Annotated in this window: 100 protein-coding genes, 1 tRNA gene and 1 pseudogene (2 of these 102 cut by a window edge); 53 read left to right on the top strand and 49 right to left on the bottom strand. The window is 71.1% G+C overall.

Translation table 11 applies throughout. The annotated features are described in order from the left end of the window. Positions 1-128 carry the 3' end of a DsbA family protein gene (locus tag OHT01_RS29110; protein WP_328556072.1) on the top strand. 649 nt of this gene lie to the left of the window's left edge, so only the last 128 of its 777 coding nucleotides appear in the window; its start codon lies beyond the left edge, outside the window; it ends in the stop codon at positions 126-128. 119 nt (positions 129-247) lie between these two features. Continuing rightward, a complete protein-coding gene (gene lgt, locus OHT01_RS29115) occupies positions 248-1,414 on the top strand; it encodes a prolipoprotein diacylglyceryl transferase (protein ID WP_328556073.1) in 1,167 nt (388 codons plus the stop codon). Positions 1,415-1,535: 121 nt separating this feature from the next. Here lgt and OHT01_RS29120 read toward each other — a convergent pair whose 3' ends face one another. From OHT01_RS29120 to OHT01_RS29150, 7 genes are all read right to left on the bottom strand, one after another. After that, positions 1,536-2,375 carry an HpcH/HpaI aldolase/citrate lyase family protein gene (locus OHT01_RS29120; protein WP_328556074.1) on the bottom strand — a complete coding sequence of 280 codons (840 nt, stop codon included), beginning with the start codon at positions 2,373-2,375 and terminating at the stop codon, positions 1,536-1,538. Next, on the bottom strand, positions 2,372-3,574 hold the full coding sequence (locus tag OHT01_RS29125) for a CaiB/BaiF CoA transferase family protein (protein WP_328556075.1): 1,203 nt from the start codon (positions 3,572-3,574) through the stop codon (positions 2,372-2,374). The genes OHT01_RS29120 and OHT01_RS29125 overlap by 4 nt, the downstream gene beginning before the upstream one ends. Then, a complete protein-coding gene (gene rbsK, locus OHT01_RS29130; protein WP_328556076.1) occupies positions 3,571-4,467 on the bottom strand; it encodes a ribokinase in 897 nt (298 codons plus the stop codon). The genes OHT01_RS29125 and rbsK overlap by 4 nt, the downstream gene beginning before the upstream one ends. Further along, positions 4,464-5,828, bottom strand: coding sequence for an ADP-ribosylglycohydrolase family protein (locus OHT01_RS29135; RefSeq protein WP_328556077.1), 1,365 nt, complete (start codon positions 5,826-5,828; stop codon positions 4,464-4,466). The genes rbsK and OHT01_RS29135 overlap by 4 nt, the downstream gene beginning before the upstream one ends. Continuing rightward, complete coding sequence (locus OHT01_RS29140; protein ID WP_328556078.1) at positions 5,816-6,985, bottom strand: ADP-ribosylglycohydrolase family protein; 1,170 nt, start codon at positions 6,983-6,985, stop codon at positions 5,816-5,818. Before OHT01_RS29140 ends, OHT01_RS29135 begins: the two co-directional genes overlap by 13 nt. 7 nt (positions 6,986-6,992) lie before the next feature. Further along, entirely contained in the window at positions 6,993-8,156 is a 1,164-nt protein-coding gene (locus OHT01_RS29145) for an ADP-ribosylglycohydrolase family protein (protein WP_443043555.1), read from the bottom strand. Positions 8,157-8,878: 722 nt separating this feature from the next. Beyond that, on the bottom strand, positions 8,879-10,033 hold the full coding sequence (locus OHT01_RS29150; RefSeq protein ID WP_328556079.1) for an ADP-ribosylglycohydrolase family protein: 1,155 nt from the start codon (positions 10,031-10,033) through the stop codon (positions 8,879-8,881). A gap of 271 nt (positions 10,034-10,304) precedes the next feature. On the opposite strand from OHT01_RS29150, the gene OHT01_RS29155 reads away from it, so the two are divergent. The 3 genes from OHT01_RS29155 (at position 10,305) to OHT01_RS29165 (ending at position 17,481) form a co-directional block, all read left to right on the top strand. Then, on the top strand, positions 10,305-11,036 hold the full coding sequence (locus OHT01_RS29155) for a VIT1/CCC1 transporter family protein (protein WP_328556080.1): 732 nt from the start codon (positions 10,305-10,307) through the stop codon (positions 11,034-11,036). A gap of 396 nt (positions 11,037-11,432) precedes the next feature. Then, a complete protein-coding gene (gene gltB, locus OHT01_RS29160; RefSeq protein WP_328556081.1) occupies positions 11,433-16,028 on the top strand; it encodes a glutamate synthase large subunit in 4,596 nt (1,531 codons plus the stop codon). Further along, positions 16,021-17,481 (top strand): glutamate synthase subunit beta, encoded by a 1,461-nt coding sequence (locus OHT01_RS29165; RefSeq protein WP_328556082.1) that lies wholly within the window; start codon positions 16,021-16,023, stop codon positions 17,479-17,481. The genes gltB and OHT01_RS29165 overlap by 8 nt, the downstream gene beginning before the upstream one ends. Before the next feature lie 153 nt (positions 17,482-17,634). Here the strand turns inward: OHT01_RS29165 and OHT01_RS29170 are convergent, their stop codons facing one another. Both OHT01_RS29170 and OHT01_RS29175 read right to left on the bottom strand, forming a co-directional pair. Next, entirely contained in the window at positions 17,635-18,534 is a 900-nt protein-coding gene (locus OHT01_RS29170; protein ID WP_328556083.1) for a chitosanase, read from the bottom strand. Between the two features lie 134 nt (positions 18,535-18,668). Beyond that, positions 18,669-19,589 carry a rhomboid family intramembrane serine protease gene (locus tag OHT01_RS29175; protein WP_328556084.1) on the bottom strand — a complete coding sequence of 307 codons (921 nt, stop codon included), beginning with the start codon at positions 19,587-19,589 and terminating at the stop codon, positions 18,669-18,671. 348 nt (positions 19,590-19,937) lie between these two features. Between OHT01_RS29175 and qcrB the strand changes: the two genes are divergently transcribed. After that, positions 19,938-21,611: a cytochrome bc1 complex cytochrome b subunit gene (qcrB, locus tag OHT01_RS29180; protein WP_443043461.1), complete on the top strand. Its 1,674-nt coding sequence runs from the start codon at positions 19,938-19,940 to the stop codon at positions 21,609-21,611. On the opposite strand, the gene OHT01_RS29185 is transcribed toward qcrB, so the two are convergent. Then, the gene (locus tag OHT01_RS29185; RefSeq protein WP_328556086.1) at positions 21,586-22,584 is read right to left on the bottom strand and encodes an acyl-CoA dehydrogenase family protein; all 999 of its coding nucleotides are present in this window, start codon (positions 22,582-22,584) and stop codon (positions 21,586-21,588) included. The two genes, qcrB and OHT01_RS29185, sit on opposite strands and share 26 nt — an antisense overlap. Next, positions 22,584-23,729 carry an acyl-CoA dehydrogenase family protein gene (locus tag OHT01_RS29190; protein ID WP_328556087.1) on the bottom strand — a complete coding sequence of 382 codons (1,146 nt, stop codon included), beginning with the start codon at positions 23,727-23,729 and terminating at the stop codon, positions 22,584-22,586. The genes OHT01_RS29185 and OHT01_RS29190 overlap by 1 nt, the downstream gene beginning before the upstream one ends. A gap of 94 nt (positions 23,730-23,823) precedes the next feature. On the opposite strand from OHT01_RS29190, the gene OHT01_RS29195 reads away from it, so the two are divergent. The 3 genes from OHT01_RS29195 to OHT01_RS29205 are packed head-to-tail and all read left to right on the top strand — an operon-like array spanning position 23,824 to position 26,447. Continuing rightward, the gene (locus tag OHT01_RS29195) at positions 23,824-24,615 is read left to right on the top strand and encodes an SDR family oxidoreductase (RefSeq protein ID WP_328556088.1); all 792 of its coding nucleotides are present in this window, start codon (positions 23,824-23,826) and stop codon (positions 24,613-24,615) included. A gap of 15 nt (positions 24,616-24,630) precedes the next feature. Next, positions 24,631-25,248, top strand: coding sequence for a TetR/AcrR family transcriptional regulator (locus tag OHT01_RS29200; RefSeq protein WP_328556089.1), 618 nt, complete (start codon positions 24,631-24,633; stop codon positions 25,246-25,248). A gap of 41 nt (positions 25,249-25,289) precedes the next feature. Continuing rightward, positions 25,290-26,447, top strand: coding sequence for an acetyl-CoA C-acetyltransferase (locus OHT01_RS29205; protein WP_328556090.1), 1,158 nt, complete (start codon positions 25,290-25,292; stop codon positions 26,445-26,447). Between the two features lie 82 nt (positions 26,448-26,529). Here the strand turns inward: OHT01_RS29205 and OHT01_RS29210 are convergent, their stop codons facing one another. Genes OHT01_RS29210 through OHT01_RS29235 form a run of 6 tightly spaced genes read right to left on the bottom strand, consistent with a single transcriptional unit; the run spans position 26,530 to position 30,549 of the window. Further along, positions 26,530-26,799 (bottom strand): type II toxin-antitoxin system RelE family toxin, encoded by a 270-nt coding sequence (locus OHT01_RS29210; protein ID WP_328556091.1) that lies wholly within the window; start codon positions 26,797-26,799, stop codon positions 26,530-26,532. Further along, on the bottom strand, positions 26,796-27,056 hold the full coding sequence (locus OHT01_RS29215; protein ID WP_328556092.1) for a type II toxin-antitoxin system Phd/YefM family antitoxin: 261 nt from the start codon (positions 27,054-27,056) through the stop codon (positions 26,796-26,798). Before OHT01_RS29215 ends, OHT01_RS29210 begins: the two co-directional genes overlap by 4 nt. Then, positions 26,998-28,134, bottom strand: a complete 1,137-nt coding sequence (locus OHT01_RS29220) for an NAD(P)H-dependent flavin oxidoreductase (protein ID WP_328556093.1) — start codon at positions 28,132-28,134, stop codon at positions 26,998-27,000. Before OHT01_RS29220 ends, OHT01_RS29215 begins: the two co-directional genes overlap by 59 nt. Further along, a complete protein-coding gene (locus OHT01_RS29225; protein WP_328556094.1) occupies positions 28,134-28,937 on the bottom strand; it encodes a CoA-transferase subunit beta in 804 nt (267 codons plus the stop codon). Before OHT01_RS29225 ends, OHT01_RS29220 begins: the two co-directional genes overlap by 1 nt. Beyond that, positions 28,934-29,800, bottom strand: coding sequence for a CoA transferase subunit A (locus OHT01_RS29230; protein ID WP_328556095.1), 867 nt, complete (start codon positions 29,798-29,800; stop codon positions 28,934-28,936). The genes OHT01_RS29225 and OHT01_RS29230 overlap by 4 nt, the downstream gene beginning before the upstream one ends. Further along, on the bottom strand, positions 29,797-30,549 hold the full coding sequence (locus OHT01_RS29235) for an enoyl-CoA hydratase family protein (RefSeq protein ID WP_328556096.1): 753 nt from the start codon (positions 30,547-30,549) through the stop codon (positions 29,797-29,799). Before OHT01_RS29235 ends, OHT01_RS29230 begins: the two co-directional genes overlap by 4 nt. Before the next feature lie 82 nt (positions 30,550-30,631). Between OHT01_RS29235 and OHT01_RS29240 the strand changes: the two genes are divergently transcribed. Both OHT01_RS29240 and OHT01_RS29245 read left to right on the top strand, forming a co-directional pair. Beyond that, a complete protein-coding gene (locus OHT01_RS29240) occupies positions 30,632-31,426 on the top strand; it encodes an SDR family oxidoreductase (RefSeq protein ID WP_328556097.1) in 795 nt (264 codons plus the stop codon). Then, positions 31,423-32,337 carry an SDR family oxidoreductase gene (locus OHT01_RS29245; protein ID WP_328556098.1) on the top strand — a complete coding sequence of 305 codons (915 nt, stop codon included), beginning with the start codon at positions 31,423-31,425 and terminating at the stop codon, positions 32,335-32,337. The genes OHT01_RS29240 and OHT01_RS29245 overlap by 4 nt, the downstream gene beginning before the upstream one ends. Positions 32,338-32,602: 265 nt before the next feature. Here the strand turns inward: OHT01_RS29245 and OHT01_RS29250 are convergent, their stop codons facing one another. Both OHT01_RS29250 and OHT01_RS29255 read right to left on the bottom strand, forming a co-directional pair. Further along, positions 32,603-33,349, bottom strand: a complete 747-nt coding sequence (locus OHT01_RS29250; RefSeq protein ID WP_328556099.1) for an ankyrin repeat domain-containing protein — start codon at positions 33,347-33,349, stop codon at positions 32,603-32,605. Positions 33,350-33,511: 162 nt separating this feature from the next. After that, positions 33,512-34,405 (bottom strand): hypothetical protein, encoded by an 894-nt coding sequence (locus tag OHT01_RS29255; RefSeq protein WP_328556100.1) that lies wholly within the window; start codon positions 34,403-34,405, stop codon positions 33,512-33,514. 229 nt (positions 34,406-34,634) lie between these two features. Between OHT01_RS29255 and OHT01_RS29260 the strand changes: the two genes are divergently transcribed. The 6 genes from OHT01_RS29260 to OHT01_RS29285 all read left to right on the top strand — a co-directional run bounded on the left by OHT01_RS29260 (position 34,635) and on the right by OHT01_RS29285 (position 42,629). After that, positions 34,635-35,417, top strand: coding sequence for a S1 family peptidase (locus OHT01_RS29260; RefSeq protein WP_328556101.1), 783 nt, complete (start codon positions 34,635-34,637; stop codon positions 35,415-35,417). A gap of 413 nt (positions 35,418-35,830) precedes the next feature. After that, positions 35,831-36,175, top strand: coding sequence for a chorismate mutase (locus tag OHT01_RS29265; RefSeq protein WP_328556102.1), 345 nt, complete (start codon positions 35,831-35,833; stop codon positions 36,173-36,175). A 193-nt stretch (positions 36,176-36,368) separates the two neighbouring features. Next, positions 36,369-36,980, top strand: a complete 612-nt coding sequence (locus tag OHT01_RS29270) for a response regulator (protein WP_328556103.1) — start codon at positions 36,369-36,371, stop codon at positions 36,978-36,980. 85 nt (positions 36,981-37,065) lie between these two features. Further along, positions 37,066-39,558 carry an aminopeptidase N gene (pepN, locus tag OHT01_RS29275; RefSeq protein ID WP_328556104.1) on the top strand — a complete coding sequence of 831 codons (2,493 nt, stop codon included), beginning with the start codon at positions 37,066-37,068 and terminating at the stop codon, positions 39,556-39,558. 273 nt (positions 39,559-39,831) lie between these two features. Then, entirely contained in the window at positions 39,832-41,193 is a 1,362-nt protein-coding gene (locus OHT01_RS29280; protein ID WP_328556105.1) for a pyridoxal phosphate-dependent decarboxylase family protein, read from the top strand. Beyond that, complete coding sequence (locus tag OHT01_RS29285; RefSeq protein ID WP_328556106.1) at positions 41,190-42,629, top strand: lysine N(6)-hydroxylase/L-ornithine N(5)-oxygenase family protein; 1,440 nt, start codon at positions 41,190-41,192, stop codon at positions 42,627-42,629. The genes OHT01_RS29280 and OHT01_RS29285 overlap by 4 nt, the downstream gene beginning before the upstream one ends. Positions 42,630-42,797: 168 nt before the next feature. On the opposite strand, the gene OHT01_RS29290 is transcribed toward OHT01_RS29285, so the two are convergent. Further along, positions 42,798-44,606 carry a bifunctional metallophosphatase/5'-nucleotidase gene (locus OHT01_RS29290; RefSeq protein WP_328556107.1) on the bottom strand — a complete coding sequence of 603 codons (1,809 nt, stop codon included), beginning with the start codon at positions 44,604-44,606 and terminating at the stop codon, positions 42,798-42,800. Between the two features lie 138 nt (positions 44,607-44,744). On the opposite strand from OHT01_RS29290, the gene OHT01_RS29295 reads away from it, so the two are divergent. Next, positions 44,745-45,479 carry an SIMPL domain-containing protein gene (locus OHT01_RS29295; RefSeq protein WP_328556108.1) on the top strand — a complete coding sequence of 245 codons (735 nt, stop codon included), beginning with the start codon at positions 44,745-44,747 and terminating at the stop codon, positions 45,477-45,479. Positions 45,480-45,717: 238 nt separating this feature from the next. Continuing rightward, on the top strand, positions 45,718-47,154 hold the full coding sequence (gene pyk, locus OHT01_RS29300; RefSeq protein WP_328556109.1) for a pyruvate kinase: 1,437 nt from the start codon (positions 45,718-45,720) through the stop codon (positions 47,152-47,154). Between the two features lie 30 nt (positions 47,155-47,184). Here pyk and OHT01_RS29305 read toward each other — a convergent pair whose 3' ends face one another. Continuing rightward, positions 47,185-47,949, bottom strand: a complete 765-nt coding sequence (locus OHT01_RS29305; protein WP_328556110.1) for a transcriptional regulator — start codon at positions 47,947-47,949, stop codon at positions 47,185-47,187. Between the two features lie 106 nt (positions 47,950-48,055). Next, positions 48,056-48,128: transfer RNA gene (locus OHT01_RS29310), tRNA-Leu, on the bottom strand. A 100-nt stretch (positions 48,129-48,228) separates the two neighbouring features. Here OHT01_RS29310 and OHT01_RS29315 point away from each other — a divergent pair. Together OHT01_RS29315 and OHT01_RS29320 are read left to right on the top strand one after the other, a co-directional pair. Next, on the top strand, positions 48,229-48,885 hold the full coding sequence (locus tag OHT01_RS29315; RefSeq protein ID WP_328556111.1) for an ANTAR domain-containing response regulator: 657 nt from the start codon (positions 48,229-48,231) through the stop codon (positions 48,883-48,885). A gap of 370 nt (positions 48,886-49,255) precedes the next feature. Then, positions 49,256-49,687 carry a VOC family protein gene (locus OHT01_RS29320; RefSeq protein WP_328556112.1) on the top strand — a complete coding sequence of 144 codons (432 nt, stop codon included), beginning with the start codon at positions 49,256-49,258 and terminating at the stop codon, positions 49,685-49,687. 188 nt (positions 49,688-49,875) lie between these two features. Here OHT01_RS29320 and OHT01_RS29325 read toward each other — a convergent pair whose 3' ends face one another. The 8 genes from OHT01_RS29325 to OHT01_RS29360 all read right to left on the bottom strand — a co-directional run bounded on the left by OHT01_RS29325 (position 49,876) and on the right by OHT01_RS29360 (position 60,346). After that, the gene (locus OHT01_RS29325) at positions 49,876-50,592 is read right to left on the bottom strand and encodes an ABC transporter ATP-binding protein (RefSeq protein ID WP_328556113.1); all 717 of its coding nucleotides are present in this window, start codon (positions 50,590-50,592) and stop codon (positions 49,876-49,878) included. After that, the gene (locus OHT01_RS29330; RefSeq protein WP_328556114.1) at positions 50,589-51,665 is read right to left on the bottom strand and encodes an ABC transporter ATP-binding protein; all 1,077 of its coding nucleotides are present in this window, start codon (positions 51,663-51,665) and stop codon (positions 50,589-50,591) included. Before OHT01_RS29330 ends, OHT01_RS29325 begins: the two co-directional genes overlap by 4 nt. Positions 51,666-51,670: 5 nt before the next feature. Then, positions 51,671-53,443, bottom strand: coding sequence for a branched-chain amino acid ABC transporter permease (locus OHT01_RS29335; RefSeq protein WP_328558312.1), 1,773 nt, complete (start codon positions 53,441-53,443; stop codon positions 51,671-51,673). Positions 53,444-53,448: 5 nt separating this feature from the next. Further along, positions 53,449-54,381, bottom strand: coding sequence for a branched-chain amino acid ABC transporter permease (locus OHT01_RS29340; protein ID WP_328556115.1), 933 nt, complete (start codon positions 54,379-54,381; stop codon positions 53,449-53,451). A gap of 196 nt (positions 54,382-54,577) precedes the next feature. Continuing rightward, the gene (locus OHT01_RS29345; RefSeq protein WP_328558313.1) at positions 54,578-55,783 is read right to left on the bottom strand and encodes a branched-chain amino acid ABC transporter substrate-binding protein; all 1,206 of its coding nucleotides are present in this window, start codon (positions 55,781-55,783) and stop codon (positions 54,578-54,580) included. A 411-nt stretch (positions 55,784-56,194) separates the two neighbouring features. After that, the gene (locus tag OHT01_RS29350) at positions 56,195-56,857 is read right to left on the bottom strand and encodes a hypothetical protein (protein ID WP_328556116.1); all 663 of its coding nucleotides are present in this window, start codon (positions 56,855-56,857) and stop codon (positions 56,195-56,197) included. Positions 56,858-57,542: 685 nt separating this feature from the next. Then, positions 57,543-58,004 (bottom strand): PaaI family thioesterase, encoded by a 462-nt coding sequence (locus OHT01_RS29355; RefSeq protein WP_328556117.1) that lies wholly within the window; start codon positions 58,002-58,004, stop codon positions 57,543-57,545. A gap of 62 nt (positions 58,005-58,066) precedes the next feature. Continuing rightward, complete coding sequence (locus OHT01_RS29360; RefSeq protein WP_328556118.1) at positions 58,067-60,346, bottom strand: FdhF/YdeP family oxidoreductase; 2,280 nt, start codon at positions 60,344-60,346, stop codon at positions 58,067-58,069. Positions 60,347-60,526: 180 nt separating this feature from the next. Between OHT01_RS29360 and polA the strand changes: the two genes are divergently transcribed. Together polA and OHT01_RS29370 are read left to right on the top strand one after the other, a co-directional pair. Further along, entirely contained in the window at positions 60,527-63,253 is a 2,727-nt protein-coding gene (gene polA / locus OHT01_RS29365; protein WP_328556119.1) for a DNA polymerase I, read from the top strand. 220 nt (positions 63,254-63,473) lie between these two features. After that, the gene (locus OHT01_RS29370; RefSeq protein WP_328556120.1) at positions 63,474-64,211 is read left to right on the top strand and encodes a hypothetical protein; all 738 of its coding nucleotides are present in this window, start codon (positions 63,474-63,476) and stop codon (positions 64,209-64,211) included. Here the strand turns inward: OHT01_RS29370 and OHT01_RS29375 are convergent. Further along, positions 64,132-64,986 (bottom strand): DUF4184 family protein, encoded by an 855-nt coding sequence (locus tag OHT01_RS29375; RefSeq protein ID WP_328556121.1) that lies wholly within the window; start codon positions 64,984-64,986, stop codon positions 64,132-64,134. The genes OHT01_RS29370 and OHT01_RS29375 overlap by 80 nt on opposite strands. Before the next feature lie 245 nt (positions 64,987-65,231). Between OHT01_RS29375 and OHT01_RS29380 the strand changes: the two genes are divergently transcribed. From OHT01_RS29380 to OHT01_RS29390, 3 genes are all read left to right on the top strand, one after another. Further along, a complete protein-coding gene (locus tag OHT01_RS29380; protein WP_328556122.1) occupies positions 65,232-66,959 on the top strand; it encodes a lytic transglycosylase domain-containing protein in 1,728 nt (575 codons plus the stop codon). A gap of 167 nt (positions 66,960-67,126) precedes the next feature. Next, on the top strand, positions 67,127-67,261 hold the full coding sequence (locus OHT01_RS29385; protein ID WP_328556123.1) for an SPW_0924 family protein: 135 nt from the start codon (positions 67,127-67,129) through the stop codon (positions 67,259-67,261). A 25-nt stretch (positions 67,262-67,286) separates the two neighbouring features. After that, a complete protein-coding gene (locus OHT01_RS29390) occupies positions 67,287-68,279 on the top strand; it encodes a DUF3068 domain-containing protein (protein ID WP_328556124.1) in 993 nt (330 codons plus the stop codon). Here OHT01_RS29390 and OHT01_RS29395 read toward each other — a convergent pair. Then, a complete protein-coding gene (locus tag OHT01_RS29395; RefSeq protein ID WP_328556125.1) occupies positions 68,269-70,911 on the bottom strand; it encodes an ATP-dependent RNA helicase in 2,643 nt (880 codons plus the stop codon). The two genes, OHT01_RS29390 and OHT01_RS29395, sit on opposite strands and share 11 nt — an antisense overlap. Positions 70,912-71,075: 164 nt before the next feature. Beyond that, entirely contained in the window at positions 71,076-71,936 is an 861-nt protein-coding gene (locus tag OHT01_RS29400) for a class I SAM-dependent methyltransferase (protein WP_328556126.1), read from the bottom strand. Positions 71,937-72,255: 319 nt separating this feature from the next. Here OHT01_RS29400 and rpsA point away from each other — a divergent pair, with 319 nt between their 5' ends. The 4 genes from rpsA to OHT01_RS29420 all read left to right on the top strand — a co-directional run bounded on the left by rpsA (position 72,256) and on the right by OHT01_RS29420 (position 76,179). Next, a complete protein-coding gene (rpsA, locus tag OHT01_RS29405; RefSeq protein ID WP_266757574.1) occupies positions 72,256-73,758 on the top strand; it encodes a 30S ribosomal protein S1 in 1,503 nt (500 codons plus the stop codon). A 382-nt stretch (positions 73,759-74,140) separates the two neighbouring features. Next, positions 74,141-75,079 (top strand): PAC2 family protein, encoded by a 939-nt coding sequence (locus OHT01_RS29410; RefSeq protein ID WP_328556127.1) that lies wholly within the window; start codon positions 74,141-74,143, stop codon positions 75,077-75,079. 60 nt (positions 75,080-75,139) lie between these two features. Further along, the gene (gene coaE, locus OHT01_RS29415) at positions 75,140-75,748 is read left to right on the top strand and encodes a dephospho-CoA kinase (protein ID WP_328556128.1); all 609 of its coding nucleotides are present in this window, start codon (positions 75,140-75,142) and stop codon (positions 75,746-75,748) included. Positions 75,749-75,798: 50 nt separating this feature from the next. After that, positions 75,799-76,179, top strand: coding sequence for a tetratricopeptide repeat protein (locus tag OHT01_RS29420; protein ID WP_328556129.1), 381 nt, complete (start codon positions 75,799-75,801; stop codon positions 76,177-76,179). 108 nt (positions 76,180-76,287) lie between these two features. Here the strand turns inward: OHT01_RS29420 and OHT01_RS29425 are convergent, their stop codons facing one another. After that, entirely contained in the window at positions 76,288-76,599 is a 312-nt protein-coding gene (locus tag OHT01_RS29425) for a DUF6343 family protein (RefSeq protein ID WP_328556130.1), read from the bottom strand. Between the two features lie 94 nt (positions 76,600-76,693). On the opposite strand from OHT01_RS29425, the gene OHT01_RS29430 reads away from it, so the two are divergent. From OHT01_RS29430 to OHT01_RS29440, 3 genes are all read left to right on the top strand, one after another. Beyond that, positions 76,694-77,680, top strand: a complete 987-nt coding sequence (locus tag OHT01_RS29430) for an acyltransferase domain-containing protein (RefSeq protein ID WP_328556131.1) — start codon at positions 76,694-76,696, stop codon at positions 77,678-77,680. Positions 77,681-77,763: 83 nt separating this feature from the next. After that, positions 77,764-78,477 carry a class I SAM-dependent methyltransferase gene (locus OHT01_RS29435; RefSeq protein ID WP_443043462.1) on the top strand — a complete coding sequence of 238 codons (714 nt, stop codon included), beginning with the start codon at positions 77,764-77,766 and terminating at the stop codon, positions 78,475-78,477. 200 nt (positions 78,478-78,677) lie between these two features. Further along, positions 78,678-79,130, top strand: coding sequence for a DoxX family protein (locus OHT01_RS29440; RefSeq protein WP_328556132.1), 453 nt, complete (start codon positions 78,678-78,680; stop codon positions 79,128-79,130). Positions 79,131-79,211: 81 nt separating this feature from the next. Here the strand turns inward: OHT01_RS29440 and OHT01_RS29445 are convergent, their stop codons facing one another. Beyond that, a complete protein-coding gene (locus OHT01_RS29445; protein WP_328556133.1) occupies positions 79,212-79,919 on the bottom strand; it encodes an RNA-binding S4 domain-containing protein in 708 nt (235 codons plus the stop codon). A 400-nt stretch (positions 79,920-80,319) separates the two neighbouring features. On the opposite strand from OHT01_RS29445, the gene OHT01_RS29450 reads away from it, so the two are divergent. Together OHT01_RS29450 and OHT01_RS29455 are read left to right on the top strand one after the other, a co-directional pair. Then, the gene (locus OHT01_RS29450) at positions 80,320-81,855 is read left to right on the top strand and encodes a YfcC family protein (RefSeq protein WP_328556134.1); all 1,536 of its coding nucleotides are present in this window, start codon (positions 80,320-80,322) and stop codon (positions 81,853-81,855) included. Positions 81,856-82,272: 417 nt separating this feature from the next. Next, positions 82,273-83,115: a uracil-DNA glycosylase gene (locus OHT01_RS29455; protein ID WP_443043463.1), complete on the top strand. Its 843-nt coding sequence runs from the start codon at positions 82,273-82,275 to the stop codon at positions 83,113-83,115. A gap of 73 nt (positions 83,116-83,188) precedes the next feature. Here OHT01_RS29455 and OHT01_RS29460 read toward each other — a convergent pair whose 3' ends face one another. Next, entirely contained in the window at positions 83,189-83,626 is a 438-nt protein-coding gene (locus OHT01_RS29460; RefSeq protein ID WP_328556135.1) for a RidA family protein, read from the bottom strand. Between the two features lie 159 nt (positions 83,627-83,785). Here OHT01_RS29460 and OHT01_RS29465 point away from each other — a divergent pair, with 159 nt between their 5' ends. From OHT01_RS29465 to OHT01_RS29480, 4 genes are all read left to right on the top strand, one after another. After that, a complete protein-coding gene (locus OHT01_RS29465; protein ID WP_328556136.1) occupies positions 83,786-84,523 on the top strand; it encodes a DUF7873 family protein in 738 nt (245 codons plus the stop codon). Positions 84,524-85,256: 733 nt separating this feature from the next. Then, positions 85,257-87,203 (top strand): FUSC family protein, encoded by a 1,947-nt coding sequence (locus OHT01_RS29470; protein ID WP_328556137.1) that lies wholly within the window; start codon positions 85,257-85,259, stop codon positions 87,201-87,203. A gap of 128 nt (positions 87,204-87,331) precedes the next feature. Then, positions 87,332-88,018, top strand: a complete 687-nt coding sequence (locus tag OHT01_RS29475) for a DUF899 domain-containing protein (protein ID WP_328556138.1) — start codon at positions 87,332-87,334, stop codon at positions 88,016-88,018. 166 nt (positions 88,019-88,184) lie between these two features. Next, positions 88,185-88,358 carry a hypothetical protein gene (locus tag OHT01_RS29480; RefSeq protein ID WP_328556139.1) on the top strand — a complete coding sequence of 58 codons (174 nt, stop codon included), beginning with the start codon at positions 88,185-88,187 and terminating at the stop codon, positions 88,356-88,358. Positions 88,359-88,458: 100 nt separating this feature from the next. On the opposite strand, the gene OHT01_RS29485 is transcribed toward OHT01_RS29480, so the two are convergent. Continuing rightward, positions 88,459-88,842: a hypothetical protein gene (locus tag OHT01_RS29485; RefSeq protein ID WP_328558316.1), complete on the bottom strand. Its 384-nt coding sequence runs from the start codon at positions 88,840-88,842 to the stop codon at positions 88,459-88,461. A 59-nt stretch (positions 88,843-88,901) separates the two neighbouring features. After that, entirely contained in the window at positions 88,902-89,708 is an 807-nt protein-coding gene (locus tag OHT01_RS40205) for an ATP-binding protein (protein WP_443043464.1), read from the bottom strand. 260 nt (positions 89,709-89,968) lie between these two features. On the opposite strand from OHT01_RS40205, the gene OHT01_RS29495 reads away from it, so the two are divergent. The 3 genes from OHT01_RS29495 (at position 89,969) to OHT01_RS29505 (ending at position 92,060) form a co-directional block, all read left to right on the top strand. Continuing rightward, positions 89,969-90,829 carry a helix-turn-helix domain-containing protein gene (locus OHT01_RS29495; RefSeq protein ID WP_328556140.1) on the top strand — a complete coding sequence of 287 codons (861 nt, stop codon included), beginning with the start codon at positions 89,969-89,971 and terminating at the stop codon, positions 90,827-90,829. Continuing rightward, a complete protein-coding gene (locus OHT01_RS29500) occupies positions 90,830-91,108 on the top strand; it encodes a DUF397 domain-containing protein (protein ID WP_037624764.1) in 279 nt (92 codons plus the stop codon). Between the two features lie 148 nt (positions 91,109-91,256). Then, entirely contained in the window at positions 91,257-92,060 is an 804-nt protein-coding gene (locus OHT01_RS29505; RefSeq protein ID WP_328556141.1) for an SAM-dependent methyltransferase, read from the top strand. A 287-nt stretch (positions 92,061-92,347) separates the two neighbouring features. Here OHT01_RS29505 and OHT01_RS29510 read toward each other — a convergent pair whose 3' ends face one another. The 3 genes from OHT01_RS29510 to OHT01_RS29520 form a co-directional block, all read right to left on the bottom strand. Continuing rightward, on the bottom strand, positions 92,348-93,841 hold the full coding sequence (locus OHT01_RS29510; protein WP_328556142.1) for a glutamate synthase subunit beta: 1,494 nt from the start codon (positions 93,839-93,841) through the stop codon (positions 92,348-92,350). A gap of 166 nt (positions 93,842-94,007) precedes the next feature. Next, a complete protein-coding gene (locus tag OHT01_RS29515; protein ID WP_328556143.1) occupies positions 94,008-94,487 on the bottom strand; it encodes an anthrone oxygenase family protein in 480 nt (159 codons plus the stop codon). A gap of 148 nt (positions 94,488-94,635) precedes the next feature. After that, complete coding sequence (locus OHT01_RS29520) at positions 94,636-95,337, bottom strand: DUF2293 domain-containing protein (RefSeq protein WP_328556144.1); 702 nt, start codon at positions 95,335-95,337, stop codon at positions 94,636-94,638. Positions 95,338-95,968: 631 nt separating this feature from the next. Between OHT01_RS29520 and OHT01_RS29525 the strand changes: the two genes are divergently transcribed. Together OHT01_RS29525 and OHT01_RS29530 are read left to right on the top strand one after the other, a co-directional pair. Continuing rightward, the gene (locus tag OHT01_RS29525; protein WP_328556145.1) at positions 95,969-96,610 is read left to right on the top strand and encodes a uridine kinase; all 642 of its coding nucleotides are present in this window, start codon (positions 95,969-95,971) and stop codon (positions 96,608-96,610) included. A gap of 119 nt (positions 96,611-96,729) precedes the next feature. Next, positions 96,730-97,167 (top strand): CBS domain-containing protein, encoded by a 438-nt coding sequence (locus OHT01_RS29530; protein ID WP_328556146.1) that lies wholly within the window; start codon positions 96,730-96,732, stop codon positions 97,165-97,167. A gap of 86 nt (positions 97,168-97,253) precedes the next feature. Here OHT01_RS29530 and corA read toward each other — a convergent pair whose 3' ends face one another. After that, complete coding sequence (gene corA, locus OHT01_RS29535; protein WP_328556147.1) at positions 97,254-98,381, bottom strand: magnesium/cobalt transporter CorA; 1,128 nt, start codon at positions 98,379-98,381, stop codon at positions 97,254-97,256. A 260-nt stretch (positions 98,382-98,641) separates the two neighbouring features. Here corA and OHT01_RS29540 point away from each other — a divergent pair, with 260 nt between their 5' ends. Next, positions 98,642-99,436 carry a methyltransferase domain-containing protein gene (locus OHT01_RS29540; protein ID WP_328556148.1) on the top strand — a complete coding sequence of 265 codons (795 nt, stop codon included), beginning with the start codon at positions 98,642-98,644 and terminating at the stop codon, positions 99,434-99,436. A 69-nt stretch (positions 99,437-99,505) separates the two neighbouring features. Here OHT01_RS29540 and OHT01_RS29545 read toward each other — a convergent pair whose 3' ends face one another. The 3 genes from OHT01_RS29545 to fdhA form a co-directional block, all read right to left on the bottom strand. After that, on the bottom strand, positions 99,506-100,429 hold the full coding sequence (locus OHT01_RS29545) for a carbohydrate kinase family protein (RefSeq protein ID WP_328558317.1): 924 nt from the start codon (positions 100,427-100,429) through the stop codon (positions 99,506-99,508). 218 nt (positions 100,430-100,647) lie between these two features. Then, positions 100,648-101,553: a pseudouridine-5'-phosphate glycosidase gene (locus OHT01_RS29550; protein WP_328556149.1), complete on the bottom strand. Its 906-nt coding sequence runs from the start codon at positions 101,551-101,553 to the stop codon at positions 100,648-100,650. A 128-nt stretch (positions 101,554-101,681) separates the two neighbouring features. Next, positions 101,682-102,914 carry a formaldehyde dehydrogenase, glutathione-independent gene (gene fdhA, locus OHT01_RS29555; RefSeq protein ID WP_328556150.1) on the bottom strand — a complete coding sequence of 411 codons (1,233 nt, stop codon included), beginning with the start codon at positions 102,912-102,914 and terminating at the stop codon, positions 101,682-101,684. Between the two features lie 189 nt (positions 102,915-103,103). On the opposite strand from fdhA, the gene OHT01_RS29560 reads away from it, so the two are divergent. Further along, a complete protein-coding gene (locus OHT01_RS29560; protein WP_328556151.1) occupies positions 103,104-103,466 on the top strand; it encodes a cupin domain-containing protein in 363 nt (120 codons plus the stop codon). A 33-nt stretch (positions 103,467-103,499) separates the two neighbouring features. Here the strand turns inward: OHT01_RS29560 and OHT01_RS29565 are convergent, their stop codons facing one another. Together OHT01_RS29565 and OHT01_RS29570 are read right to left on the bottom strand one after the other, a co-directional pair. Beyond that, the gene (locus OHT01_RS29565; RefSeq protein ID WP_328556152.1) at positions 103,500-104,054 is read right to left on the bottom strand and encodes a methylated-DNA--[protein]-cysteine S-methyltransferase; all 555 of its coding nucleotides are present in this window, start codon (positions 104,052-104,054) and stop codon (positions 103,500-103,502) included. A 79-nt stretch (positions 104,055-104,133) separates the two neighbouring features. Beyond that, on the bottom strand, positions 104,134-105,000 hold the full coding sequence (locus OHT01_RS29570) for a glycerophosphodiester phosphodiesterase (RefSeq protein ID WP_328556153.1): 867 nt from the start codon (positions 104,998-105,000) through the stop codon (positions 104,134-104,136). A gap of 278 nt (positions 105,001-105,278) precedes the next feature. On the opposite strand from OHT01_RS29570, the gene OHT01_RS29575 reads away from it, so the two are divergent. The 6 genes from OHT01_RS29575 (at position 105,279) to OHT01_RS29600 (ending at position 113,726) form a co-directional block, all read left to right on the top strand. Beyond that, entirely contained in the window at positions 105,279-106,151 is an 873-nt protein-coding gene (locus tag OHT01_RS29575) for an MHYT domain-containing protein (protein WP_328556154.1), read from the top strand. A gap of 40 nt (positions 106,152-106,191) precedes the next feature. Further along, positions 106,192-108,324, top strand: coding sequence for an excinuclease ABC subunit UvrB (uvrB, locus tag OHT01_RS29580; RefSeq protein ID WP_328556155.1), 2,133 nt, complete (start codon positions 106,192-106,194; stop codon positions 108,322-108,324). 160 nt (positions 108,325-108,484) lie between these two features. Next, a complete protein-coding gene (locus OHT01_RS29585; RefSeq protein WP_328556156.1) occupies positions 108,485-109,063 on the top strand; it encodes a TerD family protein in 579 nt (192 codons plus the stop codon). Between the two features lie 41 nt (positions 109,064-109,104). Next, positions 109,105-111,132, top strand: a complete 2,028-nt coding sequence (locus OHT01_RS29590; protein ID WP_328556157.1) for a TerD family protein — start codon at positions 109,105-109,107, stop codon at positions 111,130-111,132. Positions 111,133-111,452: 320 nt separating this feature from the next. Next, a complete protein-coding gene (locus OHT01_RS29595) occupies positions 111,453-112,442 on the top strand; it encodes a TerC/Alx family metal homeostasis membrane protein (protein WP_328556158.1) in 990 nt (329 codons plus the stop codon). Positions 112,443-112,625: 183 nt separating this feature from the next. Next, positions 112,626-113,726: a calcium:proton antiporter gene (locus OHT01_RS29600; RefSeq protein ID WP_328556159.1), complete on the top strand. Its 1,101-nt coding sequence runs from the start codon at positions 112,626-112,628 to the stop codon at positions 113,724-113,726. A 7-nt stretch (positions 113,727-113,733) separates the two neighbouring features. Here the strand turns inward: OHT01_RS29600 and OHT01_RS29605 are convergent, their stop codons facing one another. Next, positions 113,734-115,035: an MFS transporter gene (locus tag OHT01_RS29605; RefSeq protein WP_328556160.1), complete on the bottom strand. Its 1,302-nt coding sequence runs from the start codon at positions 115,033-115,035 to the stop codon at positions 113,734-113,736. A gap of 60 nt (positions 115,036-115,095) precedes the next feature. Next, positions 115,096-115,224, bottom strand: a pseudogene (locus OHT01_RS29610) (LD-carboxypeptidase); the annotation flags it as partial. A gap of 86 nt (positions 115,225-115,310) precedes the next feature. Here OHT01_RS29610 and aroQ point away from each other — a divergent pair. Further along, positions 115,311-115,343, top strand: partial view of a type II 3-dehydroquinate dehydratase gene (gene aroQ, locus OHT01_RS29615; RefSeq protein ID WP_328556161.1) — the beginning only. It continues 441 nt past the right edge of the window; only the first 33 of its 474 coding nucleotides appear in the window; it begins with the start codon at positions 115,311-115,313; its stop codon lies beyond the right edge, outside the window.

A 115,343-nucleotide genomic window follows, 5' to 3' on the forward strand; every position in this document is an offset into this window, starting at 1 on the left:
CCGCGTTCCAGAGCAACGGCTTCTCGGGCACCCCGACCGTGCTCCTCGGCGGCAAGATCATCTCCTCGGACCAGTCGATGACGCCCGCCAAGCTCAAGCAGATGGTGGAGGCGGCCAACAAGGGCTGAGCCGTCCGCGGGCTCCGGCGCTCCCCGCCTGTCGCCAGGCCGGGAGCGCCGCACGTTATGGACCCGTTGCGGGGCTGCCGGTCGTGGGCGGCGTCCGGCACGGTAGCGTCGACCCTGCCATGGAACTTGCCTACATTCCCAGCCCGTCGCACGGTGTGCTGCACCTCGGCCCCATCCCGTTGCGCGGCTACGCGTTCTGCATCATCATCGGCGTCTTTCTGGCCGTCTGGCTCGGGAACAAGCGCTGGATCGCCCGGGGAGGGCGGGCCGGCACGGTTGCCGACATCGCGGTCTGGGCCGTGCCCTTCGGTCTCGTCGGCGGCCGGCTCTACCACGTGATCACGGACTACGAGCTGTATTTCAGCGAGGGCCGTGACTGGGTGGACGCCTTCAAGATCTGGCAGGGCGGGCTCGGTATCTGGGGCGCCATCGCCCTCGGTGCGCTGGGCGCCTGGATCGGCTGTCGCCGCCGCGGTATCCCGCTGCCCGCCTGGGCCGACGCCGTGGCACCCGGCATCGCGTTCGCCCAGGCGTGCGGACGCTGGGGCAACTGGTTCAACCAGGAGCTGTACGGCAGGGCCACGAACCTCCCGTGGGCGCTGCACATCACGTCCTCCACGGACGGCCGCGTCCCCGGCTACTACCACCCGACCTTCCTGTACGAGTCCCTGTGGTGCGTCGGCGTCGGATTCCTGGTCATCTGGGCCGACCGCCGCTTCAAGCTCGGCCACGGGCGCGCCTTCGCCCTGTACGTCGCCGCCTACTGCGTCGGCCGGGGCTGGATCGAGTACATGCGCGTCGACGACGCCCACCACATCCTGGGCCTGCGTCTCAACGACTGGACCGCGCTGGTGGTCTTCGTCCTCGCGGTGATCTACATCGTGGTGTCGTCCCGGCTGCGTCCGGGGCGCGAGGAGATCGTGGAGCCGGGCGCCGACGAGGACGCGCCGGCCGGGGACGACGAGTCCGCCGCCGGCAAGGACGAGGACCCGTCGGACGAGGCCACGGCCACGGACGGGACCGACGACGGGACCACGGAAAAGGGCACGGACAAGGCCCTGGACAAGAACGCGGACGACGACGCGGACAAGAAGGCGGCCGTGGGTGAGGACGAGGGCGACGGTGTCCCCGTCGGTCTCGACAAGCCCGCCGTTACCGAGCCCTCCGAGTCCGCCGCGTCGGTCGAGACCGCCGAGTCCGCCGAAGCGGCACCTGAGACGGAGTCCGACGCGGAGTCCGGCGAGTCCGTCTCGCGCGACGAGGCCGGGTCGGCCAAGAAGAGCTGAGTTCTCCCCGTACACGGAAGGGGGCGCCGCGTCCGGGACGCGGCGCCCCCTTCGTGTCGTCCTAGACCGGATCGTCCCAGACCGTGCCCCGTCAGGCCGTGTCGTCCCAGACCGTGCCCTGTCAGGCCAGGCGCTGGGCGAGGGCGAGGACGCGGCGGGCGCCGGCGACCACCGCCGCGTCGATGAATCGGCCGTCCGGCAGGGCCTGGGCGCCCGGATCGGCGGCGGCCGCCCTGATGACGGCCTCGGCGGAGTCGACCTCGGCCGGGGTGGGGAGGTAGGCCCGCTCGATGATGGGGAGCTGGCGGGGGTGGATGGCGGTCCGTCCGAGGAAGCCGAGGGCGCGGCCGCGCGCACAGGACGAGGCCAGGCCCTCCACATCACGGATGTCGGGGTAGACCGACTGGACCGGCGGGGGCAGCCCGGCCGCACGGGCGGCCACGACGAGCCGGGCCCGGGACCAGTCCAGGCCCGCTTCGTCGCGGACACCGAGATCGGCCCGCAGATCGCTCTCGCCGAGCGCGATACCGCGCAGCGCGTGGTGGGACGAGGCGATGGCGAAGGCCTGCTCCACGCCCAGAGCCGTCTCCAGCAGGGCGTACAGCGGGATCGCCTCGCCCTGCGCGGGGGTCGCGCCCTCCGCCACCCTTACGACGTCGGAGCGCGAGGTCACCTTCGGCAGCCGCAGCCCGGACAGGCCCGGGAGTGACGAGAGCGACTTCAGATCGGCGTCGGCGAAGGGACCGTCGAGGGCGTTGACCCGGACGTGCACCGGGACGGGCGGCGCTTCGGCGAGCAGGTCGGCGGTGGCGGCACGGGCGTACTCCTTGCGGTGCGGGGCGACCGCGTCCTCCAGGTCGACGAGGACGACGTCCGCGCCGGAGGCCAGGGCCTTGGCCACCACCTCGGGACGGTCGCCCGGCGCGTACAGCCAGGTGAGGGGGAGGAGGTTCGCGGTCACAGCGCGCCCTCCGCTCTCAGTGCCTCGATCTCGGGCCCCGTCAGGCCGAGTTCGGTGAGGACGGCGTCGGTGTCCGCGCCGTGCGGGCGGCCCGCCCAGCGGATCGCGCCGGGCGTCGCGGAGAGCCGGAAGAGGACGTTCTGCATGCGCAGCGGGCCGAGTTCGGGATCGGCGACGGTCGTGACCGTGTCCAGGGCCTGGTACTGCGGGTCGGTCATGACGTCCCGGACGTCCTGGACGGGGGCGATCGCCGCCTCCGCCTTCTCGAAGGCGGCGAGGACCTCGTCCTTGGAGCGTTCGGCGATCCACGCGCCGACCGCGCCGTCCAGGACGTCGGCGTGGCGGGCGCGGTCCGCGCCGGTCGCGAACCAGGGTTCGTCGATCACGTCCGGGCGGCCGACCAGTCTCATCACCCGTTCGGCGATCGACTGCGCCGACGTGGAGACCGCGACCCAGGAACCGTCCGCCGTGCGATAGGTGTTGCGGGGCGCGTTGTTCGCCGAGCGGTTGCCGGTGCGGGGCTGGACATGGCCCAGTTGGTCGTACCAGATCGGCTGCGGCCCGAGGACGGTCAGGATCGGCTCGATGATCGCCATGTCGACCACCTGGCCCTCGCCGGTGCGCTCACGTGCGGCCAGCGCGGTCAGCACGGCGTACGCCGTGGCCAGTCCGGCGATCGAGTCGGCCAGACCGAACGGCGGCAGGGTCGGCGGCGCGTCCGGTTCGCCGGTGATCGCCGCGAAGCCGCTCATCGCCTCCGCGAGGGTGCCGAAGCCGGGGCGGTGCGCGTACGGGCCGAACTGGCCGAAGGCGGTGACCCGGGCGAGGACCAGGCGGGGGTTGGCCGCGGACAGTTCCTCCCAGCCGAGGTCCCACTTCTCCAGGGTGCCCGGACGGAAGTTCTCGATGATCACGTCGGCGTCCGCGGCGAGCCGGAGCAGGGTCGCGCGCCCGCCGCGCTTCGACAGATCGAGTGTGATCGTGCGCTTGTTGCGGCCGAGGAGCTTCCACCACAGCCCGATGCCGTCCTTCGAGGGACCGTGTCCCCGGGACGGGTCGGGCTGGACCGGGTGCTCGACCTTCACGACCTCCGCGCCGAAGTCGCCGAGCAGGGTGGCGGCGAGCGGCCCCGCGAACAGGGTCGCGAGGTCGAGCACGCGCAAGCCGTCGAGGGAGCCGCCCTCGGTGTGCCCGTTCACGCGCCGGCCGCCTGGGCGTCGATCTCGGAGCGGTACGGCATCGAGGACGTCGCCCCGGGCTTCTGCACCGACATCGCGGCGGCCGCCGACGCCCACACCATCGCCTCCGACATCTCCCGGCCCTCGGCGAGCGCCACCGCGAGGGTGCCGACGAAGGTGTCGCCCGCTCCGGTGGAGTCGACGGCGGTCACCTTCGGCGCGCGCACCGTGATGGGGTCGGCGCCCCGGGTCGCGTACAGGCTGCCCTCCGCGCCCAGTGTGACGACGACCTCGGGGACCTGTTCGAGCAGCGCGGCGGCGGCTCCGCGCGGGTCGGTGAAGCCGGTGAGCGCGGCGGCCTCGTGCTGGTTGGGCACCAACAGATCGATGGTGGACAGGAGTTGGGGGGACAGGAACTGTGCGGGGGCCGGGGTCAGGATCGTCCGGACGCCGTGTCGGCGCGCGGCCTCCGCTCCGGCGAGCACGGCTTCCAGCGGGATCTCCAGCTGGAGAAGGAGCGCGTCGGCGCTCGCGATGAGGCCCTCGTCGCCGGGGGCGAGGGCGGTGACGGTGCCGTTGGCGCCGGGGATGACGACGATCGCGTTGCCGCCCTCGTCGTCCACCACGATGTGCGCGGTGCCGGACGGGCCCTCGGTGGTGCGCAGATGGTCGGTGTTCACACCGAAGTGCTCAAGTGTGGAGCGGAGTTGACTGCCGAAGGAGTCGGCGCCCACCGCGCCGACCAGGGAGACGTCGGCGCCCGCGTGCGCGGCGGCCACCGCCTGGTTCGCGCCCTTGCCGCCGGGGATCGTACGGAACTCCCGCCCCGTCACGGTCTCTCCGCGCTGCGGGGCCTTGGTGACATACGCGACGAGGTCCATGTTCGTGCTGCCGAGCACGGCGATATGGGTCATGGGCGAACGGTCTCCCGTTGTGTGAGGTGTGCGAGGGCGTCGAAGCCGACGCCGTCGAAGTCGGCGACGGAGGTGGCGAGCCGGTTCTTGAGGGGGGCGGTCCAACGGTCGGGCAGGCCCGCGGGGTCGCCGGTGAGCAGGCCGGCGATGCTTCCGGCGGTCGCGCCGTTCGAGTCGGTGTCCAGGCCGCCGGACACCGCCCGGCACACCGAGCCGCCGAAGTCGCCGTCCGCGTGGGTGAGGGCGGCGGCGATGAGCGCGGTGTTGGGGACGGCGTGGACCCAGTGGCAGTCGCGGTGGGAGGCGTGCAGCTCGTCGACGACCACGGCGAAGTCCGGTGTCGTACGGGCGAGCCGGACGGCGTGGCGGACCGCTCGGGCCAGCCGGGAGCCGGGCGGGACCACGGTCAGCCCGGCGCTCAGACAGGCGTGGACGTCCCGGGTCCCGGTGGTGGCCTCGGCGATGGCGGCGGCCGTGAACATCGCCGCGTACACGCCGTTGGCCGTGTGGGTGAGGGCGGCGTCGCGGTACGCCTGCTCCGCGGCCCGTCCAGGGTCGCCCGGATTGGTCCAGCCGTGCACGTCCGCGCGGATCAGGGCGCCGATCCACTCGCGGAACGGGTTGTGGCGGCGGGCGGTGTCGGGGGGCTCGACGCCGCTGAGGAGGTTGCGGTAGGCGACGCGCTCCGCGGTGAAGGTGCGGCCGGCGGGGAGTTCGTCCAGCCAGAGGCGGGCCACGTCCGCGGTGGTGAAGTCCCGGCCGTACCTCTGGAGCAACAGGAGGTTCAGCAGAGGGTAGTTGAGGTCGTCGTCCTCCGGCATGCCGTCGATGTTCTCGGCCAGGGAGGTGGTGGCGGAGCGCCGGTTCCAGGGATGGGCGTCCAGGATGTCCCGGGGGACGCCTCGCGCGGTGAACCAGGTGCGCAGCGGCCAGTTGCCGGCGGCCCTGGCCAGCGCCCGGATTCCGTCGAGGGGGAGTTTCTCGACGGGTTTGCCCAGCAGGCAGCCCGCGGCCCGGCCGAGCCAGGCCGCCTCCAGGCTCGCCCGCGGGGGAGCGGGCACGGGCGCGAACCGGGGCGGCGGCCAGGCCGGGCACTGGGCCTTGATCAGAGCCAGATCCGTCGGCTCGTCGTCCGCCAGCCTGCCCGGCAGGGCGGCCAGTTCGTCGAGGAGGTCCACCGCGAGCCGGCGCAGGGACGGTGAGGCCGGGGTCGCCGAGGCGCCCGCGCGGAGCGGGGCCGGCCGGCCGCCCGCCGCACGCCAGCGGGCGGCGACGGAGGCCGGCTCGCGGCCGTCCTGGACGGCCTGGTGGAGCTCGTGCCCGAGGAGGTCCTCGGGCTGGACCCAGGTCAGTCGGAGCACGGCGTTCCCGTCAGCGCGGCGTACGCCGCCTCGTGGGCCCGGCGGCGGTGGACGTCGCGGCCGAAGATCTCCCGGGTCACCTCGGCGAGCGTACGCGCCGGGGCGTCCAGGTCGAGGCGGCTCGACTCGGCGACCGTCTTGGCCCAGCCGTGCGGTACCTCGCCGCCCAGCGCGCCCGCGAGGGCGCCCGCCATGGTGGCGATGGAGTCGCAGTCGCGGCCGTAGTTGACGGAACCGAGGACCGCGTGCCGGAAGTCCCCGCCGGACACCAGCAACATGCCGAGCGCGACGGGGAGTTCCTCGATGGAGTGGAGCCGGGAGGGGCGCCGGGCGCCGAGGGAGGGGGAACGGTAGTCGGGGCCGACCGTGTCGTACGGGGTGACCGCCCGGCGCAGCGGGACGAGCGCCGACTCGAAGTCCGTGTGGCGGGAGGCGACTTCGCAGACCGCCTCGACGGCGGCGCGGGTGCCGTCCTTGGCCAGCGCCAGGCACGCGGCCACGACCGAGTCGGGGGTCGCGCCGGGTGAGCAGGCCGCCGCCACCGCCGCCGCGAAGACGCCCGCGGCCTCGCGTCCGTACGAGGACTGATGGGCGCCCGCGATGTCGAGCGCCTCGGCGTACGCGCCCGCCGGGTTCGCCGCGTTGACCAGGCCGACCGGGGCCATGTACATCGCGGCACCGCAGTTGACGATGTTGCCGACGCCGGCCTCCCGGGGGTCCACATGGCCGTAGTGGAGGCGGGCGACCAGCCACTTCTCGGCGAGGAAGATCCGCTGGAGGGGGAGCGCCTCGGCCTCCAGTTCCGGAATCCAGCGGGGGGTGGTCATCAGGTCGGGGACCAGGTGCTCGGCGACGGAGTAGGCGTCGAGGTGGTCTCGGACGGTGGCGTACACCCGTACGAGCGCATGGGTCATCAGGGTGTCGTCGGTGACGTGTCCGTCGCCCTTGTGGTACGGGGCGATGGGGCGGGCGGTGGGCCAGTCGTCGCCGTTCCAGGGGCCGACGACGCCGTGCACGCGGCCGCCGTGGCGTTCGGCGATCTGCTCGGGGGAGTACCCCTCGACCGGGCCGCCGAGCGCGTCGCCCACGGCGGCCCCGACGAGGGCTCCGGTGATCCGTTCGTCGAGGGTCCCTGTTCCTTCTCCTTTGGGCGTCATGCCCGAATCATCCCTCTGGGGCGGTCAGTTCCGGGGAATCGAGCGGGTCGGCGAGTCCTGTCGCTTCGAGGAGTTCGGCGAGCCCGATCAGATCCGTCCCCGTCAGCCGGGGCAGCGCGCAGCCGGACAGGGTGCGGCAGGCGTCGCGCCAGGAGGCGGGGATCGCGGCGGCGCCGCCGAGCGCCCCGGTGAGCGCGCCGGCCAGGGCGGGGGCCGAGTCGGCGACCCGGGACAGACACGCGGCGGCGGGCACCGCCTCGGCAATCCGGCCGTTCGAGGCCAGGGCCAGGGCCAGGGCGACGGGGACGGTCTCGGCGGCCGCGATGCCGTAGCTGTAGACGTGGTCGACGATCTGGTGCTCCAGCAGGGGGACCAGGGCGAAGGCGCTCTCGCTGCCCCGGGCCAGCGTGAGGGCGTGCCGGGCGTTGCGGCCGATCTCCGTCCCGGCGGGCAGTTCGGCGAGGGCCGCCTGCACGCAGGTGCCGACGTCGTGCCCGGCGAGGGCGAGCGCCACGGCGGCGGCCATGGCGCGGGCGCCGTGCACCCCGTCGCCGTCCTGGGTGTAGCGGGCGTCGAACTCGGCGAGTTCCGCGGCGAGTCCGGGGTCGCCCGGGTGTGCCACGGCGAGTACGCAGGCCCGTACGCAGGCCGCGTCGTCGAAGTAGTGGGGGTTGTCGTGTCCGGTGGCGGGCGGGCGCAGACCGGCGGCGAGATTGCCGAGTCCGGCGCGCACGGAGATCCGGGCGCGCAGCGGGAGCAGGGCGGACTCGACCTCGGGGGCGCGGTCGGCCGCGGCGGCGACCTCGCTGGCGACGGCGTTCCAGGACAGGTCGATGGACGCGCGCATCCTGCGGTCCAGGCTCAGGTCGCCGAGTGCCGTGGTCTCCCCGGCCCGCAGCACGGCCTCCGCCGCGAACGCCGCCCACTCGGCGTCGTCCGAGGGGCCGAGCCGCAGCGGTTCCGGCGGCTGGTTCAGCGCGATCGGCACGGGCAGGGTCGTCGTCGCGTTCTGCTCCGCGAAGGTGTCCAGCTCGCGGGTCAGCCGCCGGGTCCACTCGGGCATCCGGGCGGCCCGGTGCCGTGCGGCGGGCCATCCCGCGGCATCCCCCGCGGCCAGCCCGAGCAGCAGCCCCTCGATCCGGCGCGCACCCGCACCCGCGGGCACCCTCACCGAGGAGATCCCCAGCCCCCGCGCCCCCTCCACGAGCACCAGGCACTCCGCGGCCCGGCCGACCACCACCGGCTCCGACCACCCGGCAGCCAGTACGGCAGACCCCGCGGGCCCCCCGCTTTCGGCGAGTGTCGCAGGCTCCCAGTCTTCGGTGGCTGCGGCGGGTTCCCCGCCTTCGGCGAGTGCTGTGGGGTCTCTGCCTTGGGTGAGTGCCGCGGGTTCCCCGCCGTTGGCGAGTGCTGTGGGGCTCCCGCTTTCGGCGAGTGTCGCAGGCTCCCAGTCTTCGGTGGCTGCGGCGGGTTCCCCGTCTTCAGCGGGTGTCGTGGGGTCTCCACCTTGGGCGAGTGCCGCGGGCCCCCCGCTTTCGGCGCCTGCCGTGGAGCTCCCGGCGAGTGCCGTAGGCCCCCCGCCTTCGGCGAGTGTCGTGGGGCTCCTGCCTTCGGCGGCTGCGGCAGACCCCCCGCCTTCGGCGAGTGCCGCAGGCCCCCCGCCCTCGGCGGCTGCCGTCGGTGTCGTCGCCGTCGAGGGTCCCACCAGCCCCTGCTTACGGGTGTCCTCGGCCGGTGCCGCCGGGCCGACGGGTGTCGGTGTGTGCGTCGCGAGGGTGCTTCGGGACGGTCCGCCGGCCTCCGCCGGGGCGGGCGGTGCCAGTCCGGGGGGCGAGGCCGACGCGGCGCCCTCGCCCGGTGTCGGGCCGGACTCGTCCCCGGCCAGGCCGGGCCTCATGACCGCACCGCGTCGCCACCGGCGGCCGGCTCGCGGGCGTCCGTGTCCGGGCGGACGCAGGTGTGCGCGGCGGGCACGGCGCAGGCTTCCGCGGCGGGCGCGGCGCAGGCGTCCGGGGTCGGAAGAACGCGCCCCCCGGCGCCCCATTTCTCCTCGTTCTCCGGGGTCAGGAGTTCCGCCACGTCCAGGATGTGATGGCCCTCCATGGAGGGGAGGCAACTGCCACGGGCCGGTCCGATGGCCGCCGCCCACTCGGCGGGGATCGCGGACACCCCCCTGGTCGCCCCCGCCAGCGCTCCGGCCACTGCGGCCGTCGTGTCCGCGTCGCGTCCCATGTTCACCGCGGTGAGCACCGCCTCGGTGAACTCCCCGTCCGCCGCCGCGTACGCCCCGAAGGCGAGGGCCACCGCCTCGGGCGCCAGGTCGGTCCACGGGTAGCCGCCGATCACCACCGCGGAGCGCACCGCGCGTTCGCCGCGGTGCGCGACCGCGACCGCGCGGCGCAGGGAGCGGGCGGTCCAGGAGTCGTCCGGGACGACGGCCAGGGCCGAGGCGACGACCGCGATGGTGGGAGCGCCCGCCATCGCGGCGGCGACCCCCGCCGCGACCGCCTGGCCGCCGTAGATGCCCTCGCCCTCGTGGCTCACCGAGCCGTCGATCGCCACCAACCGGGCCGCCTCGGCGGGCCGGCCGGCCGCGAACACCCCGAAGGGCGCCGCGCGCATCGCGAGACCGTCGCTCCACGCGTGCCGGTGCTGGGCGGAGATCGGCGCCGCGAGCCCCCGGCGCAGGTTCTCCAGCGTGCCGCGCTCGCTGAACCCGGCGCCCCGGAAGGGCCCCTCGTCGCGGTCCGCGATCCACTGGTGCCAGGCCGACTCGACGTGGGCCACGGTCAGCGCCGAGCCGTGCCGGGCCAGCAGCAGCCCCGAGAAGATCGCGTACTCGGTGTCGTCCGTCCCCGCCGGATGCTCGGCGACATACCCGGTGATCCGGCCCCACTTGGCGCGGATCTCCGACGGCTTCATGTTCTCGGCGGGTGCGCCCAGCGCGTCCCCGACGGCGAGTCCGAGCAGCGCGCCGCGTGCCCGGTCACGGAGACCGGCGGCGTTCCCGGATGCCGGGGACGAGGGAATGCAGGCGATGGAAGCCATACGTGCCTCTCCTCTCAGGGCCCGGCCAGGTGCACGGAATGCGGCGCGCGGAACCCTTTGCGGATCTGTCCCACCTTGGCGGTTGACAAGAGCCTTACGGGGCCCACTGTCACCCGGTCGACATATGTGCATGACATGCCACGGATGAGCGTGGAGAGGCAAAAGCGCAGGTTAGCGCAGCCTTTCCTTGCTGGCGGCGGGGAATGTCGAGGCGTACTTTGAGGGTTGTCGAAAAGTGGAAACAGTCCAATCAGCACCCTGGGGGACCGGCATGGCGATCATCGAGACCGGGGCGACGCTGCACGCGGCGCACCGCGACAACCACACCCACCGCGATGTGAACGGCGGATGGCTGCGCCCGGCCGTGTTCGGCGCGATGGACGGCCTGGTCTCCAACCTCGCCCTGATGACCGGCGTCGCCGGAGGGTCCGTCTCCCAGCAGACGATCGTCATCACCGGACTCGCGGGCCTCGCCGCCGGGGCGTTCTCGATGGCCGCGGGCGAGTACACCTCCGTCGCCTCGCAGCGCGAGCTCGTCGAGGCGGAACTCGATGTCGAGCGCCGCGAGCTGCGCAAGCACCCCAAGGACGAGGAGCGCGAGCTCGCCGCGCTCTACGAGTCCCGCGGGGTGGAACCGGAGCTGGCCCAGGAGGTCGCCCGCCAGCTCTCCCGCGACCCCGAGCAGGCCCTGGAGATCCACGCGCGCGAGGAACTCGGCATAGACCCCGGCGACCTGCCCTCCCCGGCCGTCGCCGCCGTGTCCAGCTTCGGCTCGTTCGCGCTCGGCGCCCTGCTCCCCGTACTGCCGTATCTGCTGGGCGCGACCGTGCTGTGGCCGGCACTGCTGCTCGCGACGCTCGGGCTCTTCGCGTGCGGTGCCGTGGTGGCCAAGGTGACCGCGCGCTCCTGGTGGTTCAGCGGGCTTCGGCAGCTCGCTCTCGGTGGCGCCGCGGCGGGTGTGACGTACGCCCTCGGCAGTTTGTTCGGCGCGGCCGTAGGATGAAGCCTCGATCACCTATGCAAGGGACTGCATAAGTAATCGTTACCCGGCGGTTTCGATTCGTTGACCACGGGGCATGAGCCGTAAGCGCCGCAGGCAATGACGCCTGCTCCGCACACCTCGCGGCAGATCACGATCCTTGCCGCGAACCGGGCCGACGGTCATCGATCTGTCCGCTTAGGTCCCAAACCTCCGCCGCCGAGCGCGGTACCCCCGCCGCGACCCCGCGGTGTCCGCATGCTGGAACGCGATATCCGGTTCCCGAGAATCGCTCCATCATGTAACCTGCACGAAATTTTGCACCAACAGAGGGCCAACGTCGTCCCTCGGCAGCTGTCTCCCCCCTGGACCCCAAGTGGCCGGGAGGGACCCCCCGCCCCGACGACGACGGGAGAGCCGATGCGTACGCCGCGCCAGCCGTCCCAGCACTCCACGAACGACCAGAAGTGGTCCTTCATGGATGCTCGCCCTGCTGCGCAGGGTATGTACGACCCCCGCAACGAGCACGACGCCTGTGGCGTCGGCTTCGTGGCCACCCTCACCGGCGAGGCGAGCCACGCGCTGGTCGAGCAGGCGCTCACCGTTCTGCGCAACCTGGAACACCGCGGTGCCACCGGCTCGGAGCCCGACTCGGGCGACGGCGCGGGCATCCTCTCCCAGGTCCCGGACGCCTTCTTCCGCGAGGTGGCCGGATTCGAACTCCCCGCAGCCGGCGCGTACGCGGTGGGCATCGCCTTCCTCCCCGAGGACGGCGCGGCCGACGCCGTCTCACGCATCGAGACGATCGCCGCCGAAGAGGGCCTCACCGTCCTCGGCTGGCGTGAGGTCCCGGTCGCCCCCGAACTGCTCGGCGCCACCGCCCGCTCGACGATGCCGGCCTTCCGCCAGATCTTCGTCGGCGACGGTGCCAGCCAGGGCATCGACCTCGACCGCACCGCGTTCGTGCTGCGCAAGCGCGCCGAGCGCGAGGCCGGCGTCTACTTCCCCTCGCTGTCCGCGCGGACCATCGTCTACAAGGGCATGCTGACCACCGGCCAGCTGGAGCCCTTCTTCCCGGACCTGTCCGACCGCCGCTTCGCCTCCGCGATCGCGCTCGTGCACTCCCGGTTCTCCACCAACACCTTCCCGAGCTGGCCGCTCGCCCACCCGTACCGCTTCGTCGCGCACAACGGCGAGATCAACACGGTCAAGGGCAACCGCAACTGGATGGTCGCCCGCGAGTCCCAGCTCGCCTCCGACCTCTTCGGCGACAACGACAAGCTGCAGCGGATCTTCCCCGTCTGCACGCCGGACGCCTCCGACTCGGCCTCCTTCGACGAGGTGCTCGAACTCCTGCACCTCGGCGGCCGCTCGCTCCCGCACTCCGTGCTGATGATGATCCCGGAGGCGTGGGAGAACCACGCCTCCATGGACCCGGCCCGGCGCGCCTTCTACCAGTTCCACGCCACGATGATGGAGCCCTGGGACGGCCCGGCCTGCGTCACCTTCACCGACGGCACCCAGGTCGGCGCGGTCCTCGACCGCAACGGTCTGCGCCCCGGCCGCTACTGGGTCACCGACGAGGGCCTCGTCGTCCTCGGCTCCGAGGTCGGCGTCCTCGACATCGACCCCGCCAAGGTCGTCCGCAAGGGCCGCCTCCAGCCCGGCAAGATGTTCCTCGTCGACACCGTCGAGCACCGCATCATCGAGGACGACGAGATCAAGGCCGGACTCGCCGCCGAGAAGCCCTACGCCGAGTGGCTGGAAGCCGGCGAGATCGAACTCTCCGACCTCCCCGAGCGCGAGCACATCGTGCACACCCACGCCTCGGTCACCCGCCGCCAGCAGACCTTCGGCTACACCGAGGAAGAGCTGCGGATCATCCTCGCGCCGATGGCCAACACCGCCGGTGAGCCGCTCGGCTCCATGGGCACCGACTCGCCGATCGCCGCGCTCTCGCAGCGCCCGCGTCTCCTCTTCGACTACTTCACCCAGCTCTTCGCCCAGGTCACCAACCCTCCGCTGGACGCGATCCGCGAGGAACTGGTCACCTCCCTGCGCTCCTCCCTCGGTCCGGCGAGCAACCTGCTGGAGCCGACGGCCGCCTCCTGTCGCAGCGTCACCCTGCCCTTCCCGGTGATCGACAACGACGAGCTGGCCAAGCTCATCCACATCAACGCCGACGGCGACATGCCCGGCATGAAGGCCGCGACGCTGTCCGGCCTGTACCGGGTCTCCGGCGGCGGCGCGTCCCTGGCCGCCCGCATCGAGGACATCTGCTCCGAGACCGACGCCGCCATCGAGAACGGCGCCCGCCTCATCGTCCTGTCGGACCGCCACTCCGACGCCGAGCACGCGCCGATCCCCTCGCTGCTGCTCACCGCGGCCGTCCACCACCACCTCATCCGCACCAAGCAGCGCACCCAGGTGGGCCTGCTGGTCGAGGCCGGAGACGTCCGCGAGGTCCACCACGTCGCCCTGCTCATCGGCTTCGGCGCCGCCGCCGTCAACCCGTACCTCGCGATGGAGTCCGTCGAGGACCTGGTCCGGGCAGGAACCTTCCTCCAGGGCATCGAGCCCGAGCAGGCCATCCGCAACCTGATCTACGCACTCGGCAAGGGCGTCCTGAAGGTCATGTCCAAGATGGGCATCTCGACCGTCGCCTCCTACCGCGGCGCCCAGGTCTTCGAGGCCGTCGGCCTGGAGAAGGCCTTCGTCGAGAAGTACTTCATCGGCACGACGACCAAGATCGGCGGCGCCGGCCTCGACGTCATCGCCAAGGAGGTCGCCGCCCGGCACGCCAAGGCCTACCCGGCCTCCGGCATCGCTCCCGCGCACCGCGCCCTCGACATAGGCGGCGAGTACCAGTGGCGCCGCGAGGGCGAGCCCCACCTGTTCGACCCGGAGACGGTCTTCCGCCTCCAGCACTCGACGCGCTCCGGCAGCTACGAGATCTTCAAGAAGTACACGGGCCGCGTGAACGAGCAGTCCGAGCGTCTGATGACGCTGCGCGGCCTGTTCGGCTTCACCTCGGACCGTCCCTCGATCTCCCTCGACGAGGTCGAGCCCGTCTCCGAGATCGTCAAGCGCTTCTCGACCGGCGCCATGTCGTACGGCTCCATCTCCAAGGAGGCGCACGAGACCCTCGCCATCGCCATGAACCAGTTGGGCGGCAAGTCCAACACCGGTGAGGGCGGCGAGGACGCGGACCGGCTGTACGACCCGGCCCGCCGCTCGTCGATCAAGCAGGTCGCCTCCGGCCGCTTCGGCGTCACCAGCGAGTACCTGGTCAACGCCGACGACATCCAGATCAAGATGGCGCAGGGCGCCAAGCCCGGCGAGGGCGGCCAGCTCCCCGGCCACAAGGTCTACCCGTGGGTCGCCAAGACCCGTCACTCCACCCCGGGTGTCGGCCTGATCTCCCCGCCGCCGCACCACGACATCTACTCCATCGAGGACCTGGCTCAGCTGATCCACGACCTCAAGAACGCCAACCCGCAGGCCCGCATCCACGTGAAGCTGGTCTCCGAGGTCGGCGTCGGCACGGTCGCCGCGGGTGTCTCCAAGGCCCACGCGGACGTCGTCCTCATCTCCGGCCACGACGGCGGAACGGGCGCCTCCCCGCTGACCTCCCTCAAGCACGCGGGCGGCCCCTGGGAGCTCGGCCTCGCCGAGACCCAGCAGACCCTGCTGCTCAACGGCCTGCGTGACCGCATCGTCGTGCAGACCGACGGCCAGCTCAAGACGGGCCGCGACGTCGTCATCGCCGCGCTGCTCGGCGCCGAGGAGTTCGGTTTCGCGACCGCGCCGCTCGTCGTCTCCGGCTGCGTCATGATGCGCGTCTGCCACCTGGACACCTGCCCGGTCGGCATCGCCACCCAGAACCCGGTGCTGCGCGAGCGTTTCGCCGGCAAGGCCGAGTACATCGTCAACTTCTTCAAGTTCATCGCCGAAGAGGTCCGCGAGATCCTCGCCGAGCTGGGCTTCCGCACCATCGAAGAGGCCGTCGGCCACGCCGAGAACCTCGACGTGGAGCGCGCCATCACCCACTGGAAGGCGCAGGGACTGGACCTGTCCCCGCTCTTCTACGTGCCCGAACTGCCCGAGGGCGCCTCCCTGCACCAGGTCATCGAGCAGGACCACGGCCTGGAGAAGGCGCTCGACAACGAGCTGATCAAGCTGGCCGCCGACGCGCTCGCCGCGGACTCCGCGACCGACGCCCAGCCGGTCCGCGCCCAGGTCGCGATCCGCAACATCAACCGCACGGTCGGCACCATGCTCGGCCACGAGGTGACGAAGAAGTTCGGTGGCGCGGGCCTGCCCGACGACACCATCGACATCACCTTCACGGGCTCGGCCGGCCAGTCCTTCGGCGCCTTCCTGCCCCGCGGCATCACGCTGCGCCTGGAGGGCGACGCCAACGACTACGTCGGCAAGGGCCTCTCCGGCGGCCGGGTGATCGTCCGCCCCGACCGGGGCGCCGACCACCTCGCCGAGTTCTCGACCATCGCGGGCAACACCATCGCGTACGGCGCGACGGGCGGCGAGCTCTTCCTGCGCGGCCGCACCGGCGAGCGCTTCTGCGTCCGCAACTCCGGCGCCACCGTGGTCTCCGAGGGCGTGGGCGACCACGGCTGCGAGTACATGACCGGCGGCCGCGCCGTCGTCCTCGGCGAGACGGGCCGCAACTTCGCGGCCGGCATGTCCGGCGGTGTCGCGTACGTGATCGACCTCGACCGCGACAACGTGAACATCGGCAACGCGGACGCCGTCGAGGAGCTCGACGACACCGACAGGCAGTGGCTGCACGACGTCGTGCGGCGGCACGCGGAGGAGACCGCCTCGACGGTCGCCGAGAAGCTGCTCGCCGAGTGGCCCGTGTCCGTGGAGCGCTTCAGCAAGATCATTCCCAGCACCTACAAGGCAGTGCTCGCCGCCAAGGACGCCGCCGAGCGAGCCGGACTCAACGAGTCCGAGATCACCGAGAAGATGATGGAGGCGGCGACCAATGGCTGATCCCAAGGGCTTTCTGAACCACGGCCGTGAGGTCGCCAGGTCCCGGCCGGTCGAGGAGCGCCTCAAGGACTGGAACGAGGTCTACGTTCCGGGCTCGCTGCTCCCGATCATCTCCAAGCAGGCCTCGCGCTGCATGGACTGCGGTATCCCGTTCTGCCACAACGGCTGTCCGCTGGGCAACCTGATCCCCGAGTGGAACGACTACGCGTACCGCGAGGACTGGCAGGCCGCGTCCGAGCGACTGCACGCCACGAACAACTTCCCGGAGTTCACGGGTCGGCTGTGCCCCGCTCCGTGCGAGTCGGCGTGTGTGCTCGGCATCAACCAGCCCGCCGTGACCATCAAGAACGTCGAGGTCTCGATCATCGACAAGGCGTGGGACACGGGCGACGTCGCCCCGCAGATCCCCGAGCGCCTGTCGGGCAAGACCGTCGCGGTCATCGGTTCCGGTCCCGCCGGTCTCGCCGCCGCCCAGCAGCTCACGCGGGCCGGTCACACGGTCGCGGTGTACGAGCGCGCCGACCGGATCGGCGGCCTGCTGCGCTACGGCATCCCCGAGTTCAAGATGGAGAAGCGGCACATCAACCGCCGCATCGAGCAGATGCGCGCGGAGGGCACCCGCTTCCGCACGGGCATCGAGATCGGCCGCGACCTCAAGGCGACGGACCTGCGCAAGCGGTACGACGCCGTGGTCATCGCCGCCGGTGCGACGACCGCCCGTGACCTCCCCGTCCCCGGGCGGGAGCTGAGCGGCATCCACCAGGCCATGGAGTACCTGCCGCTGGCCAACAAGGTGCAGGAGGGCGACTTCGTGGCGCCCCCGATCACCGCCGAGGGCAAGCACGTCGTGGTCATCGGCGGCGGCGACACGGGCGCGGACTGCGTGGGCACCGCCCACCGCCAGGGCGCGGCCTCGGTCACGCAGCTTGAGATCATGCCGCGGCCGGGCGAGGAGCGGAACCCGGGCCAGCCCTGGCCGACGTTCCCGATGCTCTACAAGGTCACCTCCGCGCACGAGGAGGGCGGTGAGCGGGTCTACTCCGTCAACACCACCCACTTCGAGGGCGACGAGGACGGCAACGTCCAGTGGCTGCACCTGGTCGAGGTAGAGTTCACCGGCGGCAAGCTGAACCAGAAGCCGGGCACGGAGCGCAAGATCCCCGCCCAGCTGGTGACGCTGGCGATGGGGTTCACCGGCACGGACGTGGAGAACGGTGTGGTCTCCCAGTTCGGTCTGGAGCTCGACGAGCGCGGCAACATCGCCCGCGACGCCGACTTCGCGACCAACGTTCCCGGCGTGTACGTCGCCGGTGACGCGGGCCGCGGCCAGTCCCTCATCGTCTGGGCCATCGCGGAGGGCCGCTCGGCCGCCCGCGGTGTCGACCGCTTCCTCACCGGAGCGAGCGACCTGCCGGCCCCGATCCGTCCGACGGACCGCTCGCTGATGGTCTGACCCCTCAACGGTCCGACCCCTTGAACGTGTGACCCGAGGGTCACCCGAAATCGTCCCGCACAAAGGCGTGCGGAACACGAGACGGCGCCTGCCTCACTGTCCCCGACCGGACGACCTGGCAGGCGCCGCCGCATGCCCGCGGGCTGTTCCCGCCTACGGCACGTGGTACGTCTCGCCGTACACCTTCCACCACAGCGGGGTGTGCAGGTCGAGGTTCCCGTCGTAGAGGAACCGGCGCTGGGCCGTGTCGATGCGGGTGGTGTCGTGCCAGGAGTTCCTGGACTTCATGGCCGCGCGGCGGATGTCCAGGAAGATGTCGAGGTACGCCTTCTCGTCGCCTCCCTCGGACGGCGGGTTCGCCTCGCGCAGGGCGCGTTCGCGCAGACCGTAGAAGCCGTCGGCGCTGGTGCCGGGACCGTGCATCACCATGGCGTCGTAGTAGATGAACTGGCCGAGCGTGCCGAGCCCGTCGAGCTTGGCGAGCCGGACGGCGGGGTCGAAGTAGACGCTGTCGCGTTCGTGGTCCTGGGCCGCGCGGAACGCGGCGAGGCCGGACTCGTGGCGCCAGGCCGCGGGGAAGCCCGGGTCCAGTCCCTCGTGGGAGTCCGTGCCGTCGACCTTGCGCAGGGCCGGGAGGAAGCGGGCGAGCCCGTTGTCCGGGTGCTCCTCGGTGTAACGCTCGACCAGGGTGAGCAGGTCGTGGGTGCCGGTGCAGAAGCCGATGATGCCCGCCGTGTAGCCCTGGCCGTCACCGATGTCCTCGACGTAGGCGTACGCCTCGTGCCACTTCAGCGTGGAGTTCTCGGCACTCGCCACGATCTCCTGGGCCAGCTCCTTCTTGTCCGGGGCGGCCAGACCGGGCGGCGCGTCGGCGACGATCTCGCTGTCGGTCTTCCGCCCGGCCTCGGCCGACTCCTTCGCGGGGGCCTTCCTCGAAGCGGACGCCGGGTTCTTGGCGTCGGCGGTGGCCGTGTGCTCGGGCGTGGCGAGGTAGACCGTCGCCGTCACCAGCACGGGGGCGACGGCGATCAACAGACAACCCGCACGTTTCATGACGCACAGGGTACGCAGGAACGCTGTGCGTAAGGACCCCGGCCGAGGTGACGTACGGGTACAGCACGTCTGTGCCATTCGGGCGGGGATTCGGGCAGGACACGGGTCCTCGGCTCAGGTCGTGAGAACCGCCGCTACACCGCGCCGGTTCTCAGCGCCGACACCTTCAGCACCGCGAGGACCACCAGACCGGCGAGAAGCCCCACGCACACCGCCGCCTGGACCGGTGCCCGCCAACGGCCGCGGGGAGCGTACGCGAAGGCGGCCGTCACGGCACCGCCCGCCAGCAGACCCCCCAGGTGGCCCTGCCAGGACGTGAGCCCCGCCGAGATCAGCAGCCAGATCAGCAGGCCGCCCATGAAGCGGTTGACGCCGCGCATGTCCACGCCGAGCCGGCGCGCCATCACGTAGTACGCGGCACCGATGCCGAAGATCGCGCCCGACGCGCCGAGCGTGGGCTCGTTCGGTGCGATGAGCAGCACGAGCACCGAGCCGCCGAGCGCCGACAGCAGATACAGCGCCAGATAGCGGACCCGGCCGAGCTGGGCCTCGACGGTCCGGCCGATGTTCCACAGCGCGAACATGTTCATCACGATGTGAGCGATCCCGAAGGTGCCCTCGGTGGGCGGCAGATGCAGGAACGCGCCGGTCAGCAGCCGGTACCACTCCCCGTCGACCAGGCCCTCCGCGTGGTACTCGGGGGAGTGCGCGGCGTCCCAGAAGTAGTGGACCCCGTCCCCGTCCACCAGACCCGCGCCGAGCATCTCGAACCGGTCCACCACCGACGAGCGCAGCAACTCGGCCAGATAGGCCAGCAGATTGAGGCCGATGAGGGCGTACGTCACCGCCGGCACCGTGGAGATCCGGCCCCCGAAGGCCGTGCGGGCCCGCCGGACGGACCTGGCGCCCTCCTTCACGCACTCCACGCACTGGTGGCCGACGGCCGCCTCGCGCATGCAGCTCGGGCATATGTAGCGGTCGCAGCGGGTGCAGCGCACATGCGACTCCACCTTGGGGTGGCGGTAACAGGTGGTGACGGCGGACTCGGACTCCACAGCCGGCTCCTCGGAACGCACGGGTGAAAGGCAACGGTGAGCCGGTGGGGACGGCGAAGATCAAAATAGCGACACGGCGCCCGGCGGGGAACGGCAGGGTCGAGGGCGGGCCCGGCCGGAACCGCGAGCCGGCCCGCCGGTGGCCCGGCGTGATCCCGGGGATCTCGCACCGCGCGCGACGGGAGCCCGTACGGCCGGAAGCCGTCGCGTCACAGGCCCCGGACGCCCCGAATCCCCGCCCCTGACGCCCCGTTGGCTTCGGCCGGGCGGCGTGCCACCCTGGGGGGCCGAGGGGAGCGGCGTATGGGAGCACGAGAGACCGGCTCCGGCCGGAGGACCGGAGCGCCGGTGAACGGAGCTCCCGGGACCGGGACTTCACAGGAGTCCGGCGGTACGGGGACCACCCGGGCCCGCCGGGCGGCGGAGACCGGCAAGGGCGAGCGGCTCGCCGACTGGGCCGACGGACGGCTGGGCGTGTACTCGCTGGCCAAGGCCAATATGCGCAAGGTGTTTCCGGACCACTGGTCGTTCATGCTGGGCGAGGTCTGCCTCTACAGCTTCCTCGTCCTGATCCTCACCGGTGTCTATCTCACCCTGTTCTTCGAACCGAGCGGCGTCGAGGTCGTCTACCACGGCTCGTACGTCCCGCTGAGCGGCATCACCATGACGCGGGCGTACGAGTCCACGCTCCACATCAGCTTCGACGTGCGCGGCGGACTGCTGATCCGGCAGATCCACCACTGGGCGGCGCTCGTCTTCCTCGCCGGGATGCTCGTCCACATGATGCGGGTGTTCTTCACCGGCGCGTTCCGCAAGCCGCGCGAGGTCAACTGGCTGTTCGGCTGGACCCTGCTGATGCTCGGCCTCATCACCGGCCTGACCGGCTATTCGCTCCCCGACGACCTGCTCTCCGGCACCGGCGTCCGCTTCGCCCAGGGCGCCATCCTGTCGATCCCGGTCGTGGGGACGTACATCTCCTTCTTCCTGTTCGGCGGGGAGTTCCCGGGGCACGACATCATCCCGAGGTTCTTCCCCGTCCATGTGCTGCTGCTGCCGGGCATCATGCTGGGACTGGTCGTCGCCCATCTGATCCTGGTCTTCCACCACAAGCACACGCAGTACCCGGGGCCCGGACGCGACCAGAAGTCGGTCGTCGGCATGCCGTTCATGCCGGTCTACATGGCCAAGGCCGGCGGCTTCTTCTTCCTGGTCTTCGGGGTCCTGGCGATCATGGGGGCGATCGCCACCGTCAACCCCGTGTGGGCCTTCGGGCCCTACCGTCCCGACCTCGTGACCACCGGCGCCCAGCCCGACTGGTACCTCGGCTTCTCCGAAGGCCTGATCCGGGTGATGCCGGGATGGGAGATCAACGCCTTCGGCCACACACTCCAGTTGGGCGTCTTCATCCCGTTCTCGCTCTTCCCGCTCATCATGACCGCCATCGCGGTCTACCCGTTCATCGAGGCATGGGTCACCGGGGACCGGCGCGAGCACCACATCCTGGACCGGCCGCGCAACGTGCCCACCCGCACCGCGCTCGGCGTCGCCTGGCTGACGCTGTACGCCGTCCTGCTGGTCGGTGGCGGCAACGACCTGTGGGCCACCCATTTCCATCTGTCGATCAACGCGATCACCTGGTTCGTCCGCGTCGCCGTCTTCGCCGGACCCGCACTCGCCTACGTCGTCACGAAGCGGGTCTGTCTGGGGCTGCAACGCGCCGACCGGGACAAGGTGTTGCACGGCCGCGAGTCGGGTCTGATCAAGATGCTGCCGCACGGCGAGTACGTCGAGGTCCACGAACCCCTCACCCCGGCACAGCGGTTCACCCTCACCCAGCACGAACAGGCGCCGCCCTACGAGGTCGGCCCGCTCGTCGACGCGAACGGCGTGGCCCGCCGGATCGGCCCGGCCCGCAGGCTGCGCGCCCGGCTGGCCCGCGCCCTGTACGGGCCCGGCACCCGGATCCCGAAGCCGACAGCCGAGGAGTACCGGGAGCTCACGAGCGGGGACGAGCACCACTGAGACCGGCCAGCGCCTCGGCCCTGCACTCGGCCGGGGTGCCCCAGGCCGTCCGCAGGGCACGGGCCCTGGTGAACCAGAGCGACAGGTCGTACTCGGCCGTGTAACCGATCGCGCCGTGCAGCTGCAACGCCGTCCGGGCCATGGCGTACCCGGCCTCGCCCGCCGTGACCTTCGCGGCGGCCACGTCCCCCGGTGCCATCGACAGCGCGGCCCCGAACAGCAGCGGGCGCACGAACTCCAGGGCGATCATGGCGTCCGCGAGCCGGTGCTTGACCGCCTGGAACGAGCCGATGGGAACACCGAACTGCGTGCGCCGCCTGGCGTATTCGACGGTCCGGTCGAGGAGCGCGAGGCCGACCCCGAGGGCCTGGGCGGCGGTGGCGAGCCGGGCCCAGGCCAGGGCCCGGTCCGCGGCGCGGGTGACCAGCGGTCCTGCGGCCAGGAGTTCGCCGCCCGTCTCCGGCCGGGCGAGCCGCCGGGCCGGGTCCGTGGACGCGCGCACGGGGCCGTGGCCGGGCGCGAGCCGCAGAGCGTCGCCGTCCACCGCGAGCAGTACCGTCGCCGCGTCCGCGTCCAGCGCGTACCCGCCCGCCCGGACGAGCGTGGCGACGCCCTTGCCCGAGGCCAGCCCCGGCAGCAGCCGCTCGGCCGGGCCCGGCTCGCCCGACGCGTCCAGCTCGCCCAGCAGAACGGCCGCCGCGACCGTCTCCACCACCGGACCCGGAACCGCGTGCCGCCCCAACTCGACGAACGCGACCGCCAGTTCGACGGGCAGCGGGCCCACCCCCTCGTACCCCTCCGGGACGGCCAGCGCGAAGACCCCCGCGTCGGCGAGCCGCGACCACAGCGCCCGGCCGGGACCGTGGTCGCCGCCCGCCCACGCCCGTACCGCCGACGGCGTGTCCGCGGACCTCAGCATCGCGTCCAGGGAGGTGGCGAAGGCGCGCTGCTCGGTGTCGAGGAGGAAGCGCATCAGCGGCGGCCCTTCGGAAGGCCGAGCAGCCGCTCGGCGACGATGTCGCGCTGGATCTCGTTGGTGCCCGCGTAGATCGGGCCCGCGAGCGAGAAGACATACCCCTCGGACCACTCGGTGTCCGCCGACTCGCCCTCGGTGCCCAGCAGATCGAGCGCCGTCTCGTGCAGCGCGATGTCCAGCTCCGACCAGAACACCTTGTTCAGGCTGGACTCCGGCCCGATGCGCTCCCCTTCCAGGAACCGGGAGGCATTGGCGTACGTGAACAACTGGTAGGCGCGAGCGCCGATCACCGCGTCGGCCACCCTGTCGCGCAGCGCCGTGTCGGACGGGTCGCCGTGGGTGCGCCACAACGCGGCAAGCCGGTCCGCGGCGGCCAGGAAGCGGCCCGGTGAACGCAGCGTCAGGCCGCGTTCGTTGCCCGCCGTCGACATCGCCACGCGCCAGCCCTGCCCCGGTTCCCCGATCACGTCCTCGTCGGGGACGAAGACCTCGTCCAGGAACAGCTCCGCGAAGGCCGGCTTGCCGTCCAGGCGCCCGATGGGCCGGACCGTGACGCCCGGAGCGAGCAGGTCGAACATCAGATACGTCAGGCCCTGTTGGGGCTTCGCCGGCCCCGGCTCGCTGCGGAACAGGCCGAACGCGCGGTCGGCGAACGCGGCCCGCGACGACCAGGTCTTCTGTCCGCTCAACCGCCAGCCGCCGTCCGCGCGCACGGCCCGCGAGGTCAGCGAGGCCAGGTCCGAACCGGCCTCGGGCTCGGACCACGCCTGCGCCCAGACCACCTCGCCCGTCGCCATCGGCGGCAGCACCCGCGCGCGCTGCTCGGGGGTGCCGTGGTCGAAGAGGGTCGGCGCGAGGAGGCTGACGCCGTTCTGCCCGACCCGGCCGGGCGCGCCCGCAGCGTGGTACTCCTCCTCGAAGGCCAGCCAGCGCATCAGGTCCGCGTCCCGGCCGCCGTACGCCGACGGCCAGGACACCACCGACCAGCGGTCCGCCGCCAGTTCGGCCTCCCACCCGCGGTGCGCGGCGAAGCCCTCCGCGGTCTCCAAGGAGGGCAGGGGAACCGCCGGGACATGGGCGACGAGCCAGGCGCGGGCCTCGGCGCGGAACGCCTCGTCGGCGGGGGAGCGGGTGAGATCCATCGTCGGCACCTTTCGGCGGCGGGCTCCGGACGGCGGCTGGCTCCGGGAGTGACGGAGCTTCCCTAACAAGTGTTTGGTAGGTTAGCTTGGGAGCATGAGCGACGTCGAGAGTCCGGCGTACGTGTCCGGGCACGGGCTGCTGAAGGGCCGCACCGCCGTCATCACCGCCGCGGCGGGCGCCGGCATCGGCGGGGCCACGGCACGCAGGTTCCTGGAGGAGGGCGCCCGCGTCCTGATCAGCGACGCGCACCCCCGCCGGCTCAAGGAGACCGCCGAGAGCCTGGCCGCCGAGTTCGGCCCCGGCCAGGTGGCCGCGCTGCCCTGCGACGTCACCGCCGAGGACCAGGTCCAGGCACTCTTCGACACCGCCGCCGCCCTCCACGGCCGACTGGACGTCGTCGTCAACAACGCGGGCCTCGGCGGAACCTCACCCCTGGTCGACATGACCGACGAGCAGTGGTCCAAGGTCCTCGACGTGACCCTGAACGGCACGTTCCGCTGCACCCGCGCGGCACTGCGCCGGCTCAAGGAGCGCGGCGAGGGCGGAGTCGTCGTCAACAACGCCTCCGTCGTCGGCTGGCGCGCCCAGTCCGGACAGGCCCACTACGCCGCCGCGAAGGCGGGCGTCATGGCGCTCACCCGCTGCGCCGCGATCGAGGCCGCCGCCTACGGGGTGCGCGTCAACGCCGTCTCGCCCAGCCTCGCCATGCACCCGCACCTGGTGAAGGTCACCACTCCCGAACTGCTGGAGGAACTCACCGCCCGCGAGGCCTTCGGCCGGTACGCCGAACCCTGGGAGGTGGCCAACGTGATCGTGTTCCTCGCCTCCGGCTACTCCTCGTATCTGACCGGCGAGGTCGTGTCCGTGAGCAGCCAGCACGCCTAGGACGAGAATGACCGTGTGCCTACCAAGAAGAAGCCCCAGGTGACCGCCACCCCGGAGCGCCGCCGCGAACTGCTCGGCACCGCCGCCGAGGTGTTCGCCGAACAGGGCTACAACGCCACCACCGTACGCAAGATCGCGGACGAGGCCGGGATGCTCGCGGGCAGTCTCTACTACCACTTCGACTCCAAGGAATCGATGCTGGAGGAGATCCTGCGGACCTTCCTCGACGAGCTCTGGGACGGCTACGACACCGTCCTGGACGCCGGACTCGGCCCCCGGGAAACCCTGGAGGCCCTGGTCACCGAGTCCTTCCGGGAGATCGACCGGCACCGAGCGGCCGTCGCGATCTACCAGAAGGAGGCCCGGCACCTCGCCGCACAGCAGCGCTTCGCCTTCCTCGCCGAATCCCAGCGCAACTTCGAGAAGGCGTGGCTGAGCACGCTGGAACGCGGAGTGGACGCCCAGGTCTTCCGCGCCGACCTCGACATCCGGCTCACCTACCGGTTCGTGCGCGACACCGTGTGGGTCGCCGCCTCCTGGTACCGGCCCGGCGGGCAGCACAGCCCGGAGGAGATCGCCCGGCAGTACCTGTCGATGGTGCTCGACGGCATCTCCGTCCGCGAGGAGCCGTAAGCGAACAGCCGCGAACCACCCACGTCCGCAAGGGAGTCGTCATGGCAGAGGCCTACATCGTCGAAGCGGTCCGCACGCCCGTCGGGCGGCGCCGGGGAGGACTGAGCGCCGTCCACCCGGCCGACCTCGGCGCGCACGTGCTCAACGCCCTGGTCGAACGGTCCGGCGTGGACCCGGCGGCCGTCGAGGACGTCGTCTTCGGCTGCCTGGACACGGTCGGGCCGCAGGCCGGGGACATCGCCCGCACGAGCTGGCTGGCGGCCGGGCTGCCGGAGGAGGTCCCGGGGGTCACCGTCGACCGGCAGTGCGGGTCCTCCCAGCAGGCCGTGCACTTCGCCGCCCAGGGCGTCCTGTCCGGCACGCAGGACCTGGTCGTCGCCGGCGGCGTGCAGAACATGAGCCAGATCCCCATCGCCTTCGCCTCCCGCCGGGCCGCCGAACCACTCGGCCTCACCGAGGGCCCCTTCGCGGGCAGCGAGGGCTGGCACGCCCGCTACGGCGACCGTCCCGTCAACCAGTTCCACGGCGCCGAACTCATCGCCGCCAAATGGGGCATCAGCCGCCGCGACCAGGAGGAGTTCGCCCTCCGCTCCCACCAGCGGGCGATCCGCGCCCTCGACGAGGGCCGCTTCGCCCGCGAGAGCGTCGCCCACGGCGACGTCACGGCCGACGAGGGTCCCCGCCGGGACACCACCCTGGAGAAGATGGCGGCCCTGAACCCGGTCGTCGAGGGCGGCACCATCACCGCCGCCTGCTCCTCCCAGGTCTCCGACGGCGCCGCCGCGATGCTGCTCGCCTCCGAGCGGGCGGTCCGCGAACACGGCCTGACCCCCCGCGCCCGCGTGCACCACCTCTCCGTGCGCGGCGAGGACCCCATCCGGATGCTCTCGGCCCCCATCCCGGCCACCGCGTACGCCCTGAAGAAGACCGGCATGTCCATCGGCGACCTCGATCTCGTCGAGATCAACGAGGCGTTCGCCCCCGTCGTCCTCGCCTGGCTCAAGGAGACCGGCGCCGACCCGGAGAAGGTCAACGTCAACGGCGGCGCGATCGCCCTCGGGCACCCGCTCGGCGCCACGGGCGTACGCCTCATGACGACCCTGCTGCACGAACTGGAGCGCACGGGCGGCCGCTTCGGCCTCCAGACGATGTGCGAGGGCGGCGGCCAGGCGAACGTGACGATCATCGAACGGCTCTGACGACCCACACGATCACCGAGGGGCGCCGACGGCTCTCCTGCGGGCGCCCCTCGCAGGAGAGCGCCCGCGTGAGGACCGGCGCTCAGAGAGAGCGGTACACGTCGCGACGATTGCCGACCTTGACCACAAGGATGATCAGCCGGCCGTTGTCGATCCGGTAGGCGACACGGAAATCCCCGACACGCAGCCGGTACAGACCCTCATGCCCCGCGAGCTTCTTGACGTCCGCATCTTCACGGTAAGGGTCGTCGCCCAGGCGCGTCAGGGCGGTGAGAATGCGCATGGCGCTGGTCCGGTCGAGATCGCGAAGCTGTCGCTGGGCGGTGACGGTGAACCTGAATGCATACTTCATGCGGCGCCCTGGTCATCACTGAACAGGTCGGCCAGAAGGTCGGCCATGGAGACTGTGGGCTCGTCGAGATGCGCGGCTGCTTCTCGCGCGAGCATCTGGTCGGCTGCCTCCTCGACGGCGTCCAGAACCGCTATCGGCACGACGGCACCGACTCGTTCGCCTTTGCGGGTGATCACCGTGACTTCGCCGACCTCGGCGTTACTCAGGATCTCGGCCAGTCGCGCACGGGCCTCGCGGATGCTCAGCGTCTCGGTCATGGCGTGAGTGTACACCGGACTGTGTACACAAAGGATCCGCCGGAAGACTGCGGAGAGCGGCCCCCGCCTCCGCCATCACCCGCTCGACCAGTTCCGCGCACGACGGGAGATCCTCGATGACCCCCGCGACCTGGCCCGACGCCATCACCCCCAGGTCCGTCCGGCCGTCCACCATCGACGACTTGAGGAGCATCGGGGTGTTGGCGGCGAGCAGGACCTGGCTCCAGGACAGGTCCTTGCCGTGCTTCATGGCGAGGCCGTCGCGGATCACCCGGGACCAGGACAAGCCGGATATCCGCCGGAACCCGGCCGCCCGGCGCACGGCCTGGACGAGTGCCCTGGTACGGCCTGCCCGCTCCAGCGCGTCGACCAGGTCACTGCGCAGCATCCGGTGCGGCAGCCCGTCGACGGCCCTCGTCACGGTGACGTCCTTCACCGTCGCCGCCAGATACCTCGCCTTCACCGCGTCGGGGACGGTCGAGTCGGAGGTCAGCAGGAAACGCGTGCCCATCGCGATGCCCGACGCGCCGTAGGCCAGCGCCGCCACCAGCCCCCGCCCGTCGAAGAAGCCACCCGCCGCCACCACCGGGATGTCCACGGCGTCCACCACCTGCGGCAGCAGCACGCTCGTCGCCACCTCCCCGGTGTGCCCGCCGCCCTCCCCGCCCTGCACGATCACCGCGTCGGCACCCCAGGCCGCCACCTTCTCGGCGTGCCGCCGGGCACCGACGGACGGCACGACGACCACGCCCGCCGCCTTCAGCGAGGCGATCAGCTCACGGGAGGGCGCGAGCGCGAACGACGCGACGCGCACACCCTCCTCCACGATGATCCGCACCCGGTCGCCGGCGTCCCCGGCGTCGGCGCGCAGATTCACACCGAAGGGCCGGTCCGTACGGGACCTGACCTCCCGCACCGCGTCGCGGAGCTGGTCGAGTGTCATCGTCGCGGAGGCCAGGATGCCCAGCGCGCCCGCGTTCGCCGTCGCCGAGACCAGACGGGGCCCCGCCACCCAGCCCATACCGGTCTGCACGATGGGGTGCCGGACACCGACGAGCGCCGTCAGCGCGGTCTCCATCAGCGCCCGCCCCCGCCCGGACCACCGGGGACGCCCCTGCCGGGTGTGCCCCGGTCCCGCGCGGCGCGCTCCGGATCGGGCACCTCCCTGTTCCGCAGGCCCTTCGGGTCGAGCACCGTGCGGATCAACTCCAGCTCCCGCGCCGTCGGTTCGCGGGTGAACGGCACCTCGTCCGGGATCACCAGCTCGAACCCGGTCGCCTCCCCGACCTGCTCGGCGGTCACACCCGGATGCACGGACACCAGCCGCATCGCATGGTCGGGCGTGGCGAAGTCGAGGACGGCGAGGTCGGTCACCACCCGGGGCAGCCGATGGAAGCGGGTCGCGCTCGGACCCGCGGCGGCGGCCCGGTCGTACCCCACCCCGCACACCATGTCGACCCGCTCCACGAAGACACGCGGGGAGTGCTTCGGGATCCAGTAACTGGTCGGATTGTTCAGGGTGTTGACCGGGGCCCCACGAACGCCGAGGAGCTGGCGCCGGGGCCGGGACCAGTCGCCGACGCAGGAGATGTTCTGGTTCCCGAAGCGGTCGATCTGGCTCGCGCCCATCATCACGTGCCGCCGCCCGCCGGTCACCGCGGTCAGATGTCTGCGGTACGGCAGCCAGCCCTCCGGCGTGCCGTCCGGGCCGACGAGCAGCGCCTCGCCGTCGGTCAGCAGCAGATCGGGCGAGAAGGTGTGCCGGGCCAGCCGGGCGCCGATGGAGGGGATCAGGCCCATGGGGCTGGCGAGCACCTCGCCGTCGTCCCGCCACGCCTCGGCACAGGCGATCACGCAGTATTCGGCTCGGCCGGCGCTCACTGGTCCCGCTCCTTCCGCCAGGCCTGGACGGCGCTCTGATAGGCGGGTTCGTCGCCGCCGAGGAACCGCTCGGCGAACGCGGCGTAGGGCGTGGCCGCGTACATCTGCTGGAAGGCCTCGTCCCGCCCGTAGTCAGGGACGCACGACGTGAAGTGCGCGCCGTTCGGCGCCTCCACCACGCCCGTCACGGACGACCGCTGGAGCAGCAGGGTCTGCGGCGCGGCCTCCTTGGTCAGCTCCGCCGTGTCGACGATCCGCTCGCAGGAGACGTACGCCGTGTCCGCGGCCTCGCAGAACAGATCGTCGAAGTACGGGTCGGGGCCCAGGTACTGGCCGTTGCCCAGGCGGTCCGCCCGGTTCATGTGGACCAGCGCCGCGTCCAGCCGCAGGGCGGGCATCGCGACGAGTTCCTCCCGCACCCCGGTGGCCGCGTCGGGATACGGCGAAGTGACCGTCCGCAGGCCCGGGTTGACCCGCATCACGTCCGAGCCGAGCCCGGCGCGCACCGGCAGGAACGGCAGCCGGTTCGCCGCCGCGTGCAGCCCCCACATGAACATCGCCTCGTCCACCTCCGTCAGCTCGAAGGCGCCGCGTTCGCGGGCCGCGCGGTAGTGCGGTTCCAGCGGGATGGAGTCGAGCGTCGCGAAGGCGGTGACCAGGGAGCGGATCCGTCCCGCGGCGGCGAGCAGGCCGACGTCCGGGCCGCCGTACGCGACGACGGTGAGATCGGTGATCTCGGAGCGGAGCAGCGCTCTCACCAGGGCCATCGGCTTGCGGCGCGAGCCCCAGCCGCCGATGCCGAGGGTCATCCCGCTCTCCAGCCTGCCGACGACGTCCCGCGCCGACATGGTCTTGTCGCTCACCGGGGTCCCTCCTTGCCGAAGGTGTCGCGGACGCGGTCGGCCACGCCCGCGAGATTGGCCTCGAAGGTGAAGCCCTGCTCGAATCGGTAGCTGCGGCGCACGTCGACGGGGTCGATGCCGTTGATGGCGGCCTTGGCGAGCCGGATGAGGTGTCCGTCCTTGGCCGCTATCTCGCGCGCCAGCTCCAGCGCGGCGGCCCGCAGTTCCGCCCGCGGTACGACCCGCCACACCGAGCCGTGCGTGTGCAGCTCGGCCGCCGTCGCCGTGCGCGAGGTGTAGTACAGGGCCCGCATCAGATGCTGGGGGACGAGACGGGCCAGATGCGTGGCCGCGCCGAGCGCGCCGCGGTCCAGCTCGGGCAGGCCGAAGGTGGCGTCCTCGCTCGCCACGATCGCGTCCGCGTTCCCCACCAGTCCTATGCCGCCGCCCAGGCAGAAGCCGTGCACCGCCGCGACCACGGGCACCTCGCACTCGTACACCGCCGCGAAGGCCTCCGCGCAGCCGCGGTTGGCGCCGATCAGCGCGCCGTGACCGGTGGTGTCGCGCTGCATCTCCTTGATGTCGACGCCCGCGTTGAAGCCGCGCCCCTCGGATCTCAGGACGACACAGCGGACCCCGGGGTCGCTGCCCGCCGCGCGCACGGCGTCGGCCAGGTCGAACCAGCCCCGCACCGGCAGCGCGTTCACCGGCGGGAAGTCGACCGTGACGACGGAAATCCCCTTTTCCGGGGACGAGGTGGAGACACCCATGGGCACATCAGCTACCTTTCCACCAAACGTTTGTTAGGTGTGATGCGAAGCTAGCAGCGATCGCGGCCGCGCGGGAGGCCCTGTGGACAACCCGGACACCCTGGATTGCGGAGCCGCCGCCGCGGACCTCGGCGGCCGGACCGTCGTCGTCACCGGAGGCACCCGAGGCGTCGGGGCAGGCATCGCACGGGCCTTCACGCAGGCGGGCGCGCACGTCGTGATCTGCGCCCGACGGCCCCCCGAAGTCCCGTTCGAACAGGCCGACTTCGTCCCCGTCGACCTGCGCGACCCGGCCGCCGTGCAGACCTTCTTCGATTCCCTGCCCCGGCTCGACGTCCTGGTCAACAACGCGGGCGGCGCCCCCTACCGGCCCCTCGCCGAGGCCGACGCCGAGCGGCACGCCCGGGTCATCGAGCTCAACCTCACCGCCCCGCTCACCGCGTCGATCGCCGCGTACGAACACCTCAGGCGGGCCCGCGGCTCGATCGTGATGATCGGCAGCGTGAGCGGGTCGCGGCCCTCGCCCGGTTCAGCGGCCTACGGCGCGGCCAAGGCCGGACTGGAGAGCCTGGCGCGTTCCATGGCCGTCGAGTGGGCGCCCGAGATCCGGGTCAACACCCTGGTCGTCGGCATGGTCCGCACCGAACTGGCCCATCTGCACTACGGCGGCGAGGACGGCGTCGCCGCCGTCGCCCGCACCGTCCCGCTGGGCCGCCTCGCCCGGCCGTCCGACATCGGTGCCGCCGCAGTCTTCCTCGCCTCGGACGCCGCCGCGTACATCAGCGGCGCCTCGATCCTCGTCCACGGAGGCGGCGAACGGCCCGCCTTCCTCGACGCCGCCACCGCCAACAAGGACCAGCAGGGAGAAGTGGGATGAGCGCACGATCGCTGTGTGAGGGGCGGGTCGTGATCGTCACGGGCGCGGGCCGCGGGCTCGGCCGGGCGCACGCGCTGGCGTACGCCGCAGAGGGCGCCCGGCTCGTGGTGAACGACCTCGGCGTCGGCCTCGACGGCACCCCCGGACCCGACAGCCCGGCCCGGCGGGTGGCCGAGGAGATCTCCGCGGCGGGCGGTGAGGCGGTGGCCCACGGCGGGGACATCGCGACGACCGAGGGCGCCGCGTCCCTGGTCCGCACCGCCCTGGAGGCGTACGGGCGACTCGACACGCTCGTCAACAACGCCGGGTTCCTGCGCGACCGGACGCTCGTCAACCTCGACGAGGACGACTGGGACGCGGTGATGCGGGTCCACCTGAAGGGACACTTCCTGCCGCTCAGACAGGCCGCGGCACACTGGCGGGCGGAGGCGAAGGCGGGCCGCGCGCCCGACGCCAGGGTCGTCAACACCAGCAGCGGGGCAGGCCTGCTGGGGTCGGCCGGGCAGGGCAACTACAGCGCCGCCAAAGCAGGCATCGTCGCTCTGACGCTGGTCGCGGCGGCCGAACTGGGACGGTACGGCGTCCAGGTCAACGCCATCGCCCCGGCCGCCCGCACCCGGATGACCGAGCGGACCTTCGCCGACACCATGTCCGCCCCGGGAAGCGGATTCGACGCGATGGCCCCCGGCAATGTCTCGCCGCTCGTCGTCTGGCTCGGATCGGCCGCGAGCGCCGGGGTCACCGGCCGCGTCTTCGAGACCGAGGGCGGCCGGATCACGGTGATGGAGGGCTGGCGGCCGGGCCCGAGCGCCGACAAGGGGGCCCGCTGGACCCCGGCGCAAGCGGGCGAGACGGCCCGCAGACTCCTCACGGAGGCGGAGACCCCGGGGGCGGTGTACGGCGCGCGCTAGGACGCCCGGCGTGTCCCGCCCGGGTCCCCGGTCGGCTCGGCGGCGGGGTCTCCTCCGCGGCAGGCGCTCTCGGCCGGGGCGGGCCTCTTGGACGGCTGGCGGCCGTCTTGCCAGGGACGGAGGTGGTGGCTCCGCGTGGGGCGACGCCCTCCGCGTGGACGGAGGCGGGGACTTCTGGACGGCCGGCGGCCCCCGGCGAGGGTCCGGCGCATCCGTCCAGGAAATGGTGCGCGTGCGGCCGTACCGCGCCTGGCCCGCCGGACGTTCAGCGCCGGGGGCGTGTCGTACTCGCCTTCAGCACGGTGACGATCTCCGCGTGGCCGGTCTGGAGGTCGTCGCCCGCGAAGGGCCGTCCCTGGACGTCGAGGAGCTGGACCTCGACCGTCACGCCCTCGGGGGACGGACGGCGGTGGGTGACCGAGGGGTGGCCGGGGCCGTGCGCGCGGGCGAGACCCGCGAGGAGCTCGGTCTCGACGCCCACACCGAGCAGGCGGCGGGCCTCCGCCAGCGCCTCGCCCCGCGCGCCCGCCCCGTGCGCGAGCAGATCCCGCACACAGCCGGTGGAACCCCGGTGCGCGGCCGTCACCAGCGGGGGCTCGCCCGCCGGTCCCGGCCGGTCCGGGTCCGCGCCCGCCGCGAGGAGCGCCCGCGTCACCGCGGTGTGCCCCCGCCGCAGCGCCCAGGTCAGCGCGGTGAAACCGAACGCCTCCACGGTGTCCGGGTTCGCCCCGGCCGCGAGCAGGGCGCGGACCACCTCCGTATGACCACCGCAGGCCGCACCGCACAGGGGAGCGTCCGTGCCCAGGCTGAGGCGGTCGGGGTCGGCACCCGTGGCCAGCAGCAGCCGGACGATGCCGGGCCGGTCACTCACCGCCGCGACGTACAAGGCGCTCTGGCCGTCCTCGTCGACCGCCTCGGCGCTCACCCCGGCGCGCAGCAGCCGTACGACCGCGTCCTCGTCCCCCTCGTACAGGGCGGGGAAGAGCCGTGCGGTGGGGTCGTTCGCGCTCATCCTTCGACCCTCACTCGCCGGGGACGCGCGAGGCAAAGGCTTTCGGGGTGTTCTGCCTCACCTCCGCCCACGCGTCGGTAGTCCTCGCCTCCTCGGCCCGCACACGGCCCGCCCCCGGTGCGGGCACTCCGCCACCGTCGGCCTCCCGCGCTCCGGCATCGTCTACGTGTCGCACTCCAGCACCGTCCGGCACAGCCCGCACCGCGCCCGGACCCGGCCGCGTACCGGCACCCTGATGCGCTGGTGGCAGGTCGGGCACGGGAAGGAGACGCGCAGCGGGCCGCGGCCGTCGGGCGCGAAGGTGTAGGCGACACCGGAGTGGTCGGGGGCGCGGTGGTCCTGCGCGTGGCGGCGGTCCCTGGCGTAGCGGCGGCGGCCCGCCCAGCCCGCCGCGGTCAGCGGAGGCTGCTCCTCGTCGCTGCGGGCCTGTGCCATGCCCTTGGTGTACGCGGTGTACGCCTGCGGGCTGGTGAACCACACCGAGGGGTCCTCGCCGAAGACCGTGGCGCGCTTGGCGAGGACGTAGCCGAACTCCTCGGGGGTCAGATAGCCGAGCTTCTGCGAGGACGCGCTGTCCTCGCGGTAGGCGTCGAGGAGGAGCCAGCCCGCGCCGAGATAGGCCGCCGCCGTGTCGGTGAGGATCTCGTCGTCGCGGGTGCCGGGGAACGAGAGGTCGAGGCGGTGCAGATAGACGTGCATCACCTCGTGGGCGAGGGCGGCGCCGATGTCCCTGCGGTGGGTGCGGAAGCGGTCGTTCAGTTCGATGAAGTACTCGGGCCCCGCGGCGAGTTCGACGTGCGCCGCATGGGTCATCTCGCGGAAGCCGACGATCATCCGGGCGTCCGGCAGCCGGTAGTGCCGCACCATCTCGCGGGCCACGCGCTGAGCGCCCAGATGCAGGTCGTCGATGTCGGCGAAGGCCACGTCGGCCGGGGCCACGCTGGTCGCGAAGGTGTGGATCGTGTCGTACGAGAGCCGCTTGTAGAGAGCGGTGATCGACGCCCGCACCGTGTCCAGATGCGGGAAACCGTGCTGGACGGGTCCGCCGTTCGCCACGCCCGCACCCCCAGAAGCCGGAACTCCTCTCCACTGTAAACGGGGTTCCTCCCGGTGGCGGGGGAGCGGAGGCGGGGAGCGGGTCGGGCCCGGCGGCAACTGGCCGGAATGCCGCTCTTGCCCGGTACGGCGGCCGGTCCCCATAATCCCCACCAGCTTGGCAGGTCCATGCCATGAAGCGGTTCCTGTGTGCCTGCCATGCGGACAACCCCCCACGAAAGGAAGCACGTTGAAGTCTCTCAAGAAGCCCGGCGTCCTCAGAAGACTGCTCGCCGTCGGCGCGGTCGCGCTCGCCGCCGTGTCCCTGCAGCCACTGACCGCGCACGCCGCGCCCGAACCCGTCGTCGGCGGGACACGTGCCGCCCAGGGCGAGTTCCCGTTCATGGTCCGCCTCTCCATGGGCTGCGGCGGAGCCCTCTACACCAAGAGCATCGTCCTGACCGCCGCTCACTGCGTGAACGGCTCGGGCAACAACACCTCCATCACCGCCACCGCCGGCGTCGTGGACCTGCAGAGCTCGGCCGCCGTCAAGGTCAAGTCGACGAAGGTGCTCCAGGCCCCCGGCTACAACGGCAAGGGCAAGGACTGGGCCCTCATCAAACTCGCCAAACCCATCGAGCAGCCCACCCTGAAGCTCGCCACCAACACCGCCTACAACAACGGGAACTTCACCATCGCCGGCTGGGGCGCCACCCGCGAAGGCGGCGGACAGCAGCGCTACCTGCTCAAGGCCACCGTCCCCTTCGTCGACGACGCCACCTGTCAGCAGGCGTACGGCAGCGACCTCGTCCCCAGCGACGAGATCTGCGCCGGATTCGTCACCCAGGGCGGCGTCGACACCTGCCAGGGAGACTCCGGCGGCCCCATGTTCCGCAAGGACGACACGGGCGCCTACCTCCAGGTCGGGATCGTCAGCTGGGGCCAGGGCTGCGCGGAACCCGGGTACCCCGGCGTGTACAGCGAGGTCTCGACCTTCGCCGCCGACATAGCGCGGGCCGCCGCCGGCCTGTGACCCGACCCGCCGGTCCCAGGCCGGCGGGGTCACGGACTCATGGCCCACCGATCGCACCACCACCACCACCGGCACCCGTGCCAGTACGGGCACTTGGTACTGGCACGGGTACCGCACCGGCATCAGCGGCGCCCGCGACCCCCGGTCGCGGGCGTCCGCACGCGGCACCCGGCCGGCCGACGCGGACGGTCCTCCCGGGAATGCGCGGGCGGCCCAGGCCAATGGAGCGGGCGCCAGGACGCGCACTTCCGCGGGCGCGCACCGACCCGCGGCCGTAGCCGCCACCCCTCCACCGCTCACAAGGGGTGAACCGGGCGCGCGTTCCCGCCAGTTCACCACTCGGACGGCACCGTCGCCCGCCGGGCCGAGCCGCCCATGATCGGGCTCCCGCGGGCCACGTACGCTTGGACGTCATGAGCACCAGCAAGCCCCAGGAAGTCGATCCCGCCGTCGGCGCCGAACTCGCCCGGCTGCGCGACAGCATCGACAACATCGACGCCGCCGTCGTCCACATGCTCGCCGAGCGCTTCAAGTGCACCCAGCAGGTCGGCCACCTCAAAGCCGCCCACCAGCTCCCGCCCGCCGACCCCTCCCGCGAGGCGCACCAGATCGCCCGGCTCCGCCGCCTCGCCGAGAACGCGAAGCTGGATCCGGCCTTCGCCGAAAAACTGCTGAATTTCATCATCGCCGAGGTCATCCGGCACCACGAGCGCATCGCGGACGACGCGGGCACCGCCACGGCCCACCCGGGGGAGTGACACCAGGGGTCCGCAGCGGGCATCCTGCGCTGTGCACTGCCGCACAGTTCCTGCCCCACCCGCAACGCCCGTGGACGCCGCCGAGCACGCCACGCCCGTACTCGCCGGCGAACAACTCAGCCATCGCCACGGGCCCGCGTCGCGCGACCGTACGGGCATAAGCTGGTATGCCCAAACGAGGGGACGCCGGGCCATGCCGTCGGATGCCAAGATCCTCATCGTCGACGACCACGAGGACACCCTGTACGCCCTGGAGAACGTCCTGGCCCCGCTCGGCCACCGGGTCGTGCGGGCCACCGGCGGCGACGAGGCGCTCAAAGAAGTCCTGCGCGGCCAGGTCGCCCTGCTCCTCCTCGACGTACGCATGCCCGGCGTCGGCGGCCTCGACGTGGTCCGCTACCTGCGGGGCCTGGAACAGACCCAGCACATCCCCGTCATCCTGCTCACCGGCTTCGGCCCGGACGCCGCGCTCACCGCCAACGCCTTCGCCCTCGGCGTCGCCGACCTCCTGATGAAGCCGGTCGACCCCTGGGCCCTGCGCACCAAGGTCCGCTACCTGTACGAGGCCCAGCGCCGCCACCACGCCCTCGAAGCGGAGCTGCGCGAACTGCGCGCCCTCGTCAAGGAACGCGCCCCGGACCCCGCCCTCGCCCACCCCGACGGACGCGTCCCCGGCCGCCGCCGCCCCGAACCGGACCCACGCCCACCGCGGGAGGGCCCGCCCGAGCCGGGTGAGGACCGACGGGAGCCCGGAAAGGACCCACGCGAACCCCACGAGCCCAGCGGGACCCAGGAATACCACTGACCCCCGGCCCGTGACCGGACGGCGGCAAAACGCATATAGCGGACCACCCCTGTGTCCTGTCAGCGGCATCGGGCAGCATGTCCTCATGTCCGTACTGACGCGCGACGAAGCGCAGACCCGTGCCAAGCTCCTCGACGTCCACCACTACGGGATCGAACTCGATCTGACCGGAGGGGACGAGACCTTCGGCTCCCTGACCGTCATCCGGTTCACCGCCCGCGCCGACGCGGACACCTTCGTCGAGCTGAAGCCCGCCGAACTGCGCTCCGTGACCCTCGACGGCCGGCCCCTCGACCCGGGCACCCTCGACGAGAACCGGCTGCCCCTCGAGGGCCTCACCGCCGGCGAGCACGAACTGCGCGTCGACGCCACCATGCGCTACTCCCGCACCGGGGAGGGCATGCACCGCTTCACCGATCCCACCGACGGCGCGACCTACCTCTACACCCAGCTCTTCATGGAAGACGTCCAGCGCGTCTTCGCCGCCTTCGACCAGCCCGACCTCAAGTCCGTCTTCGAACTCTCCCTCACCGCACCCGAAGGCTGGACCGTCCTCGCCAACAGCGTCACCGAACACCTCGGCGGCGGCCTCTGGAAAGCCGCCCCCACCCCCCTGATCTCCACCTACCTCGTCGCCGTCGCGGCCGGACCCTGGCACTCCGTACGCACCGAGCACCGCGGCCTCCCCTTCGGCCTCCACTGCCGCCGCTCCCTCGCCCCGTACCTGGACGCCGACGCCGAGGAGATCCTCGACATCACCCGCGCCTGCTACGACCGCTACCACGAGAAGTTCGACGAGCCCTACCCCTTCGACTCCTACGACCAGGCGTTCGTCCCCGAATTCAACGCCGGCGCCATGGAGAACCCCGGACTCGTCACCTTCCGCGACGACTTCATCTACCGCTCCGCCGTCACCGACACCGAGCGGCAGACCCGCGCCATGGTCATCGCCCACGAAATGGCCCACATGTGGTTCGGCGACCTCGTCACCCTGCGCTGGTGGGACGACATCTGGCTCAACGAGTCCTTCGCCGAGTACATGGGCTACCAGACCCTCACCGAAGCCACCCGCTTCACCGACACCTGGGTCGACTTCGGCGTCGCCCGCAAGTCCTGGGGCTACGACGCGGACCAGCGCCCCTCCACCCACCCCGTCGCCCCCGACCCGGACGCCGTCCCCGACACCGCGTCCGCAATGCTCAACTTCGACGGCATCTCCTACGCCAAGGGCGCCTCGGCCCTGCGCCAACTCGTGGCCTGGCTCGGCGAGAAGGACTTCCTCGCCGGCATCAACACCCACTTCGCCCGCCACAAGTTCGCCAACGCCACCCTCGCCGACTTCATCGACAACCTCGCCTCCGCCACCGAACGCGACGTACACGCCTGGGCCGACGCCTGGCTGCGCACCACCGGCGTCGACACCCTCAGGCCCGCCGTCACCGAAGCCGACGGCCACTGGCACCTCACCGTCGACCACGAGGGCAGCCGCCCCCACCGCATCACCGTCGGCGCCTACGACACCGTCCCCGGCGAGGACAACAGGCTGACCGCCCGCGACCGCTTCGAACTCGACGTCCCCCAGAGCGAATCCGTGACGCCCCGCCCCGGCCGCCGCCCCGACCTGCTCCTCCTCAACGACGGCGACCTCAGCTACGCCAAGGTCCGCTTCGACCCCACCTCCTTCCGGACCGTACGAGCCGCTCTATCCGGCCTCCCCGACCCCCTCACCCGGGCCGTCGTCTGGAACGCCCTGCGCGACGCCGTACGCGACGGCGAACTGCCCGCCATGGCCTACATCGAGGCCGCCCGCACCCACCTGCCCCGCGAGACCGACCTCGCCCTCGTCCAGGGCATCCTCTCCTTCGCGACCGCCCATGTCGCCGACCGCTACCTCCGCCCCGAGCAGCGCCCCACCGCCCTCGCCACCCTCACCGACCTGTGCCGCGACCTCATCCGCCGCACCGAGGACGGCTCCCAGCCCGGCCTGCGCCTCACCGCCGTACGCCACCTCATCGACGTCGCCGCCCACCCCGACACCATCAGCGCCTGGTTCTCCGAGGGCACCGTCCCCGGCGGCCCCGAACTCGACCCCGAACTGCGCTGGCGCATCCTCGGCCGGCTCGCCGTCCTCGGCGCCGTCGACGACGCCGTGATCGACGCCGAACTCGTCCAGGACCCCAGCGCCACCGGCCAGGAGGGCGCCGCCCGCTGCCGCGCCGCCCTGCCCGACCCGGAAGCCAAACGCGCCGCCTGGGAGGCCATGTTCGCCTCCGACGACCTCTCCAACTACCTGTTCACCGCCACCGCCCAGGGCTTCTGGCAACCCGAACAGACCGACCTCGTCCGCGACTACGTCGAGCGCTTCTGGGCCGACGCCGTGGCCGTCGCCGCACGACGCGGCCCCGCCATCGCCGAAGCCGCCGGCCGCTGGGCCTTCCCCGCCAGCGCCGTCACCCCCGAGACCCTCGCCCTCGGCGAGAACTGCCTGCGCGACGCCGACCCCATCCCGGCCCTGCGCCGCAAACTCACCGACCAACTCGACGACCTCGCACGGGCCTTGCGGGTGAGGCAGGCCTAGGGCACTCCGCCCCAGGGTTCCGCCCCGGACCCAGCTCCACCGACGCCGGTGAGACCGATACCCCGTCTCACCGGCGTTCGCGTGCGCCGCCGTCCAAGCCGATCCACCCCGAACGACCGTACGAAGACGCCCCGATGGCCCCATCCCTCCCGCACATTTCCTCCGTACGGCAGTACCCCCAACGGCACCGAATCGTTGTCCTTGGCGGGAACACCTGCCCAAAACCCGTCCACGCCGGGAAGGACCCCGCCGCGCGTCCACCGGAGGACACCCATGAGCACGCCGCCCCTCGCCTCAGGACCCCAAGGCCCCGACGCGCTGCGGCCATTGCTCGACACCGTCCTCCACGCCCTCGCCGAAGGCGCCGCCGCCCGCGGAGGACCCCTCCCCGCCGGAGGACCCGAACACGTCGCCCGGCGCCTGCGCGCGGCCGTCGGCGACCTCCTGCCCCAGCACGGCACCGACGACGCCCTGCACACCCTCGTACGCGCCCTCGCCGAAGGCGCCGCCGACCCCGCCGACCCCCTCTGCGCCGCCCACCTGCACTGCCCGCCCCTCGCCGTCGCCACCGCCGCCGACCTCGCCGCCTCCGCCCTCAACCCCTCCCTCGACTCCTGGGACCAGGCCCCCGCCGCCTCCGAACTCGAAGCCCTCCTCACCCGGACCCTCGCCCACGAGATCTACGGCACCCAAGGCGACGCCCTCATCACCACCGGCGGCACCGAATCCAACCAACTCGCCCTCCTCCTCGCCCGCGAGACCCACCCCGGCACCCGACTCGTCTGCGGAGCCAACGCCCACCACTCCCTCCACCGCGCCACCTGGCTCCTCGGCCTCCCCGAACCCGTCGTCGTCCCCGCGCCCGCCGGCACCCTCGACCCCGCCGCCCTCGACAGCGCCCTCACCGACCTGCGCGGCCCCCTCCTCGTCGCCGCCACCGCCGGCACCACCGACGCCGGACTCATCGACCCACTCCCCGACATCGCCGAAATCTGCGCCACCCACGGCGCACGCCTCCACATCGACGCCGCCTACGGCGGAGGCCTCCTCTTCAGCGACCGGCACCGCACCGAACTCGACGGACTCGCCCACGCCGACACCGTCACCCTCGACCTGCACAAACTCGGCTGGCAGCCCGCGGCCGCCGGACTCCTCGCCGTCCGCGACCCCACCGACCTCACCCCCCTCGAACACCGAGCCGACTACCTCAACGCCGACGACGACACCGAAGCAGGCCTCCCCGACCTGCTCGGCCGCTCCCTGCGCACCACCCGCCGCCCCGACATCCTCAAGATCGCCGTCACCCTCAAAACCCTCGGACGGCACGGCATCGGCGACCTCGTCGACCAGGTCTGCGCCCACGCCCACGACCTCGCCGACCTCATCGCCGCCCACCCCGCCTTCGAGCTCTACGACCGGCCGGTCATCAGCACCGTCCTGTTCCGGCCCGCCGGCGCCACCGACGACACCGTCGCCGCCGTGCGCCGCACCCTCCTCGAAGAGGGCCGCGCCGTCCTCGGCCGCGCCACCCTCGACGGCCGCCGCTGGCTCAAAGCCACCCTCCTCAACCCCCACACCCGGCCGGGCGACCTGGCCACGCTCCTGAAACTGGTGGAAGGACACACACCCCGATGAGCCCGACGCCCCACCCCCAGCGACCCGCCGCCGAAACACCCCGCGACCTGGTGGGCATCGGCATCGGCCCCTTCAACCTCTCCCTCGCCGCCCTCACCCAGCCCCTCACCGAACTCGACACCGTCTTCTACGAACAACGCCCCGGCTTCGACTGGCACCCCGGCCTCCTCATCGACGGCGCCACCCTCCAAGTCCCCTTCCTCGCCGACCTGGTGACCCTCGCCGACCCCACCAGCCCCTGGTCCTTCCTCAACTACCTCAAGGACCGCGACCGCCTCTTCCCCTTCTACTTCGCCGAGCGCTTCCACATCCAACGCGCCGAATACGACGCCTACTGCCGCTGGGTCGCCGACAACCTCCCCGGACTCCACTTCGCCCACCAGGTCGACGCCGTCCGCTGGAACCCCGAACACGACCTCTTCGAAGTCGACTTCACCCGGCTCGACACCAACGGCGAAGCCCAGGCCCTCGGCCGCACCCACACCCGCAACATCGTCCTCGGCGTCGGCACCGCCCCCCACATCCCCGAAGCGCTCAAACCCCTCGTCGACGCCCCCGGCGTCCCCGTCATCCACGCCGCCGACTACCTCAAACACCGCGACCAGTTCCTCACCGCCGACCACATCACCGTCATCGGCGCCGGCCAGTCAGGAGCCGAGGTCTTCCTCGACCTCCTGCGCAACCGCCCCACCGGAAAAGAAAAGATCCACTGGCTCGCCCGCACCGAAGCGTTCGCGCCCATGGAGTACTCCAAACTCGGCCTCGAACACTTCACCCCCGACTACACCCGCTACTTCCACGCCCTCACCGAACCGGTCCGCGACCGCCTCGTCGCCGCCCAATGGCAACTCCACAAAGGCATCGACGCCGACACCATCGCCGCCATCCACGACGAGCTCTACCGCCGCACCCTCCACGGCGGCTGGCCCGACGCCGTCCTCACCCCCGCCGTCACCGTCCGCACCGCCGGACGCGTCGCCACCACCAAGATCGAACTCCACCTCGAACACGGCCAGCAAGGCACCCGCTCCCGCCTCACCACCAACGCCGTCGTCCTCGCCACCGGCTACCGCGAACGCCCCATCACCCCGCTCCTCGCCGGACTCGACCCCTACCTGCGCCGCGACAACGCCGAACGCCCCGACATCGACAACCAGTTCCGCCTGATCCTCGACCCCGCCGTCACCGGCCGCGTCTACGTCCAGAACGCCGAACTCCACACCCACGGCGTCGGCGCCCCCGACCTCGGCCTCGCCGCCTGGCGCAGCGCCACCATCCTCAACTCCCTCACCGGCAAAGACCCCTACCCCCTCCCCGGCCGGACCGCCTTCACCACCTTCGGCCTCGAACAGACCCCCCGCGTCCCCGCCGCCCGCCAGGAGACCCGGACACTCACCCCCCTCATCCCCCTGATCCCCCTCGTCGAAGGACGCTGAGAACCCGACGGACCCGGAGCATCCCCGCGCCGAACCCCGCGGACCTGCCCGCCCGAACGACGACGGCGCCGACGCGAAAACCCGCGCCGACGCCGTACGACCGAACCGTCCCCGCTCCAGAAAACAGGCCTACCGCCTCACCCTGGAACACGGGAGCACCACCCCGCCCTAGAACACAGGCGTACCGTCCCGCGTCAACTGCCAGTCCACCGAAGCGAACTCCTTCGGGTCCAGCACGCCCTTCGCCGTCACCCACTCCGCGATCCGCGTCCTGATCTCCGTCGACTCCGACCACACCTCGGGCGCCGACGCCACATGCGGGAACGCACCACCGCCATTCGCACGGTAGTTGTTCACCGCGAACACGAACTGCTGCGCGTCCTCCAGCGCCGCACCCCCGTACGTCAGGTTCTTGATCCGCGAACCCTCCGCCTGAGCGATGTCGATCTCGTACCGAAGCCCCGACACATAGTCGTAGTTGTAGTCCGGACGGCTGTTCGCGTTCGTCAGCTGCTCCGTGTCGACCACCGCACCCGCGGCCGTCCGCACGAAATAGTTCGCCGAATACTCCAGATACGCCCGCACCTGCGCACCCGACAACACCTTCGCGACCAGCGTGTTGTCGTACACATACAGACTCGACAGATCCCGGATCGTCACCTCACCCGCCGGAATCTCCGACGTCCGGGAGAACGGCGAAGCCTGCGCGATCACCGGCAACGACGCGTACTCCGTCCCCACCAGCGCCGCCCGCACCACATCCTCCTGCACCCTGGTGATCAGATCGATGATCGGCGCGTCCTTGTACCGAGCCTCCACCGTCGTCAACGTGTCGGTCGCCGTACCGACCACCTGATTGACGTACGCCACCACCACATCGTGCTCGTCCTTCAGCAGCCGAGTGATCCTCGGATCGTCCGCCACCGCGTTCGTGTTGCGCACCGACGCCGCCACCGACTCGACCGTCCAGCGGCCCTTCTCGAAGACCAGCCCGAAGTCGAACACCGACATCCGCTCCGCGTACGCCAGCGGCTCCGACAGCACGACCGTCCTCCCCGACGCCGTGTTCGTGACCTTCAACTCCGGGATCTCCAGATGCGCGTGACCCACCAGGATCGCGTCGATCCCCGGCACCTGCTGAGCCACCAACGCCGCTGAGTTCTCCACATACGGCAACTGATCACCGTACGAAGACGTCCCCGACGCACCCGAGTGCGCCGACACGACCACCACGTCCGCACCCATCGACCGCAGCTTCGGCACCCACTTCGCCGCCTGCTCCTCAAGACCCGGGAACGTCAACTTCCCCTGCACGTACGCCTTGTCCCAGATCGCGATACCCGGGTTCGTCAGACCCAGCACCGCCACCCTCACCGGCGGAGCGCCATGGACGTGGAACTCCTTCATGAAATACGGAGGGAACGCCGGCTTCAGCGTCTTCGCGTCCAGCGCGTTGGCACCGAGAAGCGGGAAGTGACACTGCGACTCGAACTTCCGCAGCGTCTCGATCCCGTAGTTGAACTCGTGATTCCCCAGCGCCACCGCGTCATAGCCGATCGCGTTCATCGCCTGCGCCATCGGATGCACCGGACCACCCTTGGCGGTGATCGGATCCACCTTCGCGTAGTAGTACGTCAACGGAGTGCCCTGGATCGTGTCACCCGCGTCGATGAGCAGCGTGTTGCAACGGCCCTTCTCCGCGCGGATGTTGTTCACCAGCGTCGAGATCCGCGCCAGCCCCTGCGCGTTACCCGCCTTGTCCGCGTACTCCGCGTCCTTGAAGTAGTCCCAGTTGAAGACGTGACCGTGCAGATCGGTCGTCCCCATCACCGTCAGCTCGTACCGCTTCACCGGCTTCGGACCCCCCTTTCTCGCCTCCGCGGCCTGCGCCGCCGGAGCCGCGCCCGCACCCGCGAGCGCCACCCCCGCACCTGTCACGGCGGACTTCCTCAGAAACTTCCGGCGGTTCAACGGCATGTCTCGATCTCCTCGGGAAAAGGTCAACGACGCGCGTAGATTCTGGCCCAACACCCGCCCCCGCAACAGACCCTGGAGGTTTCCATCCGATGACCTGACGGCACCGTCCACCACCCGCCCAGTGACAGAGTGGGACGTATGACCCCCGACACCGCCCCCACCACCGAGCACACCCCACCCGCCGTCCCCTACGGCACCCCCGACACACCCCGCATCGCCGTCCGAGGCGAAGCCCACCTCGAAGTCGACCCCGAGATCGCCCGCATCGGCATCACCGTCACCGCCCGCGGCAAAGACCGCCGCGAAGCCCTCGCCGACCTCACCCGCCGCAACACCCTCGCCCTCGACCTCGTCAAAACCTACGGCGACGCCGTCGAACACCTCGAAACCGGCGCCTTCACCATCAGCCCCGAACTCGGCCGCCACGGACGCGGAGAACGCGTCCGTACCCACCACGGCCACGTCCACATCACCGCCGAACTCAACGACTTCACCGCACTCGGCGAACTCACCACCGCCCTCGCCGACCTCGACCTCACCCGCGTCGACGGCCCCTGGTGGACCCTGCGCCCCACCTCACCCGCCCACCGCACCGCACGCCAGCAAGCCGTCCGCGAAGCCGTCCAACGCGCCCGCGAATACGCCGAAGCCCTCGACACCACCCTCACCGCCCTCGTCGAACTCGCCGACATCGGCGCCGAAGACACCCACCGCAACGCCTTCACCGCCCAGAACACCCGCAGCCGGAGCTCGGCCGCCCCCGGCGCCGGACCGTTCGACGACGAACCGGCCCCCCTCGACCTCGAACCCCAGCGCCAGCACGTCCACGCCCAGGTCAACGCCCGCTTCACCATGGCACCGCCACGGCTCTAGCCGCACAGGAGAACATCACGGAAAGTCACCCGTCGACTCTGCCGCGCACCCATCGCACAGCCGGACGGATACTGGACGGACGCGGCAGACAAACGCACCGGACGCGCCGGGAACCATTCTGCTCATCGGAGCACCCCGGCGCACAATTCAACAGTTGTCAATAACCCTTCACGCAAAGGTTGTTGAGTAGTCATGCGCGACGAATTCCCTACCGACCGGTAAGGCCTAGGCTCGAATCATGCGCCGAGCAAAAATCGTCTGCACCCTGGGCCCCGCCACCGACACGTACGACCAGATCAAAGCCCTGGTCGAAGCCGGAATGGACGTAGCCCGCTTCAACCTCAGCCACGGCACCCACGCCGACCACGAGGAGCGCTACCGACACGTGCGAAAGGCCTCCGACGAGACCGGCCGCAGCGTCGGAATCCTCGGCGACCTTCAAGGCCCGAAGATCCGGCTCGGCAGCTTCACCGAAGGCCCCGTACTCCTTGAACGCGGAGACACCTTCACCATCACCGTCGAACAAGGCGCCGAAGGAGACCGCGAACACTGCGGAACCACCTACGACGGACTGGCAGCGGACGTCACTCCCGGTGAACGCATCCTCGTTGACGACGGCAAGGTCTGCCTCGAAGTCACCGCCGTCGACGGCCCCCGCGTCCGGACCACCGTCATCGAAGGCGGCATGGTCTCCGACCACAAAGGCCTCAACCTCCCCGGCGTCGCCGTCTCCGTCCCCGCCCTCTCCGACAAGGACGAGGACGACCTCCGCTGGGCACTGCGCACCGGCTTCGACGTCATCGCCCTCTCCTTCGTCAGAAGCGGCAAGGACATCGACGACGTCCACCGCATCATGGACGAAGAAGGCCGCCGCCTCCCCGTCATCGCCAAGGTCGAAAAACCCCAGGCCGTCGACAACATCGACGACATCGTCGCCGCCTTCGACGGCATCATGGTCGCCCGCGGAGACCTCGGCGTAGAAATGCCCCTCGAACAGGTCCCGATCGTCCAGAAGCGCGCGGTCAAACTCGCCAAGCGCAACGCCAAGCCGGTCATCGTCGCCACCCAGATGCTCGACTCCATGATCGAGAACTCCCGCCCCACCCGCGCCGAAGCCTCCGACGTCGCCAACGCCGTCATCGACGGCACCGACGCCGTCATGCTCTCCGGCGAGACCAGCGTCGGCAAATACCCCGTCGAAACCGTCAAGACCATGTCGCGCATCGTCGAAGCGGCTGAAGAGGACATCCTCGCCAAGGGTCTCCCGCCCCTCACCGAACGCAACAAACCCCGCACCCAAGGCGGCGCCGTCGCCCGCGCCGCAGCCGAAATGGGCGACTTCCTCGGCGCTAAGTTCCTCGTCGCCTTCACCGAGTCCGGCGACACCGTCCGCCGGCTCTCCCGCTACCGCTCCCCGATCCCCCTCCTCGCCTTCACCCCCACCCCGGCCACCCGCTCCCAACTCAACCTCACCTGGGGCGTCGAGACCTTCCTCGGCCCCCACGTCGACTCCACCGACGCCATGGTCGACCAGGTCGACGAACTCCTCCTCAAGTACGGCCGCTGCAACAAGGGCGACGTCGTGGTGATCACGGCAGGCTCCCCGCCCGGAGTCTCCGGCTCCACGAACCTGGTCCGCGTCCACCACGTGGGCGAGGACGACAGCCCCAAGTAGCCGGTGCGGAGGGGCCTTCTCCTTTGCCCGTCAGTACTTGGGGCCCACGTGGGTGTCCATGAGGGCTACTGAGGCCTTCTTGGCGACGGAGATGTTGCGGGAGTTCGGCTGCTTCCAGTCGACGCCGACCAGGTCGAGGGCGTCCGTGAAGAGGCGCATGATGTCGGACGACTTGTTGGTGAAGAAGTACCGGGGGTACTCGTAGCGCTTCGTTTCTCCGGCGACCAGGCGCGTCGTCCAGTTGGTGATACGGCAGCCGTCCGAGTGGATGAGCCCCCGGATGAACTCCCAGGGGTGGGCATCGACGATTCGCCGTTGCCAGGGTGCGAGGGCGATCTCGCGGTCGTGTTTCTTGCCGGGACCGTGCTGGGGAAACAGGCAGGGCCAGTGCTTGCTCCAACTGGTGACGTATTGGCAACCCTGGCTCTGGACGCGGCAGACCTTGTTGTCGGGGCGCAGCGACTGCATCGCCACCGCGCAGGCGTCGATCAGGCCGGGCCAAGCGTCGGCGCAGGCGATGCGAAGGGAGTGGACGCCTCTCCGAAAGGAGCTGATGCAGCCGTCGCCGAGATAGAGGCCCAGCAAGTAGGCGTACGCGGCAGGATCGTCAGGCTCTTCAGGGGTGGCGCGACATCTTGGGCAGGGCTGGGAGCGGTTGCCGTCCAGGGGCTCGACGCGTATCTGCCATGAGCGGATCGCGGCTCGGGAGATCCCGGTTTCCTTGCTCACCGAGTTCAGGCTGCGCCCCTGGTCCACCATGGCAAGAGTCCGCTTGCGTGTGCCCATGTCGTACATGTGGTCACTTTGTGAGTGCTGAAGTCGCGACACGCAGCAAAAAGCGGATGTTCACCTGAATGGGAACATCCGCTTTTATCTGGCAACCTTGACATCCAAGGAAAAGTACCCCGAGTCGGATTCGAACCGACGCTGTATGGGTTTTGAATCCATTGCCTCTACCGCTGGGCTACCGGGGCTTCCTCTGAAACAGAGGGTAGCGATCACCCGCCGTGCCCTCACCTTACCGCAGCTAGGTAGGCTCTTGTCAGCAGTCCCCGCCCTGAACGAGGAGCCCCCGTGACCGCCCCCGAGTCGCCCCAGCCCGTAGACGCGCCCGACGACGACAAGTCGCACGTGCCTCCGCTGACGACCCGTGTCGTCATCGCCGAGGACGAGGCGCTGATCCGTCTCGACCTCAAAGAGATGCTGGAGGAGGAGGGCTACACCGTCGTAGGTGAGGCGGGTGACGGTGAGCAGGCCATCGAGCTGGCCCGGGAGCACAAGCCGGACCTCGTGATCCTCGACGTGAAGATGCCGAAGATGGACGGCATCTCCGCGGCGGAGAAGATCGCCGAGGAGTCCATCGCCCCGGTCCTGATGCTCACCGCGTTCTCGCAGCGCGACCTGGTCGAGCGGGCCCGTGACGCGGGCGCGATGGCGTACCTGGTGAAGCCGTTCAGCAAGAGCGACGTGGTGCCGGCGATCGAGATGGCGGTGTCCCGGTTCGCGGAGCTGAAGGCGCTGGAGCAGGAGATCGCGGATCTCACGCTGCGTCTGGAGACGCGGAAGCTGGTGGACCGCGCGAAGTCGGTTCTGCAGACGGAGTACGGCCTGACGGAGCCGGCGGCGTTCCGCTGGATCCAGAAGACGTCGATGGACCGTCGGATGTCGATGCAGCAGGTGGCCGAGGCGGTCATCGAGGACGCCGAGGAGAAGAAGGCGTCGAAGGGCTAGAGCCTGTCGCGAAAGTGCTGGTCACGGGCCGCTCGGTGATGGCCGTGACCAGCACTGTTGTTCCGTGGCGGATCGCCGGCTTCGTGCAGACACGCCTGCCGGGCGCTCGTCTGCTTTGACGTGCGCCTCTTCGGCCGCGCCCTGCTCGACACGTTTACGGAAGGCCGCGGAAGGTCCCGAGGGTCCGAGGAGGGCCGACCTGCCACAGCGGCTGTGGCGACTCGCGCAGATGCTGCTCCGCTAAGTTGGAGCTGAGATGGGACGACCTTCTTCCGCGTCCGCGAAGGTTTCCGGTGACGAGCGGCCCTGGCGCCCGTCGGCGGGTGCGTACTTCGGGCGCGCGGCGCGGCCCAAGCGTCAGGAGTCAGACATGAAGCCGAATCGCTCCATTCCGGCGTCGACGGTCATCCCCGTCCTGATCTATCCCGATGTGCGCGAGGCGGTCGCCTGGCTCGGCGCGGCCTTCGGGTTTTCCGAGCGGGTGCGGATCGGCGAGGACCATCGCGCACAGCTCGGTTTCGGCGATGGTGCCGTGATCATCGGAGACGTACGAAAAGATCGCCGCCCGCCACGCCCCGGCGAGGTCACGCACTCGACGACGGTGCGGGTGGAAGACGTTGGCGCCCACTACGAGCGCTCCCGGGAGCATGGCGCACGCATCATCATGGAACCGACCGATTTCGAGTACGGCGAACGGCAGTACAGCGCCGAGGACCTTGCGGGCCACCAGTGGACGTTCTCGCAGACGCTCGCGGATGTCGCTCCGGAGGAATGGGGCGGAACGTCCGTCACGACGGATTGACGCGTTCCCGGCGTTCCCGGCGTCGCCGCGTCGCCGCGTGGCAGTGCGGATGGCGAGTCAGCGGGGGCGCGGCCACTCATCGATAGCCGCGACCACCGCGATCTCAACGCCCCGGCGGACGGAAGAGGCCCGCACCCCTGACGGAGGTGCGGGCCTCTTCGCGCGGCCGGAGGGGCCGCGGGGGCGTGTCAGTCCTCGCCGAGGTAGGCCTTGCGGACGGACTCGTCGTGGAGCAGTTCCTGGCCGGTGCCGGAGAGGACGATGTTGCCGACCTCCATGACGTGGGCCTGGTCGGCGAGGGAGAGCGCCGCCTGGGCGTTCTGCTCGACGAGGAGGATCGTCGTGCCGGCCGCCTTGAGTTCGGCGATGGTCGCGAGGATCTTCTGCATCATGATCGGCGAGAGGCCCATGGAGGGTTCGTCGAGCATGAGCAGCTTGGGCTGGGACATCAGGGCGCGTCCCATGGCGAGCATCTGCTGCTCGCCGCCCGAGAGGGTTCCGGCGGCCTGCTTGCGGCGCTCTCCCAGGATGGGGAAGAGGTCGTAGGCGCGCTGGATGTCCTTCTCGATGCCCGCCTTGTCGCTGCGGAGGAACGCTCCGAGCTGGAGGTTCTCCGTGATGCTGAGGCGGGGGAAGATGTGCCGGCCTTCGGGGGAGTGCGCGAGTCCGAGGGCGACGATCTTGTGGGCGGGGACGTTGGCGAGGGGCTGGCCGTCGAAGAGGATGCGGCCTCCGCTGGGCTTGAGGAGCCCGGAGAGGGTGCGCAGGGTCGTCGTCTTGCCGGCGCCGTTGGTGCCGATGAGGGTGACGATCTGGCCGGCTTCGACGGTGAAGGAGATGCCCTTGACGGCTTCGATCTTGCCGTAGGCGACCTTGAGGTCTTCGACCTCGAGCAGTGCGGTCACTGGGCGGTTCCTTCCTTGCTGGTGCTGCTCTGCGCGTCGGAGTCGTCGGACGCGGCGGGGGCGTCGGACGTTCCCTCTGCCTCGGGGGCTTCCGCGTCCTGTGCGGCTTCCTCCGGCTCGGCGGACGCTTCGGCCTCCGCGGTCTCTGCGGCTTCGGCTTCCTCGGTCGCGGTGGCTTGTGCCGCGTCCTCGGTGTCGGTCGCTGCCGGGGCCTCGGCGGCTTCGGCGGCTGTCGCCGTTCCGGCCGCTTCCGCGGCTTCGACCTCGGCGAGTTCCTCCTCGCCGGGGGCGCCCTCGAAGGGGGTGCCGAGGTAGGCGGCGATGACGCGCTCGTCGCCCTGGACGACCTCGGACGTGCCTTCGACGAGCTTCTCGCCCTGGACGAGGCAGGCCACGCGGTCGGACAGGTTGAAGATGAAGCGCATGTCGTGCTCGATGACGAGGACGGCGATGCCGCGGTCGCGGATGGCGAAGACGAGGTCTTCGGTCGCGCGGGTCTCCTGGGGGTTCATGCCGGCCGTGGGCTCGTCCAGGAGGAGCAGGCCCGGCTCGCTCGCCATGGCGCGGGCGATCTCCAGCTTGCGCTGCTCGCCGTAGGGGAGGTTGCGGGAGAGGTGGTCGGCCTTGTGGGCGAGGCCGATGAACTCCAGCAGTTCCATGGCGCGTTCGCGGGAGGTGGCTTCTGCCTTGCGGAAGCCGGGGCCGCGGAGGAGGGCGGACCAGAGGCCTTCCTTGGTGCGGGTGTGGCGTCCGACGAGCACGTTCTCCAGAACGGTCATGTTGGCGAAGAGCCGGATGTTCTGGAAGGTGCGGGCGATGCCGGCGCTGGTGACCAGGTGCGGCTTGGGGGGCAGCACCGTTCCCTTGTAGGCGACTTTGCCCTCGGTGGGGACGTAGAGGCCGGTGAGGCAGTTGAAGAAGGTGGTCTTGCCCGCGCCGTTGGGGCCGATGAGGCCGACGATCTCTCCGGCGTTGACGGTGAGGTCGACGTTGCGTACGGCGGTGAGGCCGCCGAAGCGCATGGTGACGCCGGTGGCTTCGAGGACGGGGCTGGGGGCTGTGGTGGTGGTCATGGTGGTTACGCCCCTGCCTTGGTGACGCCGACGGTGGAGTCGGGAAGGCCTTGTTCGGGGATGTGGACGATTTCGTCGCTCTCGTGGAATTCGAGCTGGCGGCGACGGTTGGCGATGATGCCTTCGGGGCGGAAGCGCATGAGGACGACGAGCGCGATGCCGAAGGCGAGGAGCTGGTACTCCTTGAGGAAGCTGAGCTTCTCGGGGAGGAGGTAGAGCAGGGTGGCGCCGAGGATGGGTCCGTTGACCGTGCCCATGCCGCCGAGGACGACCGCCGCGAGGAGGAAGGCGGAGTTCGGGGGGACGGAGCCGGCGAACTGGTACGGGGCCGGGTTGACGCTGTAGCCGACGTGGGCGCTGACCGTGCCGGCGAGGCCGGCGAGGGAGGCGCCGAGGGCGAAGGCGATGAGCTTGACGCGGAAGCCGTTGATGCCCATGGCGGTGGCGGCGGTCTCGTCCTCGCGGATCGCGATCCAGGAGCGGCCGATCCGGGAGTCGGCGGCGCGGTTGAACACGACGACGACGAGTCCGGTGATGAGCAGCATCAGCAGGAAGTAGTTCGAGAAACGCCCGAGGGCGAAGCCGAGGATGTTGTGCTCGGCACCGAAGTTGAACCCGAGGATGTTGAGGTCCGGGATCATGGAGATGCCGTTGGGGCCGTTGGTGAGGTTGGGGCCGGAGGTGCCGTCGAGGTTGTTGACGGCGATGCGGAAGATCTCTCCGAAGCCCAGGGTCACGATGGCGAGGTAGTCGCCGCGCAGTCGCAGGGTGGGGGCGCCGATGAGGACGCCGAAGACGAGCGATGCGGCCATGCCGGTGAGCATGGCGGCCCAGAAGGGGAACTGGACGCCGGAGAAGCGGGAGAACTCGGAGCCGGACACGAGGGCCGCGGCGTAGGCGCCGACGCCGAGGAAGGCGACGTATCCGAGGTCGAGGAGTCCGGTGAGGCCGACGACGATGTTGAGGCCGAGGGCGACGGTTCCGACGACGAGGATGTTCACGCCGAGGTTGGAGTTGTGCTCGTTGTTCGCCACGAAGGGGAAGATCGCCGCGGCCAGGAAGGCCATGGTGGTGGCGAATCCCTTGTGGCGGGCGTTCAGTTGGGCGAAGCGGTCGAAGAGTCCGGCGGCGAGCAGGGCCCAGGTGCCGAAGACGACGAGGAGCAGGTAGCCCAGGAACGTTTCGCTCGCGTCGGGGTCGACGCCGATGCCGTAGGTGAAGACGATGAGCGCGACGGCGGTGGCGGCGGTGATGACGAGGCGCTCGCCCCAGCCGGGCAGTTTGGCGGCCGGCGGGATGAGGTCGGGCTTGGTGACGTAGTCCTTGAAGGTGTCACCGGGCTTGGGGAGTGCCAGGGTGCCGAGGACGGCGATCAGGGAGCCGACGGCGGCGACGTAGGCGCCGGGGTCGAGTGCGACGAGGCCCTTGAGGTCGACGGCGATGGCGATGGCGCTGAACCAGCTGACGGCGAACGCGGAGGCGGCGGCGAGGACGACGGGCTGGGTGGCGCCCGCCGGGTTGAGCCAGCCGAGGCCGCGGACGTTCCAGAGGGTCAGGGCGAACAGGAGTGTGAGGACGCCGGCGACGATGTCGAGGACCTGGAGTCCGGCCGGGGAGCCGTAGTAGGTGAGGTCCCCGGGGAAGTCGGACGTGTAGGTCCAGGACATGAAGGCGCTGGCGATGGTGGCGACGGCGCCGATGGCGATGAGGGCGCGGGCGGCGCTCTCGGGGAGGGCGATCAGGCCGCGCTCGGGGGTGCTGGTCTCGGTGGTTGCCATGGTGCTCACGCCCTGTCCGCGACGCGTTCGCCGACTAGGCCTTGTGGCCTGAACAGCAGTACGAGGATGAGGAGTACGAAGGCCCAGACGGAGGACCAGCCGCCGCCGCCGAGCTGCTGCATGCCCGGGATGCCGTCGATGTAGCTGGTGGCCATGGTCTCGGCGAGGCCGAGGACGAGGCCGCCGACCATGGCGCCGTAGATGTTGCCGATGCCGCCGAGGACGGCGGCGGTGAAGGCCTTGAGGCCCATCTGGAAGCCCATGTCGTACTTCACCGTGCCGTAGCGCAGTCCGTAGGCGACGGCGGCGACGGCGGCGAAGAAGCCGCCGATGGCGAAGGCGATGACGATGATGCGGTTGGTGTCGATGCCCATGAGCTGCGCGGTGTCAGGGTCCTGCGCGGTGGCCTGCATGGCGCGGCCGGTGCGGGAGAGGCTGACGAACAGCGCGAGGGCGGCCATGCACAGGGGGGCGGCGACGATGACGAAGACGGAGCCGCTCTGGATGCTGACGGAGCCGATGTGCCAGGGACCGAACGGGAGTTGGGGGAACGTCAGGTCGGTCTTGGCGTTCGGGTAGGTGTTGAACACGATCTGCTGGAGGGCCAGGGACAGACCGATGGCGGTGATGAGCGGGGCGAGGCGTGGCGCTCCGCGCAGTGGTCTGTAGGCGAAGCGTTCGGCCCCGACGGCGATGAGGACGGAGACGATTCCGCCGCCTATCAGCATCGCTGGGAGGGCTATCCACATGGATGTGCCGTTTGGCAGAACGTAGAGGTAGACCGAGAGTGCGCCGAAGCCGCCGGTCATGAAGATCTCGCCGTGGGCGAAGTTGATGAGCTGGACGATGCCGTACACCATCGTGTAGCCGATGGCGATCAGCCCGTACATCGAGCCGAGGAACAGCCCGTTGGCCAGCTGCTGCGGCAGGGTGTTCACCGCATGGCCTCCATGTGGTGGGGAGAGTTGAGCAGGGCGTATGAGGCGGGCCGCGCGGTGACGTGTGGTCGTGGCCGCGCGGCCCTGTGGTTGTGCAGAGGGCCTGTCCGGTGGATCGGACCGGGCTCACGGTGCCGGTTGGGGCGCCGTGGCCTGGTGTCGGACCGATCCGCCGGAGTGGCCCGGGTGGTGCGGATCAGCCGTTGAACGTACCGCTCTTGACGGCCTTCCACTTACCGTCGACGACCTGGTAGACGGTGAGCTGCTTGTTGGTGGTGTCACCGAACTCGTCGAAGGAGACGGGGCCGGCGATGCCGTCGAACTTGGTCTTCTGGACCTCGGACACGATCTTGGCGCGGGCGCCGTCCGGGATCTTGCCGTCCTTCACGACCGCGCCGATGGCCTTGATGATGGCCGTGGCGGCGTCGTAGGAGTAGCCACCGTACGTGCCGTAGTCGCCCTTGAGGCCGGAGGCCTTGTACTTCTTGATGAAGTCGGCGGCGGAGGGCAGCGAGTCGACGGGCTGGCCGACCGAGGTGACGAGGTCGCCCTCGGAGGTCTTGCCGGCGGTCTCGATGTAGGTCGGGGTGAACATGCCGTCACCACCGAACAGCGGGATCTTGGCTCCGCCGTCCTTGAGCTGCTTCGTGAGCTTCTCGGACTCGTCGTACTGGCCGCCGTAGTAGACCAGGTCGGCCTTGGCGTTCTTGATCTTGGTGACGAGGGCCGAGAAGTCCGTGTCGCCGGTGTTGACGTGGTCCTCGCCCGCGACCTTGCCGCCGGCCTTGGTGAAGCCGGCCTTGAAGAGCTTGGCCAGGCCGGCGCCGTAGGTCTGCTTGTCGTCGACCACGAACACCTTGCGCTTCTTCAGGGTGTTGTAGGCGTAGTCGGCCGCGAAGCCGCCCTGGAGGGCGTCCGTGGTGGCGGTGCGGAAGTACGTCTTGAACGGGCGGGACTTGGCGGTCTGCCAGTTCTTGCCCTGGGTGAGCTCGGGGGCCGTGTTGGACGGCGAGATCTCGACCAGGTTGGCGGTGTCGAAGACCTGCTGCATCTGGGTGGCGACACCGGAGTTCAGCGGGCCGACCACGCCGAGAACCTTGTCGTTCTGGACGAGCTGGGTGGCGTTCTGCTGACCGGAGGCCGGGATGGCCTTGTCGTCGAGCGCCTGGACCTTGAACGTCACGCCGGGCACGGTGTTGTTCTTGTTGGCGTCGTCGACGGCGATCTGGACGCCGCCCTGGATGCCGAGGCCGGTGGCGGAGTTCTGACCGGTCAGCGGCGCGTCCACGCCGATGATGATCTCGGTCTTCGAGCCGCTCTTGCTGTCGCCGCTGTTGTCGCGCGAGCCGCAGGCGGTCAGCGTGAGTGCTCCTGTCGTGAGCACGGCGGTGAGTATGACCATGGAACGCTGTCGCACGTTGAATCCTCTCCCTGGCGCGGCACCCCAGGGTGGGGGCCGTGTTTCTCGCCGGGCCGTACTGGGTGAAGCAGGGCCGTGCAGTGACGCGCCCGGCGGCGCGGTGACTGGCCGTGACTATAAGCGCAGGTAGGGGGAGTGGGGAGGAGCGTGGGGAAGGCTGTGACGCTCTTGTTATGCGGGGGGTGCCTCACGGACGCGGGGCGGACGATCGGAGCATTTCGGTGTGCCGGTCGAAGGCGGTTGTGTGTTCGCATGGTGAGAACGCGCTGATCCGGGTTCGTGGCGGAGAGCGGAAGCTGTACGTGGGGTGACGGGGCGGGGTGCCGCGGGGGGCGTGGTTCGGTGCGCCTCCTGGCATGGGGATTGATTCGTTACGGCAGAGGTAACCGACTGTTACCGCCGCGTGAGGCGGTCGCGGGTGTTCTGGCCGGGTGAAGTGGGTGTGGGAGGGGGCCGGTTGGGGAAGCAGAGGGCGCGCAGACCGGTCTCCAGGTCGTGGGGGTAGGTGCCGCCGAAGAGAAAGCTTTGCTGTTGCTGTGCTGTCTCGTTGCTGATGAGCAGGTCGAGATGGGGGAGGTCGATGGCGGGCGGCAGGGCGGCGCAGTCGTATACGGAGATGTGCACGGTGATGAGGCGGGGATTTCCGGCCTTCACTGTCAGTGGCAGCCGGGGTGTGGTGGTGGCGCTCAACTCGGGTAGTCCGGCGTCCACTTGGCGGACGGTGACGGGGGTGCCGCGGGCGACGTCGACCTCGAAGCGGAACGAGGTGGGTGTGATGCCGCGGCCCTCGTACCGGAGGGTGGTGACGCCGGCCGGCCACGGGTAGGGGTTCGGGGCGGCCCGGTCGGGCGGTGCGGGGCGCAGGGCGAAGAGGGCGCCGGTTGCGGTCGCGATGACGGCCAGGGCCTGGATGGTCCGCCGGTACGAGCGCGGGAGCGCGGCCCAACGGGCTTCGAGGCGCGGCGGTTTGGCCTTCAGTACGTCGGCGGGTGCGTCCTGGTGGGGGCCGTCGGCTTCCCCGGGGTGATACGGCTCGACGGGCCCGATGCCGGTCATGTCTCATGCTGGACCGACTGCGACGACGCTGCCAAGGGGGCGTGGGAGGAAGGGAGTTGAGCTCCCCGGCGGGTGTCCTGGGGACCGTTGTCCCGGGGCGGGCGGGCCGGGGGCGTGCGGTGACCGGAGGTTCCCGAGGCCGGGCCGCCCGGGGCGGGGCCGCCCGGGTGTCGGGCCGCCCGAGGCCGGGCCGTCCGGGTGTCGGGCCTTCCCAGGGCGGGTCACCTGGGGCCGGGCTTTCCCGGGTCGGGCTGCCAGGGGCCAGATCTTCCCGGAGCGAGCTCGTCCCGGGGTGGCCGCGAGCCTCCGGGCCACCCCCTGGGTCGCCCCGGGCGTCGGCCTTGCCGGGTCGGCCCCCGACGCCGGCCCGGCGGGGCCGGGTCTCGGGGGCGGCCTTGCGGGGTCGGGCCTCAGGGTCGGGTCTCGCGGGGCGGCGGGTCGTCGCGGGGTGGACCCTTCCGGGATGAGGCCTCCAGTGCCCGGCTGCCAGGGACGAGGCCTCCGAGGCGGACCGCCTGGGCGGCCGATGCTCCCGGGCGGGCCCTGGAGCCTCCCGTCGGCCGAGGGGAGGCTCCCTTCTCCCCGGATCTCCCCGGAGGGCCTGAGGAGCCTCCAGCAGGCTCCTGGGCTCCACGAGGGCCCCGGAAGCGCCCCGGGGGTGCGCGCCGGGACCCGGGGCCGCGCGTCAGCTCTGGGGCGCGTCCTTGAGGATGCAGGTGAGCCGCGCGCTGCACACGCGCTTGCCGTCCTCGTCGGTGATGGCGATCTCGTACGTCGCCGAGGTGCGGCCGCGGTGGACGGGTGTGGCCACGCCGGTGACGAGGCCGGAGCGGACGCCGCGGTGGTGGGTGCAGTTCAGGTCGACGCCGACGGCGATCTTGGTGATGCCGCCGTGGAGCATGGCGCCGACGGACCCGATGGTCTCGGCGAGCACGGCGGAGGCTCCGCCGTGGAGCAGGCCGTAGGGCTGGGTGTTGCCTTCTACGGGCATGGTGCCGACGACGCGGTCCGAGGAGGCCTCGATGATCTGGACGCCCATGCGGTTGCCGAGGTGGCCCGCGGAGAAGAGGGCGGGCAGGTCGACGCCGAGCGCGGCGTACTCGTCGATGACCCCTTGCGGGAACTTCGGGGTGTGCTGTTCGCCCATGGGGTCCGGCTCCGTTCGTCTTTGACCGCTTCGTCGTGGATGTCTCCCGACTGAGCGAACGCTCAGTCGGCTGTCGATTGTTCCAGACGGACGACCACGGACTTGCTCGCGGGGGTGTTGCTGGTGTCGGCGGTCGCGTCGAGCGGGACCAGGACGTTGGTCTCCGGGTAGTACGCGGCCGCGCAGCCCCGGGCGGTGGGGTAGTGCACGACGCGGAAGCCGGGCGCGCGCCGTTCCACGCCGTCCTTCCACTCGCCGACGAGGTCGACGTACGAGCCGTCGGCGACGTGCAGCTCGCGGGCGTCCTCGGGGTTGACGAGGACGACCCGGCGGCCGTTCTTTATGCCCCGGTACCGGTCGTCGAGTCCGTAGATGGTGGTGTTGTACTGGTCGTGGGAGCGCAGGGTCTGCAGGAGCAGGCGGCCGGCGGGGAGTTCGGGGTACTCGACGGGCGCGGCGGTGAAGTTCGCCTTGCCGGTGGCCGTGGGGAAGCGGCGTTCGTCGCGGGGGGCGTGCGGGAGGGTGAAGCCGGCCGGGTCGGCCACGCGCGCGTTGAAGTCCTGGAAGCCGGGGATCACGCGGGCGATGCGGTCGCGGATGCTCGCGTAGTCCTTCTCGAACTCCTCCCAGGGCGTGGTGCTGCGCTCGCCGAGGGCCTTGCGGGCGAGGCGGGCCACGATGGCGGGCTCGGACAGCAGGTGGGGGCTCGCGGGTTCCAGGCGGCCGCGTGAGGCGTGCACCATGCCCATGGAGTCCTCGACGGTCACGAACTGCTCGCCGCCGCCCTGGAGGTCGCGCTCGGTGCGTCCGAGGGTGGGCAGGATGAGGGCCCGCGCGCCGGTGACGACGTGCGAGCGGTTCAGCTTGGTGGAGACGTGCACGGTCAGCCGGGCGCGCCGCATGGCCGCCTCGGTGACCTCGGTGTCGGGGGAGGCGGAGACGAAGTTCCCGCCCATGGCGAAGAAGACCTTCGCGTCGCCGTCGCGCAGGGCGCGGATGGCCCGTACGACGTCGTAGCCGTGTTCGCGGGGCGGCTTGAAGCCGAACTCCTTCTCCAGGGCGTCGAGGAAGGCGGGGGCGGGGCGTTCGAAGATGCCCATGGTGCGGTCGCCCTGGACGTTCGAGTGGCCGCGGACCGGGCAGACGCCCGCGCCGGTGCGGCCGATGTTGCCGCGCAGCAGCAGGAAGTTGACGACTTCGCGGATGGTCGGCACGGAGTGCTTGTGCTGGGTGAGGCCCATCGCCCAGCACACGATGGTGCGCTCGGAGGCGAGGACCATGCTCAGGGCCTCGTCGATCCGGTCGCGGGTGAGGCCGGTGGCGGTGAGGGTCTCGTCCCAGTCGGCGGCGCGGGCGGCCTGGGCGAAGTCCTCGAATCCGTGGGTGTGTTCGGCGATGAACGCCTCGTCGACGGCGCCCTCGGTGTCGAGGATCAGCTTGTTCAGCAGGCGGAAGAGCGCCTGGTCGCCGCCGAGGCGGATCTGCAGGAAGAGGTCGGTGAGCGCGGCGCCCTGGACCATGCCCCGGGGCGTCTGCGGGTTCTTGAAGCGCTCCATGCCCGCTTCGGGCAGCGGGTTGACCGTGATGATCTTCGCGCCGTTCGCCTTGGCCTTCTCCAGGGCCGAGAGCATGCGGGGGTGGTTCGTGCCGGGGTTCTGCCCGGCGACGATGATCAGGTCCGCCTGGTAGAGGTCGTCGAGCAGGACGCTGCCCTTGCCGATGCCTATGGTCTCGGAGAGGGCGGAACCCGAGGACTCGTGGCACATGTTCGAGCAGTCGGGCAGGTTGTTCGTGCCGAGCTCGCGGGCGAACAGCTGGTAGAGGAACGCGGCCTCGTTGCTGGTGCGGCCCGAGGTGTAGAAGAGGGCCTCGTCGGGGGAGCCGAGCGCGGCGAGTTCCTCGGCGACGATCTCGAAGGCGCGCTCCCAGGCGATGGGCTCGTAGTGGTCGGCGCCCTCGGGGAGGTACATGGGGTGGGTGAGGCGGCCCTGCTGGCCGAGCCAGTAGCCGCTGCGTCCGGCGAGGTCGGAGACGGTGTGCGCGGCGAAGAAGTCCGGGGTGACCCGGCGCAGGGTGGCCTCCTCGGCGACCGCCTTCGCGCCGTTCTCGCAGAACTCCGCGGTGTGCCTGTGCTCCGGCTCGGGCCAGGCGCAGCCCGGGCAGTCGAAGCCGTCCTTCTGGTTGACGCGCAGGAGGGTGAGCGCGGTGCGGCGCACGCCCATCTGCTGCTGGGCGATGCGCAGGGTGTGTCCGATGGCGGGGAGCCCGGCCGCCGCGCGCCTGGGTTCGGCTACCTGTGGCGTGTCCTGGACCGGATCGCTTTTCGGCGGCTTGCTGGCCATCGCTGAACCCTTTCGCGTGCGCACGTCGGTGTGCGTGACTTCGTACCGCTTGGATCCTCGCACGCGTGGCCGACAGTGCCGGTCACGGGCCGGTCATGGGGTGGGGGAATCCGGGCGGCGGAGGTGAGTGCCGGGCCGGGGCGGCTCTGGATGTCAGTGGGCCGTGGCAGGATCGGGGATGTGGCAGACACAGCATCGAAGAAGACCGAGAACACCGCAGGCACGGGCCGCCCGCGCCTGATGCTCATGGACGGGCACTCGCTGGCCTACCGCGCGTTCTTCGCGCTGCCCGCGGAGAATTTCACCACCGCGACGGGCCAGCCGACGAACGCCATCTATGGGTTCGCGTCGATGCTGGCGAACACGCTGCGCGACGAGTCGCCCACGCATTTCGCGGTGGCGTTCGACGTCTCGCGCAAGACGTGGCGCTCCGAGGAGTTCACCGAGTACAAGGCGAACAGGTCGAAGACCCCTGACGAGTTCAAGGGGCAGGTCGAGCTGATCGGCGAGGTGCTGGACGCGATGCACGCGCAGCGGTTCGCGGTGGACGGTTTCGAGGCTGACGACATCATCGCGACGCTCGCCACCCAGGCCGAGGCCGAGGGCTTCGACGTGCTGATCGTCACAGGCGACCGTGACTCCTTCCAGTTGGTCTCCGAGTACACGACGGTGCTGTATCCGACGAAGGGTGTCTCCGAGCTGACCCGGTTCACCCCGGAGAAGGTCTTCGAGAAGTACGGGCTGACGCCGGCGCAGTATCCGGACTTCGCGGCGCTGCGCGGCGACCCGTCGGACAACCTGCCGGGCATCCCCGGGGTCGGCGAGAAGACGGCCGCGAAGTGGATCAACCAGTTCGGTTCGTTCGCGGAGCTGGTCGAGCGGGTCGACGAGGTCAAGGGCAAGGCCGGGCAGAACCTGCGCGACCACCTGGAGGCGGTGAAGCTGAACCGCCGTCTCACGGAGATGGTCAAGGACGTCGAGCTGCCCCGGACGGTGGCGGACCTGGAGCGGGCCGCGTACGACCGCACGGCTCTCGCGATGGTCCTGGACACACTGGAGATCCGTAATCCGTCGCTGCGCGAGCGGCTGCTGGCCGTGGACCCGGGGGCGGCGGAGGCCGAGGAGGCGCGGCCCGTCGCGGAGGGCGTCGAGATCGACGGCGTGGTGCTGGGCGAGGGCGAGCTGAAGCCGTGGCTCGCCGAGCACGGCACGGCGGTTCTGGGCGTGTCCACGGTCGACTCCTGGGCGCTGGGCACGGGGTCCGTCGCGGAGGTGGCGCTGGCGGCCGGCGAGGGCGCGGCCGTCTGGTTCGACCCGTCCCGGCTGGACGAGTCCGACGAGAACGCGTTCGCCGCGTGGCTCGCGGACCCCGGGATGCACAAGGTCATGCACAACGCCAAGGGCGCGATGCGGGTCTTCGCCGAGCACGGCTGGACCATCGAGGGTGTGAGCATGGACACCGCCCTCGCCGCCTATCTGGTCAAGCCGGGCCGCCGCTCCTTCGCGCTGGACGCGCTCTCGCTGGAGTACCTCGGCCGGGAGCTCGGACCCGCCGCCGCGGCCGACGGCCAGCTCGCCTTCGGTACGGACGAGCAGGCCGAGGCGGACGCGCTGATGGCGCAGGCCCGCACGATCCTCGACCTGGGCGAGGCGTTCGGGGAGAAGCTCCAGGAGGTCGGCGCGGCGGATCTGCTGCGCGACATGGAGCTGCCCACGTCGAGTCTGCTGGCCCGCCTGGAGCGGCACGGCATCGCGGCGGACCGGGCGCATCTGGAGGCCATGGAGCAGATGTTCGCCGGCGCGGTGCAGCAGGCCGTGAAGGAGGCGCACGCGGCGGCGGGGCACGAGTTCAACCTCGGTTCGCCCAAGCAGCTCCAGGAGGTCCTCTTCGGTGAGCTGGCGCTGCCGAAGACGAAGAAGACCAAGACGGGTTACACGACGGACGCGGACGCGTTGGCCTGGCTCGCCTCGCAGACCGAGAACGAACTGCCCGTGATCATGCTCCGCCACCGTGAGCAGGCCAAGCTGCGCGTCACCGTCGAGGGCCTGATCAAGTCGATCGCCGCGGACGGCCGCATCCACACCACCTACAACCAGACGGTCGCGGCGACGGGCCGCCTGTCGTCGACGGACCCGAACCTGCAGAACATCCCGGTCCGCACGGACGAGGGCCGTGCGATCCGCCGCGGATTCGTGGTCGGTGAGGGCTTCGAGTCCCTGATGACCGCGGACTACAGCCAGATCGAGCTGCGGGTGATGGCCCATCTGTCCGAGGACGAGGGCCTGTTGGAGGCGTTCACCTCCGGCGAGGACCTGCACACCACCGTCGCCTCCCAGGTGTTCTCCGTGGAGCGGTCCGCTGTCGACGCCGAGATGCGCCGCAAGATCAAGGCGATGTCGTACGGCCTGGCCTACGGGCTGTCGGCCTTCGGCCTTTCCCAGCAGCTGAACATCGAGGCGGGCGAGGCCCGTGCGCTGATGGACACGTACTTCGAGCGGTTCGGCGGTGTACGGGACTATCTGCGCCGGGCGGTCGACGAGGCCCGGGCCACGGGGTACACGGCGACGCTCTTCGGGCGGCGCCGCTATCTGCCGGATCTCAACAGCGACAACCGGCAGCGCCGCGAGGCGGCCGAGCGCATGGCTCTCAACGCGCCCATCCAGGGCACGGCCGCCGACATCGTGAAGATCGCGATGCTCAACGTGGACCGGGCGCTGCGCGAGGCGAACCTCACCTCGCGCATGCTGCTCCAGGTCCATGACGAAATCGTCCTGGAGATCGCCCCGGGCGAGCGGGCCAGGACCGAGGAACTGCTGCGCCACGAGATGGCGTCCGCCGTCCAGCTCACCGTCCCGCTGGACGTCTCCGTCGGCTCGGGCACGGACTGGGAGTCGGCGGCCCACTAGCTCCGGGGCCGCCTCCAGCTCCGGGGCCGCCTCCAGCTCCGGGGCGGCCTCCGGCCAAGGGCGAAGGGCCCGGCACCATGAGGCGCCGGGCCCGTACGTGGGGCGGCTCGGCCGGGCGGCTCGGCCGCGTCCGGCGGCTGTCCGCCCAGGCCGTCGGGAGTGTCACTCGCGTGGCTCTTCCGGGGCGCCCCGGGCCGGAGCGTGCCGTAAGGATGCGGGCATGGGTATACGCACGCTCCACCGCCGTACGGCCATGGCCACGACCGTCGTGGTCGCGACCATGACGGTGACCGCGGCCGTCGCCCCCCTGCTCCTCGCGCCGATGCCCGCGCTCGCCGCGGAAGCGGGCACCGCCCAACTGCGCGGGACCCGCCGGTCCTCCCACGACGAGGACCTCGACGCCCGGATGTCCCGTGACCTGCGGGCGGCGCTGTCGGCCCGCCCGGGCACCGTCCTGGTGGCGGTCCACGGCGGCGGGCCCGTCCCGTCCCGCCCCGGGCCCGGCGACCGGATGCGACTGCCGGCGGTACTCACCGGCGCCCACGCGTTCCTGAGAACCCGGGCGTACGCCCTCCGACGGGTGACCCGGGTCACCCGGGTCCGCGGCGACCGGCGCGGGTTTGTTCGCCTCCGTCTGCCACGCCGGGTGAAGACGCACATCACGACCGGCCGACTGCCCCGGGCCACGAACGGCGGGCGTGTCCACGGCATCGGAGCCTTCACCGGGCCGGCCCGTACCTACCGTGTCATCGTCCTGTCGTACGACCATCCGACGATGCCGTACCGCGCCCGCGCCGTCGAACGGGTCGCCCGAGCGGTGCACCGGGCTCTGGGGCGGGGACGCGGACTGCTGCGGAGCCTCACTCCCGGTGCCGTGGTCAGCGCGGAGCCGGACGGCTCGGCTCCGTACGGGCCGCCGCGGGGGCTGGACGAGCCGGAGCGGGACGCCACAGCCTGACCGCCGCGACGTACAGACCGAGGCCGAGGACCAGGCCCGCGCCCCCGCCGAAGCACAGCGGCGGAATGAGTTCCCACGGCTTCGCGATGGACCTCCAGTACGCCCACCAGCGCACCGCCCGCTGCACCGCGGCGGCCAGCCCGAGGCCGCCGATCACGGCGAGGGCCAGCCGGCGGTCGGCGGTGGACAGGACGGGCACACCGACGGCCGGACCGGGCGGCGTACGGCGCAGCGCGAGCACCACGAACGCCCCGATCACGACGGCCGCCACCGCCGAACTGCCGTACTGGGCGTACCAGTAGAGCGGTGAGCCGGCGAAGTTCCGCCCGAGGACGGGGAAGAGCCGCACCCCCCACCGGTCGTGATGCGTGAAGGCGTCCCACACCACATGCGTCAGCGCGCCGAGCACCGCGGAGACGAACCACCACAGGACCGTCCGTGCGCGCACCGGTTCGCGCGCGACCCCACAGCGCAGGAGCCGTGCCGTGCGCCCCTGCCGTCCCGCGGGCAGCAGGGCCACCAGCGGCTCGCGCAGCACCAGCCAGGCACCCACCAGCGTCCATGCGATCAGCACATCGACGGTGAGGACGCCGGTGAACGAGTGGGTGAACGTGCCGAACTCCATGGCCCCGGGCACCACGCTCGCCGCGTAGTAGGTGATGTCGGGCGCGAAGGAACCCGCCACGAGAACGGCGGGAATCAACCGGCCGCGACCGCTTCCGTCCCCGCGCAGGGCGGGCAGTACGGCGGCCGCGTGACTGAGAGTGAAGGGCAAATCGTCCCCCTGCGACTACGGGTGACCGGCTATGTCCGGGCTGTTGATCACTGACGGCCAGTATGCGGGACGGCGACACATGGCCAACTGGTGAATACCGGGCACGAACGGGTCCCCGCGCAAGGGAAGTTGTCGTAGGGTCGCCTGGGTCCCCGTGCTGGGGAGTACGGCCGGAGACGGTGGAAGCGGGCAGGGTTCTGAGAGACGGCAGGCTACGCCGGTCGTCCGTGGGAGGGGTTCACTCAATGGCGGCGCAATTCGGCAGGCGGCTGCGCAAGGGCGCGGCAACCACCGCTGTGGCCGCGGTCGCGGTCGCGGCCCTGTCCGCCTCGCAGGCCCCGGGAGTGAGTGCCGACGACCACGGCAGACAGTCGGCCGGTGCCGACGTCGGCCAGGGCGCGAACGACGCGGGCGAGGACGGCACCGCGACCGGCAACTCGCGCTACTACACGGACCTTCCGCCGCTGCAGAGCCCGAACCCCGCACCGAGCGCGAGCGCGGGAGAGGGCACGCCCGCCGCAACGGGCTCCGCCGAGGCGGGCATCCCGGCGACCGTGCTCGACGCCTACAAGAAGGCCGAGGCGTCGCTGCGGGAGTCCAAGCCCACCTGCAACCTGCCCTGGCAGCTCCTCGCCGCGATCGGCAAGGTCGAGTCGGGCCAGGCCCGCGGCGGCCGCGTCGACGCGGCGGGCACCACCCTCTCGCCGATCCTCGGCCCGGTCCTCGACGGCAACGGCTTCGCCAGCATCAAGGACACCGACAACGGCGCGTACGACGGCGACAGCACGTACGACCGTGCGGTGGGCCCCATGCAGTTCATCCCCTCCACCTGGGCGTGGGCGGGCCGCGACGGCAACGGTGACGGCAAGAAGGACCCCAACAACGTCTACGACGCGGCGCTGGCCGCCGGGCACTACCTGTGCCGCTTCGACCACGACCTGTCGGTCCAGGCGCAGATGAACCAAGCGATCCTCAGCTACAACAACTCGACGGCGTACCTGAACACCGTCCTGTCGTGGCTGGAGTACTACCGCAAGGGCACGCACGAGGTACCGGACGGCACGGGCACGCTGCCCTCGCACGACAGCGACGGCACGGCCACGCCGAGCCCCACGCCTCCGGTGCCGTCCCCGCCCAGCCCCCCGAAGCCGGGCGGCGGCGACCCGACGAGCCCCGCCCCGAAGCCGACTCCGCCCGCCACCCCGACCCCGCCCGCCACCCCGACCCCGCCGGTCACCCCCACTCCGCCTCCGACGACCCCGCCCGCCACGCCGACGCCCACCGAGACGGTGGACCACCTGGCGAATGTGGGCGACGGGAAGGTCACGGCGACAGCCGGCGACACGTTCGCGCAGAAGATCGCGGTACGGACCGAGGACAAGGCCGGCAAGGCCGTGGCGAAGGTCCGGGTGCGGTTCACCATCGTCGGCGACACCGACGCCACCTTCGCCGGCGGAGAGAGCGTCGCCACGACCGTCACCAACTGGTCCGGCATGGCCATCGCGCCCGCGCTCGCGGCCGGTGAGAAGACGGGCGACTTCACCGTCCGCGTCACCGTCGTGGGCCGCGTCCTGGCCGGACTCGACTACACGGCCACCGTCACCGCCCGCCAGGCCGACACCCTGGCCCGCACCGCCGACACCGCGCTCACCTGTGTGCCGGGCGGCGAGTTCGCCGACCAGGTCGAGGTCAAGGCCACCTACCAGGGCGCCACCGCGGGCAAGGTCGCCGCCACCGCGACCCTGATCAAGTCCGCCGACGACACAGGCGAGAACGACAAGGGCCCCTACTTCAAGGACGCGGACGGCAAGACCGTACGCACCCTCACGACCCTGGTCACCGACGCGGACGGCCTGCTCAAGCTGCCGAAGCTGTACGCCGACGACACCACCGGCACCTTCCTGCTCCGCGTCACCACCACCGGCGGCGCGACACTGACCGTCGAACTGACGGTGGCCGCCGCCGCTTCCTAGCACCGCGCCGCCACCGCGCGCCCCGCGCGCGCCTCCAGGGCGCCCCCTCGGCTCACGCCGCGGAGGCGCCCTGATCCGTTGTGTGCGCAACGTGTTCTCATCTCGCCCCGCCGTTGCTACGGTGCCGGACCTGACGATGTATCAGCTCCTGACCCCGGGAGGCCCGCATGCGTGCCCTCATCGCCGCCGCGACCGGTCTCGTCGCGGCACTCGCGCTGGTCCTGACCATCACGGCCATGGGCTCGCCTGCCGGACACACCTCACCGAAGCCACTGCTCACCACCGTCCCCAAGCACCCCTGACACACGCACCGGGAGGGCCGTCGAGATGCGCCGCAAGACAAGCCTGATCCTGCTCGCGCTCGCCGTGTTCTTCGCGGCGCTGTCCCCGCTGCTGCGCTGGTACGCCTTCCCGCGCCTGGCCAAGATCCCCGCGAACCAGTACCAGGACATGGTCCTGGAGGCGAAGGACGCGACCCTCCTCGACTACGGCACCATGAAGGCGAAGAAGGTCTCCGAGGTCACCGTCGTGCAGACCCTCAAGGGCAACGTCGAGGCCTCCGACCGGATCGAGCGGACCGCCGGCCGGGACGTCGTCGTCTGGGACTCCCTCTCCTACGTGCAGGGCCCCGACGGGAAGATGGTCTCCAAGCTCCCCGAGCGCTACATCTTCGACGCGCACAGCCAGGAACCCGTCCACGCCACCGGCGAGTCCGTCGACGGCGACCCCGTCACCCGCGAGGGCATCGAGTTCAAGTGGCCCTTCCGGACCGAGAAGCGGGACTACGAGTACTTCGACGCGCAGACCCGCACCTCGGCACCCATCCACTACAAGGACACCCGGACCTTCCGGGGCGTCAAGGTCTACTACTTCGAGCAGACCATCCCCTGGACGAAGGTGAAGTTCCCCAAGGTCATGCCCGTCCAGGGCGTCACCCCCGAGTCCCTCGCCAAGACCGGCACCACCCGCTGGTACACCACCGTCCGCAGGTTCTGGGTCGAGCCGGTCACCGGAGCACCCGTCTACGGCGAGGAGATCCACAAGGAGGAACTGCGCGGCGGCACACTCCTGGGCGGCCGGGACAAGGTGACCGCCTTCTCCGGGGACGTGAAGATGCGCGAGGACTACATCAGGCACACCGTCGACCTGGTCAAGTCGAACCGCACCCTCGTCCTGATGATGACCTCCTACCTCCCCTGGGGCTTCCTGCTCCTGGGCGCCGCCCTGCTGTCCCTCTCCCTGTACCTGGAGGCCCGCGGACGCAGGCCGGGCGACCAGGCGCCCGCCCCGGCGGCCGACCCCGAGCCCGTCACCGCCTGAGCCGCGCGTTCGTGTACCGCGTCGGCTCGGCGGCCGCCGGGTCCTCGGGCCACGGATGCTTGGGGTACCGGCCGCGCAGCTCCGCCCGTACGCCCTTGTAGCCGTCCTTCCAGAAGGACGCGAGATCGGCGGTCACCGCGGCCGGACGGCCGGCGGGGGACAGGAGATGCACGAGTACGGGCACGCCCGCGACGGCGGGCGAGGCGTGCAGCCCGAACATCTCCTGCAGTTTCACCGCGAGCACCGGCTGCGCGGGGTCGGCGTAGTCGACGCGGATCCTCGACCCGCTCGGCACCTCGATCCGTTCGGGCGCGAGCTCGTCGAGCCGGGCCGCCTCCCCCGTCGCCCACGGCAGCAGCCGGTTCAGTGCCTGCCCGGCGCCGATCCGGGCCAGGTCCGCCCGCCGCCGGGCACGGCTCAGCTCCGGCTCCAGCCACTCCGCCACGCGCGCGTGCAGGGCTTCGTCGGAGACGTCCGGCCACGGGTCACCGAACCGCCGGTGCAGGAACGCGAGGCGCTGCCGCAGTACCTCGGCGTCCGGCGACCACCGCAGCAGACCGAAGCCCTCCTCCCGCAGCCCTTCGAGCAGCGCGTCCCGTACGAGCCCGGGGTCCGCGTTCCGCAACGGCCGCACGGCCAGCTCCACCGCACCCAGCCGCTCCACCCGCCGGGCGACGACGTCGCCGTCGGCCCAGCGCACCTCGTCGCCCTCGGAGTGCAGACCCGCGGCGGCCCGCCGCGCCGTCCGCTCGTCGATCACCGCCGCGAGCCGCACGCGCGCGTGCCCCCTGCCGACGGGACGGTCGGCGACGGCGACCGCGAGCCAGGGAGCACCGCGCAGGACGGACCCCTCGGCGGCTTCGGCGCGGGTCCCGCCGGCCATCAGGTGGGAGCCGCCCTGCGCGCGGGCGACACGCTCGGGGAACGCCAGCGCGGCGACGAGCCCGACGACCCCGTCGTCCCCCAGGCCCGTCCGCGCACCGCCGTCCGCCCGAGTCCCGTGCCGGTCCCCGTCGTTCGGCGGGGTGCCGTCACGGCCGTCTCCGTGGCGTCCCGGTCCCTGGGCGTGCGCTCCGGAGGAGGAGGGGGAACCGGGGGAGGACGCGTGGCCGGGCGCGGGCCCGGCGCCTGCCGCGGCGGAGCGCAGCCGCCGGGACTCGGCGCGCCAGCGGGCCGCGTAGGCGTCGCCCCCGCGCCGGGCGGTGCGCCAGGCGGCGGCCAGATCGTCGCCGTACTCGCGCGGGGGCTCCTCGCTCAGCAGGGCGACCACGTCGGCGGCCCGCGACGCGCCCGCCGACGGCGTCGCGTCCAGCAGCGCCCGCGCCAGCCGGGGGTGCAGCCCCAGGCGGGACATGCGCACACCGCGTTCCGTGGCCCGCCCCGTGGCGTCGACCGCGCCCACGGCGGTCAGGACGGCCCGCGCCGCCGCCATCGCCCCGCCCGGCGGCGGATCCAGCAGGGCCAGCCCCGTCGCCCCGGGATCGCCCCAGCAGGCAGCCTGGAGGGCGAACGCCGTCAGATCGGCCACCTTGATCTCGGGGGCCGGGAACCGCGCCAGACGGCCGTCCTCCGCCTCCGCCCAGCACCGGTACACCGTGCCCGGCGCCTCCCGCCCGGCCCGGCCCGCCCGCTGCCGCCCGGCAGCCTGCGACGCCCGTACGGTCGCCAGCGCGCTCAGCCCGCGCGCGTGGTCCACCCGCGGCTCGCGCGCCAGTCCCGAGTCGACGACCACGCGCACCCCGGGAACCGTCAGCGACGACTCGGCCACCGAGGTCGCGAGGACCACCCGGCGCCGGACACCGGCCGTGAGCACCGCGTCCTGCACCGCCGCCGGAGCCCGCCCGTGCACCTGGAGCACATCGACGTCCCCGAGACCGCCGAGCTGCCCGGCGACCCGCGCGATCTCCCCGACCCCCGGAAGGAAGCACAGGACGTCACCCGGGCGCTCGGCCAGCGCCCGCCGCACCGTGGACGCCACATGCGTCAGCAGCGCCGGGTCCACCCGCATCCCGTGCGGCGGAGCCACGGGGCGCACGGGCGGCGCCCACACCGTCTCGACCGGATACGAGACACCCCGCGCCTCCACGACCGGCGCGTCGCCCAGCAGGCGTGCCCAGCCCCCGGCGTCCGTCGTCGCGGAAGCGGCGACCAGCCGCAGTTCGGGACGGAGCGCGGCCCGCACGTCCAACAGGAACGCGGCCACCGTGTCGGCGTCCAGATGCCGCTCGTGACACTCGTCGAGCACGACCACGTCGACGCCCGCCAGTTCCTGGTCCCGCTGCAGCCGCTGGAGCAGGACCCCGGTCGTGACGACCTCCACGCGCGCGCGGGGGCCGACCACGCGCTCCCCGCGCACCGTGAAACCGACGCTCCCGCCGACCTGCTCGCCCAGCAGCCACGCCATCCGCCGTGCGGCGGCACGGGCCGCGATCCGCCGCGGCTCGGCCACCACCACCCGGCGCGCCGGGCGCCCGTCGTCCAGGAGACCCGCTAGGGCCAGCGGCACCAGCGTCGTCTTGCCGGTGCCGGGCGGCGCCACCAGCACCGCGCTGCCGTGCCCCTCCAGGGCTTCGTCCACAGCGGGCAGGGCGCCACGTACGGGCAGCACGTCCAGGGCTTCGTAACGGATCACGCCCCCAGTCTCGTACGCGCGCCGAACCGGCCGCGTACGAACTCCGGGACAGCCTCCACGCGCGCGTGCCGCACCGTCACACAAGAAAACAGAAGAAGGGGAGCCGAATCGGCTCCCCTTCACTGGTCGTCCTTGATCCTTTGCCGTTCCCTCGGTCCCTCGGGTCAGTCCCGTTCGCACACGAAGATCGCCGTGCCCGGAATGAGGTTGCCGCGCAGCGGGGACCAGCCGCCCCACTCCTGGGTGTTCCAGGCGGGCCACTCGGGCTCGACGACGTCGACCAGGCGGAAACCTCCGGCCACCACGTCCCGGACCCGGTCACCCACCGTCCTGTGGTGCTCGACATAGACCGCGCGGCCGTCCTCGTCCTGCTCCACGTACGGAGTGCGGTCGAAGTAGGACGCGGACACCGTCAGGCCCTCGGCTCCCGGCTCGTCCGGGAACGCCCAGCGGACGGGATGCGTGACGGAGAAGACGAAACGGCCGCCGGGGCGCAGTACCCGGTGGACCTCCCGCAGCACCAGCACCGGGTCGGCGACGAAGGGCAGCGCGCCGTACGCCGAGCACGCGAGGTCGAACGAGCCGTCCGCGAACGGCAGCGCGCTCGCGTCGGCCTCCACCAGGGGCACGGTGCCCCCGATGCGCAGGGCGTGCTGGAGCTGGCGGTGGGAGAGGTCCAGGGCCACCGGACGGGCGCCCTGCGCGGCCAGCCAGCGCGAGCACTGCGCCGCGCCGGCGCCGATCTCCAGGACGTCCTTGTCCTTCAGGTCCTCCGCGGGGCCGAGCAGCTCGGCCTCCACCTCGTCGAGGCCCTCGGGGCACCACACGAAGCGGTCGTCGCCGAGGAACGTGCCGTGCTCGATCTGATAGTCGTCCGCGTTCCGGTCCCACCAGCCCCGATTCGCCCGGGAACTCTCGATGAGATCCGCATCACGTCGGGTGGCTTCCGGTTCGAACGGTTCGGGCTCTTGGATGATCGGCTCCCTCGTCGTACTCTTCCGTCCAACCCGTCTCGGGCGTGTCACGACAGAGGCGTCCTACTGCCCGCGTGGCCTTGTGAGACAGGTCTTGTGCCGGGATTGCGGCGATCCGCCCCGGGTGTGCGCCTTCGCGCATTGACCCTGCCCGGCTGCCCCCGTATGCTACAAGTTGCGCTGCGGGCCTGCGCTCCTCAGACGTAGCAGGCTGTGCTCGCATCTGTATGTATGTCCCTCGGTTTTCGAGGCGCCTCCGGCTTTAGCCGGGTAGGGCGCTTCCTTCACTGTCCGGCTTCTACAGGGCGAAACGGGCTCCCGGCGTAAGCAGTACCTACGACTCACTGTCCGTACCGGAGCCCTTTCCCACATGACGAGCAGCACCGAGACCACCTCTACCACGCCGCAGGTAGCGGTCAACGACATCGGTAACGAGGAAGCATTCCTCGCCGCGATCGACGAGACGATCAAGTACTTCAACGACGGCGACATCGTCGACGGCGTCATCGTGAAGGTCGACCGGGACGAGGTCCTGCTCGACATCGGTTACAAGACCGAAGGTGTCATCCCGAGCCGCGAGCTCTCGATCAAGCACGACGTCGACCCGAACGAGGTCGTCAAGGTCGGCGACGAGATCGAAGCCCTTGTTCTCCAGAAGGAGGACAAGGAAGGCCGCCTGATCCTCTCGAAGAAGCGCGCCCAGTACGAGCGCGCCTGGGGCACCATCGAGAAGATCAAGGAAGAGGACGGCATCGTCACCGGCACCGTCATCGAGGTGGTCAAGGGTGGTCTCATCCTCGACATCGGCCTCCGTGGCTTCCTGCCGGCTTCTCTCGTCGAGATGCGCCGTGTCCGCGACCTCCAGCCCTACGTGGGCAAGGAGCTCGAGGCCAAGATCATCGAGCTGGACAAGAACCGCAACAACGTGGTCCTGTCCCGCCGTGCCTGGCTGGAGCAGACCCAGTCCGAGGTCCGCCAGACGTTCCTCACGACCCTCCAGAAGGGTCAGGTTCGCTCCGGCGTCGTCTCCTCGATCGTCAACTTCGGTGCCTTCGTGGACCTGGGTGGCGTCGACGGTCTGGTGCACGTCTCCGAGCTTTCCTGGAAGCACATCGACCACCCGTCCGAGGTTGTCGAGGTCGGCCAGGAAGTCACCGTCGAGGTCCTCGACGTCGACATGGACCGCGAGCGCGTCTCCCTGTCGCTCAAGGCGACGCAGGAAGACCCGTGGCAGCAGTTCGCCCGGACGCACCAGATCGGTCAGGTCGTCCCGGGTAAGGTCACGAAGCTCGTTCCGTTCGGTGCGTTCGTCCGCGTGGACGAGGGCATCGAGGGTCTGGTCCACATCTCCGAGCTGGCCGAGCGCCACGTGGAGATCCCGGAGCAGGTCGTCCAGGTCAACGACGAGATCTTCGTCAAGGTCATCGACATCGACCTCGAGCGCCGCCGCATCAGCCTCTCGCTGAAGCAGGCCAACGAGGCCTTCGGTGCCGACCCGGCGTCGGTCGACTTCGACCCGACCCTGTACGGCATGGCCGCGTCGTACGACGACCAGGGCAACTACATCTACCCCGAGGGCTTCGACCCGGAGACCAACGACTGGCTCGAGGGCTTCGAGTCCCAGCGTGAGGTGTGGGAGACGCAGTACGCCGAGGCGCAGCAGCGCTTCGAGCAGCACCAGGCTCAGGTCATCAAGTCCCGCGAGGCCGACGCGCAGGCCGAGGCCGAGGGTGCCAGCACCTCCAGCGCGGCTCCGGCTGCCTCGGGTGGCGGCGGTTCCTACTCCTCGGAGTCGGACGACAACTCCGGCGCCCTGGCGTCGGACGAGGCGCTCGCCGCCCTCCGCGAGAAGCTCGCCGGCGGCCAGAGCTGAAAAGCTCACCGCTAGCAAGTAGCTGAAAGAAGTGGGCCCGCACCGATCCGGTGCGGGCCCACTTCTGTGTCGGCTCTGTGTCGGCCTTCTGCGCCGGCGCTTCTTCGGGAGGGCGAACGCCGATGTCCGCGGCTGGGGCCCCGAGTCGCCGGCCGAGACCACCGGCAGGGGTGCCCCGGACAAGCGCGCGTGCCGCCCTCGTAACACGCGTGTGCTGTGCTGACGGAGATCAGCCGACGGGGTCCTCACCGGCCCCGGGACTCCCGCCGGCCGCTCGTGGAGGCCGAGCGACCGGCACGGGACAGAGGCGCGGGGCGCGGGACGGGAATGTCCGTGCTCTGCACCACGTTGTGCAGTACGAACACGAGGAGGAGCGGTCACAGTGCTTGATCCGCAGGGTTTGTACGCATGGGAGCCGAAGGGGCTGGCCGTGGTCGACATGGCACTCGCCCAGGAGTCGGCCGGTCTTGTCATGCTCTACCACTTCGACGGATACATCGACGCGGGCGAAACGGGCGAGCAGATCGTCGACCGGATCCTCGACTCACTGCCCCATCAGGTCGTGGCCCGCTTCGACCACGACCGGCTCGTGGACTACCGGGCCCGGCGTCCGCTCTTGACGTTCAAGCGCGACCGCTGGACGGAGTACGAGGAGCCGACCCTTGAGGTCCGGCTCGTACAGGACGCCACCGGCGCGCCCTTCCTGCTGCTGTCGGGGCCCGAACCGGACACCGAGTGGGAGCGCTTCGCCGCCGCGGTCCAGCAGATCGTGGAACGCCTCGGCGTCCGTCTGAGCGTGAACTTCCACGGCATCCCCATGGGCGTCCCGCACACCCGCCCGGTGGGCCTCACCCCGCACGGCAACCGCACGGACCTGGTGCCCGGACACCGCAGCCCCTTCGACGAGGCGCAGGTCCCCGGAAGCGCCGAGTCCCTCGTGGAGTACCGCCTCATGGAGGCCGGCCACGACGTGCTCGGTGTCGCCGCCCATGTGCCCCACTACATCGCGCGCTCTCCGTACCCGGACGCGGCTCTGACGGTCCTGGAGTCCATCACGGCCGGGACCGGCCTGGTGCTTCCCGGGATAGCGCACGGCCTGCGGACCGAGGCGCACCGCACCCAGACCGAGATCGACCGGCAGATCCAGGAGGGCGACGAGGAACTCGTCGCGCTCGTACAGGGCCTTGAGCACCAGTACGACGCCGCCGCGGGCGCCGAGACCCGCGGCAACATGCTCGCCGAACCGGTGGACATCCCCTCGGCGGACGAGATCGGCCAGGAGTTCGAGCGCTTCCTGGCGGAGCGTGAAGGCGACGCCTGACCGTTTCTCGTAGGCTCCCGGGCGCTGGGTCTGTCAGTGGCAGGCCCTAAGCTGCGGGACATGCTGAAGGTGGGCCTGACCGGCGGTATCGGCGCCGGCAAGAGCGAAGTGTCACGACTGCTCGTCGAGCACGGCGCGGTGCTGATCGACGCGGACAGGATCGCGCGGGAGGTCGTCGCGCCCGGAACTCCCGGGCTGGCGGCGGTGGTCGACGCCTTCGGCGACGACGTGCTCGCTCCGGACGGCGGCCTGGACCGGCCGAAGCTCGGCTCGATCGTCTTCGCCGACGCGGAGAGACTGGCCGTCCTGAACTCGATCGTGCACCCCCTGGTCGGCACGCGCTCGCGCGCGCTGGAGGACGAGGCCCCCGAGGGCGCCGTCGTCGTCCACGACGTTCCCCTGCTCGCGGAGAACGGCCTGGCCTCGCTGTACGACCTCGTGATCGTCGTGGACGCCCACCCCGAGACCCAGCTCGACCGCCTCGTCCGCCTGCGCGGCATGACCGAGGACGACGCCCGCGCCCGCATGGCCGCCCAGGCCCCGCGCGACAAGCGCCTGGAGATCGCGGACATCGTCATCGACAACGACGTACCGCTGGACGAACTGGAGCGGCGCGTAAGGGATGTATGGGGCGATCTCGTGCGCAGAGCCCGGCAGCCCCAGGAATAGCGCCTCCCGGCAGGGGCGTTGAAACCCTGCAGCGAGGGAAGGACTCTGCCGTGCCCGAGACCAGCGGACCGACCGGACGTTCTCCGGAGACGCACGTCATCGACTTCCGCGCCGCCGAGCAACTGCTCGCCGCGCGCGACCCGCGGGGTGCGGTGAAGCTGCTCGACCCCGTGGTCGCCGCCCACCCGGAGAACACCGCGGCCCGGCTGCTGCGTGCGCGGGCCTTCTTCGCCGCCGCGCAACTGCGCCCGGCGGAGCTGGAGTTCACGATCGTCCTGGAGCGCGAGCCGGACAACGCTTTCGCGCACTTCGCGCTCGCCCGGACCTACGAACGCCAGCGGCGCCCCGAGCAGGCGAAGCGGCACTTCAGACTGGCGGCCGCACTCGACCCGAAGCCGCAGTACCTGGAAGCCGCCCGCTTCGACTCGTAGCCGGCCCGCGCGAGACGGCGGTGGGAGCGTGCGAGTCGACGCCACCCGGCGGGAGCGTTCACGGCTCCCCGCGCGGCACGTCGCACATCAGGGGTCCGTCCGGCGGGTTCAGGGGTGCGAGGGCCTCGACGGGCGACGGCGCCGCGGCGGCCGGTACGCGGGCCGGTCGTCCACGGGCTCGTACGGGGGGACGTCACGGCCCGGCTGGTAGTGCGGACCCTGCCTGATGTGCCGAAGGATCATGGTCATGTCGACGGTGACGACCACCCAGAGCACACCGCAGGCGACCGCCCATCCCGGCCGTCCCACCAGGATGAACGCGACCGTCCCGAAAATGGCCCAGACCAGACCCCAGACGCTCAGCCACAAGCGCATCCGCAGAGCACTGCGCGCTGTCATCGGTTCACTGCCCGTACGCATCAGGACCACCACTCCTACGAAGAAACGTACTCTTCGTCGTGCACGTTCACCAAGGGAGAAGCGGTCCGGACGGCGACCGCCGGGGGAGGCGACGGTGCTGCTGAAGGCGCTGCGGGCGGACGCGAGGCTCGCCGAGTGGCTGAGGGACCTGGAGAGCGAGGGCTCCGCGTGGCGGGAAGCGGAGCTCCCGGACGCCGACGAACTGCCCGACATCCTGCTCGACCTTGCCGTGCCCCACGAGCACATCAACGAACTCGTCGCCCTGCGAGCCCGGTTGGCCGCCGACCCGGAGGCCATGACCCTCCTCGCGCGCTGTGTCACCCGCTTCGTCCGGGACATGGGAGAGATCGGCAAGGGCTGGGAGCCGCCCGCATTCCCCGCGACGGCGGGAGCACTCGGGCGCTGCTTCCATCTGTACGTCTTCATAGCGGCGCTTCCGTACGTCCGCGCCCACCACCGGGAACGCGGAATCCCGGAGGACGTCTCGCGGCGCACCTTCGCCGATCTCGGCCGCCATGTGTCCGTGCACCACAGAAGGGCGGGCGGCCCCGGACTGCTGTTCCCCTGGTGGATCGCCCTGCACTTCCACGGCGAGCTGTTCCAACTGGGCCGGCTCCAGTTCCAGCGGGTGCTCCTGGGGCGGCGCACGGCCGCCGCCGTCGCGGCGGCGGGACTGGACCTCGGCCCCGGCGACCCCTGCCTGAGCCTGCACATCACCGACTTCCGCGGCCCTCTCTCCCCGACCGCCTGCGACCGTTCGCTCGCCCTGGCCCGGGATTTCTTCGCCCGCCACTACCCCGACGAGCGCCACGGCACAGCCGTCTGCGACTCCTGGCTGCTCGACCCGCAGCTCAAGCGGTATCTGCCCGCCGACTCCAACATCATCCGCTTCCAGGACCGCTTCCACCCGCTGAGCGAGGAGACGACCCCGGACGACTCGGTGCCCATCGGCTTCGTCTTCGGCGATCCGGAGCTCCCGCTCGACTCCCTGCCGCGGCGCAACAGCGTCGAGCGCGCGGTGGTGGACCATCTGCGCGCGGGCGGACATTGGTACGGCGGGCGAGGCTGGTTCGCGCTGTAGTCCGTCCCGGCCTCGCGCGCGGCTCGGACTGGTGTCCTTCGAACATGTCACTCGAACGAGTGATGGGGGGAGGGAACAGGCCCATGGAAGCCGTCCGTTGGACGGATATGAGGATCGAGAAGCGTCAGGGACACCAGGGAACGGGACCCGGGGCCATCACACCGGACGGCTGCGCGGTCGAGTTGTACACCCGCCTTCCCGTCGGAGCGGAACCGGGCATCATCACCGCCGCCGTGCCCGCCGCCGCGCACATTCTGGAACTGGGCAGCGGGGTCGGCCGGATGACCCACCCCCTCCTGGATCTGGGGTTCGCGGTCACGGCGGTGGACGAGTCCGCGGACATGCTGGAGCACGTCCGCGGGGCGCGCAGGATACGCAGCAGCATCGAGGACCTGGACCTCGGCGAGAGCTTCGACGTCGTGCTGCTGGCGTCGTTCCTTATACATACCGGGGACATCGGGGTACGGAGGGCGATCCTGGACACCTGCGTCCGCCATGTCGCGGACGACGGCTGCGTGCTGATCCAACGCGAGGGCGAGGACTGGCACACCGATGTGCCCCGCGAGCGCATCGACCCGTCCGGATTCGTCGTGCGCATCGTGTCCGCCGAGCCCGTCGGGGAGGGGGTCGACTCGGTGCGCGCGGAGTACGCGTTCCCGGACGCCACCTGGACCCAGACGTTCCTGTCCCGCCCTTTGACGAAGGACGATTTCGAGGAGGCGCTGGCGGAGGCGGGTCTGAAGGTGGACCGGTATCTGACCGACGACGGGGTGTGGGTGAGAGCCGTGAAGGGGTGAGGGCCATAAGGGGGAGCGCATCGGCGCTGGGAGAGGAGGGAGGGGGACGGGGGCGGGGGAGAGGGGGACGGAGGAGGAAGGGGGGAGTGGGCGGCGGTCGAACGGCTGGGACAAACCCCGTCCCGCGCCGATGAGTTCCGGGTGGCCGTCCGGTCTGTCTCTGTGAAAGCAGCGACCACCGCTTCCCACAGGAGACCACCGTGTCCGAGACCACCCTGCCCCTCGCCACCCCCACCCAGGGTGCCGGCGCCCCCCGTTCCCGCAGCGCCCGCGTGTCCCTGACCGCCCTGCAGATCGTCCTCGGCCTGTTCTACGCGATCGCCAGCGCACTTCCCAAGCTGATCGCCTACCCCTCGGCGGCCGAGTCGTTCGACAAGCTGGGCTGGGGTCACACGGGCATGTACATCATCGGCGTACTCGAACTCGCCGGAGGACTCGCCCTGTTGACCCCGTTGCTGGACTCGGTGGCGGCGGTGGCGCTCAGCGCGCTGATGGTCGGCGCGTTCGTCGTCAACGTCACCGTCGTCCACGGCCCGTATGTGGCGACCCCGCTGATCCTGATGCTGCCGCTCGCCCTCATCGCCTGGGCCAGGCGCGGCCACACGACCGAGCTGCTCCGCCTGGTACGCCGATGGGCGGGACGTCGAGCGTGACGGCCGGGCAAGGGCGAAGGGCTCCCCCGGGTCCGGGGGAGCCCTCGACGACGTACGACGGCACGTCGGCTTTCCGAAGGTTCAGGAGCCCGAGGTGCCGGAGGAACCCGATGAACCTGTGGAGCCCGATGAACCGGTGGAGCGGGGACCGGCCCAGGGAGGACCCGTCCAGCGGGGACCGGCCGAGCGGCGGGAATCACCCGTGGACCCGGTCGCCCCCTTCGTACCGGTGGACGGGCCGGAGGAGCTGACCGGGCCGGACGAGCCTGTCTGCATCCCCCGCAGACGCTCCAGCTCGCGGCGGTCCCGTTTGGTCGGGCGCCCCGCACCCCTGTCCCGGATGCCCGCCGGGGCCACGGTCTCGCGCGGCGGAGGCGGGGGACTGTTGTCGACGTAGCACTCGACGGCGACGGGCGCGCCGACCCGCTTGCGGATCACACGCTTCACGACGACGATCCGCTCCCGGCCCTCGTGCCACAGGCGTACCTCGTCGCCCACGCGTACCGAGTACGCCGGCTTGACGCGCTCACCGTTGACCCGGACATGCCCGCCTTTGCAGGCCGCGGCACCCATCGAGCGGGTCTTGACGAGACGGACGGACCAGATCCAGGCGTCGACCCGCACGCTCTCGCCGCCGGCAGGCCCGGCAGCGGAGGCGGTCCTGGCCGCGGAGGCGGCGGCAGTGGTGGAGGCTTCCGCGGAAGCCCTGGCCGAAGCGGTCCCGGAAGCCGCCGGCGCCGCCTCGCCCGCGCCGTGCGAGCCTCCGCCGCGCGGGGTTCCGGCATCCACGCTTCCGGCACCCGGGTTTCCACCGCGCGTGCCTGCGGCATCCGGGTTTCCGGCACCCGAGGTTCCGCCACGCGAGGTTCCGGCATCCGGGTTTCCGCCGCGCGTGCCTGCGGCAGCCCTGCCCGTCATCTTCCCGTCAGCACCCTGAGAAGCCATGGCTCGACTCTAATACCCGCGGCCCGGCACACCGCCCGCCTTTTCCGTCGCACGGACCACCCCGGATGCGTCCTTCCGCGAGTGCGCCGAGGGTGTCGAGTGAGGCAGTCCGGGAAACGCCAGAGGGGACCGCGGTGGAGACAGCAGCGAAGGCCGACGCGTCGATGGACGGCCTCCGCGCCGGTCCGGAGCCGCTCGCCGCCCTCCCCTCCGTCGCGTTCCGTTCGGGGGAGGTGCCGGTCCGGTGACCACGCCGACCGATGTCGAGCCGCCCGGGACCGAAGAGCCGCCGCACCGGCGCACGTTCACGTTTCCCAGTGCTCTGACCGTCCTCGCGATCGTCACGATCGCCGTGTGGGCGCTGGCGTTCCTGATCCCGGCCGGGCAGTACGACCGCACTCCCGAGGGACGGCCGATCCAGGGCACCTACCACCGCGTCGACTCCGGGCAGAGCTTCGTCGACCGCCTCAACGATCTGTTCCTCTCGCCCGTCAACGGCCTCTACGGAATCCTGGACGAGAAGAGCGCGCAGGTCGGCCCCGAGTTCGCCGGTGAACTGTACGGCAGCGCGGGCGTGTTCCTCTTCGTGCTCGCCATCGGAGCGTTCATCACGGTGGTGTTCGCGACGGGTGCCCTCGACCGGGGCATCGGTCTCCTCGCCCACCGGCTGCGGGCGCGTGGGGCGCTGCTCATCGCGGGCATCATGCTGGTGTTCTCGGTGCTGGGCACCGTGGAGGGCTTCGCCGAGGAGACGCTGGGGTTCTACGGGCTGATCGTGCCGTTGATGCTGGCGCTCGGCTACGACCGGATGGTCGCCGTCGGCACGATCATTCTCGGCGCGGGCATCGGGGTGCTGTGCTCGACGGTGAACCCGTTCGCGACGGGCGTGGCCTCGTCCGCCGCCGACATCTCGCTCGGCGACGGCATCGTGCTGCGGTTCGTGATGTGGGTCGTGCTGACGGCGGTCACGATCGCCTACGTCATCCGGTACGCGCGCCGGGTCCAGAAGAGTCCGGACCGCTCGATCACCGGCTTCCTGCCCGGGGACCGCGAGCATGCCCAGGAAGCGGCGGCGGGCGGGGTTCCCGAGCTGACCGGTCTGCACAAGGCGGTCCTGGCCACCACGGCCCTGGTCTTCGCCTTCATGATCTTCTCGGTCGTGCCGTGGTCGAGCGCGCTCACGGGCAAGGCGGACGCCCGGCCGTACGGGTTCGAACTCGGCTGGTCCTTCCCCGAGCTGGCGGCGCTGTTCCTGTGCGCGGCGGTACTGGTCGGGGTGGTGGCGCGGATGGGCGAACAGAAGCTGAGCGCGACGATCGTCCAGGGCGCGGCGGACTTCATCTCACCGGCACTGGTGATCGTGCTGGCCCGCGGAGTCACCGTGATCATGAACAACTCGAAGATCACGGACACGGTTCTGCACTCCATCGAGGGCATCGTGGAGGGCACCTCCTCCAGCCTCTTCGCGATCATCGTCTTCATCGTGAACCTGCCGCTGGCCTTCCTCATCCCCTCCACCTCGGGCCACGCGACCCTCGCCATGCCGATCCTGGCCCCGCTCGCCGACTTCGCGGGCGTCTCCCGCGCGGTCGTCGTCACCGCCTGGCAGTCCGCCAGCGGCTGGATGAACCTCTGGGTCCCCACCACCGCCGTCACCATCGGCGGAGTCGCCCTCGCCAAGGTCGGGTACGACAAGTACCTCCGCTTCCTCTGGCCGCTCCTCGCCATCCTCTTCCTGCTGATCTGCGGATTCCTGGCGGTCGGCGCGTCGATGACCTAGCCGCCGGTGGAGCGTGGGATCGGAGAGCGGCGCGTGGAGAGCCGGGCCCGGGCGGACGCGTCGTACGGTGGTGAGGTGGACAGCAGTGGTCCGAACGAGGACGGTCGGGCAACCTCCGCGGAGAGGGTAGCCTCCGCGGAGAGGGCAGCCTCCGCCGATCCGGCAGCGTCTGTCGAACCGGCAGCCTTTGTCGATCCGGCCGTCCGCGCAGGCTCCGCCGGACCTGCGGTGCCGGCCGATCCTGCTGTCCGTGCAGCCTCCGCCAGTCCTGCAGCCTCCGCCAGTCCTGCAGCCTCCGCCGGTCCTGCGGTCCCCGCTGGTCTTGAGGTGCCGACTGGTCGTGAGGTGCCGACCAGTCCTGCGGTGTCGGCCGGTCGTGCGGTGTCGGCCGGTCCTGAAGTGTCGACCGGTCCTGAGGTGTCGACCAGTCCTGCGGTGTCGGCCGGTCCCGCGTCGGGTCGGGGCGGTGTGGTCGACCTCGGCGGGCTGGACGCGCGGATCGCCGGCTGTCGGGCCTGCCCGCGTCTTGTCGCCTGGCGCGAAGAGGTGGCCGCCACCAAGCGCGCCGCCTTCGCGGACCAGACGTACTGGGGGCGTCCGGTGCCCGGGTTCGGGCCGGCCGACGCCTCCCTCCTCGTCGTAGGGCTCGCGCCCGCCGCGCACGGCGGGAACCGTACCGGGCGGATGTTCACGGGGGACCGGTCGGGCGACGTGCTGTACGCGGCGTTGCACGAGCTCGGACTGGCCTCGCAGGGGACCTCCGTGAGCGCGGACGACGGACTGGAACTGTACGGCGTACGCGTCACCTCTCCCGTGCACTGCGCGCCACCCGCCAACAAGCCGACCCCCGAGGAGCGGGACACCTGTCGGCCCTGGCTCGTCGAGGAGTTGGGTCTGTTGCGGCCCACCCTGCGGGCCGTGGTCGTGCTCGGCGCGTTCGGCTGGCAGGCAGCCCTGCCCGCCTTCGCGGAGGCCGGGTGGAGGGTGCCTCGGCCGCGACCGGCCTTCGCGCACGGGGCACGGGTGACGCTCGGACGACGACCGGAGCCGGACGGCACCGAGCCCGCCTCCGTCGAGCTCTTCGGCTGTTTCCACGTCAGCCAGCGCAACACCTTCACCGGGCGGCTCACCCCCGCGATGCTGCGGCAGGTACTGGGCGCGGCCGCGGAGTCGGCGGGACTGGCGACGCGCCCGCCACGGGATCGGACCCGCGCGAGCGATGAGCCCGAACCCGGAACCCGGCGGGGCACGGACACATAGGCGGCCGGGCGCGGACGCATAGGCGGCCGGTCGCGGGGATTCGGGGCTGCTCGCGGGGGCGTGGAGGTGGGTGTCAGGCGCAGTCGGGCTCGATCTCCGCCGCCGGTTCGTCCTCCGGGACGACGGCGGTCGCGGTGATCTCCACGAGCTGCCCGGTGTACCCGAGGCAGGCCACCCCGAGCAGGGTCGAGGAGTGCGGGCCGATGCTCAGCCCGGACGCCTCGACGACATTCCAGACCGAGGACAGCACGGCCGGTTCGGCGCTGACGACGTACACATCGGTCGACACGACATGGGCCATGCCGCTTCCCACGGCTCGCAGTTGCTCGTCGAGATTGTCCAGCACCTGCTCGGCCTGCCGTACCGGATCGCCCGCGCCGACCAGCTTCCCGTCGGCGTCGAGCGGCACGGATCCGGCGAGGAACGCCAGCTTCGTCCCCGCCTCGACGACGGAGGCGTGCGAGTAGACGGGCGGCGCGAAGAGACTGGGAACGGTGACACGCTGGACCACGGGGGCTCCCTGAAGTAGGGCTTTCGACTGTGTGACGGACAACCTGTCGATGATGCGGGTCCGACGACGGCTCCCGCATCCCCATTACGACCGGGCGCGCCTCTTGCCCGGGTGAATAATCCTTCGAACACCCCCGGCCTACGCTGCTACGGTCACGGCGTGGCGAAACTCAATCAGATCATCGCAGTGGAGAAGGGCATCAAGTCCAAGTCCCATCAGGACCTGACGGCTGCTCATCATGGCCTGCAGAAGCCGGCGTTGCTCGCCGGTATCTCGCGGACGTATCAGCCGAAGGACGAGGAGGGCGAGCAGTTGCCGCCCGAGTCGACCCGGGTCCAGGTGCAGGCCGAGGACGTGCTGCGGGCCACCGCGGCGACCCTGACGCGGCTGTTCGACGTGACCGCCACCAAGGACTGGGCCAACTGCGCGGCGACGGCCGATGTGCTGGTGGACGGTCGGGTGCTCGTCGCCGACGTGCCGGTGTCCTATCTGCTCTTCCTGGAGAAGCAGCTCACCGATCTCAACACCTTCGTAAGGAAGCTGCCGGTCCTCGACGCCTCCGAGTCGTGGGTACGGGATCCGTCCACCGACGCCTGGAAGACCGAGCCGGTGCGGACCCTTCGTACGAAGAAGGTGCCCCGGAACCACGTCAAGGCCGAGGCCACCGAGAAGCACCCGGCCCAGGTCGAGGTGTACTACGAGGACATCCCCGTCGGATACTGGACGACCGTCAAGTTCTCCGGCGCCCTGCCCGCGCGGCGCGTGAACGAACTCCTCGACCGGGTCGAGAAGTTGCAGCAGGCGGTGAAGTTCGCCCGCGAGGAGGCCAACGGCGCGGACGTCGTCGACCAGCGCGTCGGGGACGCTGTTTTCGGCTACCTGTTCGCACAGGGGTAGCCTCTGGACTCCCCGGCCACCACGCACCACGGCCGGGGTGCGCGAGGAGCGCAAGCTGAACCTGAAGCTTGTCGTGAATGCACGGTTCCAGTGGAGGTTCGAGTCCTCCCCGCGGCACCCAACGGCACTCCGGTCCCCGGAGTGCCCACGCGCCGCGGTAGCCCAACTCGGCAGAGGCAGACCGTGATCAATCTCAGACTATTGCTCCAGACTCAGTATTCGCCGCCGATCGCCGGATCGACCGGGCCCAGGCCCCAGTACGCCGAGATGCTGGTTCAAGTCCAGTCCGCGCAGCTCGATGCGTGGTGGTCCAAAGGCAGGACGCGGCGACATAACGACTGACCTGGGTTCTCAAGCGTGCCGGCGTGCGACATGGCGGCATCTCAGGGTCCGGGGGCCGGCTACGCCCTCGGACCCGCTCCTCTCCTCGGACGTGTCACTCCACGTCCCCCTCACGTCACGCGTATCCGCGAAGCCCCACGCCCGTCGCCCCGCGAAGCGCCGTACCCGTATCCCCGCGAGCCCGTCGCCCGTCGTCCCGCGAAGCCCCGCACCCGTCGCCGCGCGGAGCGCCGTACCCGTATCCCCGGATGGTCACCTTCGTCTCCCGTGAAGTGTCACGTCACGGAAATGCCCGCGTTCGATTTCCGCGGGCGACACGCACTACCCTGGTCACGACACGAGCCCGGCCGACGTCGCCCGAAGGCACCCGCCCTCGCCCGACAGGAGCCCCGTGCACCTCACCCGCCTCGCCGTACCACCCTGGCTCGCCCATGCCCTGCGCGCGCAGCGCGGCCCGGTCCCCTGGAACGCGGTTCTGCGGGGCGCGCTCGCCGCCGGGCCGCTGTTGCTCGTGGCCGTACTGAGCGGTCGTACCCCACTCGGAGTGATCGCCGCCCTCGGCGCGATGCTGGCCGGGATCAACGACAGGCCTGGCAGCCGACGGGTCGCCGTCGAGCGGCTCGGGGTGCCGGCCCTCGCGGGAGCCACCGGTCTGCTCATCGGGTCGTACGCCGGACAGCACACCGGCGCGGTCACGCTCACGCTCGTCCTCACCGGGCTCGGACTGTTCGCCGGAGGCGTCAGCGCGGTCGGACCCGTGGCCTCCGGGGCGGGGACCCAACTGCTGGTCGCCTCGGCGATCGGGGCCGGGATGCCGCTGCCCGAACCGGGGTGGGTGCGCGCGCTCCTCTTCCTCGGCGGGGCGGGCTGGCTGCTCGCGCTCCGGCTCGCACTGCCGACGACCGCGGTGAACGCCGGGGACTACCGCTTCGACGGGGAGCGTGACGCCGTCGCCGGGGTCTACGACGCCGTCGCCCGACTGCTGCTCGCGGCGGGCGGACCCGACGCGACCCGGCGACGCGTCGCCCTGACGGCGGCCCTCGACCAGGCGCAGGACGCGCTCGACGGGCCCCGGCTGCGGCGGTACGCCAGTTCCACGGCCGAGCGGCGGCTGCACGCGCAGTACGCCGCGGCCCTGCCGCTCGCCGAGGCCGCGACCGCGCTCGCCTGGTCGGGCGAGGCGGTGCCCGCGCGGGCAGCGGAGGGCCCGCGGCGGCTCGCCGTCGCCGTCCGCACCGGCGCGCCCACCGGTCCGCTGCCGGCGCCCGCCGTCCCCGGCGCCCGGTTCCGCCCGCGGGGTTCCGGCGCCGCTTCGACGTCGGACGCACGGCCGCCCGTGCGACGGACCGCGCCCTCCGTCGTCCCCGCGCTGCGCGCCCTCCACGACGCCCTGCTGCACGCGGCCGAGGCGTTCGACCGGGGTTCCGGGAACGTCCTGCACGCCAGGCGGCGTACCGCCGTGTCCCTGCTCCGCACCGCTCTCGGTTCCGCGGGGCGCGAGTACGGCATCCGGGTCGCGCTCTGCTTCGGCGCGAGCGTCGCCGTGGCCCAGGCCCTGCACCACGCGCGCTGGTACGGCAACCACCCGCACTGGTACTGGCTCCCCGCGACCGCCGTCTTCCTCGTCAAGCCCGACCTCGGGCCGCTCGCATCCCGCGTGCTGTGCCGGGCGGCGGGAACCGTCCTCGGCGCGGTCGCCTTCGCGGGGCTCGCCCTCGTGCTGCCGCGGCCGGAGGGACTCGTCGCCCTGGTCGCGGTCAGCGGCGCGCTCATCCCTGTCGCCACCCGGCACTTCGCCGCGCAGACCGCCGTCGTCACCGTCCTCGTCCTGTCCCTCGTGATGGTCGGCGGTGAGCCGCAGGCCTCCTGGAACCGGATCGTGGAGACGCTGCTGGCCTGCGCGATCGTGCTGCTCGTCGGGCATCTGCCGACGCTCGGACAGCGGGGCGGGACCGTGCGGGCGAGGCTCACCCGGGCCACCGAGGCGGCGGACGTCTACCTCGTCCATGTGCTGAGCGACGGCACGGCCCGTGACCGCACGGGCCGCTGGGTCCTGCGCCGGGAGGCCTATCGCGCGCTCGCCGAGGCCCGTGCCTCGATCGACCTCGCCGCCGCCGAACTCCCCGCCCTGGCACGGCACTCCGAGGGTACGGACGGGCTCGCGGCCACCCTGGAACGGCTCGTCGACACGACCACGGCATGCGCTGTGCAACTCGACGACACCGGACGGCTCACGCCCGAGCACAGCGACCGGATCGCCGAACTGCTCGGTGAACTGGCCGAGGGGCGCGAGCGGGCGGGACTCGGGGCGGCGCCCGTGCCTCCCGTCGCGGTCTGACGCCCGGGGGCTCGTTCGGTCCGTGCCGGATGCTCGCCGGCACCGGAAGAATCTTGGCGACATTTCGATGAGTTCTGCTTCTCCCGGGCGTCCACCACAGAGTAGGCACCCTTCCGTAGGAGGAGCACATGACGCTTCCGCAGATCGTCTCGCGTGAGGAGTGGCAGGCGGCGCGCGAGGAACTGCTGGTGAAGGAGAAGGCCGCCACCCGCGCGCGTGACGCCCTCAACGCGGAGCGACGCGGGCTGCCGATGGTCGAGGTCGACCAGGAGTACGTCTTCGAGAGCGGCGACGGAAAGGCGGCGCTGCCCGAACTCTTCCGCGGACGGGACCAACTCGTCGTCTACCACTTCATGTTCGCGCCCGATTGGGACGCGGGCTGCCGTAGCTGCTCGGCGTTCCTCGACCAGATCGGGCACCTCGCCCATCTGCGGTCCCGCGGAACCGAGTTCGCCGCGGTGTCCCGGGCGCCGTACACGAAGATCCTGCCGTTCAAGGCCCGGATGGGCTGGACCGTGCCCTGGTACTCGTCGTACGACAGTGACTTCAACTACGACTTCCAGGTGTCGTTCGCCGATCCCGAACCCTACGAGCGGCCCGGGATGAGCTGCTTCCTGCGCGACCGCGGACGCGTCTTCCATACGTACTCCACCTACGACCGTGGCCTCGACGGCCTGGGGTCGACCACCTCGCTCCTGGATCTCACCGCGCTGGGGCGGCAGGAGGAGTGGGAGGAGCCCGGGGGCCGCGCATCCGCGCTGGGGGCGCCCGCGGGCAGCGAACGCGTCCGGTACCACGACGAGTACGAAGTCTGAGGCGCGCGTACGAAGCCCGACGCGACGGGCCCGAGGGCCGACGAACAGGCACGGTGACCCGGTCTACCACCTGGTGTCGACTTCGTCTCAGTACCGTCACTTCCAGAGCCGTTCACCCCATGGCAGGCGTTTAACTCTGCACAGCAGCGCGACATGGAGGTAAAGGGTGAACGGGCGAATGGTGCTGGAGCGTTTTCCCGCCGGGGGACCACGCGGGTCGTGGCCCGCGGAGGAGTTCGCGCAGGCGCGCCGCCAGGAGGGGCAGGCCGCCGAGGTCGTCATGGATCTCGCCTCCGACGCCTTCCTGGTCGTCGTGGGTGGTGTCGACAGCGGCGAGTGAGAGCCGTGAGTGAGAGCCGAGAGTGAGGCCGTCGGGTGAGGCGGTCGCGGTCGATCCCCCACGGGCGCGGATCAATTCCCTGCGGGCCGTGAAACGGGGATCAGGCGCTGATCGGCCGTGACCAGGCCGGTGTCGTTCCCGTGGCCCGGCACAGGGCCAGATAGAGGGGGATCGGCGGGGTATACGGAACCGTGCTATCCGGTTTGTGGATGAGCCCGGGAATCCCCGGTGAGTCCGGCACGACCGCACCCGTGACGTAGTGGGCGGGCGCCGGCCACTCCAGGGCGACATCGGAGTCGGAGGGAACGATCCACCACCACTGCGTCGCGTCCGCGTAGACGCAGCCCACACGCGGCAGCCTCGACAGGAGCAGCGGTCCGAAGTGGGCGGGCACCGACACCGCGTCGCAGCCCAAGGGCACCTTCATGCCTTCGGGGACGGGGAGACGCCTCGGCGGCCCGGACGGTCGCCGTCCGCGCTTCATGCGCACCAGCGTGTCCAGGCTCAGGACCCGCGCCGCGGGCCCCGCCGCAGACGTACGGCTCACAGGCTCTCCCGATCCCGATCTTGGCTCCGAATCCGACTCAGACTCCGGCTCTGGTCCTGTCTCTGGCTCCGGGCGGAGGGGTACTGGGGGTTCCCCATGGTTCCCGCCCCCCAGTAGCCCTCCGTCCCCGTGCCCCGGCCCTCGTTCGGGGGCTTCTTCGCGCTCCAGCCCAGGTCGGCCCGCGGGCCGGTGTCCGGGTCGCGCGGACCCGGGTCGGACCGGACCTCGCGGAGCCGGCCGTGCGGCCCCGCACCCGGTTCGGCCTCGAACTCGACCTCCGGCCGGTCCGGATCATCCATGTCGTGCCGGTCGTCCAGATCGTGCCGGCCGTCCAAGTCGCCCTGGTCCGGCCAGGTCTCCCCGGCGGTCTCGGCCGTGTCATGGGCCCGGCCTGCGGAGCGCGCGATCTCCGCCCACACCAGCAGGCCGGGCCCGGTGTCCTGGGCCCCCCAGGCCCTGGACACTGCCGCGACGAGAAGCAATCCCCTCCCGTGCTCCTCGTCGGGCCGTTGCGGTGAGGGGTGTGGCTCGCCGGGAGCGCATCCCTCGTCACACACGGCTATGCGCACCAGGTCGTCGGCATCGTGCAGTTCGCAGACGACGCGTTGCCCGGCGGCATGCACGATCGCGTTGGTGACCAGTTCCGAGACCACGAGGGCCGCCGTGTCACAGGTGTCCTCGCACACCGCCCAGCCGGACAGGCGGGACCGGGTCAGGCGTCTCGCCTGAGCAACGGAGCCCGGGTGTGCGGCCAGTTCGAAGCGGAACCGGCGCTCGGCGGCGGCACCGGGGTGCTGCCCCATGGCGGCACGGAGACCGGACCGGTCTTCGGCTGCGTCTGTTCCTAACGGCGCGGACGGAATCACGGTTGCCACTATCTCCCCGCCGTGAACACTTGGCAAGACTCACTCTGAAAAATGCAGAGTGCCGTGTGACGCCGTGGGGGCGCGTGGCACACTGCTGGCAACAGCAAGCCGAGCGGCGCCAGTTGGGATCGTCGAGGAAGACGAGGAAGAACCCGGACGGCGCCAACGGGGCTGTCCGGACTCAGTGGAGGTGGGACGTGAGCGAACCGCGGTCCGCGCCGACGGTCGGCCAGGTCGTCCTCGGCCGGCGACTGCTGGACCTGCGGGAACGCGCGGGTCTCAAGCGTGAGGAGGCCGCGCGGATCCTGCGTGTCGCCCCCGCGACGGTCCGCCGTATGGAGATGGCCGAGGTCTCCCTCAAAATTCCGTACCTCCAGCTCCTGCTGAAGTCGTACGGCGTGGGGGACGAAGAGGCCGAGGCCTTCGTCCAACTGGCCGAGGACGCCAACAAACCCGGCTGGTGGCAGCGGTTCCACGACATCCTGCCCGACTGGTTCTCCATGCACGTCAGCCTGGAGGGCGCGGCCGCCCTGCTGCGCTCCTACGAACCCCACTTCATTCCCGGCCTGTTGCAGACCGAGGACTACGCCCGCGGCGTCCTGAAGGCCGGGGCCATCGGGCAGACCCGGCCCGAGGACATCGAGCGCCATGTGGCGCTGCGCATGCAGCGGCAGAATCTGCTCACGCGTGAGGACGCGCCCCGGATCTGGGCCGTGATGGACGAGACGGTGCTGCGCCGCACCATCGGCGGTCCCGAGGTGATGCGTGCTCAGATCGACAAGTTGCTTCAGGCCACGAAGCTGCCCCATGTGACGCTGCAGGTGATCCCGTTCTCCTCGGGTCCGCACCCCGGCACGTACGGGCCCTTCGTGCTGTTCCGATTCGCCATGCCGGAACTCCCGGACATGGTCTACAGCGAGTACCTGACCGGCGCCGTCTACCTGGACGCGCGTTCCGAGGTGGCGACCCACCTGGAGGTCATGGACCGCATGGCGGCTCAAGCCGCTACGGCACATCGCACGAAGGAGATCCTCCGGGATCTCCGCAAGGAGCTGTGAATGGAACGCATCACGCCGGAACGCATCAACCCGCGAATAGGCGACGTGCGCATCTACAACGGAATGCCCGCCCGTGAACTGGGCAGTGAGGGCTGGCACAAGCCGTGGAGCGGCGGGAACGGCGGCAACTGCCTGGAGGCGATGAAACTCGCCGACGGCCGTATCGCCGTGCGCCAGTCGGCGGATCCGGACGGTCCCGCGCTCATCTACACGCCCGGCGAGATGACCGCGTTCATCCAGGGCGCGAAAGCGGGAGAGGCGGACTTCCTTCTCTCCTGAACGACTTGCTTCCCCTTGTCCTGACTTTTCACTTGCCCCGACTTCCTCCCTCCCGACTTCCCTGTCTCTCGACTTCCCTGTCTCTCGACTTTCCTGAATTTGGTTCTGAATTGATCACCCACCACGGCGCGGACTTACGGAGACCGTCATGACCGGGCAGCCCCCCATCGGAATCGACACGAGCAAACCCCATCCCGCGCGGATGTACGACTGGTACCTCGGCGGCAAGGACAACTACCGCGTCGACGAGGAGATGGGCCGCCAGATGCTCGCCCTCGACCCGAGGGTGCCGGTCATGGCCCGGGTCAACCGCGCCTTCATGCAACGCGCCACACGCTGGCTGGCGGAGAACGGCGTGCGGCAGTTCCTCGACATCGGCACGGGCATCCCGACCGAGCCGAACCTTCACCAGATCGCCCAGGCGGTCGCGCCCGACGCGCGGGTCGTGTACTGCGACAACGACCCGATCGTGCTGGCCCACGCGGAAGCCCTGCTGCGCAGCTCGGACGCGGGAGTGACCGAGTACCTGCAGGCCGATGCGCGGGACCCGGACGCCATTCTCGACGGGGCCAGGAAGGTCCTGGACTTCAGCCGGCCCGTGGCGCTCTCCCTCGTGGCACTGCTCCACTTCGTCTCCGACGCGGACGGTGCGCACGCCCTGGTCGGCCGGCTGCTGTCCGAACTGCCCTCCGGCAGCTACCTGATGATCACCCACGCCACCGCCGACTTCACTCCCGAGGAGTCGGCGGCGGCGATCGCGAAGCTCAAGGCGGCGGGCGTCACCCTGGCACTGCGCTCCCAGGAGGAGTTCACCCGCTTCTTCGACGGCCTCGACCTGGTCGAGCCGGGCGTCGCGGTGGTCCACGAGTGGCACCCGGAACTGGGCGAACCGGTGCCGGGACAGGACGACGGGGTCATCCCCGGGTACGGGGCCGTGGGACGCAAACCGTAGGTGTCGCGGGAGAGTCGCCCGACCGGACACCCCGTCCACGTGTTCACGGCCATGGGGTGCGGAGGCGGGAACACAGCGGCGCGGACTCGATGGTGGGGCGCGGTGGTGGGCGCGCGGCGGCGGGGTGAGGGCTTCCCGGGGAAGAAGCCGGGGCCCCGGGGTCCGGCGCGGCGGCCCACCGGCCTGGGGCCCGGTGCGGCGGCCCACGGGTCCGGTCCGGTGCGGCGGCCCCTCGGGTCCGGTCGGGTGCGGCGGCCTCCCCGGGTCCGGGGTCCGGTGTGGCGGCGCTACGCGGTCATGGGCCGGTCGTACGGTCCGATCGGGGCCGGCAGGTGTCCGCGCCCCGCCCCGCTCAGCGCCCGGTCCACGGCCGCCGCGACCGCCCGGCCCTCGGCGATCGCCCACACGATGAGCGACTGGCCGCGGGCCGCGTCCCCGGCGGCGTACACCCCGGGAACGTTCGTGCCGAAGCCGGCGTCGCGGGCGATCGTGCCGCGCGGCTCAAGTGCCAGTCCCAACTGGTCGATCAGGCCGTCGTGCCGGTCCGGGCCCGAGAATCCGAGGGCGAGCAGCACGAGGTCGGCCGGCAGGGTCCGCCCGGAACCGGGGACCGGGCCGCGCCGCTCGTCGACCGCGACGAGATGCAGCGACCTCACACGCCCGTCCGCGCCGCCTTCGAAGTGCAGCGTGGACGCGGCGAAGAGCCGCGCGTCCGCGTCCGCGGCGGGCGCCGTGCCCAGCGTGCCCGCCTCCTCGTGCGCGGCGGAGAGCCGGTAGATCTTCGGATACGTCGGCCACGGCTCGGCGTCCTCGTCGCGCTCGGCCTCCGGCTGCGGATAGATGTCGAGCTGGGTCACGGACGCGGCGCCCTCGCGCACGGCGGTCCCCAGACAGTCGGCCCCCGTGTCGCCGCCGCCGACGATCACCACATGCCGTCCCGCCGCGGACAACGGGGAGACCTCCAGGTCCCCCTCGCACACCCGGTCGGCCAGCGGAAGGTATTCCATCGCCTGATGAATGCCGGCCAACTGCCGTCCGGGGACGTCCAGTTCACGCCAGGTCGTGGCCCCGAGCGCCAGGATCACCGCGTCGTAGCGGGCCTTGAGCTCGGTCGCCCCGATATCGGTGCCGATCACCGTCGACGTACGGAACTTGGTTCCCTCCGCGCGCATCTGCTCCAGCCGCCGGTCCAGATGCCGCTTCTCCATCTTGAACGCGGGGATGCCGTACCGCAGCAGGCCGCCGATCCGGTCGGCCCGTTCGTACACGGCCACCGTGTGCCCGGCCCGCGTCAACTGCTGTGCCGCGGCGAGCCCGGTGGGCCCCGATCCGACGATCGCCACCGTCCGCCCCGAGAGCCGGTCCGGCGGACGCGGCGGGGTGAGACCGTCCTCCCAGGCGCGGTCGGCGATCGCGACCTCGACGTTCTTTATCGTGACCGCCGGCTGGTTGATCGCCAGCACGCAGCCGGCCTCGCACGGCGCGGGGCACAACCGCCCGGTGAACTCGGGGAAGTTGTTCGTGGCGTGCAGCCGGTCGCTCGCCGCCCGCCAGTCGTCGCGCGACACGAGGTCGTTCCACTCGGGGATCAGATTGCCCAGCGGGCACGCCTCATGACAGAAGGGGACACCGCAGTCCATGCACCGGTCGGCCTGTTTCTCGATGATCGGCAGCAGGGCTCCGGGAACGTACACCTCGTTCCAGTCCCGTACCCGTTCCCGGACAGGCCGACGCGGGTACTCCTGGCGCGGTGTGGTCATGAAACCCTTGGGATCGGCCATGGCCGTCTCCCTCATGTACGCGTACCGGTGCGGGGCCGCACGGCCGCCGGCCGTCATCGGCCACGGAATCCGGGCGGCACTCCTTTCCCGCCACGATACGTCCCCCGCGCGGGCGCCGCCGCCCCAGCCGACGGCGGGCCGACGGCCTGGTCAGGAGACCGGCGACTCAGGTGAGGGCGAGCGCGTACGACACCGCCGCGGCGGCCGAGGCGACGGCGCGGACGTGATTCCACCGCGTCCACTGCCGTACGTACGCGGGCCAGTAGGCGGCCTCCTCCGGTGTCCCGGGGTCCAGTCTCTGCAGGGCGTCATTGCGCGGGACGTTCGCCGCGATCGTCACCCCGAACGCCCCGAACAGATACAGCGCGCTGCCGAGCAGTAACTCCACCGTCCCGTCGTCCGGCAGCAGGACGAACGTCACCACCGCGAGCACCGAGCACAGCATCGCCGACCCGACGAACACGATCATGAACGGGGGGCGGACCGCCGCGACGTTGATCGCCTTCATCGCGGCGACCCCCTGCGCGGGCGGCAGCTGGGTGAGCGCCCTCATCACGAAGGTCGAGAACCCGCAGAACACCCCCGCCACCAAGCCGCAGCCGAGCACCCCCAGCACCGTCAGCACGAAATACGGTCCATCGATCATGTCCACTCCCGCGTCGAACCGGCCGGACCCAAGATCCTGCACAGCGCCGACCGTCACCACAAGCGAAATCCGCCACGACGGCCCTGGTCCGGGCCGACCGACACGGACACCCGGGTGAGCGCCCCCGCACAACGGTCGGGCCGCCCCCTCACGCCCGAGCGCCGACTTCCTCGTGCTCGCGCCACTCCAGGAGCCTCGTGTCCACGTCGGCCGCGATCCGACGGCGCGCCTCGTGCCGCGGAACGCCACTCATCAGCAACTGGTCGTACGGAGTCTCCGTGTGCCGTACGGACGCGCGGACCGCCGCGGTCACCGCCGCCTCGGACAGCGCGCGACCCGCCGAGCTCCGCCCGACGCGTCCGCTGCCGCGCACCGAGGCGTGCGTGGCGATCGCCCGCGCCCGGTCGTCCGGACAGCGGGGGAACAGCCGGCGTATCTCCCGTGCGAACACGTCCGTGAAGCGGACGTCCTCCGCCTCCCGGCGCCGCGCGTCCCGTGCCCGGCGTCGCCTGCGCGCCTCCGCGTCCGCCAGACACCGCTCCTCGGCCAGAGCGAGCGCCGCCTCCTCGACCATGACGCCCTGCCGCTCGTACCGGCCCCGTCTCCGGTTGAACCGCACCACCACCGCGGACAGCGCGCCGCCCTCCCGCGATCTGCGCGTCAGGGCGGTGTCGCCGCGAGGCAGGAACACCAGGTGCCCGAGATCCGCGCAGTCCAGACACCTGGGCGCCCCCTCCTCCAGCACCAGGAGCGCGAGCGGCCCGCTCCGGCACTCGACACAGCGCCGCTTCTTGAGCGGCTGGACGACGAGGAGTCCGTTCCGGTGCGGAGGATCAGCGATCGGAGCCATACGCGGTTCCTTCCCCGCACCGCCCCCACATCTACGTCGTCGCCCGACACCCCGACACGCTTTCCGCACCCCGACACCTCGCCCGCCCCGACTTCCGGCCGCTCTCTCATGCCCCGCCTTCCGGCTGCCCTCGCATGCCCCGTGCTTCGGGCGCCTTCGCTCGCCTCGCGGCGCGACACCTCGCTCGCCGCGGGTTCCGGTTCCGGGTGCCTTCGCCCGTCCCGCGTCCCCCGCCCCGACACCTCCCGCACCCCGCGTTCCGGGCGTCCTCTCATGCCCCGTGTTCCGGGAGTATTCGCTCGTCCCGTGTCCCGGCACCTCCCGCTCCCGTGCTCCGGGTGCCTTCTCATGCCCCGCGTTCAGAGTGCCTCGCCCGCCCCGCCCCGCCCCGCCCTGCCTCGCGTCGCGGCGCCTGTCACGTCCCGGGCGCCCGACGCGCCCGTACGCCCTTGTGTCCCCGCGGCCCGATACCTCGGCGCGGCGGGGGCCCTGCCGTCCGATGCTGCCGCCCGCCGGCGATCGGGGACGCCCTCCGTCGCGCGGGGGCCGCCGGGCGTCCCGGCCGTCCGGTGCCGTACTCGCCCGCTTGCGGCCCGCCTTGCCGGTCGGGACCGCGTGGGCGCACGGCATCATGGGCCCTGTGCGACTCGAAGCGATCACCTGGGAACGGCTCGGCGACCTCCTCGCCGACCGTCTGCTCGACCTGAAACCGCAGGACGGCAGCCCCTGGCCGCGCGTTGCCTTCGACGCGGCCCCGGCCGCCCGCCCCGGCGAACTCGCGCACCGCGTCTCCGAAGCGCTGCGCCTGCGCGGCCGTACCTCACTGGTCGTCGGCGCTGAGGGCTTTCTGCGCCCCGCCTCGCTCCGGCTCGAATACGGTCACCAGGACGTCGAGGCCTATTACGACGGCTGGTTCGACACCGGCGCTCTCTGGCGCGAGGTCTTCGGTCCACTCGAACCCGGCGGCGACGGCAGGGTCCTGCCCGACCTCCTGGACCCTGCCACCGACCGGGCCACCCGCAGTCCCTACGTCCAACTCCCGCCCGGCGGAATCCTGTTGCTCCATGGCCCCCTCCTCCTGCGCCACTGGTTCCCGTTCGACCTCAGCGTCCACGTACTCCTCTCCCAGGGCGCCCTCCGCCGCCGTACCCCCGAGGCGGAGCACTGGACCCTCCCCGCCTTCGCCCGTTATGAGAGCGAGGCGGACCCGGCCACCGCGGCCGACGTCCTGGTGCGAGCCGACGACCCCCGCCACCCGGCCTGGAACGGCTGACCGCGACCGCCGGCACGTGCCCCAGGTGCGCGGCCCCTGGGGCACGGCGAGAATGAAGGGCGCCGGGACTAGCGGTGTGTTCCGCGCCGCGCCGGCCGTCCGGCACCGGGAGGTACTACATGACCACCGCCGGAGACATCATGCACCGTGGTGCCCAGTGGATCCCCGCCCACGAGACCCTGGACCGCGCCGCCCAGCTGATGCGCGAGCTCAACGTGGGCGCCCTGCCCATCAGCGACCAGAACGAACGACTCTGCGGCATCCTCACGGACCGCGACATCGTCGTCGGCTGTGTGGCCATGGGGCACGACCCCGCACAGGTCACCGCGGGCGAGATGGCCCATGGCACACCGCGTTGGATCGACGCCGGAGCAGACGTCGGCGAAGTGCTCCAGGAGATGAAGGGGCACCAGATCCGCAGGCTGCCGGTGATCGAGGACAAGCGGCTTGTCGGCATGATCAGCGAGGCCGACCTCGCCCAGCACGTCAGCGACGAACAACTCGCCTCCTGGGTCGAGAGCGTGTACGCGAGGGGCACGAGCGGCGCGATGGGCTGAGCCCGCCGATCCGATCGTTCCTCCCCTGCGTGCCGAGTGCGCGACGCGTGCTCTCGTCCGGCCGGCCGTGCCGGGCGGGAGACGTGTCAGAGCCAGCCGTTGCGCCTGAATCCCCGGTAGAGGACGAGACAGCCGACGGATATGAGGCCGATGACGATGGGGTAGCCGAACCTCCAGTGCAGCTCGGGCATGTTGTCGAAGTTCATTCCGTACACACCGCAGACCATGGTCGGGACGGCGATGACCGCCGCCCATGCCGTGATCTTCCGCATGTCCTCGTTCTGCGCCACCGTCACCTGCGCGAGATGTGCCTGCAGGATCGAGTTGAGCAGTTCGTCGAAGGCGGCTATCTGCTCGGTGACCCGCAGCAGATGGTCGGAGACGTCCCGGAAGTACGCCTGTATCTCCGGGTCGACCACGCGGGTCGGCCGGGTCGCCAGCTCCTGGATCGGCCGGGCGAGCGGGACCACGGCCCTTTTCAGTTCGAGGAGTTCACGCTTGAGCTGGTAGATGCGGCCCGCGTCCGCGCGTGCGCCGTTCTCCGCGAACACATCGGCCTCGACCTGGTCGATGTCCGACTGGACGGAGTCGGTGACGTTCACATAGTCGTCGACCACATGGTCCGCGATCGCGTGCAGGACCGCGGCCGGCCCCTTGGACAGCTGCTGCGGATCGGACTCCAGTCCCTCGCGGAGCGGGCCCAGGGATCCGTGCCGTCCGTGCCGCACGGTGATGACGAAGTCCGGCCCGACGAACACCATGATCTCGCCGGTGTCCACCACCTCGCTGGTCGCCGTCAACTCCTTGTGCTCCACGTAGCAGACCGTTTTGAACACCGCGAACAGCGTGTCGCCGTACCGCTCCAGCTTCGGACGCTGATGCGCCTCCACCGAGTCCTCGACGGCCAGTGGATGCAGGTCGAAGAGCTCGGCGATGCCAGCGAACTCCTGGTCGGTCGGTTCGTGCAGCCCGAGCCAGACGAATCCCTCGTCGCGTTTGCGGATCCGCTGCACGGTGTCGACCAGATCGCGGCCTTCGGGGATGCGGACGCCGTCCCGGTATGCCACACAGTTCACCACCGAGGAGCCCAACGGCGACCGGGCGGGGTGACTCAGGTCGACCCGGCGCCTGCGCCGCGTCAGCCGGGCCACTCTGCGGAGGCCGTCGACCGCGCCGAGAGCCGTCACCTTCCGCAAATTCCCTGCCATGGACATCTGGATCTCCTCGCGTGGGTCTCCCCGGGCCGCACTGTGCGCCTGGCGCGCCAGTCTGCCAGGCCTGGTCGGACACCGGAAAAGGCTGTGGGAACGGAAGGTTCCGTTCCGCCGTTCCGGCTGCCCGGACGGCTCGGCTTCACGCGGCGGAACCCGGCCGCGCCCGAGCGCGTCGGGCGGGAAACCGGCAGGTGGCGCGAGTGCCGGCAAAGGGAGCGTCGACGATTCGCGAGAAGGGGGTCAACTGGGATGATCTCCCCATGACGCAAGCCGACGGGTATCTCCTCGACAACCAGCGGACCGAGGCGGGGCAGCGCTTCGACGCCTTCGCCGCTCTCTTCGACCCCACGACGTTCCGGCACATGGAGCGCTTCGGCGTCGGGTCCGGATGGCGCTGCTGGGAGGTCGGGGCGGGCGGCACGTCCGTCGTGTCCTGGCTGGCCAAGAAGGTCGGTCCGACGGGGAAGGTCGTCGCGACCGACATCGACATCTCGTGGGCGGCCTCCGCGGCGCGCTCGCCGGTCGAGGTCCGCGTCCACGACGTCGCCGCGGACGAACCGCCGGGAGAGGGGTTCGACCTCGTGCACGCCCGGCTCGTGCTGGTCCATGTACCGGACCGGGACCGGGCGTTGAGGTCGATGATCAAGGCCCTGCGGCCCGGCGGCCGGCTCCTCGTCGAGGACGCCGACCCCGCCCTGCAGCCCCTGCTCTGCCCCGATGAGTACGGCCCCGAGCAGCAGCTCGCGAACCGGCTGCGCCAGGGCTTCCGAAAACTGCTCGCCGAGCGCGGTGCCGACCTCGCCTACGGCCGCAAACTCCCGCGACTGCTGCGGGAGGCGGGACTGCGGGACGTGGAGGCCGACGCGTACTTCCCCGTCACCTCACCCGCCTGCACCACGCTGGAATCCGCGACGGTCCGTCAGATCCGCGACCGGCTCGTCACCGCCGGCCTGGCCACCCAGGAGGAGATCGACCAGCACCTGGCGAACGTCGCCGCCGGATCCATGGACCTGGCGACAGCGCCGATGATCTCCGCCTGGGGGCGCAAGAACTGAGCGAGGGCGGGAAGCCGCTTCGGACGCCTGGAGGCGTCCTCAACCGGACGCCGTGACACGGCCTAGGCGTCAGCGGACTCGCGTCTCTCCTCCACTTCGCTGTCGGCCTCCCGCCGGCGGTCGTCCACCGACCCGCTCCACCGCCCTCGCGCCCGCCGCGCACCCCGCCTGCGCCGCGTCCTCGGCACCGGCACCGGCGAGCAGGGCGGCGAGGAACGCGCCGGTGAACGCGTCACCGGCGCCCGTCGTGTCCCGTGGCGTCGCGGGCAGCGCCGGAACAGCGGCCCGGACGCTTCCGGAACGGGCGACCAGGGCCCCGTCGCGCCCCAGTTTGGCGACGACCAAGGGGAAGTGGTGGCTCAACTTGGCCACCGCGTCGGCCGGATCGGGCAGCCCTGTCAGCAGGCACGCCTCGTCCCGGCTCGGCAGCAGGACGTCCACGCCCGCGCAGAGTTCGAGGAATCGGTCCACGCCCAGCTCGTCGAGGAACCCCGCCGACGCCGGGTCGAGGCTCACCGGCACACCCCGCGCGCGTGCCGACGCCAGGACCACCGACACCAGCGCCCGGCTCGGCTCGGAGAAGAACAGGTAGCCCGACAGATGCAGCCGCGCGACCCCGTCGAGCAGTGTCGGCGACCAGTCCTCAGGTGCGAGCCGCAGCGACGCCCCGCTGTCCGTGAGGAACGTACGCTCCGCCGACGCGCCGGTGTCCACCAGGCAGATCACCGTTCCGGTCGGCGCCTCCGGATCGGTCACCAGAAGGGGCCGTACGCCGCTCGCCGCGAGTTCGCGCCCGTGCCACGCGGCCGCGTCGCCGCCCACCCGGCCGAGCAGCCGTACCTCGGCACAGCCCTCGTACGCCGCCCAGCACGCGACGTTGGCGCCCGCGCCGCCCGGTACGGTCCGGATGGCGGCGACCGTGTCGGTGCCGGCCGCCAGCGGCCCGCGATACCGGGCGACGACATCCGTGACCACGTCCCCGACGACGAGCAGAGCGCCTTCGGCGGCCCGCGCGGTCCGGCCCGCCTCCGGACGACCCGCCCCGCTCCCACCCCACTCCAGGTCGCCTCGACCGGTGTCACGGGTGTCACGGGCTTCGTCGGCGGCCCCGGTCGCGCCCCCTCGTCCCGTCCGGCCCGCCGCCCCGGCCGACCCGCCCCCGCGGCCGGTCGAGGCGCCGCCACTGCCCGGGGCGCTCCGGTCCGTGCCGCTCACGCCCCCGCCCAGGCCGCCGCGATCCGCCCCGCGAGGCGTACGTTGCCGCGTACCGCCGCCAGATTGGCGCGGAGTGAGGCACCGTCCGTGTGCCGGACCAGATAGCCCAGCAGGAACGGTGTCACCGCCTGTCCTGTCACACCCTCCGCCTGGCACGCCCGCAGCGCGTCGGCGAGCACGCGCGCGTGGAGCCCGGGATCGAGCTGCTCGTCCTCGGGCACCGGGTTCGCGACGATGAGCGACGAGTCGGGGGCGAGCAGCGCGTCCTGAGCGCGCATCACCTCCGCCACCTGCCCGGGCGACTCCAGGGTCCAGTCCACGGGGTGTCCCGAGTCGGACAGATAGAAGCCGGGGAAGCGGTCCGTGCCGTACCCGGCCACCGCCACGCCCAACGTCTCCAGGCGCTGCAGGGTCGCCGGAACGTCCAGGATCGACTTGACGCCCGCGCACACCACCGTGACGCGGGTACGTGCCAGCAGGCCCAGATCGGCGGACTCGTCCTGGGTCACCGTCCACTCGCGGTGCACACCGCCGAGCCCTCCCGTCGCGAACACCCGTACCCCCGCGCGGGTCGCCAGCAGGGCCGTCGCGGACACGGTCGTCGCTCCGCTCGCCCCCGCGGCCACCGCGAGCGGCAGGTCGCGGTGGCCCAGCTTGCGGATCCCGTCCTCGTTCGCGACCCGCTCCAACTGCTCCTTGTCCAGGCCGACGTGAGGCCGGCCGTCGAGCACGGCGATCGTGGCGGGTACCGCACCCTCCTCCCGGACGACATCCTCCAGTTCGAGCGCGACCTGCAGATTGCGCGGCCGGGGCAGCCCATGGGCGATGATCGTCGACTCCAGGGCCACCACCGGCCGACGCGCTTCGAGCGCCTCCCGTACCTCTTCGGACACCACGATCACGCGCCTGCCTCCTGTCACCGGTCGACGTTCCCCGTCCTTGGATCTCTGGCGAGCGGCGCGCCCGGCCAAACCCCCGCGCGGAGAAGGGGTGCTCCACGCGCGCGGGAGCACCCCTTCGACGGCCCGGATCAGACAGGCCGCACGCCCGTCAGCGCCCCATGGGGATCGAGGACGTACTTGCGGCAGGCACCCTGGTCGAACTCGGCGTAGCCGCGCGGCGCGTCGTCCAGGCCGATCACCGTCGCGTTGACCGCCTTGGCGATGTGCACCCGGTCGTGCAGGATCGCCTTCATCAGCCCCCGGTGGTAGCGCATCACCGGGCACTGGCCCGTGGTGAACCGGTGGCTCTTGGCCCATCCCAGGCCCAGACGCACCTTCAGCGTCCCGGTCCTCGCCTCCTGGTCGATCCCTCCGGGGTCGTCCGTGACATAGAGGCCCGGGATGCCCAGGGCGCCGCCCGCGCGCGTGAGCCCCATCAGCGAGTTGAGGACGGTCGCGGGCGCCTCCTGACCGTTGCGGCCGTGCGCCCGTGCCTCGAAGCCCACGGCGTCGACGGCCGCGTCGACCTCGGGCTCACCGAGGATCTGCGCGATCTGGTCCGTCACACTGCCCTGGGAGACGTCGACGGTCTCGCAGCCGAAACTCCGCGCCTGGGCGAGGCGTTCGGCGTTGAGGTCCCCGACGATGACGACGGCGGCGCCCAGCAGTTGCGCCGACGCGGCGGCGGCCAGTCCGACCGGGCCCGCCCCGGCGACGTAGACGGTCGAACCGACCCCGGCACCGGCGGTGACCGCGCCGTGGAATCCGGTCGGGAAGATGTCCGACAGCATGGCCAGATCCAGGAGCTTCTCGCGCGCCTGGTCGCGGTCCGGGAACTTCAGCAGGTTGAAGTCCGCGTACGGAACCATGGCGTACTCGGCCTGGCCGCCGACCCAGCCGCCCATGTCGACATAGCCGTACGCCGCTCCCGGACGCGCCGGGTTCACGTTCAGGCAGATGCCGGTGTTGCGCTCCTTGCAGTTACGGCACCGCCCGCAGGCGATGTTGAACGGCACCGACACGATGTCCCCGACCTCGATGAACTCGACGTCCGGACCGCGCTCCAGTACCTTTCCGGTGATCTCGTGTCCGAGGACCAGCCCCTCGGGTGCGGTCGTACGGCCCCGCACCATGTGCTGGTCACTGCCGCAGATGTTGCTGGCGAGCACTTTGAGAATGACTCCGTGCCGGCACTTGCGGCCGACGTTGTCGCGAGCCACGCCCGGCCCGTCCCGCAGTTCAAGCGTCGGATGGTCGATGGTCCTGACCTCGACCGCACCCGGCTTGAGATAGGCGACTGCCCTGTTTCCGCTTCCGCTCATGCGTGATCGCCGTCCCTTCGGCTCCGTGATTCGGACGCCAGCGGCTGTTCGCACGGCGGAGTCTGCTACCGGCCGCGGGGTACGGCCACCCTCCGCGTCAGGACTTTCTCGAAGTGCCGTGCGACGCCGGGCCCGTCGGGGGGACCCTCGTCGTCCCGGGCGGCGGCCCGGCCCTTAGGGTGTGCGCTCATGACCATGAACTCCCAGGCCACGCCGTCCTTCGCCGTGCACATCCCCGACGCCGAACTCGAACCCGAGCCGCTGGACCCGGCCCAGATCGTCTCCGGCGACCCCGTCGTGACGGGCAAGGTGCTGTGGGAGTCCGCCGACGGCAAGCAGTTGCGCGGCATCTGGCAGATCACGCCCGGCGTGGTGACCGACACCGAGGCGAACGAGCTCTTCGTCGTCGTCAGCGGTCGCGCCACCATCGAGGTGGAGGGCGGCGACGTCATCGAGGTGGGCCCGGGCGACGCGGCGTTCCTGCGCGAGGGCGACCGTACGACGTGGACGGTCCACGAGACGCTGCGCAAGGCGTACCACATCAGCCTCTGAGGAACGGACGCGCACACGGTCCCGGTGGTGACCTCAGAACAGCGGCTCCGGGAGGACTCCTTCCAGGGCCAGCAGCTTCCGCTTGGTCTCCAGGCCGCCACCGAAACCGCCGATCCCGCCGTCGCTCTCGACCACCCGGTGGCAAGGCACCACGACCGGCAGCGGATTCGAGCCCATGGCCACCCCCACGGCCTGGGCCGCCCTGGGCTCGCCCACCCGCCCGGCCAGGTCTCCGTAGGCCACGACGGAACCGAACGGAACGCCCGAGTTCAGCTCGCGCAGCACCTGGCGGTTGAACCCCGAGATCAGCGACCAGTCGAGCGGCAGGTCGAAGTCGTGCCGCTCGCCCGCGAAGTACGCCTCGACCTGGCGTACGGCCTCGGCGAGCAGCGGGGACCCGGGCGCCTCGACGGGCTCGCTGCCCAGCCGGTCCGCGAGCCGGTCGAGCGCCCTGTCGCGCACCTCGTCCGTCGCGTGAAAGACGACGTTGACCAGGCCCTGGGGCGTCGCCGCGAGGAGCAGCGGACCGATGTCCGTGCCGACGACGCACCACACGACCTGCTGCTCGTACCGCCCGTGGCTGTTCATGCGCTCCACCGTACGGCCCGCCACTGACAACGCCCGGGGCGCGGAACCGGCACGTGTCCGCGCCCCGGGCGACGGCGGGCTAGCGCAGAGCCCTCCGGATCACGTCGGGCACGTTCGTGATGACGCCGTCCGTCCCGAAGCCCGCCATGCGCCGCGCGGTGGCCGCGTCGTCGACCGTCCAGGCGAAGACCTTCATGGGGCCGTGCGGACCGTGGAGCGCGTGGACCGCGGAGACGTAGCCGGCCGACAGCGACCGGTGATCGGCGTTGATCTGGTCGGCGAACCTCGCGTACCGGGGCAGTTGTGCGACGGGAGGCGTCCCCAGGAACGCCGTCGTGATGCCGGGCCGCAGATCGTGCACCGTCCGGACGCTGGCCGCGCTGAAGCTCTGGACGATCAGCCGGTTCCGGAGGTGCACCGGATCGAGCCAGCCCTCGTTGCTCAGGAGCCTGAGCGTCTGCCGCTCGATGCCCGGATAGAGCTCAGGGTTCTTGATCTCCAGGACGAGCTTCTGGTGGTTGCGCGAGACACCCTCCATGTACTCCCGCAGCGTCGGCACCCTCGCGCCCGCGAACCGGGGGCCGAACCAGCTCCCGGCATCCAGACGGGCGATCTCGGCCGCGGTGAAGTCCTTGACCTTCCAGGGGCTTCGGCCGGGATAGACCTTCGCGACGTCGGTCGTGCGGGCCAGCGAGGCGTCGTGGAGGACGACCAGCCGACCGTCCCTCGTGCGCTGGACGTCGTTCTCGACCCAGTCGAACCCCAGCGCGGCCGCGTGGTCGATGGCGGCCAGGGTGTTCTCGGGCGCGTAGGCCGAGGCACCGCGATGGGAGACGACCAGCGGTGCCGTGATCCGGTCGCCGGCCTTGGCGTGCGGGCTGGGCAGTATCAGAACGGCTCCCCCAAGAAGCGCGGCGGTCGTGGCGGCGGCAACGCGCGCGTGCATGCGTTCTCCTCGCGTCGGACGATCACGGTCGGTACAAGACTGACAGCAGAGAGTCGACAGAGGGGGGAAGTGGGATGACCGCGGATTGAATGGAGTTGTCCAAGTCCGCTCACTGGCGCCGCACAAGTGGGGAGAGGTCGTGATTCTTTGCCGGATTATCGTTCGACCATTCCGGTGGGGGTCATACTCTCGCCTCAACCCGGTCCGCTCCGGCGGTCCGGAGGGCGGGGGCGTTCCGGACAGTTCCAGGAGTAACAGGGCGGGAAAGGCAGCCGCGCATGCAAGGCACGGTCGACGGCTTCACTTACGGACTCGTGACACCGCTGGTGGCGTACTTCATGGCCTGCCTGGGCGGAGCTCTGGGGCTTCGCTGCACCACCAGATCCCTGCTCGTCGCCGGCTCCTGGCGAGCCGGCTGGCTCGCGCTCGGCTCGGTCGCGATCGCGTCCGGCATCTGGACGATGCACTTCATCGCGATGATGGGATTCACGGTCGAGGAGACCCCCGTCCACTACGACAAGCCGACGACGTTCGCGAGTCTGGGCGTCGCCGTCCTGATGGTCGGTGCCGGGATCTTCATCGTCGGCTACCAGGGTGCGACCGGGGCGGCGCTCTTCACCGGAGGGACCGTCACGGGCCTGGGCATCGCCTCGATGCACTACCTGGGCATGGCCGGGATGCGGCTCAACGGGAAGCTCGCGTACAACACGCTCACCGTCTCCGCCTCGGTCGTCATCGCCGTCGTGGCCGCCATCGCCGCCCTATGGGCCGCGGGACAAGTACGCGGATTCCTCTGGAGCGTGGGTGCGAGCCTCGTGATGGGGCTGGCCGTCAGCGGTATGCACTACATGGGCATGGCCGCGCTCAGCGTCCATCTGCACGGCCCGACCGGCGGCACCCCCGCCGGGGAATCGGCGGCCGCGCTCCTCGCGCCCATGATGATCGGCCCGCTGGCCTTCCTCTGCCTGGCGGGCGTCGTCGTGATGTTCGATCCGCAGATGGTCATGGGCAGGCCAGACCGGCGCCCCGCCGAGATCAGGCGACCGGGCATCCCGGCCCATCACGTCGCCTCGCGTCCCGGCCGTCGTCCGGCCGCCCGCCCCGTGCGGGAACGCGGATACAGCCGTTCCCGGACTCCGCAGAGCAGGTGATGGGGCCCGGTTGTCAGTGCGGGGTCGTACGGTGGATTCCATGCGGCCCGTATCCAAGATCGAACGTTCGGTGGCGCCCTTCGAGGTCGTCAGCTCCTTCCAGCCGGGCGGTGACCAGCCCACGGCCATCGCCGATCTGGAGAAGCGCATCCGCGCAGGTGAGAAGGATGTCGTCCTGCTGGGCGCGACCGGCACCGGCAAGTCCGCCACCACCGCGTGGATGATCGAGAAGCTCCAGCGCCCCACGCTGGTCATGGCACCGAACAAGACGCTCGCCGCCCAGCTGGCCAACGAGTTCCGCGAGCTGCTGCCGAACAACGCGGTCGAATACTTCGTCTCGTACTACGACTACTACCAGCCCGAGGCCTACGTCCCCCAGTCGGACACCTACATCGAGAAGGACTCCTCGATCAACGAGGAGGTGGAGCGCCTGCGCCACTCCGCGACCAACTCGCTGCTGACCCGCCGCGACGTCGTCGTGGTCGCCTCGGTGTCCTGCATCTACGGCCTCGGTACTCCGCAGGAGTACGTGGACAGGATGGTCAGCCTCAAGGTCGGCGACGAGATCGACCGCGACGACCTGCTGCGCCGCTTCGTCGACATCCAGTACACGCGCAACGACGTGGCCTTCGCGCGTGGCACCTTCCGGGTCCGCGGCGACACCATCGAGATCTTCCCGGTGTACGAGGAGCTCGCCGTCCGCATCGAGATGTTCGGCGACGAGATCGAGGCACTGTCCACGCTGCACCCGCTCACCGGTGAGGTCATCACCGACGACGAGCAGATCTACGTCTTCCCCGCGTCCCACTACGTGGCGGGTCCCGAGCGCATGGAGCGCGCCGTCAACGACATCGAGAAGGAGCTGGGGGAGCGCCTCGCCGAGCTGGAGAAGCAGAGCAAGCTCCTGGAGGCCCAGCGCCTGCGCATGCGGACGACGTACGACCTCGAGATGCTCCGCCAGATCGGCTCCTGCTCCGGCGTCGAGAACTACTCGATGCACTTCGACGGCCGTGAGCCCGGTTCCCCGCCGAACACCCTGATCGACTACTTCCCGGACGACTTCCTGCTGGTCATCGACGAGTCGCACGTCACCGTTCCGCAGATCGGCGCGATGTACGAGGGTGACGCCTCCCGCAAGCGCACCCTCGTCGACCACGGCTTCCGGCTGCCCTCCGCACTGGACAACCGCCCCCTGAAATGGGAGGAGTTCCAGAAGCGCATCGGGCAGACCGTCTACCTCTCGGCGACCCCGGGGAAGTACGAGCTATCCCGATCGGACGGCTTCGTCGAGCAGATCATCCGCCCCACCGGCCTCATCGACCCCCAGGTCGTCGTCAAGTCCACCGAGGGCCAGATCGACGACCTGGTGCACGAGATCCGGCAGCGCACCGAGAAGGACGAGCGCGTCCTGGTCACCACGCTCACCAAGAAGATGGCCGAGGACCTCACCGACTACTTCCTGGAACTGGGTATCCAGGTCCGCTACCTGCACAGCGACGTCGACACCCTGCGCCGCGTCGAGCTGCTGCGCGAACTGCGCGCCGGCGAGTTCGACGTCCTGGTCGGCATCAACCTGCTGCGCGAGGGCCTCGACCTTCCCGAGGTCTCCCTCGTCGCGATCCTCGACGCCGACAAGGAGGGATTCCTGCGCTCGGGAACCTCCCTCATCCAGACCATCGGCCGCGCGGCGCGCAACGTCTCCGGCCAGGTCCATATGTACGCGGACAAGATCACCCCGGCGATGGAGAAGGCCATCGATGAGACCAACCGCCGCCGGGAGAAGCAGATCGCTTACAACAAGGAGAGGGGCATCGACCCGCAGCCCCTCCGCAAGAAGATCAACGACATCGTGGCGCAGATCGCCCGTGAGGACGTCGACACGGAGCAGCTGCTCGGCTCCGGTTACCGCAAGACGAAGGACGGCAAGGGTGCCAAGGCCCCCGTGCCCGCGCTGGGCGGCAAGGCGGCCCGGGCCGCCAAGTCCGCCAAGGGCAAGGAGACCGTCCCGACCGACCGTCCCGCGGCCGAACTGGCCGGGCAGATCGAGGAGATGACGGAGCGGATGCGCGCCGCGGCAGCCGATCTCCAGTTCGAGATCGCGGCCCGGCTGCGCGACGAGGTGTCCGAGATGAAGAAGGAGCTGCGGCAGATGAAGGAGGCGGGAATCGCCTGACGGCCGCTCCTGCGACGCCGGACCTCGGCTGATGCGCACTGTGTTGCAAGACCGACACAAAGTCCGCCCCAGGGTTCGGCGCTGTCGGTGCCGCTGCGTAGGGTTCTGCTCATCCGCGGACTCCGCGGCAACAGGGGACAGTTCGAGAGGGGAACAGCGCGTGACGGTCAACATGACCAAGGGTCAGGCCATCAGTCTGCAGAAGAACGACGGGGGCACGCTGACCGCGGTCCGCATGGGACTCGGCTGGCAGGCGGCTCCTCGGCGCGGCCTGTTCGGCTCGCGCACCCGCGAGATCGACCTCGACGCCTCCGCCGTGCTGTTCGCGGACAAGCAGCCCGTCGACGTGGTGTTCTTCCGTCATCTCGTCAGTGACGACGGCTCGGTGCGGCACACCGGTGACAACGTGGTCGGCGGCGCGGGCCAGGGCGGTGACGACGAGTCCATCCTCGTCGACCTGCAGCGCGTCCCGGTCCACATCGACCAGATCATCTTCACCGTGAACTCCTTCACGGGCCAGACCTTCCAGGAAGTGCAGAACGCGTTCTGCCGTCTGGTCGACGAGACCAACGGCCAGGAGCTCGCCCGCTACACCCTGGCCGGCGGCGGCCAGTACACGGCCCAGATCATGGCGAAGGTGCACCGCTCCGGAACCGGCTGGCAGATGACGGCCCTCGGCGCGCCGGCCAACGGCCGCACCTTCCAGGACCTGATGCCCGCGATCCTGCCGCACCTGTAGGCGGTCGGCACACGCACGCAGCGACATAGGGGGACAAGACGATGACGGCCGAGCTGGTCAGGGGGCAGAACCACCCGCTCTCCCAGGTCCGTCTCGAGGTCCGTGTCTCGGCCGGGAAGCCGATCGTGGCCGGGGCCACGCTCAGCGACGAGCAAGGCAGGGTCCGAGGCGTCGAGTGGGTGGCCCACCCGGGTGCGCCCACGCTCCCCGGGCTCGAGGTCTCCCAGCAGGCGGCGGCCGATCACCGGCTCGCCTTCGACCTGGACGCCCTGCCGCCGACCGTGCACCGGGTCAGCGTGCTGCTCGCGCTGCCCGCCGGGGTCGGCGGCCCGGTCCGGTTCGGCGCTGTGGCCGCCCCCTTCGTGGCGGTCACCGGCCTCGACGGTTCCGAGATTGCCACCTACACCCTCACCGGCCTGGACGCCGAGTCCGCCGTGGTGGCCCTGGAGCTCTACCGCAGGCAAGGCGCCTGGAAGGTCCGCGCGGTCGGCCAGGGTTACGCGGGCGGCCTCGCCGATCTCCTCACCGACCAGGGACTCCCCGAGGCCCGGCAGCTCGCGGGCAGTATCAACGAAGCGGTGGCGAGGGGCCTCGCGCGGTCCGTGGCGGCTCCCCCGCCACGCAGCCCGGACGCGGACCGGTCACGGCAGGCGGCCAGCTCGGCCCCGGGACAGGATCAGCCGTACGCCGGGCCCGGAGCGCAGGGCGTCCCCGGGACCGTGGCGCCGCAGCAGTCCCCGTACGACACGCCAGGTCAGCAAGGAGTCACGGCTCCGCAGACCGGGGGTCCGGGCGGCTCGGCGCAGCCCGACACCTCCGCGGTCACCCAGCCGTCGCCGCCCGCCGTCGGCCCCGTCGACTACAGCCACCCCGGCCGGCAGACCACCGCTCCGCCGCCGCCCCCGCCGACCGCGCCTCCGGCCCAGCCCGGACAGCCCGCGCAGCCGGTCGCGGGCGACGCGACCGGCTGGTCCATGGAGGAGCGGCTGTACAACCAGGTGTGGGGGATGTTCGAGGACCTGGCCAGGACCGTCGCCGCGTACCGCAGCGCGGTCGACTTCGCCGACTCGCGCATGGAGAAGGAGCTCGACGAGGTCCTGTCCGACCCGCGCAGCCGGATCGGCGGGCAGGGCGAGGCCGCGCGCGAAGCCGCCCGCGCCAAACACGCGCACCTGGTCGACCAGGCCCGAGCCGTCCTCGACCGGGATCTCGCCCAGCTCGTCGCCGAGACCGAAGTGGTGGAGCCCGCGCTGCCGATGGCCTGCGCACGCTGGGACAACCCGGTCTGGCACGGCTACCGCGCACCCATGGAAATACCCATGGCGCTGCGGCTCGGCGACCTCCGCCTGCCCGAGAGCGAGAACCTCAGCATCCCGATGCTGGTACGCCTGCCGCTGGAACGGGGCCTGTGGATCGACAGCGGTCGTGCCTCTCTTGAGGGCACGCTCGCGGACTCCGACCAGGTGCGACGCCTGGCCATGGACACCGCCGTGGCGCACGCGGCCCGGTTGCTCGCCGTGTATCCCGTGGGCGAGTTCACCGTGCACGTCATCGACCCGGCCGGCGCCGGAGCCTCGTCCCTGGCGCCTCTGACGCGGTCCGGGGTGCTGGACAGGCCGCCGGCCGTCGGTGCCGCCGGTGTGGCGGAGGTACTGACCCGGCTCACCCAGCGCGTCGACCTGGTGCAGATGGCGATGCGCGGGGGAGCGGCCGACGCACTGCCGCCGGACCTCGACACCGCCGAGCAACTGCTGATCGTCAACGACTTCCCGCACGGTTTCGACGACCGTGCCGTGACCCAGCTCCGCTACCTCGCGGACGAGGGGCCGGCCGTCGGTGTCCATCTGATGATGGTGGCCGACCGGGAGGACGCCGCCGCGTACGGACCGCTGCTCGACCCCCTCTGGCGGTCGCTGCTGCGGATCACGCCGGTGCCCGACGACCATCTCGCCGACCCCTGGGTCGGACACGCGTGGACGTACGAGCCTGCTCTCGTTCCCGCGAACAGCCAGGTGCTGCAACAGGTCCTCGCGCAGGTGGCGGCGGCCCGGAGGTCGTGGAACCGCTGACGCCGACTCCTTCGGACTCCCGGACCTCAGCGATCGCCAGGCGGCTTCGTCAAGCATCGGCAAAGCGCTCCGACCAGCCAACTTGGTTCGTCTTTTACTAAACCCTTTACCTTTCCTTGGTGATTCGGGTACTCTTTTTCCATACGGAGGGGAGTACTCCCTACCTGCTGCGACGCACCCGTCAATACGGATCGAGTCAGATCCCGGGGCGTCGGCCCGCAGGCTCCGGGGCGCACCCAGCGCCCCGCCGGCCTCGGGTGGAAGAGACCTCCGGTGGCGAACGACGCTGAAATCTGCCGTTACGTACTGCCGGAGGCGCAGTGAATGTTTCCCTGACCCTGTGGGTCCTGACCATCGTGGGGCTGGCCGCACTGATCGCGGTCGACTTCTTCATCGGCCGCAAGCCGCACGACGTATCGATCAAGGAAGCCGGAATCTGGACCGTCGTCTGGATCGCCCTCGCAGGGCTGTTCGGACTCGGACTGCTCCTCTTCGCCGGTGGAGAGCCGGCCGGGGAGTTCTTCGCCGGCTTCATCACCGAGAAATCGCTGAGTGTCGACAACCTCTTCGTCTTCGTCCTGATCATGGCGAAGTTCGCGGTGCCCTCCAAGTACCAGCAGCGAGTGCTCCTGGTGGGCGTGCTCATAGCGCTCGTCCTGCGCACGATATTCATCGCCGCGGGCGCCGCGATCATCGCGAACTTCGCGTGGGTCTTCTACATCTTCGGCGCGTTCCTCATCTACACCGCCTGGAAGCTGATCCAGGAGGCCCGGGCCGACGAGGACGATGAGGAGTTCGAGGAGAACAGGCTGCTGAAGGCCGCGGAGCAGCGCTTCGGCGTGGCCGACCGCTATCACGGCACCAAACTGTGGATCCGGCAGAACGGCAAGCGCGTCATGACGCCGATGCTGGTTGTGATGCTGGCGATCGGCACCACCGACGTGCTCTTCGCGCTCGACTCGATCCCCGCGATCTTCGGCCTGACGCAGGACCCGTACATCGTCTTCACGGCCAACGCGTTCGCGCTGATGGGTCTGCGGCAGCTCTACTTCCTCATCGGCGGCCTGCTCAAGAAGCTCGTCCACCTCAGCTACGGTCTCTCGGTCATCCTCGGCTTCATCGGCGTCAAGCTCGTCCTGCACGCGCTGCACGAGACCGGCGTCCATGTTCCCGAGATATCCATCCCGGTCTCGCTCGGCGTGATCTGCGCCGTCCTCGTGGTCACCACGATCACCAGCCTGACCGCCACCAGGAGGCAGTCGGCGCGTGAGCGGGCCGAGAGCGCCCCGAAGGAAAGCGTCGACGTCTGACCCGGTCGTACGCGGCGACAGCTACCTCCGGGAGCGGTGCGGGGCGCATTGCCCGCCACCGCTTCCGGAGGTAGCCCGGGACCCGGCCGTCTCCCGCGCGGGGCAGTCCGTCCGCCGCGCGGCCCGGGGCGGGGCTCGCGCCGCCGGAGTGCGGGGCACGCTTCCTGCTGCGACGATCGCGGCATGATCGTTCGCCTCCGGTCACTCGCGACGCGGTGGACCACCGTGGTCCCCGTGATCGCGGTGGTGCTGCTGGCCTTCACCTGGGGGCGCGACCTGCCCGCCGCGGTTGTCGCCCTGGTGACGTTGGTCCTCGCGGGCTCCGTGCTGGCCGCGGTGCATCACGCCGAGGTGATCGCCCATCGAGTGGGTGAACCCTTCGGATCCCTCGTCCTCGCTGTCGCGGTCACGATCATCGAAGTGGCCCTCATCGTCACCCTGATGGTGGACGGCGGGGCCAAGAGCTCCACACTCGCCCGTGACACGGTGTTCGCCGCGGTGATGATCACCTGCAACGGGATCGTGGGCCTGTGCCTGCTCGTCGCCTCGCTGCGCCACGGACTCGCCGTCTTCAACGCGGAAGGCACCGGGGCCGCCCTGGCGACCGTCGCCACGCTGGCCACGCTCAGTCTCGTCTTCCCGACCTTCACCACCAGCAAGCCAGGTCCGGAGTTCTCCACCGCGCAGCTCACCTTCGCCGCGGTCGCCTCCCTGGTCCTGTACGCCCTGTTCGTGACGACCCAGACCGTGCGGCACCGCGACTACTTCCTGCCGATCACCCGACAGGGCCAGGTCATCGACGTGGACGAACACGCCGACGCCCCGTCCGCCCGGGAAGCCGGGATCAGCGTGGGACTGCTCGGCCTGGCCCTGATCGGTGTGGTCGGCCTCGCCAAGGGGGTGTCGCCCGCCATCGAGTCCGGGGTCGAGGCCGCCGGTATGCCGCACTCCGTGGTCGGTGTGATCATCGCGCTCCTGGTCCTGCTCCCCGAGACCATCGCGGCCCTGCGGTCCGCCCGCAGGGACCGGGTGCAGACCAGTCTGAATCTCGCCCTCGGTTCCGCGATGGCCAGCATCGGACTGACCATCCCGGCGGTGGCTCTGGCCTCCGTCTGGCTCTCCGGACCACTCGTTCTGGGCCTCGGTCCCACCGAGATGGTGCTGCTCACGCTGACCGTGGTGGTGAGTTCCCTGACGGTCGTTCCGGGGCGGGCCACCCCCCTCCAGGGTGGCGTCCATCTGGTCGTGTTCGCCGCCTATCTGGAACTGGCCGTCAACCCCTGACCCGCCGTCACTCGACGGCGGGTACGACCACCGGCCGGGGCACCGGCCGGGTCTCCGGCAGCAGCGCGAAGCACCCGAGGCTCAACAGCGCGATCCCCGTCAGATAGGCGGCCACGCCCCACGGCACACGCTCCCCGCTCGCCATCGCCGTCGCCACGATCGGGGTGAGCGCGCCGCCGAGGACCCCGCCCAGGTTGTATCCGACGGCCGCGCCCGTGCAGCGCACCCGGGGTTCGTACAGCTCCGGCAGATACGCGCCGATGACCGCGAACATGGTGATGAACGCGATGAGCGCCACCAGGAAGCCGAGGAACATCAGCAGGGGTTCGCCGGTCGACAGCAGTCCGATCATCGGGAACATCCACAGAGCGGCGCCCGCGCAGCCCGCCAGGCACAGGGGCCGCCGTCCGTAGCGGTCTCCCAGCAGCGCCATCACCGGTGTCAGTGAACCCTTCACCACCACAGCGGCCATGATGCAGGTCAGCATGACGGTGCGGCTCACGTCGAGCCGTTCCACGCCGTAGGCGAGCGCCCAGGTCGTCACCGCGTAGAACACGGCGTATCCGACGGCGAGTCCGCCGGCCGTCAGCAGGACGAGCCGCCAGTGGTCGCGCACCACCTCGGCGAGCGGCACGCGCGCGTGGTCCCCCACCTCCAGGAACCGCGGGCTCTCCGCGAGCGAACCACGCAGCCACAGCCCGGCCGCCGCGAGCACCCCCGCCGCCCAGAACGGCACTCGCCAGCCCCACTGCGCGAACTGCGCGTCGGACAGCGTCGCCGACAGGGCCAGCATCACGCCGTTGGCCAGCACGAACCCGGCGGACGGGCCGATCTGGGGGAAGCTCGCCCACAGGCCGCGCCGCTCGGCCGGCGCGTGCTCGGCCGTCAGCAGCACGGCTCCTCCCCACTCGCCGCCGAGCCCGAGACCCTGCAGAAAACGCAGCACCAGAAGAAGCACGGGAGCGGCGGCACCGATGCTGTCGTACGTCGGGACACAGCCGACCGCGACGGTCGCCGCGCCGGTCAGGAGCAGCGAGGCCAGCAGGACCGGCCGCCGCCCGCGCCGGTCCCCGATGTGCCCGAACAGCACCGACCCGAGTGGACGGGCGACGAAGCCGACGCCGAAGGTCCCGAAGGCGGCCAGTGTCCCCGCCAGCGGCGAGAACGTCGGGAAGAACAACGGTCCGAGCACCAGGGCGGCCGCGGTCCCGTAGACGAAGAAGTCGTAGAACTCGATGGCCGTCCCGGCGAGCGAGGCGGCCGCGAGCCGCAGCATGGAGGGTGCCCTTACGGTGCGTACGTCGTGCATGCCGGATCAACTACCCACAGTGATCAGCGGTTACGGGGGCGTGCGGGAGCGCGGTGTGCGTCAGCAGGTGACGGTGATGCGCCGGGCCCGTCCGCCGACCCGGCCGGCCCCTCCGTAGGGGAGGACGATCTGCGGATCGGTGTGCCCGAGGTCCACATCGAAGACGACCATCATGGCGGGGGCGTACGAGCCGTCACCCTTTCGGTGCATCGTGGTAGACCGGGTCCGAGCAGCGGTCCTTGACGGGCCGGCAGACCCGAAGGACCGGAGGAAACGTGCCCCGCACCCTCGCCAGCGCCCCGATCATG

It is taken from the genome of Streptomyces sp. NBC_00358, assembly GCF_036099295.1.
GTDB lineage: Bacteria > Actinomycetota > Actinomycetes > Streptomycetales > Streptomycetaceae > Streptomyces.

What these genes read in the sequence shown, in the direction of transcription:
- lgt (WP_328556073.1), top strand. Translation starts at nt 248, where the DNA reads ATGGAACTTGCCTACATTCCCAGCCCGTCGCACGGTGTGCTGCACCTC.
- rbsK (WP_328556076.1), bottom strand. Translation starts at nt 4,467, where the DNA reads ATGACCCATATCGCCGTGCTCGGCAGCACGAACATGGACCTCGTCGCG.
- OHT01_RS29140 (WP_328556078.1), bottom strand. Translation starts at nt 6,985, where the DNA reads ATGACGCCCAAAGGAGAAGGAACAGGGACCCTCGACGAACGGATCACC.
- OHT01_RS29150 (WP_328556079.1), bottom strand. Translation starts at nt 10,033, where the DNA reads ATGGCTTCCATCGCCTGCATTCCCTCGTCCCCGGCATCCGGGAACGCC.
- OHT01_RS29155 (WP_328556080.1), top strand. Translation starts at nt 10,305, where the DNA reads ATGGCGATCATCGAGACCGGGGCGACGCTGCACGCGGCGCACCGCGAC.
- gltB (WP_328556081.1), top strand. Translation starts at nt 11,433, where the DNA reads ATGCGTACGCCGCGCCAGCCGTCCCAGCACTCCACGAACGACCAGAAG.
- OHT01_RS29165 (WP_328556082.1), top strand. Translation starts at nt 16,021, where the DNA reads ATGGCTGATCCCAAGGGCTTTCTGAACCACGGCCGTGAGGTCGCCAGG.
- OHT01_RS29170 (WP_328556083.1), bottom strand. Translation starts at nt 18,534, where the DNA reads ATGAAACGTGCGGGTTGTCTGTTGATCGCCGTCGCCCCCGTGCTGGTG.
- OHT01_RS29185 (WP_328556086.1), bottom strand. Translation starts at nt 22,584, where the DNA reads ATGCGCTTCCTCCTCGACACCGAGCAGCGCGCCTTCGCCACCTCCCTG.
- OHT01_RS29190 (WP_328556087.1), bottom strand. Translation starts at nt 23,729, where the DNA reads ATGGATCTCACCCGCTCCCCCGCCGACGAGGCGTTCCGCGCCGAGGCC.
- OHT01_RS29195 (WP_328556088.1), top strand. Translation starts at nt 23,824, where the DNA reads ATGAGCGACGTCGAGAGTCCGGCGTACGTGTCCGGGCACGGGCTGCTG.
- OHT01_RS29205 (WP_328556090.1), top strand. Translation starts at nt 25,290, where the DNA reads ATGGCAGAGGCCTACATCGTCGAAGCGGTCCGCACGCCCGTCGGGCGG.
- OHT01_RS29210 (WP_328556091.1), bottom strand. Translation starts at nt 26,799, where the DNA reads ATGAAGTATGCATTCAGGTTCACCGTCACCGCCCAGCGACAGCTTCGC.
- OHT01_RS29215 (WP_328556092.1), bottom strand. Translation starts at nt 27,056, where the DNA reads ATGACCGAGACGCTGAGCATCCGCGAGGCCCGTGCGCGACTGGCCGAG.
- OHT01_RS29220 (WP_328556093.1), bottom strand. Translation starts at nt 28,134, where the DNA reads ATGGAGACCGCGCTGACGGCGCTCGTCGGTGTCCGGCACCCCATCGTG.
- OHT01_RS29235 (WP_328556096.1), bottom strand. Translation starts at nt 30,549, where the DNA reads ATGGGTGTCTCCACCTCGTCCCCGGAAAAGGGGATTTCCGTCGTCACG.
- OHT01_RS29245 (WP_328556098.1), top strand. Translation starts at nt 31,423, where the DNA reads ATGAGCGCACGATCGCTGTGTGAGGGGCGGGTCGTGATCGTCACGGGC.
- OHT01_RS29250 (WP_328556099.1), bottom strand. Translation starts at nt 33,349, where the DNA reads ATGAGCGCGAACGACCCCACCGCACGGCTCTTCCCCGCCCTGTACGAG.
- OHT01_RS29265 (WP_328556102.1), top strand. Translation starts at nt 35,831, where the DNA reads ATGAGCACCAGCAAGCCCCAGGAAGTCGATCCCGCCGTCGGCGCCGAA.
- OHT01_RS29270 (WP_328556103.1), top strand. Translation starts at nt 36,369, where the DNA reads ATGCCGTCGGATGCCAAGATCCTCATCGTCGACGACCACGAGGACACC.
- pepN (WP_328556104.1), top strand. Translation starts at nt 37,066, where the DNA reads ATGTCCGTACTGACGCGCGACGAAGCGCAGACCCGTGCCAAGCTCCTC.
- OHT01_RS29280 (WP_328556105.1), top strand. Translation starts at nt 39,832, where the DNA reads ATGAGCACGCCGCCCCTCGCCTCAGGACCCCAAGGCCCCGACGCGCTG.
- OHT01_RS29285 (WP_328556106.1), top strand. Translation starts at nt 41,190, where the DNA reads ATGAGCCCGACGCCCCACCCCCAGCGACCCGCCGCCGAAACACCCCGC.
- OHT01_RS29290 (WP_328556107.1), bottom strand. Translation starts at nt 44,606, where the DNA reads ATGCCGTTGAACCGCCGGAAGTTTCTGAGGAAGTCCGCCGTGACAGGT.
- OHT01_RS29295 (WP_328556108.1), top strand. Translation starts at nt 44,745, where the DNA reads ATGACCCCCGACACCGCCCCCACCACCGAGCACACCCCACCCGCCGTC.
- pyk (WP_328556109.1), top strand. Translation starts at nt 45,718, where the DNA reads ATGCGCCGAGCAAAAATCGTCTGCACCCTGGGCCCCGCCACCGACACG.
- OHT01_RS29305 (WP_328556110.1), bottom strand. Translation starts at nt 47,949, where the DNA reads ATGTACGACATGGGCACACGCAAGCGGACTCTTGCCATGGTGGACCAG.
- OHT01_RS29320 (WP_328556112.1), top strand. Translation starts at nt 49,256, where the DNA reads ATGAAGCCGAATCGCTCCATTCCGGCGTCGACGGTCATCCCCGTCCTG.
- OHT01_RS29330 (WP_328556114.1), bottom strand. Translation starts at nt 51,665, where the DNA reads ATGACCACCACCACAGCCCCCAGCCCCGTCCTCGAAGCCACCGGCGTC.
- OHT01_RS29335 (WP_328558312.1), bottom strand. Translation starts at nt 53,443, where the DNA reads ATGGCAACCACCGAGACCAGCACCCCCGAGCGCGGCCTGATCGCCCTC.
- OHT01_RS29345 (WP_328558313.1), bottom strand. Translation starts at nt 55,783, where the DNA reads ATGGTCATACTCACCGCCGTGCTCACGACAGGAGCACTCACGCTGACC.
- OHT01_RS29350 (WP_328556116.1), bottom strand. Translation starts at nt 56,857, where the DNA reads ATGACCGGCATCGGGCCCGTCGAGCCGTATCACCCCGGGGAAGCCGAC.
- OHT01_RS29355 (WP_328556117.1), bottom strand. Translation starts at nt 58,004, where the DNA reads ATGGGCGAACAGCACACCCCGAAGTTCCCGCAAGGGGTCATCGACGAG.
- OHT01_RS29360 (WP_328556118.1), bottom strand. Translation starts at nt 60,346, where the DNA reads ATGGCCAGCAAGCCGCCGAAAAGCGATCCGGTCCAGGACACGCCACAG.
- OHT01_RS29370 (WP_328556120.1), top strand. Translation starts at nt 63,474, where the DNA reads ATGGGTATACGCACGCTCCACCGCCGTACGGCCATGGCCACGACCGTC.
- OHT01_RS29380 (WP_328556122.1), top strand. Translation starts at nt 65,232, where the DNA reads ATGGCGGCGCAATTCGGCAGGCGGCTGCGCAAGGGCGCGGCAACCACC.
- OHT01_RS29385 (WP_328556123.1), top strand. Translation starts at nt 67,127, where the DNA reads ATGCGTGCCCTCATCGCCGCCGCGACCGGTCTCGTCGCGGCACTCGCG.
- OHT01_RS29390 (WP_328556124.1), top strand. Translation starts at nt 67,287, where the DNA reads ATGCGCCGCAAGACAAGCCTGATCCTGCTCGCGCTCGCCGTGTTCTTC.
- rpsA (WP_266757574.1), top strand. Translation starts at nt 72,256, where the DNA reads ATGACGAGCAGCACCGAGACCACCTCTACCACGCCGCAGGTAGCGGTC.
- coaE (WP_328556128.1), top strand. Translation starts at nt 75,140, where the DNA reads ATGCTGAAGGTGGGCCTGACCGGCGGTATCGGCGCCGGCAAGAGCGAA.
- OHT01_RS29425 (WP_328556130.1), bottom strand. Translation starts at nt 76,599, where the DNA reads ATGCGTACGGGCAGTGAACCGATGACAGCGCGCAGTGCTCTGCGGATG.
- OHT01_RS29435 (WP_443043462.1), top strand. Translation starts at nt 77,764, where the DNA reads ATGGAAGCCGTCCGTTGGACGGATATGAGGATCGAGAAGCGTCAGGGA.
- OHT01_RS29475 (WP_328556138.1), top strand. Translation starts at nt 87,332, where the DNA reads ATGACGCTTCCGCAGATCGTCTCGCGTGAGGAGTGGCAGGCGGCGCGC.
- OHT01_RS29485 (WP_328558316.1), bottom strand. Translation starts at nt 88,842, where the DNA reads ATGAAGCGCGGACGGCGACCGTCCGGGCCGCCGAGGCGTCTCCCCGTC.
- OHT01_RS40205 (WP_443043464.1), bottom strand. Translation starts at nt 89,708, where the DNA reads ATGGGGCAGCACCCCGGTGCCGCCGCCGAGCGCCGGTTCCGCTTCGAA.
- OHT01_RS29500 (WP_037624764.1), top strand. Translation starts at nt 90,830, where the DNA reads ATGGAACGCATCACGCCGGAACGCATCAACCCGCGAATAGGCGACGTG.
- OHT01_RS29505 (WP_328556141.1), top strand. Translation starts at nt 91,257, where the DNA reads ATGACCGGGCAGCCCCCCATCGGAATCGACACGAGCAAACCCCATCCC.
- OHT01_RS29510 (WP_328556142.1), bottom strand. Translation starts at nt 93,841, where the DNA reads ATGGCCGATCCCAAGGGTTTCATGACCACACCGCGCCAGGAGTACCCG.
- OHT01_RS29515 (WP_328556143.1), bottom strand. Translation starts at nt 94,487, where the DNA reads ATGATCGATGGACCGTATTTCGTGCTGACGGTGCTGGGGGTGCTCGGC.
- OHT01_RS29520 (WP_328556144.1), bottom strand. Translation starts at nt 95,337, where the DNA reads ATGGCTCCGATCGCTGATCCTCCGCACCGGAACGGACTCCTCGTCGTC.
- OHT01_RS29525 (WP_328556145.1), top strand. Translation starts at nt 95,969, where the DNA reads ATGGGCCCTGTGCGACTCGAAGCGATCACCTGGGAACGGCTCGGCGAC.
- OHT01_RS29530 (WP_328556146.1), top strand. Translation starts at nt 96,730, where the DNA reads ATGACCACCGCCGGAGACATCATGCACCGTGGTGCCCAGTGGATCCCC.
- corA (WP_328556147.1), bottom strand. Translation starts at nt 98,381, where the DNA reads ATGTCCATGGCAGGGAATTTGCGGAAGGTGACGGCTCTCGGCGCGGTC.
- OHT01_RS29540 (WP_328556148.1), top strand. Translation starts at nt 98,642, where the DNA reads ATGACGCAAGCCGACGGGTATCTCCTCGACAACCAGCGGACCGAGGCG.
- fdhA (WP_328556150.1), bottom strand. Translation starts at nt 102,914, where the DNA reads ATGAGCGGAAGCGGAAACAGGGCAGTCGCCTATCTCAAGCCGGGTGCG.
- OHT01_RS29560 (WP_328556151.1), top strand. Translation starts at nt 103,104, where the DNA reads ATGACCATGAACTCCCAGGCCACGCCGTCCTTCGCCGTGCACATCCCC.
- OHT01_RS29565 (WP_328556152.1), bottom strand. Translation starts at nt 104,054, where the DNA reads ATGAACAGCCACGGGCGGTACGAGCAGCAGGTCGTGTGGTGCGTCGTC.
- OHT01_RS29570 (WP_328556153.1), bottom strand. Translation starts at nt 105,000, where the DNA reads ATGCACGCGCGCGTTGCCGCCGCCACGACCGCCGCGCTTCTTGGGGGA.
- OHT01_RS29575 (WP_328556154.1), top strand. Translation starts at nt 105,279, where the DNA reads ATGCAAGGCACGGTCGACGGCTTCACTTACGGACTCGTGACACCGCTG.
- uvrB (WP_328556155.1), top strand. Translation starts at nt 106,192, where the DNA reads ATGCGGCCCGTATCCAAGATCGAACGTTCGGTGGCGCCCTTCGAGGTC.
- OHT01_RS29590 (WP_328556157.1), top strand. Translation starts at nt 109,105, where the DNA reads ATGACGGCCGAGCTGGTCAGGGGGCAGAACCACCCGCTCTCCCAGGTC.
- OHT01_RS29600 (WP_328556159.1), top strand. Translation starts at nt 112,626, where the DNA reads ATGATCGTTCGCCTCCGGTCACTCGCGACGCGGTGGACCACCGTGGTC.
- OHT01_RS29605 (WP_328556160.1), bottom strand. Translation starts at nt 115,035, where the DNA reads ATGCACGACGTACGCACCGTAAGGGCACCCTCCATGCTGCGGCTCGCG.